Genomic DNA, 105,850 nt, shown 5'->3' on the forward strand with positions numbered 1-105,850 from the left:
GCAGGGCCGCCTTGACCTTGTCCCCGATGAGGGCGGGCCGGCCGACGGCCAGGGTCATGACGGCCGCCCCGCCCATGGAGTGGCCCACGAGGACGACCGGCACGTCGCCGGGCGCGGTGGCGGCGACGACGGCGGCGAGGTCGTCGGCCAGGAGTGCCATCTCCGGCCGGGACGTGCCGGTGCTGGAGTGGCCGTGTCCGCGCTGGTCGTAGCGGACGACGAGGGTGCCGGGGCGGGCGAAGTGCTCGACGGTCTTGTCCCAGATGGCGGCGGTGGCCTGCCAGCCGTGGGCCAGCACGACCACCAGGTCGGGGTTGCTCGGTCCGTGCAGGTGGAGCACCAGACGGGCGCCGTCCGGCCGCAGCAGTTCGGCTCGGGTGCGGGGGAACTCGGGCACGATCATCTCCTCGGGACGGCGGGACTGCCGTACCACGCCTGGGCACAGGCCGGGGGGCACACCGACGGGTGGGACACGAACAAAGGACGCGGGAAGGCACCGTGCGGGTTGTGACGCGGTGAGGCGTCGTGCGGACTGTGACCGGGCGTTCCCCCTCCCGGAGCCTGCTGTGCTCCACCAGTTCGCGGGCGGCGGCCGTCACCGTGGCGCGACCGGCGCCGTCCACGCGGCGTCGAGCGGCTGTCAGGCACAGTCCGACCAGGGGGTCCTCCGGTCGCCCCGCGGCCGCCCACAGCTCCGCGCGGTGGTTGAGGCGCGCGGTCGGACCGCCGTGCGCGGAATCCCTGCCGAGGGCGACGGCGTCGAGGGCCGCCGCGGACTCATCCGCCCGCTCCCCAGCGCTGCAGTTGCAGTGCCGCGTAGGAGCGGCAGACCGCCAGCCAGCGCTTGCGGTGCAGGGCCAGGGTCTCCGTCACCAAGGAGGCCAGTTCCTGGTCCAGTTCGCCGTCCAGGGCGCGGTAGAGGTGATCGAGCATCTCCGTGCCGGAGGTGCGCCACGGATGCTGCTCGTCGCCCTCGTCGGCCCGCAGTTCCCCGGTGGGGAAGTACGCGAGCACCGTCTCGACGAACGCCGGCTCGGGGCCCGGCCCCGCGGTGGTGCTCAGCGCCTGAGCGGTCGCGTGGACGCGTACCCGGACCGGCTCGTACACGAGCCGCAGCTGCCGCAGGAGTTCGGCCACCTCCTTCACCCGCGCGGCGAAGTCCGGTGCCTGGCTCTCCCACGCGGCCGGTGTCCTGCTCGCGCACGAGTGGGGGACGCGCATGGTGATCAGTTCGGCCTCGGGGGACGCCTTCGGACCGCCGCCGGGAGTGAGCAACGCACAGTCCGGGGTGGTGCTCGGGCCCAGCCTAGCGGCCGCTCCTTCGTGCGCGGCCGACTTCCGCGCGTCCAGTGTGCGCGCTCCGCGGCCGTCCCCGCCCGGCGAAATCTCCCACACTTCTTCAGCCGGGCTTTCCGGACCGTTCACTTGCCCCCGGACTGAAGGATTCTGCACCGAAGGCGGCCACCGTTTGGCCGAGAACTGTTGGTCTCCCGGTCCCTGCTCCGGCACCGGCCGCGCCCCCTACGGTCCCTGTGACCAGTCGGCGACGCTCAGCAACTCATCGTTCGCTCTTCGGTGAAGGAGTACCAGTGGAACGTCGCAACTTCCTGCGTGGCGCGGCTCTCGGCACGTCCGCCGCTGTCTTCGGCGGCACTCTCATGCAGGGTGCCGCCTACGCGGCCCCGGCCCAGAACGGTCCCGGTCCCTACGGTGGTCTGCTGGCCGCCGACGCCAACGGCATCATGCTGCCGTCCGGCTTCAGCAGCCGTGTCATCGCCCGATCCAGCCAGACGGTGCCCGGTACCTCGTACACCTGGCACGGCGCGCCTGACGGCGGCGCCTGCTTCGCCGACGGGAACGGCTGGATATACGTCTCCAACTCCGAGATCGCCACCAGCGGAGGGGCGAGCGCCGTCAAGTTCAACTCCTCGGGTTCCGTCACGGGGGCCTACCGCATCCTGTCCAACACCCGGAACAACTGCGCGGGCGGCGCCACCCCGTGGAACACCTGGCTCTCCTGCGAGGAGGTCAGCCGCGGCTACGTCTACGAGACCGACCCGTGGGGCGCGACGGCCGCCGTCCGCCGCAGCGCGATGGGCCAGTTCAAGCACGAGGCGGCCGCCGCCGACCCGGTGCGCAAGGCGATCTACCTCACCGAGGACGAGTCCGACGGCTGCTTCTACCGGTTCGTGCCCGCCACATGGGGCAACCTGTCGGCCGGCACCCTCCAGGTGCTGGTCGCGTCCACCGCCACCTCCGGCTCCTTCACCTGGACCAACGTGCCCGACCCCGACGGCTCCCCCACCGCCACCCGCGACCAGGTCTCCGGCGCCAAGATCTTCAACGGCGGCGAGGGCTGCCACTACGCGAGCGACACCGTCTGGTTCACCACCAAGGGCGACAACCGCGTCTGGCAGCTCAACCTGGCCAACAGCACCTACGAACTGGCCTACGACGACAGCCTCGTCACCAACGGCACCGCGCCCCTGACCGGCGTCGACAACGTCACCGGCAGTTCCTCCGGCGACCTGTTCGTCGCCGAGGACGGCGGCAACATGGAGATCTGCCTGATCACGCCCGCCGACACGGTCGCTCCCTTCCTGCGCGTCACCGGTCAGTCCAGTTCCGAGATCACCGGCCCGGCGTTCTCCCCCGACGGCAGGCGACTGTACTTCTCCAGCCAGCGGGGCACGTCCGGCTCGTCGTCCGGCGGCATCACCTACGAGGTGACAGGTCCCTTCCGCACCACCGCCTGAGCACACCGCAGCACCGCCTGAGCACACTGCGCCGCGGACGGCCGAGCGCACGGGGGTCGCACGGCCGTGCGTGGCGGGTCACGGGGGTGTCCGGAGGCGCCGGGACCGGCGCCTCCGGGAACCTCAGGCGTTGGGGTCGGCGGCGCTGATCCGGCCGAGCGCGGACTCGGGGTCGCGCGCGACCGCCAGATCGCCCAGGGCGACGATGCCGACCGGCTTGCCGTTGTCGACGACCGGAAGCCGCCGCAGCGCCTGGGCCCGCATGAGGCGCAGCGCCTCGTCGACGTCGTCGTCGGGGCCGACGGTGACTGGCTCGCCCGTGCAGGCCTCCACCACCGTACGGCGGGACACGTCGCCGCCGTCGGCGAGGATGCGCACGGTCAGGTCCCGGTCGGTGACCAGGCCCCGCAGCCTGCCGTCCTCGGTCACCAGGACCGCGCCGATGCCCTCGTCCCGCATCGCCGTGGCGACCTGGTGCACCGGGGTGTCGGGCTCCACCGCGGTGGGGTGGCCGGTCATGACGTCCCGTACGTGCCGAGCCATCTGTCCTCCTTGTCGTCCTTGTCGTCCTGCGCGTGGACCAGCGGGTCCGGTGGTCCGCATGGTGCGGGTACCACGGGTGCGGGCCCCTCACCCGGTCAGGGCGGAATTCATTCGTCCGGGACCCGCCGTCGGAGTACAGCGGAGTGCATCGGAGTACGGGGCGCGCGGGCGCACGGGCCGCGTCGTGGTTCCGGCCGTGTCGTGGTTCCCGCCGCGTCGGAGTTCCGGCCGCGTCGCAGTTCCTGCCGCCCCCGGGGAGCAGGCGTGTTCAAGCCGTACTTGACCGTAGACGGCCTTGTCCTTGCCGCGGACCTACCTCAACAATGCACATGACAATACCGAAAGACCTTCGGTCACACAGTCATCAGAGGGGTCCCCCATGAACAAGCCTCTCGTCGCTGCCGGCCTCACCGCGCTGCTCCTCGGCGCGACGGCGCTGCCAGCGACCGCCGTCAGCAACGAAGCGCCCGGATCCGGACAGCGGGCGGCGATTCCGGCCGAGGCGAAGGTCAAGGCCAAAGCCGTGACCTACGCCGGTACCGTGGCGCTCAGCAACTGTTCCGGTTCCGTCGTGCGCGCGCCCTCGTCGCAGCCCACCGATCCCGCGCTCGTCCTGTCCAACGGCCACTGCCTGGAGACCGGGTTCCCCGGCCCCGGCCAGGTCATCGTCGACCGTCCCTCGACCCGCAGCTTCACCCTCCTCAACGCGAGCGGCGGCAACGCGGGCACCGTACGCGCCAGCAAGATCGCGTACGGCACGATGACGGACACCGACGCCTCCCTGTACCGGCTCACCAGCACCTACAAGGACATCGAGACCCGCTACGGCATCAAGGCGCTCGACCTGGACGCCGCGCACCCGCAGGCGGGCCGCGCCATCACGGTCGCGTCCGGCTACTGGAAGCGCATGTACAAGTGCAGCATCGACGGCTTCGCGTACCAGCTCAAGGAGGGCCGCTGGACCTGGAAGGACTCCGTCCGCTACACCTCGCCCTGCCAGGTCATCGGCGGCACCTCCGGCTCGCCCGTCATCGACGACGCGACCGGCAAGGTCGTCGCGGTCAACAACACCATCAACGAGAGCGGCCAGCGCTGCACCGACAACAACCCCTGTGAGGTCGACCAGAACGGCAACGTCACCGTCCGCCGCAGCATCGGGTACGCCCAGCAGACCTACACGCTCGTCCCGTGCATAGGCGCCGGCAACAACATCGACCTGAACCGGCCGGGCTGCACCCTGCCGAAGCCCCTGGCCGCGGAGAAGCACCGGGCCGCCGCGGCGCGCTAGGCGTCCGTCCCGGTGCCGGGGGTGCTCCTCCCGGCACCGGGCCGCCGGCCCCGCTAGCGCAGGTACGAGGTGTCCTGCACCCAGTGGAACCCGCGGCTGACCAGGGGGACCGTGGCGAGGTCGCGGCGGCGCAGGCGCAGCCGCAGGTCCGAGCCGTCGGCCTTGGCCTCCACCGTCAGGCGGTCGGCCGCGGGGCGCTGGAAGGTGAGGACGGCCTGCCACGACGGGTCGGTCATCCTGGTCAGCGCGATCGAGCCCGCGTCCATGTCGATCACCGCCATGCAGGTGTCCAGCGAGTCGTCCATGTACTGGATGGTCACGGCGCTCGCGGAGTCCACGACGACGCGGCGCCAGCGCCGGGCGTCCGTCGTCAGAGGCGGGTGCTGCTCGCCGTCGGCCGAGAAGTCCTCGACCTCCCACAGGCCGTACAGCTCGGGCTTCTCCTGTCCGCCACCGTACGTCTTGTGGAACCGCCAGTCGTTGCGCAGTTGCGCGCCGAGCAGCCAGAGTCCCGCGCCGATCTGGAGGGCGGCTGCCGCCTGGTTCGCGCGGCGGGAGCGGAACAGGTCCCGGCTCACGGCCTGCGGGAGGGCGCGGCCGGACGTCAGGGCCCCGGCCAGGCGGGCCGCATCGGGGGCGAGGAGCAGCAGGCTGAGCAGGAGCAGGTTGAGGGAGTGCGCCTTCACGGGCACGTCGAAGGTCATGTTGAGGATGACCACCTGCGTCATCTCCACCGCCGAGAGCAGCGCGCCGAGCGCCGCCGTCCGCGGTACGACGAGCAGCAGCCCGCCGGTGATCTCCGCGCAGCCGAGCAGGATCTGGTACGGCTTGGAGAAGCCCGTCTGCGCCCACAGCAGGCTCATCGGGCTGAGGTCGCCGAGCGGCTGGACGAGCTTGGACGGCGGCAGCTGGAACTGGAGCGGTACGGCCTTGGCGGCGCCGTAGGAGAACATCTGCCCGGCGAGGCAGAAGCGCACGGCCAGGCGGAACCACCTGTCCAGGGCCGCGTGATCCGGCCGGCCGCGGTCGAGCGCGGACCAGACCGGGGTGACCGCGGCGGCTGCCGCGAGCCAGCAGAGCTGCCCCGACCAGGTGTACGGGTCGTCGCCGCCGTCGAAGCGGTCCGCGCCCAGTTCCCGGTCGAGGACATGGGTGGCCATCCATCGCCGCGCGGGGCGGAACGCCCACCGCTTCGCCCACGCGTCTGCGGCCTCCTGGAGCCGCCCCATGCCGCCGCCGCGCAGGGCGAGATAGATCTGCGGGGTCGTCAGGCAGTAGATCCCGGCGTAGACGCAGCCGAACCGGAAGGCGGTGCGGGTGGCGCCGCTCCAACGGGACGGCGTCGGCGGGACGGCCTTCGGCAGGGCTCGCTTCAGAGCTCCCTCCACAGCTGCCTCGGACAGGAGGCCGGCCGGCAGGACACGCTGCGCCAGGCGCCCGGCAGGCAGGGCTCCCGTCGGTGGTCCTCCGCGTCCGCCCACCCGGCCGGCCGGTGAGGACGCGAGGGTCCGCAGCCACTTGCCTACTCGCACCTTCATCGTTCCTCGCCTCCGCGGGAGCCGTAGCGGACGTGTTCGTGGGAGAGTTCGCCGGAGCCGGGACGGCGTGCGCGTCCGGGTCAGTCGCGGCGGAAGCTGCCGAGCCAGGCGTGCAGGTCGAGCAGCTCGGACGTGGCCGGGACGATGCCCCGCATCCGGGTCTCGGTGAGGGACTCGACCGTCCAGCCGTCGGCGAAGCCGCTGCGCAGATGGCCGGAGGAGCGCTCCAGGTCGGGCGCCGCCGCGTCGTCGTCGGGCAGCTGCGCCGGTATCTCCTCGATGGCCTCGGCGAGCCGCGCCTGCATCCGGGCGGCACCCTGGTCGCTGATGGACAGGATGTGCGCGACCGCCCCCGGGCGACAGACCCGGTGCAGGGCCGCGGCGTAGACCCGCAGCCGTCCGGCCTCGAAGGTATGGGCGAGACCGGAGTCGAGGACGGTGTCGAAGCGGCCTTCCCATCCGGTGAGTTCGAGGGCGTCGGCGACCTCGAAGACCGCGTCGAGTCCGCGTTCCCCGGCCTTGTCGCGGGCGAGGGCGATCGCCGTCGGCGACAGGTCGAGCCCCGTGACGGCGTAGCCCTTGCCCGCCAGATGGAGGGCGTCCTCGCCGGTGCCGCACCCCGCGTCGAGCACGGCGCCCGTGATGCGCCCCGCTTCCTCCAGGGCGACGAAGGCGGGCTGGGGCGTCCCGATGTCCCAGGGGGGCCGCTTGCCGAACGGGCTCTCGCCCCGGTAGACGGCGTCGAAGACCTCGGTCATCACGTTGGTTCCGTCGGACGGGCCGGCAGGTTCAGTCATGTGCCCCATGATTGCTTCGCCGCCGTACGCGGCTCCGGTCTCTTGCGGACTTCTGTCATCGACGCGGAGGCCGTCGGTCAGTCGTCCCGCGGCCGGAGCATGGCTTGTTTGAGCAGCCAGAACAGGTGGTCGGTGACGCGGGCGGCCGGTTCTTCGGTGTGCTCGCCCACGAGTTCGGCGAGTCGGCCGAGGGCCAGCGGCCCCTTCCGCGCCGCCACGGACAAGGCGGTCCTGAGGAGGGCGAGGCGGAGCGCTCCGACGGCGGTGACATACGCGGGCAGGGGGAACTCGCCGGACAGTGCAGCGGCACCGTAGGAGGTCACCGTCACCACCGTGCAGCCGTCCAGCGTCCGGGACGGATAGTGGGCGAACACCGCCTTGTGGTCGATCGTGGTGTGGTCCGCGCGCCTCGGCCCGGCCTCGGGAAGCCGGTCGGCGACGGCCGTCAACTCGTCCCACAGTTCCTCGTGCGCGCGGATCACGCGCGCCCAGGAGTAGCGGGCGAGGGCCCGGCGGCGGGACGCGGCAGCCATCCGTGCGCGCAGGTCCGCGTCTTGGATCAGGGTGCGCAGGGCGTCGTGCAGCGCCTCGGGATCGACCACCGTGGACTGGGCGAGGAGCAGGTGTTCGGGTAGGTCCCCGCTGTCGTGGAGGCCCTGCCGGGCGAGGGCCTCGTCGCCGGTGGGGCTCCAGTAGGTGGGGACGAGGAAGCCGGTGTCCCCGTGCACCACGCTGTCGCGGTAGCCGTCCCAGTCGGACACGACCTGGGGGAGCCCGCACGCCATGGCTTCGATCACGGTGATGCCGAAGGTCTCCTGCACGTTGTCGACCGGTGACACGAAGATGTCCGCGGCGGCGTAGAACGTGTGCCGGTCCGCGGGGCGCACGGGTTCGACGACCCGCACGCGGTCCGCCACGCCGAGCCTGGCGGCCCAGTCGCGCAGCGTTCTCCCCCATTGGGGCGGTCCGCCGCCTGCGAGGAGCAGGAGGAGTTCGTGTTCCTGTTCGTCGGCGACGAGTCGCCGGAACGTGGTGACGAGCGGCAGCAGGTCGGCCTTGTCGTCGAACGCGAACCGGCCGAGCCACAGCAGCACGCACGCGTCGGCCGGTACGCCCAGGGCGGTCCGGGCCGCCTCCCGCCCGCCGGGGCGCAGGGCTTCGGTGTCCACGCCCAGCGGGACCACGTCGAAGCGGCCGCGGTAGCCCAGGTCGGCACCGTGGTGGGTCCGGAGGTTCGCCGCCACGGCGTCCAGGAGATTGCGCGCGGCCCGGCGTGCGCTCTCGCTGGTGCAGATCACGGCGTCGCACGGGGCGGTGTCGGCGAGCAGCAGTCGCAGTGCCCACTCGTGCGCGAGCTCCGGATAGCTCAGTACGTGCGGCGTGGCGGTGATCGGGTAGCGGCGTGCGGCACGGCGTCCGCGCAGCTTCACCGCCGTGGCCAGATCGCCGTCGGAGTCGTGCCAGACGCGGAAGGGGCGCCCGGCGAAGTCCCGTACCAGTTCGGCGAAGTCGGCGACGGTGAGGTCGATCCCCGGTCGGGTGCGGACGTCGCGCAGGCGTGAGCGCGCTGCGGTGGCCCGGTCGTGGAAGACGTAGTAGTGGCCCGGCGCGCCGTGGCGGAGCAGGGCCGGCCAGAAGGCGTCGACGGTGACGCGCGCCCCGTAGACGGACCGCCCGGCAGGGGCGTCCGGATCGGGCAGCGGGTCCTCGTGCAGGTAGGTGGCCAGCCGGGCGGGTGTCGTCACGACGTGTGCCCCTGTCCGCTCGCTTCGACCGAGCGCAGGGTCAGCTCCAGGATCGCCGCGGAGTAGAACTCCATCTCGTGCCCCGGCCCGCCGTCCGCCCACGTCAGGTAGCGGGAGAGGAGAACGCGCGGGTCGACGAGACCGGTGTCGGCGAGCAGGGGGGCGCCGAACAGGTCGGTCAGCAGGGGGCGGGCGGGGCCGCGCAGGGCGGTGACCATGGCAGGGGAGAAGTCGTCCGTCCCGTCGGGGCGGCCGATGGTCCGCAGGCCGAGACCGGTGAGCAGGTCGCGCTGCACGGTGCGTCCGGACCGCCACTTCCCGGGCAGGCGGCGGCACAGCCGGGCGAGTTCCGGCGTGCACAGCGGGTGGATCGGCCAGATGCCGTGCCGGAGGTAGAGGGCCGAGCCGGAGGTCACCGACTCCAGGGCGGACTCCGCGACGTGGCCGGGCGGCGCCAGGTCGAAGGCCGACACCTGGTCGGTCAGGGTGTCGTGGAGCAGTTGCTGCGCGGTGCGGGAGAGGTGCTGCGGGACGGGGGTCGGTGGCGTGGACGTGGCCGCGCGCCCGTTCTCCGCCTCGGTCGTGTTCTCCGCTTCGGTCGTGTTGCCCGCCCCGGTCGTGTTGCCCGCCCCGGTCGTGTTCTCCCGTACGGGGGGATCGTCGTGGGGGTGCGGCGCGCGCAGGTCATGGGGGCGCGGCGCGCACAGGTCACGGTGGTGCGGCGCGCGCAGGTCTTGGGGGTGCGGCGCGCACAGTTCGTCGCCGCCGAAGCCGGTGAACAGGGAGCGGACACCGTCCGCCGCGGCGGTCGCGAACAGGGCGCCGACCGACTCGTGGTAGCACTCCTCCCAGGGGACGACCCCGCGTGCGCGGGCGCGGGCGCCTCCCGGTGCGAGCAGTGGATCGGCCGTGAGCTCACGGGTGGTGTCCACCGCTCCGAACCGGTCGATCAGCTCCGCGCGCCGCAGCCGCTGCCCGGCCCGCTGCGCTCCCGGCATGGTGAGCCCGTAGGTGCGCGGCGGTCGGCCGGTCAGGGTCGCCGCACACGCCGCGACCAAGGACGAGTCCAGGCCGCCGCTCACCTCGTAGGCCGCCAGGTCGCCGTCGGCGGCGCCGCCGGGTCCGACCCAGCGCCGCATGGACGCCCCGAGCGTCCTCCAGAAGGCGTCGGGGACGTCGCCGCCCGGCGCCACCCGGCCGACGCGCGGCAGCCGCACCGGCGGAGGGTAGGTGACGCGCAGGGGTTGCGCGGGGTCGTCGCCCATCGGCCAGGTGCCGCGTGAGCCGACGGTGAACAGCCACAGGTCACGCAGCAGGGTGCGGCGTGAGTACGGGGCGTCGGACCAGGCGAGATACGCCGCCGCGCGCAGTGGGTCCAGGCAGTCCCCGCCGAGCAGGGGGTAGAGGCGGCTCGGGTCCCAGTCGGCGTGCAGTTCCCCGCCCTTGGCGACGGCGTAGAGGGAACCGGTGCCCCACGGGCCCGCGTGCACGTCGAGCGTGCCCGGACGGCCGCCGTCGTTCCCGGCCCGGACGACCACGGTCATCGACTGCAGCGGCCATGCCAGAGCCGCCGCCAATGCCCTGCCCCAGGGCGCCTCCGGCGCATTCGCTTCCGGCAATTCCGATTTCGGCGCGCCGGCGCAGCGCTCGCGAATCGACAGGAAGAACCTGCCGCGTCCCCCGCAGGCCACTTCCTCCAGAGAAGGGTGGCGCAGGGGTGTCACATGGCTGCGCCCGGCCGACCACCCACGAGCGGTCGGCCGCCACACGTGCCCCAGATCATCACGGCGTACACAAAAACGGAGCATCAACTCGGTCTTGTCCGCCCGCCCTTACCCGTTCTTCCTCCTCTGCCGGTCCCGGCTTCCCGTCAGTTTTCCGAATGACCGTCCGGTCGCTGCGTCGCCCGCTCGTTCATCGGTCGACGCACCGGATTCCTCCGCGCCTTCCGGCTCGAACAAATTATCGGCGGCGTCGGTGAGCTCGTCCGTGGCATCGGCGGCGCCCGGCGACTTTCCCGCCGAGGCCGAAGGACCTTCCGTCGGAGTCACGGACTCCGGCGCCGGTTCCGGGGTTTCGTCCGCCGTGGCCGCAGATTCGGCCGGGGGGTTCTCTGCTTTTTCCTCGCCGCCCATGATCCCTCTCCAGCTCGGCCGTTGACTTTCCCGAGAGTCTCCGATCAGGAGCTGTCGTACAACAGCGTTAAACCAGTCATTCGGCGAGGACCGACGAGCCGCGGGCCCGGCGCGGCACCGGCCCCACCGGGCCGTCCGTGGGGCACGCGAGGGCGGCGACGCAATGATCTTCCCCCCGGCCGCGCCCCGACTCCGCCCCGAGCGCGGCCGGTCGACAATGGCCAGGACACGTATTGCGGCGAATCCCGGCACTGCCGGAGACTCCTGGAGCCAGCAGTCGAGCCGCCCTGCCGCCGGCGCCGCGACGACGAATGGCGGCATGACTCGTTCCCCCACTCACAGATCGGGAAGAGGCGTGGCCACTTTCAACGTGCAAATAACAGCCAGCCAAGAACCCAGTAAGTGCTGGATAACGGCGACCGGGCAGCAGATTCACACGATCACCGACACGGAAAGCAAGGCCTTCGGATTCGACGACTACGACAGGATCAGGCGCGCCTGCGGGAACATCATCGGGGAGGCGCCGGACGAATGGTTCCTGCACAATCCGACCAAACCTCACCCCAACCCGGGCGACCACCGCTACGACAACGCGTACGACGTTTTCGGTTGGTCACCCGTCACGGTCACCCTCAGCCCGACAAAGGCCGAATGGCTGGGCGTCGACGCCAACCCCGTGATCGCGTACCACGTCGAGTGGGACAATGAACTCGACCATCCCGCCACCTATTCCGCGGACATGTCGGTCCTGAAAACCGAGAGCGTCAGCCACACCGTGTCGTCGAGCACCTCGATCGGTGTGGGCACCACCATCGGCTTCAGCGTCGGCATCGAGGGCATCGGGGACGTCTCCAGGGAGGGGAGCTTCAACTTCACCAAGGAGTGGGGCGACGCGTCCACGAACACCCAGGACATCACGGTGGGCGCCAGCGCGCAGGCGTACGACGACGTTCCCGAGCGCTCTATCGAGACCGCCTACCTCTGGTCCAGCCTGGGCAGCGCCCGCTTTCGGGTCACCTATCAGGCCAGTCTCAGCGGCTGGCTCATGACCATCAACAACGACTGGTACGGCGGCCACGGCTACCGCGGCCTCGGCCCCGGCTCCGTCCTCGGGAAGGCGGGGCTCCCCAGTACCGTCACCGTCCAGTACGACCACACCGTGGGCTTCTACTCGGGCGCCCAGGTCGACCTCGCGCCCGGCCCCTACGACCCGAACCACAACCCGCCGTCGGGATCGCTGTCCCGCGCGGTGATTTTCGCGCCGCCGGGGACCGCGGAGCGCGCTCCTGAGCAGGCCTGAGGCACCTCCTCACAGGGAGATCCTCGTGGGTGAGTCCTCGTAGGAGTCGGCCGCCGGTTCAGTGCCGCACAGCACCCATCAGTGCCGCCATGTGAAGGGCGTCGGCGGCCGTGGCACCCGCCGCGGCCGCCACCGTGATCGACTGCTTCCAGCGGTTGGTCAGGTCCCCGGCCGCGTACAGGCCCGGTACGGCGGTGCACTGGGAGTCGTCGACGCCGATGAACCCCGCGTCGTCGACCGCGAGACCCAGTGCGTCGGCCGTCCGCCGCACGAAGGGGTGCTGGCGCTGCCGCGGCGTCCACACCAGCGTCTCCCGCTCCAGGGTGCGGCCGTCGGTGAACTCGATGGCCTTCAGGGCCCCTTGGACGTGGTGCAGGCGGCGGATCGTGCCCGTGACGACGTCGCCGCCCATGCCGCGCGCGGTCTGACGCGCGGTCTCCAGACCGGGCATGGACTCCTCGCAGATCGCGACCGTGTCCTCGCTCCAGGCACGGAAGGCCACGGCGGAGAGCCCGGCGAGCTGCGCGTTGTCGGCGACCGTCGCCCAACGTCCCCCGGCGTTCTCCTCGCCGTGGCAGAACGGGCAGTGGATCACGCTGCGGCCCCAGCAGTCCGCGAAGCCGTCCACGTCGGCCGGGTGCTCGTCGACGACACCGGTCGCGAGGAGCACCGTCCGCGTCTGGAGGGGTTCCCCGCTCTCGCCGCCGAGGACGACCTGGAAGCCCCCGTCAGCCGTGGTGAGCACCTGCTCGACGTCGGCCTCCAGCCGTCGCACGGTGGCGTACCGGGACAGTTCCCGCCAGGCGCGCGCCCGGAACTCGGCGGGCGTGGCACCGTCCAGGCCGACATGGCCGTGCACCCCGGCGGACGCGCTGTTCCGCGGTGCCCGGGGGCTGTCCACGACGGTCACGGGGTGGCGGTATCTGGCCAGGCCGAGGGCAGCGGTCAGCCCGGCGGGACCGGCTCCCACGATGACGGTGGTGTGGTCGGTGGGTGAGGGCATCGAGAGGTCGCCTTCCGTCAGGTCCGTGGAGTCCGGCGGACGGGACGGACACACCCCGTCCGCCGGAATTGTGGACACGGCCACGGTGCCGGCGGGGCCCGGGTGAAAGAGGTGCGCCAGAAGTCGGCGCGCCCCTCCCCCGCCGCCGCGCCGGGCCCCCGCGCGGACGCCTCGCCCGCGCGAACGCCATGCCCACGCGGACGCCCCGCCCCCGTCGCCGGGGGAATGGCGGGGGCGGGGCGCGTTCAGGTGCGTGGCCGGGCCACCCGCGTCCAGGTGCGTGGCCGGGCCACGTCAGCCCTTGACGTACAGGACTCAGTCCTCGACGTACAGGACTCAGTCCTTGACGTACAGGACTCAGCCCTCCACGTACAGGACTCAGCCTTCCACGTACTCGGCGAGATGCTCCCCCGTCAGCGTCGAGCGCGCGGCGACCAGTTCGGACGGAGTGCCCTCGAACACGACCTTGCCGCCGTCGTGTCCGGCGCCGGGGCCGAGGTCGATGATCCAGTCGGCGTGGGCCATCACCGCCTGGTGGTGTTCCACCACGACGACCGACTTGCCCGCGTCCACGAGCCGGTCGAGCAGGGCGAGCAACTGCTCGACGTCGGCCAGGTGCAGGCCGCTGGTCGGCTCGTCGAGGATGTAGACGCTGCCCGTTCCTGCCATGTGCCCCGCGAGCTTGAGGCGTTGCCGCTCGCCGCCGGAGAGCGTGGTGAGGGGCTGGCCCAGGCTGAGATAGCCGAGGCCGACCTCGGCGAGCCGGTCGAGGACGGCACACGCGCTCGGTGTCCGCGCGGGGCCTGCGCGGAAGAACTCGGCGGCCTCGGCCACCGGCATCGCGAACACCTCGCTGATGTCCCGGCCACCGAGCCGGTACGCGAGCACCTCCTCCTGGAACCGCTTCCCCGCGCAGTCCTCGCAGGTGGTGGCGGCCCCAGCCATGATCGCCAGGTCGGTGTAGATGACCCCGGCGCCCTTGCAGGCGGGGCAGGCGCCCTCGGAGTTGGGGCTGAAGAGGGCGGGCTTGACGCCGTTGGCCTTGGCGAACGTCTTGCGGATCGCGTCGAGCATGCCGGTGTAGGTGGCCGGATTGCTGCGCCGGGAGCCCTTGATGGGTGACTGGTCGACCGTGACCACGCCGTCCCGGCCGGCCACCGAGCCCTGGATCAGGGAGCTCTTGCCGGAGCCCGCGACGCCGGTGACGACGGTGAGCACGCCGAGCGGGATGTCCACGTCGACGTCGCGCAGGTTGTGGGAGTTCGCGCCGCGCACCTCCAGGACACCGGTGCGCCGCCGCACCGACGGCTTCACCCGGGCCCGGTCGTCCAGATGCCGTCCGGTGAGGGTCGCGGAGGCGCGCAGGGCGTCGACGGTGCCCTGGAAGACGACCTCGCCGCCCTCGGTGCCCGCGCGCGGCCCGAGGTCGACGACGTGGTCGGCGATCAGGATGGTCTCCGGCTTGTGCTCCACGACGAGCACGGTGTTGCCCTTGTCGCGCAGGCGAAGCAGCAGGTCGTTCATGCGCCGGATGTCGTGCGGGTGCAGGCCGACGGTGGGCTCGTCGAAGACGTACGTGACGTCCGTGAGCGCCGAGCCGAGGTGGCGGACCATCTTGGTGCGCTGCGCCTCACCGCCCGAGAGGGTGCTCGACGACCGGTCGAGCGAGAGGTAGCCGAGGCCCATCTCGACGAAGGAGTCGAGGGTTCCGAGGAGCACCGAGACCAGCGAGACGACCGACGGGTCCCGCAGGCCGCGGACCCAGTCGACGAGGTCGCTGATCTGCATGGCGCAGGCGTCGGCGATGCTGACCCCGTCGATCTTCGCGGACCGGGTGGTCTCGCTCAGCCGGGTGCCGTGGCACTCGGGGCAGGGGGCGAAGGTCACCGCCCGCTCCACGAAGGCGCGGATGTGCGGCTGGAGCGTCTCCTTGTCCTTGGAGAGGAACGACTTCCGCACCCGGGCGAGCAGGCCCTCGTAGGTGGTGTTGATGCCCTTGACCTTGATCTTCACGGGGTCCCGGTGCAGGAAGTCGTGCGTTTCCTGGTCGGTGTAGTCGCGGATCGGCTTGGCGGGGTCGAGGAAGCCGGACTCGGTGAAGGACTGCACGACCCAGCCGTCGGGCTTCCAGCCGGGCACGGTGACCGCGCCGCCGGCGAGGGACTTGGAGTCGTCGTAGAGCTGTGCGGGGTCGATGTCGGTGACGGTGCCCATGCCCTCGCAGCGCAGGCACATGCCGCCGACGACGCTGAACCCCTTCTCGATCCGCTTGCCGTTGACCACCAGGACGCCCGAGGCGTCGGCGGACGCGACGTTGAACGCGAACGCCTTCTGGGTGCCGATGTAGGGCTTGGCGAGCCTGCTGAAGAGGATGCGCAGGAGCGCCCCCGCGTCGGTGGCGGTGCCGACGGTGGAGCGGGCGTGGGCGCCCATCGGCTGCTGGTCGACCAGGATGGCGGTGGTGAGGCCCTCGAGGACTTCCACCTCGGGGCGGGCCAGGGTCGGCATGAAGCCCTGGATGAAGGCGCTGTACGTCTCGTTGATCAGCCGCTGCGACTCGGCGGCGATCGTGTCGAACACCAGGGAACTCTTGCCCGATCCGGAGACTCCGGTGAACACCGTGAGGTGGTGCTTAGGGATGTCGACGCTGACGTCCTTGAGGTTGTTCTCGCGGGCGCCCCGCACCCGGATCAGACCGTGGTTCCCGGCGGCGCGCGGCGCGGGCGGCCGCGTGTCCGTCCCGGTGTCGACCGTCATGGGGTCCCTCCCGCGTATCGCACCCGGCACGCCTTCGTCACACGACGGGGCGACGGATTCCTGGACTTCCCGTTCCTGAACTTCCCGGCTCATATGACTCAAGCGTATACCTGCAAACTCGGTTGAGGCTTTCACGGGAGAGGCCCGGTACTGCTCGGATAAAGTCTCAAACCATGGAGTACCTGCGTCCGTTCGATCTGGCCCGCGAGCACGGCATCTCGACCCAGGCCGTGCGCAACTACGAGCGGGACGGATTCCTGCCCGCGGCCGGCCGCACCCCGTCCGGCTACCGCACCTACACCGCGACCCACGCGACGGCCCTGCGCGCCTATCTCGCCCTCGTCCAGGCGCACGGGTACGCCGTCGGCGGGCAGATCATGCGGGCGCTCAACGCCGGTGAACTCGACGGCGCCCTGACGGCGGTCGACCGCGGCCACGCCCAACTGCTGCGCGACCGGGGCACCCTGGACGCGGTGGGCCGCGCCGTCGAGGACCTGACCTCCGGCACCGCCGCCGCCGAGCACGCCCCGCTCGACGGTGCGCCACTCAGCATCGGCGAGCTCTCCCGCCGTCTCGGCGTGACCCCGGCGACCCTGCGCAACTGGGAGGCGGCGGGCATCCTCGCCCCGGCCCGGGAGCCGGTCACCGGCCACCGCTCGTACGGCTCCCAGGACGTCCGCGACGCCGAACTGACGCATCTGCTCAGGCGCGGCGGCTATCCGCTGGAGCACATCCGCGCGGTGGTCCTCCAGATCCGCACGGCAGGCGGCACCGGGGCGCTGTCCGCGGCCCTCGACGACTGGCGGCGCCGCCTGACCACCCGCGGCGTCGCGATGCTCGACGCGGCCGCCCGGCTCTCGGAGTACCTGGCCCTCGTACCGCGAGATCCCCGGCGCGCGGAGCCGGGCCCGCCTGACAGAGACGGGACGGATTCGCCGGGCGACCAGGACGGACAGGGTTAGATTCGCCGTCGATCAGGGACTCTCCCGAAGGAGCTGATTGCGGTTGGACACGGTAGTGGCACTGTTCGAGTCGACCGTCGCCGAACGGAGCGGAGAGCCCGCCCTCATCGACGAGTCGGGCACGCTCGGGTACGCCGAGGTGAACACCCGGATCAACCGGCTCGCCCGGAGCCTGATCGCCCACGGGGTCGGCCCCGACACCCTGGTCGCCGTCGCGATGCCGAAGTCCGGCGACCTGGTGGTGGCACTCATGGCGGTCCTCAAGGCCGGAGGCGCCTACCTCCCCCTCGACCCCGGCTATCCGGCACAACGCCTGGCGTTCATGCAGTCCGACGCGCGGCCGGTACTGCTGCTCCGGTCGTCCGCGGTGCCGCCCCTCGGCTCGGGTGTGCCGGAACTCGTCGTCGACGAACCGGAGTTCCAGGCCGCGTGCGCCGTGCTGCCGGGGCACGACATCACCGCGCGGGAGCGCCGCGGGGTCCTGCGCCCCGAGCACCTGATGTACGTCATCTACACCTCGGGGTCCACCGGAACGCCCAAGGGGGTCGCCGTGCCGCACGCCGGGGTGCGGGACATGGCGGCCACCCAGGCGGCCGTCCTCGGGGCGGGCCCGGGCGACCGGGTGCTTCAGTGGGCGTCCATCAGCTTCGACGCCGCCTTCTGGGACGTGACTCTGGCGCTGCTGTCCGGCGCGGCCCTGGTGATGGCGTCCGCCGAGGACCTGCTGCCGGGCCGCCCGCTGCGGGACACCCTGCTGAAGCACGACATCACGCACGCCGTGCTGCCCCCGGTCGCGCTCAGCGAGACCGACGCCGAGGACGTCCTGGCCGGTGGCACCGTCATGTCCACGGGCGACAGCTGCACCCCGACGCTGGTGCGCAAGTGGTCTCCCGGGAGGCGGATGTTCAACGGCTACGGCCCGACCGAGGTGACCGTCGGGGCGACGGTCGGCGGGCCGGTGCGGGCCGGCGGTGACGTCGGGATCGGCACGCCGTGGATCGGCAACGAGGTGCGGGTGCTCGACGAGCGGCTGCGTCCGGTGCCGGACGGCGCGGAGGGAGAGCTGTACATCGCGGGCAGCGGTCTCGCCCGCGGCTATCTCGACCGGTTCGCCGCGACGGCGGCGAAGTTCGTGGCCGACCCGTTCGGGCCGCCCGGGAGCCGGATGTACCGCACCGGCGACCGGGGCCGCAGGGAGCGGGACGGTGAGCTGTTCTTCGCGGGCCGGGTGGACGGTCAGGTGAAGCTGCGCGGCTTCCGCGTCGAACTCGGCGAGATCGAGACCCGGCTCGCCTCTCACCCCGCGGTGGACGTCGCCGTCGCGGTGGTCCGGGGCGAGCTGGCCGACGCGCACGTCGTCGGGTACGTCACCGCCACCGCGCCGGTCGAGCCCGGTGCCCTGCGTGCCCACGTCGCCGGGGCGCTGCCCGCGCACATGGTGCCGGCCCGGGTCCAGGTGCTCGAACGGTTCCCGACCCTGGCGAACGGGAAGATCGACCGGGCGGCGCTCCCGGTCGCCCCGCCGGCGGACGCGGCGGTGGACCGCCCGGAGGCGGACACCGCCCGGCAGCGGGTCGCCGCCGGGGAGCCCGGGGCGGCCGGGGCGGAAGGCTGCGCGGCCGAGGTCTGCGCGATCGTACGGGACGTCCTCGGCATTCCGGAGGCGGGGCTCGGGGACAACTTCTTCGGGCTCGGCGGGCATTCGGTGCAGGCGACCAGGCTGGCCACCCGGATCCGGGAGCGGTTCGAGGTCGCCCTGCCGATCCGGGCCGTCCTGGAGGCGGCGACGATCGGTGATCTGGCCGCGGCCGTCGAGGACCGTCAGCGGAAGGCGACAGGCAGGCTGCTGTAGCCGTTCAGGAAGGTGGAGTAGATCGGGGTGGGCGGGCCGCACACCTCGATCTCGTCGACCGTCTCGACGAGCGCGGCAAGGAGGGCGCGCAGCTCGGCCCGGCCGAGGAAGGCACCGACGCAGAAGTGCGGGCCGTGGCCGAACGACAGGTGCTTGTTGGGCGAGCGGGTGAGGTCGAAGCGGCGCGGCCGGTCGAACACCTCCTCGTCGTTGTTGGCCGAGGTGTTCCACAGCGTCACGATGTCGCCCGCGCGCACGTGTCGGCCGCCGATCTCCAGGTCGCGGGTCGCGGTGCGCGCGAAGTGCCGTGCGGGCGTGGCCCAGCGCAGTACTTCCTCCACGGCCCCGTCGATGCCCGCCGATCCCGCGCGCAGCGCCCGCCACTGCTCGGGGTGTTCGGCGAGTGTCTTGACCGCGCAGATCGCGGACACCCGGGAGGACTCGTCGCCGCCGAGCACGAGGCTGTAGCAGTTGAGCGCGACCTCCTCAAGGGTCAGCGGTCCCTCGCCGACGCGCGCTGTCGCGATCATGCTGACGACGTCGTCGCCGGGGTCGCGGCGGCGCTGCCGGGCGAGGTCCATGAAGTAGCCGACGATCTCGTTGCGGGCCTCCAGGGAGTCCAGCGGGTCGGCTTCCGCGTCCTCCGAGGAGAGCGCCAGCTTGTTCCAGCGCAGCAGCTTCTCGCGGTCCGCCTCCGGGATGGAGAGCAGATCGCAGATGGTGTTCATCGGGATGTGCTCGGCGACCTCCGTCGCGAAGTCGAAGGTGCCCCGCCGGGCGACACGCGCGACGAGCCGCGACGCCCGTGCCCGCACCCCGCTCTCGACCGCGCCGAGCACCCGCGGCGAGAAGGCCCGCAGCATCAGGTTGCGCAGTTCGCGGTGGCGCGGCCGGTCGGTGACCGCGAGCATCTTGCCGCCGGCCGAGTCACCGCCGTTCAGGAGCACGTCGAGGACGGTCCCGCGGGCCGAGCTCAGCGAGGCCGCGTCGGCGTAGCAGGCCAGTACGTCGGCGTGGCGGGCGACGACCCAGAATCCGGGGTTCCCGTCGTGCCAGTACACGGGCCGGGACATCCGCACTTCGCGCCAGAACTCGTGCGCGTCGTGCCGTACGAAGGCGGCGGCGTCGGTCAGGTCAAGGTCGGTACGGATGGTCATGCCGGAATCGTGACAACCGCGGCGGGGCTGCCGCGGATTTCTTACCCAGGTCTTTCTCCGGAATGTGACGTGAATGAGAGAGGAAAGATTGCAGATCAGCCCGTTGCCTTCCGTGACATGCTCCGGAATACGGTCGCTGGACCCACCGGAATTACCGGTGGTCGCCGACCGGACACCCCCGACGAGGAGGCGGCGTCTTGAGCACTCTGACGTATGCGGACTATCTCCGGATGGAGACTCTGCTTTCGCTGCAGGAGCCGCGGACTCCATCCGCCGCAGGCCGAGCCGTGGTGCTGGCCGAGCAGTTCTTCATCATCACCCACCAGTCCTGCGAACTGTGGCTGAAGCAGCTCGGGGCGGACCTGGACGCCGCCGCCGAGGCTCTCGTGCCGCCCGGCGATCCGCACGATCTGGAGCTGGGCCTCGAATTCCTGCTGCGGTCCTGCGAGTTGCTGAAGGTCCTGAAGGAGCAGGTACTCGTCCTCGAGAAACTGCCGCTGCGCTATTTCGCGGACTTCCGGCCCCGCCTGGACACGGCGAGCGGCGCGCAGTCGGCGCAGTTCCGGCGGCTGACGGTGCTCCTCGGCAACGAGCACCATCCGGGAAGTCTGTACGAGGCGTTCGCGGCCGCGACCGAATACCACGGGCTCTCGGTGGACGAGGTGTGCCGGCGCGGGGTGGAGGCGGGAGTCCTGCACCGCCTCGCGGAGGCGCTCGTCGACATGGGGAACGGGTACTGGCACTGGAAAGTGGCGCACCTCGCCCTGGTGTCCAAGATGGTCGGGGAACAGGGCGGCACCGGCAGGTCGAGCGGGGTGGACTTCCTCGCACGGCGCGTCACCAGGCCCTTCCCCGAACTGCGTCGGCTGCGCGGGAAGGTGCACCACTCCTAGGTTCTGTCCGAACTCCAAGGGTCTGTCCGCGATGTCGAACAGACCCTGGCGTCTGACGTCGGCTAGCCGACGTCGGTCTCCAGCACATAGCCACGGCCCCAGGCCGTACGGATGACGAGGTCGATCCGGGACAGACGCCGGCGGAGCCGCATGATGTGGAGGTCGAGCGAATTTCGCGTCGGCCTCTGCACGCGTTCCGCCAGGCGTTGGGTGAGTTCGTGCCGGTACACCACCTCCCCGAAGTGCTCGATGAGCAACTCCATCAATTCGGTCTGGACGTTCGAGATAGTGATCGAATGCGGGCCGAAACACAGCGTTCCGGCCGAGTCGAGGGTCGGGACCTGACGGCTGTCGAGCCGGTTCTGGAGCGCCCTGACGCGGGCGTCCAGATCGTCGCGGGAAATGGGTGCGCGGACCCAGTCCTCGAAGGGATCGTTGCAGATCGGCGGACGGGCACCCCCCTCCACAACAAGGAGGCGGGGTACACCGTCCCTCTTACATCGGTTCCTTAAGTCCACCTGTGCCGGCCAACGGACAAACATGACATCTTTGTTGATGCCTCCCACAGCACACGCCTCCCCGTCACCACGCATGTCCGGTCAGTGTCTTCGTATGCCGACGACGTTCCGCGGGGAACGGTCCTGGCTGGTCTTCCTCACTCATCTCCTCCGGTTCTCTTCGCACCGTTCGGGGTCGAATCGGTGGGGCTGCCCGTCCGCAGAACGCGGTTGAGGGTGCGGCTGATCTCCGCAACATTCCGCGGCCAGTACATTTCGTTGTGCGCGCACGCGATGTCGACGCGCTGCACACGTCCGTCGACGTGCTCCTGCCAGAGCACCTCCAGTTCCTCCTCCAACTCCCGCTTGTCGTGGGTCTCCGGGTCGAGGAGCGCGTTGAAGAAGACGATGTCCCCGCGAAAGCGCGGGGAGGTGAACCGCCGCATCTGCTCCATCTGTCCGACGAAGATGGAGGAGGCGGTGGCCACCAGGGACGGGTACTCCTCCATCCCGGCCAGATGTCCCATGTAGTTGGCGAGGAAGCGCCGGACCATCGCCTCGTCCAGGGCCTCCAGGTCGGCGAAGTGGCGGGACGGCGCCGCGTCGAGCAGCGCGAGGAGCGCCACCTCGTGCCCCCTGCGCTGGAGCTCGGCGGCCATGGCGTGCGCCAGGGTGCCGCCGAAGGACCAGCCGAGGAGGTGGTAGGGGCCGCTCGGCTGGACCTCGAGGACCTGCTGGAGGTAGTCCTCGACCATCTCGTCGATGGACGCGGCCGGCGGTGTCGTCCCGTCGAAGCCGCGCGCCTGGATGCCGTACATCGGCCAGTCCCGCTCCACCTGACGGGCGAAGCCGAGGTAGGGCCAGCTCAGCCCGCCGCCGGGGTGCAGCCACCACAGCGGGGGGCGGGAGCCCTCGGTGCGGATCGGCAGGAGCACGGCGAACGGGTCCTCGAAGGCGGTGTCGGTGTCGGCGGACATCTGCACCGCGAGCTCGGCCACGGTCGGGTACTGGAACACCGTGCGGATGGGGACGTCCACGCCCAGTTCCTCGTGGATCCGCCAGACCAGGCGGGTCAGCCGCAGGGAGTGGCCGCCGCTGGCGAAGAAGTCGTCGTCGACGCCGATCCGGTCCAGGCCGAGGACCTCGGCGAACAGTGCGGCCAGCTCCTCCTCGCGCGGGGTGCGCGGGGCTTGGTAGTCGCCGCCGCCCGGCGCGTCCGGCGCGGGCAGCGCGGCCCGGTCCACCTTGCCGTTCTCGGTGAGCGGCAGCCGGTCCAGGACGACGATCTCGCCGGGCATCATGAACTCCGGCAGGCGGCGCGCGAGCCGTTCGCGGAGCACGGAGGGCAACTTGGAGACGCGCCGGGACACCGCGGGAACGTTCGTCTGCCGGGCCGAGGGCGCTCCGGCGGGGCGGTAGACACCGTCGCAGCAGACCGCGTCGACGTCGGGCAGCACGGCCGCCTCGAAGCAGTCGCCCGCCTGTGCCGACCAGGTGCAGTACACGGCGATGCCCCGCCGGGCGCCCCACTCCTCCAGGTCCGCGGGGTCCAGGGCGTTGCCCAGTTCGGCGGTGGCGCCCCACTCGGCGGCCTCGCCGGCCAGGCGGGCGTTGGGGATCCGGGTCAGGCGCAGGCCGCCGCCGTGCCGGGCCAGGGCGGCCTCCAGGCCGTCGAGGCCGCGGACCTCGGCCCCCCACACCGCCTCGGGCAGCTCGCCGAGGTGCAGCGGGGCGGCGGGCGCCTTGTGCAGGACCACCTCGTAGCGGTGGCGGGTCAGTTCGTTGTGGTGGGTGCCCTGCTTGAGGCGGATGTCGGTGGCGACGGCGTCCGGCCGTGCCGCGGCCCAGCGGACGAAGAAGCCGGGATCGGCGAGGAGTTCCTTCTCGCCGAGCACCGCGCGTTCGACGGCGGCCTGTACGGCGGCGGGGCCGTCGTCGGGCTTGCGGCAGCGGTGCACGGCGGCACTGAACGCCCGCAGGGTGCGGTGGTTGCGGACGTCGCCGATCAGGACGCGGCCGCCGGGGGCGAGCCGGTCCATGGCGAGGTCGAGGACCCGGGTGAGGTAGTCGGCGTCGGGGAAGTACTGCACGACCGAGTTGAGGACGACCGTGTCGAAGTGGCCCGCGGGCAGTCCTTCGGGGTCGTCGGCGGACTGGCAGCGCAGGGTCACCCGGCCCGCGAGCCGGGGGTCGGCGCCGGTCTGGGCGCGCAGCCGCTCGACGACGGGCGCCGAGAAGTCGGTGCCCCAGTACTCCTCGGTCTCCGGTGCGAGCGGGCCGAGGAGGAGACCGGAGCCGACGCCGATCTCCAGGACCCGGCGCGGGCGCAGCGCGCGCAGCCGCCGCAGCACGGCCTCGCGCCAGTCCCGCATCTCGGGCAGCGGGATGGGGTCGCCGGTGTAGGAGCTGTTCCAGCCGGTGAAGTCCTCGCCGACTCCGCCGGCTTCGACGGTCGTGCCGCCGTACATGGTGTCGTAGATCTCGCGCCACTCGCCGATCTGCTCGGCGGCGTCGCGGCCGGTGGAGGCGGAGCCGTCGGGCACCACGTAGGCGACCATGCCGCGGTCGCCGAGGCGGTCGCGGCGCACGGCGACCACGGCGTTGGCCACGCCGTCCTGGTCGCGCAGGACCGTCTCCAGCTCGCCCGGCTCGACGCGGAAGCCGCGCAGCTTGAACTGGTCGTCGCTGCGGCCGACGTAGTGGAGCTGCCCGGCGGCGTCCCAGCGCACCAGGTCACCGGTGCGGTACGCGCGCGATCCGGGCCGTCCGGAGGGGTCCGGCACGAACCGTGCGGCGGTCAGGCCAGGGCGCCCCGCGTAGCCGCGGGCCACGCCGTCGCCGCCGATGTACAGCTCGCCCACGACACCGGGCGGCACGGGCCGCAGCCGGTCGTCGAGGACGAGGAGGCGGCTGCCGTCCATGGGGGTGCCGATGGGCAGCGGGTCGGCGCACAGGGCCGCGCCGGTCACCCGGTGCCGGGAGGCGAAGGTGGTGGTCTCGGTCGGGCCGTAGCCGTTGACCACGGTCGTGCCGGGACAGGCGTCGAGCACCGCGCGGACGGCGGTCGGCGAGAGCACGTCGCCGCCCGCCCACACCTCCCGCACGGCGCCGAAGCACGCGGCGTGCTGCTCGGCCATGACGGCGAAGAGTCCCGCGGTCAGCCAGACACCGGTGACCTCCCGCTCGGCGATGGTCCGGGCGAGTTCCGCGGTGTCCGGCCGTCCGGCGCGGGCGACGACCACCGTGCCGCCGCCGAGGAGCGGTGCCCACATCTCGTACGTCGACGCGTCGAAGGTGTGCGGTGAGTGCAGCAGGACGCGGTGGTGGGCGTCGGTGGTGAAGCAGGAGTCGAGGGCGAGGTCGAGCACGTTGCGGTGGGTCACCTCGACGCCCTTGGGGCGGCCGGTGGAGCCGGAGGTGTACATCACGTAGGCCGCGGCGTGCTCGCCGGTGTCCGCGGCGTCCGGGGGTGTGCCGGGCAGGCCGTCGACGTCCTCGTCGGCGAGGCTCTCGTCCACGGTGAGCGCCGGGTCGAGGTCGGCGAGCAGGAAGTCGACGCGCTCGGGCGGGTGTGTGGGGTCGACGGGCACATAGGTGGCGCCCGCCTTCAGGACGCCGAGGACGGCGGCGACCAGGAGCGGGGAGCGTTCCAGGACGAGTGCGACCCGGCTGTGGGGGTGCGCGCCGCGGGCCCGGAAGTGGTGGGCGAGGCGGTTGGCCCAGCGGTCGAGTTCGGCGTAGGTCCAGGTGCGGGCGGCGTCCGCGGTGACGAGCGCGACGGCGTCCGGGGTCGCGGCCGCGGTGGCGGCGAATCGTTCGTGCAGCGTGCCGGACACGAACCGGTCGTCGCGGCCCCGGCCGCTCCAGCGGGTCAGCGCGGCGCGCTCGTGCCCGGCGAGCACGTCCACCGCGCCGATGGGCGCGTCGGGGGCGGCGACCACCTGGCGCAGGAGGTGCAGCCAGCGGTCGAGGAGGGCGGTGACCGTGGAGGCGTCGAACAGCTCCGTGGCGTACTCGGCGAAGCCCTCGATGCGCGCGGGCGCACCGGTGCCGTCGTCGTCGTGTTCGGTGAGGCTGATGAAGAGGTCGAAGCGCGAGGTGCCGAGGGCGAACGGCTCCTCGGTCACGGCGAGGCCGGGCAGGTCGAATGCGGGCCGCGCGTTGTTCTGGAGCGCGAGGCACACCTGGAACAGCGGGTGGTGGGCGGGTGAGCGGGTCGGGTTGAGGACCTCGACAAGGTGCTCGAACGGGATGTCCTGGTGGTCGTAGGCGGCCAGGCTGCTCTCGCGGACCCGGCCGACGAGCTCGGTGAACGCGGGGTCGCCGGAAGTGTCGGCGCGCAGCACCCAGGTGTTGACGAAGAAGCCGACGAGCCGGCCGAGCGCCTCGTCGGTGCGCCCGGCGATGGGCGAGCCGATCGGTACGTCCGTGCCCGCGCCGAGCCTGGTGAGCAGCGCGGCGAGGGCGGCCTGGAGCACCATCGAGACGGTGGCGCCGTGTTCCTGGGCCAGTCGCCGCACCCCGTCGGTGAGCTGCGGGTCGAGGGCGAGCGGGAGTGTGTCCCCGGCGTACGAGGCGACGGCGGGCCGGGGCCTGTCGGCGGGCGGTGTGACGGTCTCGGGGAGGCCGGCGAGCTGGGTGGACCAGTAGTCGAGCTGGCGCCGGTAGCGGCTGCCCGGGGTGGCGTCGTCGCCGAGGAGTTCCCGCTGCCAGAGCGTGTAGTCGGCGTACTGCACGGGCAGCGGCTCCCAGCCGGGTGCCCGGTCGGCGCGGCGGGCCTCGTACGCGGTGGTGAGGTCCTGGGCGAGCGGCAGGGCCGACCAGCCGTCGGCGGCGATGTGGTGGGCGCCGATGAGGAACACCGCGTCGTGCTCGCCGGTGCGCAGGAGCCAGGACCGGAAGGGGATCTCGGCGGACAGGTCGAACGGGCGGCGTGCCGCCTCCCGCAGGACGCCGGGCAGTTCGGCCTCGGTGACCTCGCGCTCCTGCCAGGGCACGGTGACCGCCACCGGTTCCAGGATCCGCTGGTAGGGCTGTCCGTCCGCCTCTCCGAAGACGGTGCGCAGCGACTCGTGCCGTACCACGACGTCGTGCACGGCGCGGCGCAGCGCCGCCGCGTCGATGTCGCCGCGCAGGCGCAGGGCCAGGGCGATGTTGTAGGTCGCCGAGGGCCCCTCGAAGCGGTGGATGAACCACAGCCGCTGCTGGGCGTACGACAGGGGCAGCCGCTCGGGCCGCTCCTGGGGTTCGAGGGCGGGGCGGACGTCGCTCAGGCCGGTCAGGCAGTCCGCGAGTTCGGCGACGGTGGGCGACTGGAAGACGACCCGGATGGGGATCTCCACGCCGTGCTCGCCGCGGATGCGGCTGACGAGGCGGGTGGCGAGCAGCGAGTGGCCGCCGATGGCGAAGAAGTTGTCGTCCACGCCGACCCGGTCGAGCCCGAGCACCGCGGCGAACAGCGCGCACAGCGACTCCTCCACCGCGGTGGCGGGTGCCCGGCCCGCGCCGGCGGTGTAGTCGGGGGCGGGCAGGGCGCGGCGGTCGGGCTTGCCGTTGTCGGTGAGCGGCACGGTGGCGATGGGCACGATGGCCGCGGGGACCATGTACTCGGGCAGGGACTCGCGCAGATGGCCGCGCAGGGCGGGCAGCAGCGCGGTGACGGCCGCCGCGGCCGCGGGGTCGTTGGCCCGGGGGCGTTCGTCCGCGGCGGCCCGGCAGGTGCCGGTGAGCGCGGTGTCCGCCGGGGTGTCACGGAACAGGACGACGTCGAGGAGGTCGACGGCGTCGGGCGAGAAGGTGGGGACCGCCTCCCAGCCGTGCCGGGCGGCCCAGGCGTCGATCGCGGCGGGGTCCAGCGGCGGCAGCGTCGGCGGCGCCGAGTCGTCGAGCCCCAGGGCGCGGGCGGCCGCGGCCTCCTCGGTCAGGCGGGCGTTGGGGACCCCGGTGATCCGCGAGACGGGCGCGGCGGCCGCGCGCACGAGGTCGGCGAGCCGGTCCAGGTCGCCGTCCCAGGCCAGGGTGGGGAGGTCCCCGAGCGGGCGCGGCCCGTCCTGCGGGGCCGTGCCCGGCTTGTGCAGCACGACTTCGTAGCGGTGCCGGGTCAGTTCGTTGTGGTGGGTGCCTTCCTTGACGCGTACGTCGGTGCCCGCCGCGCCGGTCCGCCGCGCCCAGCCGAGGAACCACTCGGGGTCGACGACCAGTTCCTTCTCCAGGAGTACGGCCTGTTCCACCGTGGTGCGCAGGACGTCCGGTGTCGCGTCGGGGTGCTTGGTTCCCTGGACGCCCGTCTGCAGCGTGGGCAGGGAGCGGGCGCGCCGCAGGTCGCCGAGGACGATCCGGCCGCCCGGCGCGAGCAGTTCCCAGGCGCCGTCCAGGACCCGGGTGAGGTAGTGCTCGTCCGGGAAGTACTGCACGACCGAGTTGAGCAGCACGGTGTCGAAGCCGCCCCGGGGCAGTCCGGTGACGTCGTCGGCCGCCTGGTGGCGCAGGTGTACGCGGTCGCCGAGGCCGGCCAGGCCGACCTGGTCGCGGAGCCGGTCGACCGCGGCCCGGGAGAAGTCGGTGGCCCAGTACGCGTCGACGTGTCCGGCGAGGTGGGCCAGCAGCAGGCCGGAGCCGGTGCCGAGTTCGAGGACGCGCCGCGGCGCGTGCCGCAGGACGCTCGCGACGGCGGCGTCGCGCCACGCCCGCATCTCGTCCAGGGGGATCGGCTCCCCGGTGCAGGAGCTGTTCCAGCCGGTGAAGTCCTCGCCGAAGCCGTGGCCGCCGTCGTCGGCGTACGCCTGGTCGTAGACCTCCTGCCACTCGGTGACCTGGTCGTCGCTGCCGCCGGCGGGCACGGGGGCGGCGGGGTCGGGGACGACGTAGGCGACCAGGCGCAGGTCGCCGGGCCGGTCCTCGCGGGCGGTGACGATGGCCTGGCGTACGGCCGGGTGGCGGACCAGGGTGTGCTCGATCTCGCCGGGTTCGACGCGGAAGCCGCGCAGCTTGACCTGGTTGTCGGCGCGGCCGAGGAAGCAGATGTTGCCGTCGGGGAAGAAGCTCGCGCGGTCGCCGGTGCGGTAGAGCCGGTCGCCGGGCCGCGCGCTGAACGGGTCCTCGACGAAGCGTTCCGCGGTCAGCTCGGGCCGGTTGACGTATCCGACGCACAGGACGTCACCGCCGATGTACAGGTCGCCCTCGACGCCGACGGGACACGGTTCCATGTCCTCGTCGAGCACGTAGTAGCGGGCGTTGTCGATGGGCTTGCCGTAGGGGATGCTGCGCCAGGACGGGTCGATCTCGCGGACCCGGAAGTAGTTGGACCACACCGTCGCCTCGGTCGCGCCGCCGAGGCTGACGATCTCGGCGCCGGTGAACACCCTGCGCACCTCGTCGGGCAGGGACAGCGGGGTGTAGTCGCCGGAGAGGAACACCAGGCGCAGGTTGCCGGTCCCCGAGTACGCGTGGTCGTCGGCGAACTGGGACGCGACCTGGTTGAGGGTGGTGGGCACCGAGTCCCAGTAGGTGATCGGCTCGGTGAGCAGGATGTCGAGCAGGAGCTGGGGGTCGCGCTGCTGGACGGCGTCCGCGACGTACAGGCCACCACCGCAGCCGAGCAGGCCGAAGATGTCGAAGACGGAGAGGTCGAAGCCGAGCGAGGTGACGCACAGGGCGACGTCGTCGGGGCCGAACGCGAAGGTGCGGTGGCACCAGTCGAGCAGGTTGAGCACCGGTCGGTGGGTGACGGCGACGCCCTTGGGCTTTCCGGTGGAGCCGGAGGTGAAGATGATGTACGCGGTGGTGTCGGGGCCCGCGGTGGGCTCCGGGTTGTGGTCGGCACCGGCGGTACCCGGGACCCGGTCGGCGTCGGCGGCCGCGCCCGACGCGCCGTCGGTGGCGGACGGCGCCGCGTCGGTGACCTCGGCCAGCGCGACCCCGTCCGGCACGCCCCAGCGCTCGGTGTCCGGCGAGGACAGGACGAGGGCGCAGCCCGCGTCGGCGAGCATCCCGGCCACGCGGTCGGCGGGCAGGGACGGCTCCAGGGGCAGATAGGCGCCGCCCGCCTTGAGCACGCCGAAGACGGCGGCGATCATGGCCGGGCCGCGGCGGATGCCGATGCCGACGACGGTCTCGGGGCCGACACCGCGTTCCTTGAGGTCCCAGGCGATGCGGTTCGCCCACCGGTTCAGCTCGCCGTAGGTGAGGGTGCCGCCACCGGACCAGCGCAGGGCGATCGCGTCGGGGCGGCGGGCGGCCTGCTCCTCGAACAGCAGGTGGACGGGTCCGGGACAGGGGAAGGCGCGGGCGGTGTCGTTCCACTCGACGAGGATCTTCCGGCGCTCGGCGTCGTCGAGCCGGGCCCCGGACCCGCCCCCGTCCGGGACGCCGACGACGGCGTCCGGGTCGGCCACGACCTCGGCGACGACCGCGACGAACCGGGCCGCGATCTCCGCCACCGTGGAGCGGTCGAAGAGGTCGGTGGCGTACTCGATCTCACCCACGGCCGAGCCGGTGGCCTCGTCCGGCGCCAGGTTGAAGAACAGGTCGAACTTCGCGCTGTGGGTGGGCAGCGGCTCCATCGTCACCGAGAGGCCGGGCAGGTCCAATTGCGGCGGGGTGTTGTTCTGCCACGCCAACACCACCTGGAACAGCGGATGGTGTGCCGTCGACCGCTCGGGCCGCAGCAACTCCACCAGCCGCTCGAAGGGCACGTCCTGATGGTCATAGGCAGCAATCGCTTTCTGCCGGACCTCTTCGAGTACCCCTGCGAAGGTTCGTTCCGAATGCAACTTCAAGCGCAACGCCCAGGTATTGACAAAGAATCCCACCAGATCATTCAGTGCCTCGTCCGTACGGCCCGCGATGGGCGAGCCGATTGTTACATCTTCTTCCCCGCCGAGGCGATGCAACAACATCGCCAGAGCAGATTGCAGGACCATCGACACCGTGACGCCCCGAGCCTGTGCCAGCGCCTCGACCTCGGCGAACAGGGAATCAGAGAGACCGACCGGTACGGTTTCGCCGCGGAAGCTCGCGACCGCGGGACGCGGTCGGTCCAACGGCAGCGGAAAGGGCCGGGAAATTCCCGCCAATTCCTCGCGCCAATAACCGGTCTGGACCGAGACGACGCTGTCCGGGTCGTTCTCGTCGCCGAGGAGTTCCTGCTGCCACAACGCGTAGTCGGAGTACTGCACGCGCAGTTCCGGCCAGTCGGGTGCGGTCCCCGTCACACGGGCCCGATAAGCGGACGACACGTCACGGGCGAGCGGCGCGAGGGAGCCGCCGTCACCGGCGATGTGGTGAATCACCAGGACCACGAGGAATTCCTCGTCGGCGCAGCGCAGGACGCACCCGCGCAGCGGCACGTCGGCCGCCAGGTCGAACCAGCTGCCGGTCACCGACGCGATCACACCGGGCACACGCTCGGGTGCGACGCGGCCCCAGTCGGTCCAGGGAAGCTCCAGGGCCGCAGGGTCGAGGATGCGCTGGAACGGTTGGCCGTCGACCTCGCCGAACACCGTGCGCAGCACTTCGTGACGTGCCATCACGTCCTGGAACGCGGCTCGCAGCGCGGCCGTGTCGAGCGGGCCGTGGCAGCGCAGCAGGAGCGGGATGTTGTAGGTGGCGGAGGGGCCTTCGAAGCGGTTGATGAACCACATCCGCCGCTGCGCGTACGACAGGGGAATCATGATGGTCACGGCCTTTCGGTCATCTTGCGCAGCGGCTTGCGGGACGTCGCCGACAACTCGTGCCAGCGGGCCGCCAGTTCGGCCACGGTGGGGGCGGTGAAGAGGGTCTGCATGAGGATTTCGACACCCAGTTCCGCGCGCACCCGGGCCACGAGCCGGGTGGCGAGCAGGGAGTGTCCGCCGAGGGCGAAGAAGTCGTCGTCGACGCCGACGCGTTCGGCGCCGAGCACTTCGGCGAACAGGGCGCACAGCGCGGTCTCCCGCGGGGTCGCGGGCGCCCGGTAGCCGTCCCCGCCGACCTCGGGGCGGGGCAGCGCGAAGCGGTCCAGCTTGCCGTTGGGCGTCTGGGGCAGCTCGGTGAGCGTCACGAACGCGGCCGGGACCATATGGGCCGGGAGGCGCTCCCCGACGGTCTGACGCAGCAGTTCGGGCGCGGGCGGCCTGGCACCGGACTCCGGCACCACGTACGCCACCAGGCGGTGGTCGCCCGGACGGTCCTCGCGGGCGATGACGACGGCCCTGCGGACGGCCGGATGGCGGGTGAGGACGTGCTCGATCTCGGCGGGTTCGATCCGGAAGCCGCGCAGTTTGATCTGGTGGTCGGAGCGGCCGAGGTACTCCACCTGGCCGTCGGGGGTCCAGCGCGCCAGGTCCCCGCTGCGGTACATCCGTGTGCCCGGCGGGCCGAACGGGCAGGCCACGAACCGTTCGGCGGTGAGCCCGGGGCGGTGGTGGTAGCCGCGGGCCAGGCCTTCCCCGGCGATCCAGAGGTCGCCGGTGGCGCCGGGCGGCACCGGGCGCAGCATCCGGTTCAGGATCAAAATCCGGGTGCCGGGGACCGGGCCGCCGACGGCGGGCGGCATGCCGGAGGTGCCGGGGAGGAGGCGGGCCGCGGTGGCGTAGACGGTGGTCTCGGTGGGGCCGTAGAGGTTGGTGACCTCGGCGGCGTGTTTGCACAGGGTCTCGGCGAGCGGCAGCGGCAGGGCCTCCCCCGTGGAGATCACCCGCAGCCCGGTCAGGCAGGCGGGCGCGTGCGTGACCAGGCTCTGCCAGAGCGCGGGGGTGGCCTGCATGACGGTGACGCCGCAGCGTTCGACGAGGTCGAGCAGGGCCTGGGGCCGGGTGAGGTCGTCCTTGGCGGCGAGAATCACGCGGGCGCCGGACAGCAGGGGCAGGAAGAGTTCCAGGGCGGCGATGTCGAACGCCACGGTGGCGCAGGCGAGGAGCCGGTCGTCCGGCGAGAGGGAGAATCGATCCTGCATGCCGGTGAGCAGGGTGGTGAGGGAGCCGTGCCGGATCACCACGCCCTTGGGCCGGCCGGTGGAGCCGGAGGTGTAGATGACGTACGCGGCGTGGTCGGCGCCGACCGGCACCCGCGGTCCGCGGGCGGGGTGCGGCGAGGCGGCGGTCAGGTCCACCCCGGCCAGGCGCTCCGCGTCCAGGACGAGGACGGGCTCGCTGTCCTCGACCACGGCCCGCACCCGGGCGGCCGGGTACTCGGGGTCCACCGGCACATAGGCCGCACCGGCCTGCCACACCGCGAGCAGGGCCACGACCAGGTCGGCCGAGCGGGGCAGCAGCACCACGACCCGCGACTCGGGGCCCACGCCCTGCCCGGCCAGCCAGTGCGCGAGCCGTCCGGCCCGGTCCGTCAGCTCCCGGTAGGTCAGCCGCTGCCCGTGGAAGTCGACGCAGACCGCGTCCGGCGCGGTGGCCGCCTGTGCAGCGATCAGCTCGGGCACGGTCCGCTCCGGCGGCGGGACGGCGGTGTCGTTCCAGCCGTTCAGGACCCGCTCGCGCTCGGTGTCGGACAGGACGTCGATCGCGCCGACGGTGGTCCCCGGTGCGGCGGCGAACGCGCGCAGGACCCGTACGAGACGGTCGGCGACCGCTTCCACGGCGGTGCGCGCGAAGACGTCGCGCCGGTACTGGAAGGAGATCCGCAGCAGCGGGTCGGCCGCCGCGATCACGGTGAGCGGGTAGTGCGGCGGGGCGTAGGGGCGGATCCCGGACACCACCGGGCCGAGGTTCGCCTCCGCCGCGCGTCCGGACCGGTCCACGGGGAACGACTCGAACACCACGAGCGTGTCGAACAGGGCGCTCAGGCCGGTCGCGCGCTGGATGTCGGCGAGCCCCAGATGGTGGTGGTCCAGGAGCCGCGCCTGGGCCTCCTGGAGCCTGCCGAGGAGGTCCGGGACCGTGTCGCCGGGGCCGCACCGCACCCGCACGGGCACCGTGTTGATGAAGAGCCCGATCATGCCGTCCACCCCGGGGAGCCCGGAGGGGCGGCCCGCGACCGTGGCACCGAACAGCACGTCCTCACGGCCCGTCAGCTCGGCGAGCACGACGGCCCACGCACCCTGCACCAGGGTGTTGGGGGTGACGCCCCACTCGGCGGCGCGGCGGGCGAGGCCGGTGGCGACCTCGCCGGTCAGCGCCGCGTCGAGCTGTCCGCTGCCGCGTCCGCCCCGGCGGCCGGGTGCGGGCGCGGGCGCGAGCAGCGTCGGCTCCGCGACACCGGCCAGCTCCTCGGACCAGGCCCGCTTGGACTCCCCCGGGTCCTGCCGCGCGAGCCAGCGCAGGAAGTCCCGGTAGCCGTGCGGGGCGGCCGGTCGCGCGGGCCGGCCGTCGGCGGCGTACAGGTCCATGAGCTCGGACGCGATCAGCGGCACCGACCAGCCGTCGAGCAGCACATGGTGCGCGGTGAGCGCCAGTTCGGCGTGTCCGGGGCCGAGGGTGACGAGGGTGAGGCGCAGCAGGGGCGGGCTCTCGGGCCGGAAGCGGGTCTCGCGCTCCTCGGCGAGCACCGCCTCCAGACGTGCCCCGGCCCCGGGCCCGCCGGTGAGGTCCACGTGCCGCCAGGGCAGCGCGACGCCGTCCACGACGATCTGCACGGGCTCGCCGCCGGCGCTCGGCAGGAACGCCGCCCGCAGGTTGGGGTGCCGGTCGAGCAGGGCCTGGCCCGCGGCCCGCAGGCGCGGTGCGTCCACCGGCCCTTCGAGGCGGAACACGAACTGCGTCTGGTACGCCTCGGACGCGGTGTGCGCGAGCATCGTGTGGTACAGCAGGCCGTCCTGGAGCGGGGTGAGCGGCCAGACGTCGCCGACGCGCCCGAAGCGCCGCTGCCAGTCGTCCAGTTCGTCCTGGCGTACGCGCACCATCGGGACGTCGGACGGGGTCAGGCCGTGGCCGCCGTCCGCGACCCGGCGGCGCAGGCCGCGCAGGGCCGCGCACCAGGTGTCGGCCAGGGCGCGGACCTCGTCGGCGTTCAGGACGCCGGTGGCGAAGGTGAAGAGGGCGGTGAGGCGGGCGTCGTCGCCGTCGCCGGTCACCAGGGAGTTCAGTTCGAGTGCGCTGGGCGCGGGCATGTCGGGCGCGGGGGCGGCGACCAGTTCGGCGCACTCGGGCGCCGGGGTCCACGCCGTACCGGCGGGGGCTTCGGGGCCTTGGCCTGCCGGGTTCCGCCCCGTACCGGCGAGGGCTTCGGGGCCCTGGGCCGCCGGGTTCCGCCCCCTGCCACCGGGGGCTTCGGGGCCCTGGGCCGCCGCGTGCCCGGCGGGGCGGAAGGAGAAGCGGCCCAGGAAGTTGAAGCCGATCTCGTCCGCCGGGTAGGGGCGCAGCAGCGTCGCGGTGTCCTCGTTGAGGCAGCGCAGCAGGGTGTAGCCGATGCCCTGGTCCGGCAGTGCGCGCCGCTGCTCCTTGACCCGCTTGAGCGCCTCTCCGGCGGCGTCCCCGCCCGCGAGGGCGGCGTCGACGTCGATCCCCGAGATGTCGAAGCGTACCGGGGTGACGGTGGTGAACCAGCCGACCGTACGGGACAGGTCCGCGCCCGGCACCAACTCGTCCTGGCGGCCGTGGCCTTCGAGGCGGACGACGGTGGCGCCGTCGGTCGTGCCCCGCCGCAGGTGGGCGAGGGCGAGCACGAGCGCGGTGAGCAGCACGTCGTCCGCGCCCGCGCGGTAGGCGGCCGGGACCGAGGTCATGACGGCGGCGGTGAGGTCGGCGGGTAGCTGGACCCGGACGGTGTCGGTGGTCGCGGTGAGGTCGCGCCGGGGGTCGAGGGGCCGGGAGCCGACCGGGGCGACGGGTGCGGCGAGCAGGTCGCGCCACAGCGACACCTCCGCCGCGCGTGCGGGCCGGGCCGCCTCGTCGGCCAGCGCCCGCAGCCAGCGCCGCAGGGATGTCCCCACCTCGGGCAGCACGGGCGTCCGGCCGTCCTCGGCCTGCTGCCAGGCCGTGGCCAGGTCGAGGAGCAGCACCCGCCAGGACAAGCCGTCGACGACCAGGTGGTGGGCCACGACAAGGAGCCGCCCCGGAGTGCCGGGCGCCGCCTCGAACCGTACGAGGCCGAGCATGCGGCCCGACCGGGCGTCGATGTGCCCCACGGCCTCGGCGGCCTCGGCGCGCAGCAGTTCCTGCCACGCCTCGCCGTCCCAGTACCCGGGGTCCAGGTGGGCGGGGCAGTCGACGTGCTTGACCAGGGCGCCGGTGTCCACGGCGGTGGGCGGCAGCACGAGGAGGCCGTCGTCCGTGAGCTGGGAGCGCAGGACGTCGTGCCGGTCGAGTACGGCGCGCAGGACGGCGTCGAGGCGCTCGGGGTCCGCTGCCGGCGGCAGTTCGAGGACCAGCCACTGGGCGAGCCGGTCGAGGCCGGGGCCGCGTTCGGCGTACAGGCGTGCCAGCGGGGGCAGCGGGAGCAGGCCGACGCCGCCGCCGTCGAGTTCGGCGAGGGCCGCCGGGGCGGTGTCGCGGGTCGCGGCGCGGGCCAGCGCGGCGACGGTGCGGCACTCGAAGACGGTGCGCGGGGTGAACGCGAGCTGCCCGGCGCGGGCGCGGGCCACCACCTGGATGGCCCGGATGCTGTCGCCGCCGAGGGTGAAGAAGTCGTCGTCGACGCCGATCCGGCCGATCCCGAGCACCTCGGCGAACGCGGCGGCGAGCAGACGCTCCTCGGCGGTGCGCGGCGGCCGGTGGACGCCCGCGGCGAACTGCGGCTCGGGCAGGGCGGACCGGTCCAGTTTGCCGTTCGCCGACAGCGGCAGGCGGTCGAGGGGCACGAAGGCGGCCGGGACGAGGTGGGCGGGCAGCCGGGACGCGACGAAGCCGCGCAGCTCGGCGATGTCGAGCCCGGCGTGCAGGTCCCAGTCGGTGCCCGCGTCGCCGCCCGCGGCGGCCGTGGCCGGGACGACGTACGCGACGAGCTGCGCGGCCCCGTCGGCGCCGCGGCCGGTCCTCGCGACGACGGCGGCCCGCAGCACCCCGGGGTGGTCGGCGAGGGCGGCCTCGATCTCCTGGGGTTCGACGCGGAAGCCGCGGATCTTCACCTGGTGGTCGGCGCGGCCCGCGAACTCCAGCTGGCCGTCGGCGTTCCAGCGCGCCACGTCGCCGGTCCGGTACATGCGCTGCCCCGGTGGGCCGTACGGGCAGGCCACGAACCGTTCCGCGGTCAGGTCCGGCCGCCGGTGGTAGCCGCGGGCGAGTTGGACGCCCGCGATGTACAGGTCGCCGAAAACGCCCGGCGGCAGCGGCCGGAGCCCCTCGTCGAGGACGTACAGGGCGGTGTTCCAGACCGGTGTGCCGATCGGGACGGTGCGCGCCCCCGGCCGGTACTGCCAGGCGGTGACGTCCACGGCCGCCTCGGTCGGCCCGTACAGGTTGTGCAGCGGCACACCGAACGTTTCGTGGAAGCGGGCGGCCAGGTCGGCCGGGAGTGCCTCGCCGCTGCACACGACGCGGCGCAGGGCGGTGCGGGCGGCGGCGTTCTCCTCGGTGGTGAACTCCGCCAGCATGGACGGGACGAAGTGCGCCGTCGTGACGCCGGTGCGCCGGATCAGCTCGGCGAGGTAGGCGGGGTCGCGGTGCCCGTCGGGTCGGGCGACTTCCAGGGTGGCGCCGGTGACGAGCGGCCAGAAGAACTCCCAGACGGACACGTCGAACGAGGCGGAGGTCTTCTGGAGCACCCGGTCGGAGCCGTCGAGCCGGTACTGGTCCTGCATCCACAGCAGCCGGTTGACGATCGCGGCGTGGGTGACGACGACACCCTTGGGCCTGCCCGTCGACCCCGAGGTGTAGATCATGTACGCGGGGTGCTCGGGGCGGTGCGCGACGCGCGGGGCGGGCCCCTCGGCGGGCGGGGCGAGCGGGGCGTGCCCTTCGGTGAGCGGGGCGTCGTCGACCGTGACCACGGGGACGTCCGTGGGCGGCAGCCGGTCCGCGGTGTCCTTGTCCGTCACCAGGAGCGCCGGGGCGGCGTCGGCGAGCATGAGGGCGACGCGGGCCGCCGGGTAGTCGGGGTCGACGGGGACGTGGGCGGCACCGGCCTTGAGCACCGCGACCAGGGCGACGACCAGGTCCGGGGAGCGGGGCAGGGCGACCGCGACGAACCGCTCGGGTCCCGCGCCGCGCCCGGCGAGGAGGCGGGCCAGGCGCCCGGACCGCTCGGCGAGTTCGCGGTAGGTGAGGCGGGTGTCCTCGAAGGACACCGCGACGGCGTCCGGGGTGGCCTCGGCCTGGCGGTCGAGCAGGTCGGTCAGGGTCGCGGGCGGCAGCTCCACGGCGGGTCCCGCGCAGTCGGTGAGCAGCGCGCGGCGTTCGGCGGCGCCGAGCGCGGACACCTCCCCGACCGGGGTGCGCGGGTCGGCGAGGGCCGTGCGCAGGAACGTCACGAACCGGTCGGTGAGACCGGCGACGTCCTGGTCGTCGTAGTCGGCGCGCGGCGCGTCGAAGCGGACGTACAGGTCGCTGTCGTCGCGGCCGTCGGTGTAGACGCAGACCATGACCTCGTCGACCACGCCGAAGGTGCCGCCGGCGAAGCGGGCGGTGGCGCCGGCGAAGTCGAGCGCCTCGACGAAGGGGATGACGTTGACGACGGCGCCGAAGGGGTCGCGTGTCTCGGCCGTGCGGCCGATGGCCCGCCGGATCAGGGAGACGTCGTGCCGGGCGTGCCGCAGGACACGGCGCCGCTCCTGCGCCAGCGACTCGGCGAGGGCCGCGAAGTCGGCCGCGGGGTCCACGCGCGGGCGCAGCGGCACGCGGTTCGAGAGCAGGCCGAGGGAGCGCCGCAGGGCGCCGACGCGGTGGTTGACGGTGATGGTGAGGAGCGGCTCGGGCAGGCCGCACAGATGGCGCAGGAACGCGGTGGCGGCGGCCGCGATCAGGTCGGACACCGTGGTGCCCGCCGTGTCGGCGGCGCGGGTCCAGGCGGTGAACTCCGCCGCGGGCACCGTCGCCGTACGGGTGGCCATGCCCTGGCACGCGGTGAGTCCGTCCCAGTGGCCGGGCGCAGGCGCGGGCGTTCCGGCGGGCGGGCGGACCCCGGCGGGCAGCCTGGCGGCGGTGGGTTCACCGGCGAGATAGTCGCGCCAGAACCGCTCGGCACCGGCGTACCGCGCCGACGTCCGGTAGGCGGCGTCCTGTCCGGCCGCGTCGCCCGGCGGGTTCGGGGCGCCCTCCGGCACGGGCGCGCCCGCGTGCAGGGCGCGGTAGATCCCGGCGATCCGCTGCGACAGCAGGGTGATGACGCCGAAGGCGTCGGTGAGGATGTGGTGGAACACGAGGACGAGCAGATGGCGGTCCCGGCCGACGCGGATCGAGCCGATCCGCCAGAGGGCGTCCCCGGCCAGGTCGAACGGGCGGCCCACCAGGTCGGCGACGACGGCGCGGGCCGCGTCACCGGGGTCGGCGGCGCCGGTGACGTCGAGGTGAAAGGGCTCCCACGTCCCGGCGTCCCGGGTGCTCGTCCGCAGCACGTCGCCGTCCCTGCGGAAGTTCACCGTCAGCGCCCCGGCCTCCGCCACGGCCGCCTCCAGGGCGGCGGCGAGCAGGCCGGTGTCCAGGTCCCCGTCGATGTCCCACAGGGTCACCACGTTGTTCGGTGCGGACGGAGCGAGCTCCTGCGCGAGCCACATGGCTTCTTGCGCGGATGTGATGCCGGTACAACCCATGCAGGTTTCCCCCCAGCAAGCGTGCTTCCAGGTCAACGGCCACTCGCCGTGCCGAATTTTGTCTTGGGCATGTGCACTCCGATCCGGGGTGAAAGATGTTGGCCAGACATGGAACCGGAATTGGCCACCACCCCGCGCATCCCCGCCATATCGAGCGGAGCCGGACCCTGTCCGGTATCCCTCGCATCACCGCCCATGTCACTCGGCGGCGGGATCCCCCGACGGTCCGCCGCCGCCTTGGAACGCGGCGGTCCGACGGGGGTTCACCTCGGCTTCCCGTCCGGCTCCCCGGCCTCCGCGGCCACCGGCCCCGTCTCGTGGGAGCTGGTCCGCACCACCTCGGCGACGGTCAGTTCGTAGGCCGAATACCACCGGTCACGACCGAGCTTCTGCGCCACTTGGTGCTCGGGATCCGTCCGCCACTCCTCCAGCGTCCCGGCGTTCTCCCACATCACCACCGCGAGGCGGTCGCCGTCCTCGCCGGTGTAGTGCTTGACCTCCACCAGGTCGGTCCCGGCGATCTCGCGGACGCGCTCCCGCATCCGGTCCTCGGTGGCGTAGTAGTCCGCACCCGCGTGCTCGGAGAGGCGCGACTTGAACAGGATCACGAACATCCGGAGTCCTCCAGGCTGACTGTGTCGGTGATGAGGGGGGACACGCGGGCGCGCAGCCCGTCGTCGGGCGCCGCGGCCAGCTCTCGGCCGTGGCGGTCGAGCAGTTCCGCCACGAGCCGGTCCAGGCGCTGGTCGTCGCGCAGCACCGAGGCGTAGCTCTCCTCGGTGAAGGCGCAGCTCTCGTACAGCGGCACGAACCGGTCGGGGAAGAGGTCGAGGAGCCGTCCGCGCAGCACGTCGGCGGCGGTCTCCTCGCGTGGCGGGTTGGCCATCGTGAAGTAGTGCCGGTAGGAGAGGTGGGAGATGGCGTCGGCGTCCTCGGTGCGCGACTTCTCGTACGCGGCGAGGCCCGCCGTCCAGTCCGAGGCCGCGTCGAGGCAGTCGACGAGGATCCGCGCGTCCTCGAAACCGCAGTTCATGCCGTGCCCCATGAAGGGCGCCATCGCGTGGCAGGAGTCGCCGAGCAGCGCGAAGGTGTCCTGCCAGACCCAGCGGTCGCAGCGGACGACGGAGAGGGTCGAGACGGCCTTCGTGGCGAGCTGCCCGGCGATGTCGGGGATGGCCGCGGTCGGTTCGGGGAAGTGGGCGGCGAACATGTCGAACAGGTCCCGGCCCCCGGCCGCCGCGGCGTAGGAGGGGGCCGGTCCTTCGAGGCGCATGAACAGGGAGCCGGAGAACTCCCCCGACGGCATCGGGAACGCGGCGAACATGGCGTCCCCGGTGGGCCAGTAGTGCATGGTCGCCCGGTCGAGCCAGCCGCCGGGCACGTCGATCTCCTGGTAGGCCAGTTCGAGCTTGCGCAGCTCGGCGCGGGCGCCGCGTGCCTCCAGGGCGGCCCGTGCGGCGGAGTGCGCGCCGTCGCAGCCGAGGATCCTGCGGCAGCCGATCCGGTGCCGTCCCTGCCGGTCCTCCACGAGGACCGCGGGGTCGTCCAGGTCCACGGAGTGCACCCGCTGCTCGAAGCGGACGCGGACGCCGGGCAGGGCCTCGGCGGCGTCGAGGAGGATGCGGTGCAGCCGTTCGCGCTCCACCGACCAGATCGGCTGCCGGTCCCTGCTGTAGGGGGTGACGTGGGCCCGGCCGGCCAGGTGCCCGCAGCGGCCGTGCAGAGGTACGCAGATCTCGCGCACCGCGTCCGCGACGCCCAGGTCCGCGAGGACGCGCCAGCCGCGCGCCGACAGCATCACGGTGAGGGAGCGGCCCTGCCCGCCGGTCACCCGCCTCGGGTCCGCCCGCTTCTCCAGGAGGGTGACGGGCCCGAAGCGTGGGGCGAGGTACAGCGCCGTGACCGCGCCCACCAGACCGGCCCCGACGATGACGATCCCCGGGTCCCCGTCCGTGCGGCCCGTGTCGTACGCGTGCCCCGTGTCGTCCGCGTGCATGGCATCCCCGCCCCTCGTCCGTTCTTCCAGTCGTCCGTGGTGTGCGCTCTGACGGTCGTCCGCCGTGTGCGCTCTCGCAGTCGTCCGTCGTGCGCGCCTACGCCCGCGCCAGCTCCGCCAGGACGGCGGCGCCCGCCTCCTTGGTGCCCAGGGACCCGCCGAGGTCGGGGGTGACGTGTCCGCGTGCCACGGCCGCGGCGACGGCCCCGCGGACCCTCTCCGCCTGGTCGGCGCGGCCCAGGTGTTCGGCGAGCAGGGCCACGGAGAGGATGGCGGCGAGGGGGTTGGCGGTGCCGGCTCCCGCGATGTCCGGGGCACTGCCGTGCACGGGCTCGAAGAGGCCTTGTCCGGTGGTGGGGTTGAGGTTCGCCGACGCGGCCACGCCGATGCCGCCGGCGAGCGCGGCCGTGAGGTCGCTGAGGATGTCGCCGTAGGAGTTGTTGGTGACGATGACGTCGAACGCGGTCGGGTCGGTGGCGAGGCGCATCGCCGCGGCGTCCACGTACAGGTGCGAGGTGGCGACGTGCGGGTGGCGGTCCTGGGCCGCGCGCCAGCAGCGCTGCCACAGCTGCCCGCCGTTGCGGACGGCGTTGGCCTTGTCGACCAGGCACACCGAGGTGCGGGCCACGGAGAAGGCGAAGTCCAGGACGCGCGCCACTCCCTGATGGGTGCTCAGGTCGACGTCCATGGCGATCTCGTGGTCGGTGCCGGTGCGCGTGCTGCCGCCGACGCCGCTGTAGAGGCCCTCGGTGTTCTCCCTGACGATCACGCAGTCGACGGCACGGCGCGAGGGTTCGCGCAGCGGGCTGAGCCGGTCGTGCCAGAGCTTGACGGGGCGGTAGTTGACGTAGAGGTCGAGTTCCAGGCGCAGGGTGGTCAGGATGGAGCGCACATAGGCGGTGTCGCCGAGCCGGGGGTCGCCGACCGCGCCGAGGAGCGTCGCCCGGCACGGTCTGATCCGGTCGAGGTCGGCCTCGGACAGGGCCTGTCCGGTGCGCAGATAGGTATCGGCATTGACGTGCCCGAGGACGTCCGTCCGCGCGTCGAGTCCGAGGGCGTCCAGGACGTCGAGCGCCGGAGCGGTCACCTCGGGGCCGATGCCGTCACCGGGGATCACGGCGATGGTGGTCACGGCTGCCTCACTTCCCGCCCTGGGCCAGGACGTCAGCGACGAGTTCCGCGGTGCCGGTCGCCACGTGGAAGTGCCCGCCCGGCCGCACGGTCAGGCCGAACCCGCCGGAGGTGACGCCGGCCCAGCCCGCCAGCCGCTCCTCCTCGACCAGCGGGTCGCCCGCGCCGTGGTAGCAGCGCACCGGGCAGGACAGCGGGCGTGCACCGGGGCGGGGTTCGTAGGTCGCGTGCGCCCGCAGGTCCGAGCGGAGCGTCGGCAGCAGGAGTTCGCGCAGTTCGGCGTGGTCGGCGACGCCGGGTTCGATACCGCCGAGTGCGCACAGCTTGGACCAGAACTCGTCGTCGGGCGCCCGGTGGATGTCCCGGTCCCGCATCTGTCCGGGCGGCAGCGCCGCGGACACGCAGAGCGCGAGGGGTTCCTCACCGGCGTCCCGCAGCAGCAGGGCGGTCTCGTACGCGACCAGCGCGCCCAGGCTGTGCCCGAACAGGATCCGGTCGCCCGGCGGCAGCCGCAGCAGTTCCGCCGACGCGCACCCGGCCATCGCCGCCACGTCGTCGACGGGCGGCTCCGCGAAGCGATCGCCGCGGCCCGGGTACTGGACGGCCATCAGCGCCGCGCCGTGCGGCACCGCGGCGGACCACGCGCCGAAGGCGATGGCCGAGCCCCCGGAGTGCGGGAAGCACACCACCCGGACACCGGGACGGTCGACGTCGGTCAGCGACCGCACCCAGCCACGTTCCCGTATCCGGCTCATCAGCCCGCCTGCCTCTCTGGTCACTCTCGTCGGCCGTCGGTTCATCCGCCTCCATGTTTTCCCTTCGCTGCGGATTCGCGGTGTACGCGACAGATGTCGGCAAGAGATCGAGGGCGCGCGGGGCCGCGGAGATGACCATGCCGGTGGAGGCTGGGGGCGCGTCCCCGCGGGCCCCCGCACCGCTCCCCCGGCCCAGCCCCCCCCGACGGCCCCTGGAAGGGAACGTGATCATGCTCGACGGATGTGTGCCCTGGCCCGAAGACCTCGCGGCGGAACTGCGCCGTACGGGGACCTGGCGCGGCCGGCCGCTCGGAGACCTGCTGCACGAGTCGTGTGTGCGCAACGCCGGGCGCGTGGCCGTGGTGTGCGACGACCGCAGCATGACGTACGAGGAGCTGGCCCTGCGCGCGGATCGTCTCGCGGGCGGCCTGATCGGTCTGGGCATCCGACCGCTGGACCGGGTGGTGGTACACCTGCCCAACGTCCCCGAGTTCGTCGTCCTGTTCCTCGCCCTGCTGCGGGCCGGCGCGGTGCCGGTGCTTGCACTGCCCGGACACCGCAGGGCGGAGATCGAGCATCTGTACGCCCACTCCGGTGCGGTCGCCTACGCGGTGAAGGACCAGTTCGGCGGCTTCGACTTCCGCACGATCGCCCGCGAGCTGCCCGGGGCGCCGCGCGTCCTCGTCAGCGGCGAGGCACAGGAGTTCACGGCGCTGGAGTCACTGGATGCCGAGGGGGTCGCGCTGCCCGTCGTGGACCCGTCCGAGCCGTCGCTGTTCCTGCTCTCCGGAGGCACCACCGGGCTGCCGAAGCTGATCCCGCGGACCCACGACGACTACGCGTACGTCATGCGGATCACGGCCGAGGCGATGGAGGTGGACCGGGACGGCGTCTATCTCGCGGTCAACCCCGTGGCGCACCAGGCCGCACTGGCCTGCCCCGGGGTGATCGGCACCCTGCTCCTGGGCGGCAAGGCGGTCCTGACGTCGAGCGTGCGGCCCGACGAGGTGTTCCCGCTGATCAGGCGCGAGGGCGTCACGGCGACGACCCTGGTGCCCTCGGTGCTGCGGCTGTGGGCCGACTCCGGCCGCCCGCCCGGCGAGTTGTCCCGCCTCCTCATCCAGGTCGGCAGCGCCCCGCTCGACCCGGCGCTCGCCGACCGCGCGGGCAGCGCCCTGGGCTGCCGGATCCAGCGCTGGTACGGCATCAGCGAGGGACTGTGCACGTACACGCGCCTCGACGACCCGCACGAGGTGGCCGTGCACACGGACGGCCGCCCGATGTCCGCCCTGGACGAGGTCCGGGTCGTCGACGAGTCCGGGGAGGAGGTGCCCGCGGGCGAGGCGGGCGAGATGCAGGTACGCGGCCCGTACACGATCCGCGGGTACTACCGCGCGCCGGCGGAGAACGCCCGCTCGTTCACCCCCGACGGCTTCTTCCGCACCGGCGACCTCGTCCGGCGCGACCCCGACGGCAACATCATGATCGTCGGCCGTATCAAGGACGTCATCAACCGCGCGGGCGAGAAGGTCTCGGCGGAGGAGGTGGAGCGCCAACTGCGCACCCACCCCGATGTCCAGGACGCGGCCGTGATCGGCGTGACGGACACCGTGCTCGGCGAGCGCACCTTCGCGTTCGTCGTCCCGAACGGGGCGGAGGTCCGCGCCCCCGCCGTCAAGCAGTTCCTCCGCGAACGCGGCCTGGCCATCTACAAGATCCCCGACCGCCTCGTCCCGGTGCCGCAGTTGCCGCGTACGCCGATGGGGAAGGTCGACAAGAAGGCCCTGCGGGCGCTGGCGGCCTCGTCTGCTCGATGAGTCCCCTCCGGCCCGCCGGCGGATCAGGCGCCGGACGGTCGCCGCGGGCGCGCGGGTCGGTTCAGGTCCTGGGGTCCTGAGCCGGGGCCTGAGCCGGGGCCTGGTCCGGGGACCGGTTCGGTGCCGGGGCGGTCGGTTCCGAGGCCGTCGGTGCCGGGTGGTCCGGTGCGACGACGCCCTGTTCCAGGGCCATCTCCCGCGCCACCCGAGGCGCCGTCCACAGCGTCGGCAGCATGATGAAGCCCACCGGAACCGCGGTGACCACGATGAACGACTGCAGTGCCGTGATGCCGCCGTCACCGACCGCGATCAGTACCGCCGCCGCCGTGCCCATCAGCAGGGCCCAGAAGGCCCGCACCGCGCGCGTCGGCTCCCCCGATGTCGTGCCCGCCGCGGCGATGCTGTACGACATCGAGTCGGTGGTCGTCACCACGAAGGTGATCGTCAGCAGGAGCAGCGCGACGGCGACCACCGCGCCCATCGGCAGCCGTTGCGCCATGGAGATGACGGCGGCGTCCATGCCGACCGACTTCAGGGGGCCCGAGATCGCGCCGGGATCGCGCTGTTCCAGGAAGATGCCGGTGCCGCCGAACACCGTGAACCAGAACATGGTGGCCAGCGGAGGAATGATCGCGGTGGAGACCACGAGGTCGCGCAGGGTTCGGCCCCGGGAGATGCGGGCCACGAAGATGGACATCAGTGGCCCGTAGCCGAGGAACCAGCCGAAGAAGAAGACCGTCCATGAGCCGAGCCAGGCGTGGTCGCCGCGGTTGAGGGCCAGGGGTACGAAGTCCCGCGCGTACTGTCCGAAGCCGCCCAGGAACGAGTCGAGCACGAAGCCCAGGGAGCCGAGGACCAGGAAGACGAGCATCAGGGCGACAGCGAGCCAGATGTTGGCCTTGCTGAAGAACTGGATGCCCCGGTCGACGCCGCTGGCCACGGAGAGCACCGCGACGACGGTCAGCAGGACGATGACGCCGAGCTGCAAGGGGTAGCCGCCGGAGATGCCGAACACCTCGGAGAGGCCGTAGGAGACCTGGAGGCCGAGGAAGCCGATCGGGCCGACGGTTCCTGCCACCACGGCGATCACACAGACGACGTCGACGGCCGCCCCCAGCCGGGAGTGCCGGACGCGCTCCCCGAGGATCGGGTACAGCAGCGTCCGCGGGCGCAGCGGCATCCCGCGCTCCTGACCCCGGATCATCACGATCGAGGCGAGGGTGCCGAGGACGGCCCAGGCGAGGAAGCCCCAGTGCGCGAAGCTCTGGGACAGCGCCGCGTCGGCCGCCTCCTGGGTGCCGCTCTCGACGCCGTCGTAGAAGGGAGGCGTGTCGACGTAGTGCTGGACGGGCTCGCCGGCCGCGAAGAAGACGCCGCCACCCGCGAGCAGCGTCGACATGATCATGGCGATCCACTGGAACCTGCCGTACTCCGGGCGCTGTCCGGCGCCCCCGAGCCGTACGTTGCCGTACCGGGAGAAGCCCAGCCACAGCGCGACGCCGAACGTCGCGAGCAGGAGCACCTGCCACAGCGGGCCGAACCATCGCGCGACGAAGGTGAAGACGGTGTTCACGGCGTCACCCGTGGCCGTGGGCGCGATGAGCGCGGCCAGGACGAACGCGATGAGCAGCCCGCCGCCGAGGGCAAGCACCGGTATGTCGGTGCGTCCACGCCCCTCGGGAGTCGCGGCGGGCGCCGTATGGCCGCCCTCGTCGTCGTCCTTGGCGGGCTCCTCGGCGGTGGGCACGACAGTACCGGCAGGGGAAGTCGGCATGGGGGTCCTTGCTGAAGGGGATTCGCACACGAGCGCGGCGCGCGGCACGGCACGTGCGCACGCGCGCAGGAGGTCAGGACCGCTCGGTGCGCAGGTCAGCAGGGAAGGCTGCTATCAACAGACCGTTTTCGTCAAATTTGACGCTGTTCATCCGGAGGGGCGCGCCGTGACGGCTCCCGGCCGCCGTCACCCGGGTCGGACAGGCAAGCCCCCCACCCCTTCGAACAAACCGAATCATATGCTGCGGTTGATCTTCCTTTCGTACCCTTTCGAGTAGGAGTTCCTGGGCCTGGCTCCGGTTGCCAGGCCCAAGGAGTGGACGCGAGGACAAGGGCCGGACGGCGGCCGGCAGTGGCGAGCGGGCCGGCTGAGGTCAGATCATCCAGATCTGGTCGGCGTACTGGGCGTCGCAGTCGTACTGGACCGCGGGCGCCATGTTCTCGGGGGTGCGCCAGGACACCAACAGGCAGCGGTTGCTGTGCTTGTTGCGGATCTGGTAGCCGCCGCCCTGCACCGGTTCGAGGGACCACACCTGATCGGCGTACTGGGCGTCGCAGTCGTACTGAGTCACCGGCGCCCCGTTCTCCGGGGTGCGCCAGGACACGAGCAGGCAGCGGTTGCTGAAGTTGTTGCGGATCTGGTGGCCGCCGCCCTGCACCGGTTCGAGGGACCACACCTGATCGGCGAAGTCCGGGCGGCAGTCGTACTGGGCGGCGGTGGCGTTGTTCCCGGGAGTCTGCGCCCACACCACCAGGCAGCGGTCGCTGTGCTTGTTGCGGATCTGTGCGGTCTTGAACCGCGTCTTCTGGATCCACGGGCCGACGTCGTCGACGCGACTCGCGGTCGCCCCGGTACGGGTCTCGTCGCTGCCGAGGCAGCCGGCCTGCCAGGAAGTGCTGCTGACGGCCGCCAGTTCCTGGCGTCCGTCGCGCTCCCGGATGGCGGGTCCGCCCGTGTCGCCCTTGCAGACGGCGGATGCGGGCGTGGTGCCGTCGATACCGAGGACCGCCGCCCCGGCCGAGGTCACGTCGAAGGTGCCGGTGTGCAGGCGGTCCGGCACCCAGTCGGTCCTGGTGCGTCCGTAGCCCGCGACACGCAGGGTTTCGCCCTGGACCGGCGCCGTCCTGGAGACGGCGAGCGGCTCGATGTCGGTGACCGGCTGGGCGAGCCGGGCCATGAGGAGGTCGCGGTCCGGGTGCGGCGCGAGTTCCGTGACGTCGACGACGTGCCCGGCCGTGCTCGTGAGGTCGCTGCGGCCGATGACCGCCGTCGTCTTGTGGGCAGGCGCTCCAGGAGGAACCGGTGTCCCCTGCGCGGGATCGCTCGAGAAGCAGCTGGCCGCGGTGAGCACCCAGAAGCGGTCCACCAGGGTTCCGGAGCAACTGCGCAGGCCGTCACCGATGTTCATCTTGGCTGCGAACTCGTGGGAGCCGGCCGGGGCGGGGGTGCCCGCCAGGGCCGACGTCTTGGGACCGGTGAGAAATCCGGCCGCCACCACGACGGCAAGCAGGGCCGCGGCCCAGGTGGGACGCGAGCGTCCTGCTCTGCGTAAGCGTCTTCTGTCCATGGTGATTCCTCGTCTTCAGCTGGTGTCGGAGCTGTGACCGGATCTGTCAGAACGCGCTGAGCACGGGGGAGGCGAGACCTCCGCCGAGTTTCGTCACCTTGTTCACCACTGACTTCCCGGTGTCGATCACGGGCTTGGCCCCCTTGACCGCTTTCCCGAGTCCTCGCGCGGCCAAGGAGAGAGCGTTCATCGTGGCGGCGACGATGAACTCGTTGCTCGTGAAGCCGTACTCGATGCCGGTGAACAGGGATCTGAGCAGTCCCGTACCGAGGGAGACAGCGCGGAGTGCGCCTGCGATGGGCGCGGCCACGGGCGCCAGGAAAGGAATGTAACTGGCTCCCAGGAATCCGGCGGAGAGGACCCCGGTCGCGATACTGATGATTCCGAACGCGTTGGCCCACCAGCCCGCGTCCGACCACCAGTCCTCCTTTCCGGGTTCGCTTCCCTTGGGATTGACCTGGTCGTGAGTGGATGAATCGGCCGGGTCGTGTTTGTTCTCCTGGTTCCTGCGGGCTTCCTCGGCCGCGGCCCGCGCGGCCTCCGCCACCTCGGCCTGCCGCTTGTCCGTGGCGATGCGACGGGCATCGCTGGCCGCGGCCGCGGCCGTCTTCGCGTCCTGTCCCGCCGCGATCGCCGACTGGCGGGCCCGGGCGGCTGAGGCGCGTGCGCTGTTCGACGAAGTGATGGCGCTGCGCGCGGAGTCGATGGCCCGGTTGGCCGCGTAGTTCGCGGTACGGGCGGCGCCCCGCGCGGTCGCGGCGGCGCTCTTGGCCCGATCGGCCGACGCCTTGGCGTCGGTGGCCGCCTTGTCCGCCGCGTCGGCGCTGCTCCGCGCCTGCGTGGCGTACCCCTCGGCCTTCTGCGCCGCCCCGCGCGCGGACTCCGCCCACTGTGCCGCCTCCGCGGCGGCCTGGCGTGCTTCCGCCGCGGCCCTCGACGCGTGGGCCGCGTCGCGCTGGGCTTCCTGAGCGATCCGCGCGGCTGCCAGGATCGCAGCGCGGATGGAGGCGGCGTGGCAGGCGGAATCGGAGTCGAGCTGGGCCGCACGGTACTGCACGGATTCGACGAATCGCCTGCGCATCCAGGTGGGACCCGCCATGGCGACCTCGCCGTACGCCCGGGAGTAGGGACCCGAGGCAGCGATGATCTTCGAGGTGGCGACTGCGTCGTCCTCGCGGACGGCGGCGTCGAGATCGTTCTCGAAGAAACGGTGCAGGGCCTCCGGAGTACCCGCGTCGAGGGCCTTCGTCGCCGCGGCCGTCACCGCCTTGCCGGGTTCGCTGTTCAGAACGCGGAATATCCTGACCCGGTTGTCGGCGGCCGCCGCCTTGATCCTGCCCGAGGTGTGGAAGTCGGCGACGGCTTCCGCGGCGCCGCTCGCCAGCGCCTCGCGGGCCGCGGCCGCGACGGAGGGTTCGGACACCCGGGCGACGAACAGGGCGTTCTCCCGGTCGTCCTGCCCCTGGGCGAGAAGCCGGTCGAGGTCGAGCCAGGAGTGGACGTCGTCGTCCGCACCCGACAGCGCGAACTGGGCCGCCTCCCGGGTCCAGGAGCCAGGCGCGTCCAGGAGCCCCAGGGCGGCTTCACGGCCGAGCCTGCCGGCCAGGGCGAGGTCACCGCTGCGGAGTGCCTGTTCAGCACGGCTGATGAGGTCCTTGAGGGCCTGCGTCATCTGCTCCGCCTGCGTGCGCTTGTCGCGATACGCGGCACGCTCGGCGTCCTCTGTCCGGGCGAGCTCCCTGGCCTCCTCCACCCCCTGTTTCCTGTCCTCCTCCAGGTTCGCCCACTCCGCCTCGCGTGCTTTCTTCTCCACCTCAAGGGCGTCCTCGACGGCTTTGGTCGCGGTGTCGGCCGCCCGCAGTGCCGCGGCGGCGTGGGCGGTCGACTTGTTCGCGTAGTCGAGTGCTTGGCCGGCGTTCCTGACGGCCTCGTCGGCGGCGTCCGCCGCCTTGAGGGCGTGCGCCGCGGCGGAGTTCGCGGCGTCGCGGGCGGTGCGGGCGGCGGACGCGGCGGTGCGGGCGAGGGTCTGGGCCCTGGCTGCGGCGTCGACGGCCTGGTCGGCCGCGGTCGAGGCGATGCCGGCCTGGCGCTTGGCTTCGGCGGCTTCGCGCTGGGCCCTGCCCGCGGCCGCGGCGGCCTGCGCGGCGGACTGGGCGGCGGCAGCGGCGTTGCGGGCGGCGGAGGCCGCGGAGGCCCCGGCTCCGGCGGCCTGCTCCGAGGCGACCGCGGCGTGGTCGGCCGCCGTGGCCGCCGATTGCGCCTGCGCCGCCGCGTTCCGGGCCGAGACCGCGGCGTCCTTCGCCGCGTTCGCCTGGGAGGCGTCCTTCGACGCGGAGATCGCGAAGTGATAGGCACGGGTGGCCGCGTTGCCCGCGGCCGCGGCGGCCTGTGCGGCGGCCGAGGCGGCCACGGAGGCCCGCCGTGACGCTTGGACGGCGGTGTTCGAGGCACGGATCGCCGCCCGTGAGGCGTCCGCCGCCCCGGCGGCCGCGTCGGCGGCCTTGCGCGCGGCAGCCGCGGACTTCAGCCCGTCCTCCTTCCCCCGTTCCGCTTCCGCCGCGGCCGTCTCCGCGTTCTCCTTGGCCTTGACGGCGAAGCTCTTGGCCCGCTCCGACGCCTCCACGGCGAGGTCGGTCTCCTCCTGCGCGAGCCGCCCCTCACGCTCCACCACCGCGACGAGCTCCTCGATGCTGGAGCGCTCCTGGTCACGGGCGCGGGCGAGGTGCTGGCCGGTGTCGAGGTACCACTGAACGTCGTCCGCGGAGCCCGTGAGCGCGCGTTCCGCGTACTTCTTGACCTCGGGTCCCGCGGTGGCCAGGCTCGCGGCGATCTCCACCCGCATGTCCTCGAGGCGGGAGGTGTACTGGCCGTCGGTGAGGTAGTTCTCCAAGGCCTCGCGCGTGCCGGCGTCCAGGGCCGCGGTGCCGTCCCTCCTGACCGCCCGGCCGCCGTGGTGGACGACGGCGGACGCGGCGACCCGGAGGTCCTCCGTGACGGCGGGTTCGTACCCTTGCCGGACAAAGGCGGCGATGGCGGTGTCGCCGCCCTCGAGAGCGGTGACGGCCTCTCTGCGCATCCCCTTTCCCGCGGCTGCCAGGTAGGTGAAGACGGCGACGCGATTGTCCTCCGCGGTCACCTTGGGCAGGATCTCGGAAAGGAAGTGGGCGACGTCCGCGTCGCTTCCGGTCAGTGCGTGCGCGGCGGCGGCCTTGGTGGCTCTGCCGCCGAGCATCCAGGCTCTGACGGCCTTGGCCCGCTCCGTGTCCGGCAGCACGAGCGGATCGAGGAGCGGGCCACCGCCCGTGGCACGGGCGGGTGGCGCGACGTATGCGGGTGCGGCCGCGGCGGCCGCGACGGCCACCAGGGCGCCCACGAAGCGGCGGCGGCTCCAGAACGTTGTCTGCACGGGAACTCCGAACTCTGGTCGGGCCCGCGCGGACGCAGCCCCGCCGCAGCGACCTGGGCGGCGCCGGGCACGTCACGCGGGTGAGGAGGTGAACGGCGGCCGGTGTCACTTGCGTGCGGTGAGCTCCACCAGCGTGTGCTCACGGCCGCCCGGGTCCGTGGATTCCCCGACGGGGGTGTAGCTGTTCGCCGGCACCGTGAACGACTTCTCGGTCCCCTCCACGGTCATGTCGACGTCGGTCGTGTAGGCGTTGCCCTTGATGCCGTACACCGAGGGGATCTCCAGGCTCAGATAGCCCTTGCTCCCTGTGACGCGGAAGCAGAACTTCTCCTGCTTGCCCCCACGGGCCCACACCTCCAGGAGGCCGGGGGCGCTGCCGCACGCGGCCAAGGTGATGTTTCCGTCCCCGCGTTTGAGCACGATGCCCAGATCCTGCCGGATCTTGTCGGCCCCGGGGTAGGTGAAGTCCTCCACGGCCGGAGGCATCGCGGTGTCCGCCGCGGCCCGCGGGGCGGCCGACTGCCCCGCGAACGCGGCACCGGAGTACAGCATGCCGACGCCGACGAGACCAGCGGCGCCCGCCGCGAGGGCGATCTTCGGAACAAGACGCATCGATCACTCTTCTCTGCGGGAGGTAACCAGCGCGAATATCGAGCTCCCCGGTCCTGCCGAGGGGCTCGGAAACCACTTCTGCCCACTGCTGCCGCCCTCTTCGGAACCAGACACGAGCGTCTGTGGGCGGTCCTTGCGCACGGTCTCCGGGTGCCGTCGCGGAACTTGCCACTGGCAACGGATGAGCCGGTGACTTGGCGCATCCTAGGCACGACAGCCGGTGAATCGTCAATCACACACCCCACTCGACACCCTCACAACTCCTTTGCCAGCAAAGGTATTTGAGCCACTCACGCATCCAGACGAAACAAACCTGCGACGCGTGGAGGCACCTGCGCGTCAGTACTTGTTGGCCTGCCGTTCCCCCAGCGGCCGACGCCGCACCGTCCACCGGGGCGAAACACCGGACGGCGGGTGCAGTCCCGGCGAGCCGAACGGAGCCGGAGGGCGGCTTGGACACCTCAATCAGCCAGATCGTGATCGCGGTCCTTGGTATCGGCGGCACCCTCGCCGCTGCCGTGATCACACAGCGCGGCGCCGACCGGGCCAGGGCGCGCGAGCTGGAGCACGCGCGGCGGCTCCAGCAGGACGAGCGGGAGCACGCCACGCGCCAGGCCCGGCTCGAAGCGCGGCGCACGTGCTACGCCGCGCTCAGCGCCGGTACGCGCGACCTGGCCAACGTGATGACGAACGTCCTGCACGCCCTGGAGCAGGACGAGATGACCGACGACCTGCGGTCGGATCTGGACCGGGCACGCCGCGAACACCGCATGCGGCACGCCGAGGCCCAGATGGTGCTCCCCGACTCGGTCGCGGAGACAGCCGGCACCGCGAACCGTCACCTCGGTGACCTCTACGGCCTGTTGCGGCGCCTCGACGCGGACACGGCCCGACCGGGGGAATCCCTGGAATCCGCCCGGCAGGGCTTGACCGGGCTCTGGGAACCCCTGTGGAGGATGCGCCACGTCATGCGCGTGGACCTCGGCATCACCGACCCCGACCAGGGGGCACCGTAGCGGCACCACCGTGCTGATCGACCCTGCGGAGGTCTGCCGGCCGGCGGGAGCCGGGCGCGGCACCGGCACGCCCCCGCCGGTCCTCGTTGGCTCGAACCCCTCGAACCCGCGCGGCAGCCCCGTACGGATCATCGACAGCCCGCACCGCCGGGGCGATCAGAAGCGCTCCGAACACCGTGAAGTCCGGGCACTTTCGCGCTCGTCCCGGTCACTTCCGGTGGAGTTCGGATCGGCTCGATGTCGTTCTCCGCCAGGAGAACCCGAGGGGCAAGGCGGACCGCTAGCGTGGGCCCGCGGGGTGGCCGTTGGGCCTTGGCCGCCGGGCCTTGGAGGTACGTGATGGCCGCTGCTGCGGGTTCGGCGTCTGCCGGGACGATTCCGGTACAGCAGCTCCGGGCGGGCGACCACGCCTTCGCCGGATACGGAGACGACGAAGCGGGCCGCGACGTGGTGGCCGCGTACGCCTGGGCGGGGCTGGCCAACCACGAGAAGGTCATGGTGTTCGCCGCCCCGCAGCTGACCGAGGGCGAGGTGTGGCGACGCCTCGACGCCCCGGGACCGCTGCTCGGTGCCGCACGCGACCGCGGACAGCTGGTGGTCAGCAGCATGCGCGCCCTCATCCACCCGGCCCGCAGTTTCACCCCGCGCAGGCAGTGGCAGCGCATCCAGGAGGAGACCGACCGCGCGCTCGCCGAGGGCTACCGGGGCCTGCGCACGTACATCGACATGCACTGGGTGGGCGACCTCGACGCCGACATCGCGGTGATGATGTACCGCGAATCCCATGCCGAGCACCTGTTCACCGACCGTCTCTACACCGAGATCTGCGCGTACGACAGCCGCTGCTTCTCCCCCGACGTGCTCGCGGCCATGCACCGGGCACACCCCTGCCGGCTCCTCCCGCACCTCGGAGCCCTGCACACCGAACACGCGGCCGACGTGGTGCGGCTCGTCGGCGAGGCGGACATCGCCACCCGGGAACAGTTCACAGCCGCCGTACGCGAAGGGCTGGCGCGCAGCGCGGAGGCCCGGCGGCTGACGGTGGACCTGTCCCGGGTCAGCTTCCTCAGCGCCGCCTGCAGCGTCGATCTGCTGCGCCTCGCCACGTCCGCCGCTCACGACCTGATCGAGGTCCGCTGCCGCTCCGCGGTGGCACGGATACTCCGCCGGGCGGACGCCGACCACATCCCCAACCTGCTCATCAGCGAGGTGAGCCCCTGATGACGGCGCCCGCCCCGGACGACCGGCCCGCCGCCCCCTCCCTGCTGGACTGCCCGTTCGTCCAGGGCGACCTGCCCCGGCTGCGGGTGCTCGTCGACCGGTACGCGGACCGCGAGGGTCTGCCCGAGCCCCGGCGCTGGGATTTCGTCGTGGCCGTCGACGCCGTGGCCAGCAACGCCATCGAGCACGCCGAGGGGGGCGGCACCCTGGTCCTGGAGCGCGCCGACGGGCATCTGGCGTGCCACATCCACGGCTCCGGGCCCGGATTCACCGCGGACGCCGTGCCGCAGGAGATGCCCGGGGCCGATGAGCACGCCGCCGGGCGCGGTCTGTGGCTCGCCTCCCTCATCACGGATCACCTCACCGTCTCCACCGGCGCCGACGGCAGTGTCGTCTCCCTCACCATGCGGCTTCCCCGCACTTCGACCTGACCCCGCCGGGGCCCCCTCCCGGCCTCGCCTCGCCGGAGGAGCAACACGCCGAGGCCCCGGAGCGGAATCCGCTCCGGGGCCCGGTGGTCACCTGGCCGCGTGGTCAGCGAGGGGTGATGTTCTCCGCCTGCGGGCCCTTCTGGCCCTGGGTGATGTCGAAGGACACGGCCTGGCCCTCCTGCAGCTCCCGGTAGCCGGTGCTGTTGATGTTCGAGTAGTGCGCGAAGACGTCCGGGCCTCCGCCGTCCTGCTGTATGAAGCCGAAGCCCTTTTCGGAGTTGAACCACTTCACGATTCCGCTGGCCACGCCGGTACCTCTCAGTAGATAGCGGGCCCGCACCGCGCGGACCCGTGAACGACGCCCTGGTCCGCGGGCACCGCACAGCAAAAAAGCCCACGCCACCGCGTGGGCAGGAGTGCGAACCACGACATCTGTCAGCGACGCTACACCGCGACAGGACTCACCACCAGAGAGCAACTGTCATCACGGCACCGGGCGCGGGCCCTCCTCCGCGCCGCGCTCAGGGCGCGCAGGCCTTGGTGACCTTTCCGGCCGCCCGGACGATCGGCGAGAGGTCGGGAGTCCTGTCGCCGTCGTCCACGGCGTCCTCCACGTTGTTCACGGCCTCCTCCATGTCGTCGACGGCCGCTATGACGTCGTCGTCGCTCTGCTTGTCCCGGATCTCGTCGAGGTTGTCCCTGATGCGGTCGAAGGTCTTGTCGTCCTCGTCCGGATAAAGGACCGCGTCCTGCGCGGCCTTCCTGAGCAGCCCGACGCTGTCGGACGCCGCGTCGGCCGCCCGCACACAGTCCACCGCGTCGCCGGGATCGCATCCCGTGAGCCCCATCCCCACGGGAGCGGCGAGGAGGACCGAGACGAGGGCGACGGTGATACGCCGGTGCCGTGTGGTCATGCGTGATTCCCTTTCCGAGCGCGGGCGTGCGGGCACAACGGGCGTGCGGCACACCGACACACACCCGCCTCTAAGAACGCCGGGGCGAGGTGACAAGGTTGTTGCGCGCCGCTGAACGTTCTCGCGCAAGCCACTCTTTGTCCGGAAGCCGCCCTCCGCATCCCTCCCGGAACTCCGCCCGGAACGCACCGTCGCAAGGGCACCCGAGCGCTCCGCGCGCTCTTCGTACCTGTCCTGCACGCGCTCTTCGTACCTGTCCTGAAAAGGACACGGGCGTTCCCGCCGCGCGCCCTACCATGTCCCGGTAGCCGTGTGCTGACGTACCGCTACCGGGCGTGGGGGACTGGAGGTCTGGGCGGGTGGACGCGGGGGACACGCAAGCCGATGCCGATGTCGTCGCTCCGGGAGGTGGGCGCGGCGCCGCGGCGTCCCCGGCGAGTCGGCTGCGGGCCACCGCGATCGGCGCGGTGGCCGTGCTGCTGTGGGCGGCGCTGGCCCTGGTGACCACGCTGACCGGGCGGATACCGCCGTTCCAGCTCACCGCGATGGCGTTCACGGTCGGCGGGATCATCGGCCTGCCCCGGGCGATCCGCAGCGGCAGAGCCGTCGCCCGCGGACTGCCCGGCGGCGCCTGGGCGCTCGGCGTCGGCGGCCTCTTCGGCTACCACTTCTTCTACTTCCTGGCCCTGCGCAACGCCCCCGCGGTGGACGCCGGCCTCATCGCCTATCTGTGGCCCCTGCTGATCGTCGTGTTCTCCGCGCTGCTTCCCGGGGAGCGGCTGCGCTGGTGGCACACGGCGGGCGCGGTGCTCGGGCTCGGCGGCACCTTCGTCCTGGTCACCGGCGGTCAAGGGGTGCAGCTGCGCGGGGAGTACCTGCTCGGGTACGGGGCGGCCGTCGTCTGCGCGCTCGTGTGGTCGGCCTACTCGGTGGCCAACCGCCGCCATCCGCAGGTCTCCACGGACATGGTCGCCTTCTTCTGCCTGGCGACGGCGGTGCTCGCGGCCGCCTGCCACCTGGTGTTCGAGACCACGGTGCGGCCTGACGGCTGGCAGTGGCTCGCCGTGCTCACCCTCGGCCTCGGTCCGGTCGGCGGCGCCTTCTACGTGTGGGACCACGGCACCAAGCACGGCGACATCCAACTCCTCGGCACCTTCTCGTACTTCGCCCCGCTGCTGTCCACCGCGCTGCTCGTCGCGACGGGGCGGGCCGATGCGAGCTGGCCCGTCGCAGCCGCCACCGTGCTGATCGCCGGTGGCGCCACCCTCGCGTCGGCGGACGCGCTGCGAGCGGCGCGCCGCCGCGGCTGAGCCGGGACCCGGGCCCGGGGAAGGGCCGGGCCCGGCCGGATCAGGAGGCGGAGCCTGAACAGGTGGCGGAGCCGGACCAGGCATCAGAGCTGCCGAGCAGATGTCGGAGCCAGGTCAGGCGTCGTAGGCCAGGTCAGGCTTCGGAGCCAGGTCAGGCGTCCACCGGCCAGGTCCCCCGGCGGACCATCTCCACCACCCTATCGGCGCCGTTGGCCCGCACCAGGAGTTCGAGGCGCATGCGCTCGATGTCCTCGGCGCTCCACTTGTCCGTCGCCATGGTCGCCTTCTCGTGCGACCAGCCGTTGTCGTAGTTGCGTACGACGTAGTCCTTCTGGAAGTCCCACATCTTCGTGCCCGGCAGCGGCGTGACGATGAACGGGTTGGCGTACGCCATGCCGTGGCCCATGAGCGTGACCGCGTAGTCGATGGTCTTCTCGACCTGGTCGAGGGACTCGACGTACGGCTCGCCGCCGGGCCGCTCGGGCGGGTTGACGAAGCCGAGCATGAAACCGCCGGTGACCTGGATGCCGTACTCGGTGAACATCTCCACGATCTCACCGGTCGCCTTCTGGAAGGCGTTGAGGCGGGGCTTTCCCGACTCGACCAGGCTGTCCTCGTTGGCGCTCTCCACCGCGAGGTAGACGCTGTAGCAGCCGCCGGCGGCCATGGCCTTGATCAGGCCCCGGCAGGTGAGCCCGGCCCGCATCGCCGCAAGGACGTTGCGGAAGTTGGGGTTGCGGCGCTCGCTGTCGTCCATGCTGTCCGCGAACTTGTTGCCCAGGTGCAGCAGGACGAGGTTGAACAGGCTCAGGCCGCCCTCCTCGACCCAGGGCAGATCGTGTTTGCGCAGGAGCTTGAAGGTCTCCATCGCGTACAGCGGGTCGTGCAGCAGGTGGTCGTCCTCGATGAGGACCTCGGTCACGCCCTGCTTGCGTATCTCGGCGAGGTGCAGGTCGAACCAGTCGGTGCCGAGTGCCCGCCACGGGCCGTTCACCATGGGGATGTAGCAGAAGTCGCAGCCGACGTTGCAGCCGATGGTCGAGAAGATCTGCGCCCAGGCCCCGTGGTCGCGCACGCGCTTGCCCGACGAGTGGTAGCCCTGCTCGTACTGGCGCATGTCCAGCATGCCGAAGTCGGGCAGCGGCATCATGCCGAGCCGCTGGTCGAGGCCTTGCCGCTTGGGCAGGATCCGCATGTACGGCGACACGGCGCTCGTCCGGACGACGGCGCCGTCGGCACGCCGGTAGGCGATGCCGGGCACGGCGTCGATGTCGCCGCCCTCCTCGGTCAGCGCCCGCAGCAGAGCGGTCAAGGTCTGGTCCGCCTCGTTGACGACCACGTGGTCGAAGGGGGAGTCCGGCACCGCGTACTGCCAGTCGCCGCTCGGGTGGGCGCCGCCGGTGACGGTCACGATGCCCGGGTCGATGTCCTTGACCAGGTCGGCGAGGGCGCGTGCGTTGCCCCACTGGACGGTGTAGATGCACTGGATGCCGACGACGTCCGGGTCGAAGTCCTCGATGAGGGCGCGCAGTTGCGCGTCGTCGAGGCCGTAGCGCACCAGGCTGCTGCCGCCCCCGAGGTCCACATGCCGGCGCTCCTGCTCCCAGCCGGCGAAGGGCGAGTCGACGATACGCACGTCGAACCCGCTGAGACGGGCGTTCGCCGCGATGCGCAGCAGGCCGATCGGGGTGCCCGCCCGCTTCATGACCTCGAAGGTGCCGAGGCCGAGTTCCTGGAAGCTGCTCCCTCGCGGTGACGGCTCCACGACGCGGGTGTACGAGGGTACGAGGAGCAGCACGCGGGGCGCTTCGCCGCGCGACCGGCGCCGGGTGCCGGACCGCGACGTACGCAGGGACGCGACGCCCAGGTGCCGCAGCGGTGGACGCTGCGGGGCACTGGAGAACTTGACGGAGGGTCTCTCGACGAGCACGGGCGCATGCGGAACGGTTCGCGTCATGAGCGCTCCATCTGTCCGGTCCGAACGGGAAAACCTTCAGATCGTGACCTCCCTCACACCCTGAAGACAGCGTTCCGCGGGGAATGGCGTGAATCGCCGGTGGGACGAGGAACTCCGCCTGGTTCTCGCCCTTGTCCCCCTGGCCGCACATCACCGCGCCGACCGCGGTGGCCTTCTTCTCGCGTTCCGGGGCCGCCCGGCAGACGGTGGGACCGGCCGCCGACGACCTGATCTCCGGCCGCTCCGAGTGCCCGTTCCGGTGCCCGCCCCGGTCGTCCCCTCTTCGTGCCCCGCTCCTGCACGGGCGGGGCTTCCCACGGCGGTGAAGAGTAGCCTTTCAGATACAAGACGTGGCTGCCCTCGCGATCCCGCCGGAGCTGCTTTCCGTGCACCCCCGCCCCTCGCGGTCGAACGGTCCGTGATGGGTGGCGTCATGCAGAGGAGCCGCCGTGTCCAAGAGCCGCCATGTCGAGGGGTCGGCATGCCGAAGAGCCGTCACGTCAAGGAACCGTCACGTCAAAGGGCTGTCACGTCAAGGAGCCATCTCATCGAGGAGTCGTCTCATCGAGGAGTGAGGGATGAGCAGGGAAGAGAAGATCACCGCAACCTTCGTGGAGCTCGCCGACACCTTGGCGGACGACTTCGACATCATCGGCTTCCTGCGGCGGCTTGCCTTCCGCTGCCGCAGCATCCTGGATGTCAGGGACGTCGCGGTCCTGCTGGCCCGCCCCGAGGGCCAGTTGTACAACCCGGCGCCCTGCGACTCCTCCCCCGCCCTGGCCGCGGTGCTCGACGCCGCCCTGCGCGAAGGCCCGGCAGCCGACGCGCACCACACGTGCGCCGCCGTCGCCACCGGCAGCCTCGCCCGTGCGCCCGGCGCCTGGCGCGATTTCACCGCACGGGCCGTGGACGCCGGCTACACCCACGCCCCCGCCGTGCCCCTGCGGCTGCGCCAGGACACTCTGGGCAGCGTGCTGCTCCTGCGCACCGGCGAGCACCCGCTGCCCGCCGCCGATCTCACGCTGGCGCAGGCCTTCGCCGACGCGGCCACCATCGGCCTGGTCCACGCGCGTACGCTCCGGCTGGCCGACACCCTCAACGAACAGCTGCAAGCCGCCCTGCACAGCCGCGTCCTCATCGAACAGGCCAAGGGCTTCCTCGCCGCACGCCACGGCATCTCCCCCGACAGCGCCTTCGACACCCTGCGCCGCCACGCACGCCGCCGACGCCTGCCGCTCGCCACCGTCGCCCGGGAGGTCATCGACATTCCGGACCTTCCCCGGCCGCGGTCCGCCCCCCGTCGTCGTTCGGGCCAGGACACACCGGCCGAGTGAGTGGATGCGCTCACGGCCCCGGCACACACGGACCAGAGGCTGACCGGACGCCTCAGAAGGGGCGACAACACGCGGCGCACGGCCGCCTGCGCGTCGGCACACCACGTATTGCGCACTGTCAGGAGGGACAATGCCGTTCCCTTTCGACACTTCCACCGCCCTCAACACCTTCGAGCGTTGCGAGCAGTTGTGCCGCACAGCCCGGGAGGCCGTCGGCAGGGCCCGTGAGATCCGGTCCGAGGCGGTGCGGATCCGGCAGGAAGCAGCGGCGGTACGGGCCGCCATGCGGCACCGACGCCGCCAGGACGACAGGAGCGGGCCCGCCCGGCCGACCGGCGCCCCCGCACCCGTGCACTCCGTGGCGGCCGCACAGCTCACCGCCCTGGCCGCGTTCGTCCACGCCCGTCTGGACGAAGAGGTGGCCGCGACCGGTCTCTTCCACGAACCCCGCTGCCCGGCGGGCCGCGCTCCGGGCGCTCCCGACACGCCCGGCACGCCCGGCTGCCGCTGTCCCGTCCCGCACCGTATGCACCAGGACATCGCGATCCGCAGGAGCATCGTGCACACCAGCCAGGCCGCCATACGCGACGCCGACCACGGCTCCCCCCACTGGCCGCACGACGAACTGTCGGCGCTGTTGCACCTGAAGGCCCTCGCCCTGTCCTACGAAACGCACGGACTGTGGCAGGAGGAATGGCGGCCGTGAGAAGCCGTCACCGACCTGGGCCTCTCCTCCGTGCCGGACGAGAGGCCCGCCCCCCGTTCGCCCCCGTGCCCCGCGACGAAGAAGCACCCGAGTAACGGCGGAGGAGACGCCTATCCCTCCCGCAGGCGCACCGTCGCACGTCCTGATGCCGGATCACGTTCCAGCACCACGTACCGGCCGAGGACGGCGAGGGCGACCAGGCAGCCGCTCATCTCGAAGCCCTCCTCGACGATCGTTCCCAGCATCAGCGCGGTGCTGTGGCCGTTGGCGTGCGACCAGCCGTTGAGCGCCTCGATCACCAGCGCCCCGCCCAGATACACGGCCAGGGCGCCGAGCAGCCCGTACCGCAGGTCGCGGGGGAGTTTCCGGGCCCACAGCAAGGCGCACACGGTGCCCACGACCGCGAGGAGCGCGCCGGGCAGCACCCAGGCGTGCGTGGGCAGCGAGCCCCCGGCCCACTCCTTCCACGACTTGCCGACCTCGCCGAGGCGCTCGTGCAGCGAGACCGTCTCATCGATGCTGAGCAGCGCGGTGGCGGCGGCGAGCCCGAGCCAGGACAGCCGCCCCGGCCGCACGCCGCGCCCGCTCAGCAGCGCGGCGACCACCGCCATGCCTGTCACGGCCAGCAAGAGCGTGCTGTTCCACCAAGTGGCCAGGTTGGCCTCGACGTCGACGTTCACCAACTCGCGGACGGTCGGTATGGGGTCGTAGTGGTTGTAGGCACGCGTACCGAGGTCGGCGACGAGTAACGCCGCTGTGGCACCCGCGGCGAGCCGCAGGACGCGGTGGGCCCGCGGTCTCGTACGGTCCACCACGAGTTGTTCGTGGGTTTGAGTATCGGTCATGCGTACGGAGGCTAGCCCCTTGATCGGAAGACGGGGAGCCCGGGGCACCGCGCACGATCCCTGCCCCGTGGAAGATCCTCTGTCCGAAGTCTTTCCGTGGCGGGCCGAGACCGCACCCTGCCGCCCACCGCCTCAGTGGCCTTCTCCCGCCTCTCCAACTCCCCCCTCTCACAGCCGTGTTAACTCGAAGGAGTGATTCGGCGCCCGGCCCCTGCGCCTTTCATTGTCCGCCGGGGTGACGCGCAGTACGCATGGGTCCAGCCGGAGGCACCTCGGGTGTACTCGGATCACTGGTGATCAGAAGAGAGGAGGACGGCGTGAGTGACAAACTCTCCGAGCTTCTCGCCGGGTTGTCGCCGTCCGACGTGTCGATCGATTCCCTGGGACGCATCGTGATCACGGATCCGGAACTGGCGAAACAGTTCCGGGAGCTGTCGGACGGGTCGGCCATGCTCGTTCCCAATCAGTCCTGCAACCACGGCTGCGGCGGCTGAGAAGACCACAGGAGAGGTGAACGGAGGCGACCTCGATGGGGGCAGGATCGGGTGACGGCAACGAAGCGGTCATCGTCCGGGAGCGAATGCACTCCCTGCGCAATGACGTCTTCCATCTCATCCTGCTCCCGACGGAGCAGTGCAACTTCCGCTGTACGTACTGTTACGAGGACTTCTCGGTCGGGCGCATGCGGCCCGGGGTCGTCGACGGGGTGAAGGCGCTGATCGGGCAGCGCCTCGGCGACCTGAAGGTCCTCGACATCTCCTGGTTCGGCGGTGAGCCGCTGCTCGCGGCGGACATCGTCGAGGACGTCTCGCGCTTCGTCGCGGACGCGGCCCCCGCGCACGGGCTGCGCCACCGCGGCGATGTCACGACCAATGGATATCTCCTCACCGGAGCCATGGTCGAACGGTTGGCCGGGCTGGGTGTCTCGTCCTTCCAGGTCTCCCTGGACGGCCCGGAGCACCTGCACGACAGGACACGGCTCAGGGCGGACGGACGGGGGTCGTTCGCCAAACTGTGGCAGAACCTGCTGACGATCCGGCACGGGACGTGGCCCGTGACGGTGACGCTGCGGGTGCACCTGACACCGGCCAACCTGCCGGAGATGCCGGAGTTCCTGGCCCTGATCCGGGACACCTTCCTCGCCGACACGCGCTTCTCGGTGCACCTGAAGGCCGTGGAGCGCCTCGGCGGACCGCACGACAAGACCATGGACATCGTCGACAAGTCCACGCGCTCCCACGTCATCGCGGACCTGAGAGAGATCCTGCGGACGGAGCGACGCACCGCGACCACTCCCGACGCGCCCGTCTGCTACGCGGCCCGCCCCAACTCCCTGATGATCCGGGCCGACGGACGGCTCGGCAAGTGCACGGTGTCGTTGAACGACCCGGCGAACGACCTCGGGGTCCTGCGCCCCGACGGCACGCTGGAGTTCCACGACGGCCGCCTCGCACCGTGGCTCCGCGGCTGGCAGTCCGGCAACGAGAACAACCTGGCCTGTCCCGCCGACGGCTTCACGCTCAAGGACGACACCCCCGACGAACCCGTACTCCTCCAGATCACTCCGGCACCGGGGCGAATCCGGTGAGGGCGGACGACACCAGGGCCGCCTCGTCGCGGGCACTGCCGTCACGGGACTTCCTGCGCCACCACGAACGGCTGCTGCGGCCACCGCTGGACACCTGGGCCGAGGAACTGCGCACACGGCTCGACGACGCGTTGAGCACGGACACGGCCCACGACCCGCGTGCCATGGACACCGTCTCCTCCCTCATGAACAAGGCGGGGTTCGTGCTGGCCTGCGCCGGTGACCTGCGGTGCGCCCAGCATCTGTGCGAACGCCAGCTGGACTGGGTGGCCGGGTGCCACCGGGACCGTGCGGACGCGGGCACGCTCAGCCACGCCTTCCAGCCGTGGATCAACCTGGGACGGCTGCACGCCCTGCGCGGGGACACCCGCAGGGCCCGGGAGCACTTCGCGCTCGGCACGGCCGCCGCCCGGCAGGACGAGCTGTCCCTCGGGCCGTGCGTGCTCCCGCGGGGCGCCTGGCCCGCGGTGTTCGCGGCGGCCCCGGAGCTGCGGGACGTCCTGTGGAACGCGCAGACCCTGGAAACGCTCAAGGCGTACCTCGTCACCGGCGACATCGCGGGCATGGCGACCGCGCTCAGCCACCTGCGGGACGCCGTGCCCCCGGCGTGGCACGCCTTCCTCACGGAGGGAGAGGTGCTGCGGCTCCTGCATCAGGGCGACGCGGAGGAGGCACGGGCGCGGGCCGGCCGCGAGAACGGCGGGTCCCCGTACGACGAGGTGGCCTTCCGGCTGCACGCGGCGACGGCGGGCGCCATGCTGGGCGAGGAACTCCCCTTGCGCCACCGCCTGGTGGAGCTGGCCGTGTTCCTGACGCAAGTGCTGCCCAGCCGCCCCAAGGACGCCCCCACCGTGCTCCGCCAGCTCAGGCATCTGGCCCGGCTCCTGGAGACGACCGGCGAGCGGCGCTACGCCCTCGCCGTCGCCCTCCACGGCCTCGATGTCTGCGACGTCCACGACGACCAGCCCCTGCGGTTCGGCTTTCTGCGGACCGCGCTGCGCGTGGCGCCGGGGCACCCACGCACGCGCGCGTGGAAGCGCGCGCTCCGGCACCTCACGGACCGCAGCTTGTACTGGGAGATCCACCGCGGGGCACGGTCCGGCGGCAGCCCCCTGCGGAATGCCCCCGCCTTCTCCCGCCTCGTCGGGGCGGTGGAGCGTGCCGGTGGCCCCCGGCACGCGGCCGCCGTCCGCGGAACGGGGCCGTGAGGAACGGCAGGGAACGGGGAACAAGGAACGGCAGGAATAGGAAACCTGTGCCCTGGTTACTCAGGTTACGGCGGGTTCGGCAGTGAGCCCGTCCCCCGCTCCTCGCTTCGCGGCGGGAGCGGGGACCCGCACCAGGAGTGAGGCCACGCACCAGGAGCGGGGCCACGCCTCGGGTGCCTGGACACGCCCGTGGGCTCAGAGCGGGCGCGACGGCTGGAAGCACCCTTGCCCGGCGCCTCGGACGGTTCCTAACGTGGCCGGGACCAGGAGGTGCCCGTACGGTCCCGGGGGGAGCGCGCGCCCATGGGCCGACCGGAAGCGCCCCTCGATCCGAGCGCGGGCCCCGTGCAGCAGTTCGCGTACGCGCTGCGCAAGCTGCGCCAGGACACGGACGGTCTCACCTACCGGGCCATGGCGCGGTCCGCTCACTACTCCGTCACCGTCCTCGCCCAGGCGGCCGCGGGCACGCGCCTCCCCTCCCTTGCCGTCACCTTGGCGTACGTGCGGGCCTGCGGAGGGGACGTCGAGGAGTGGGAACACCGCTGGAACGAGGCGAACGAAGCGCATGAGGCGGTGGCCGCGGCCGGGCGCGGCGACGCCGGGCGTGCCTCGCCCTATCAGGGCCTGGCCCGCTTCGAACCGGACGACCACGCCAGATTCTTCGGCCGCGACGCCCTGGTGGCGGGCGCGGAGACACTGGTGGGCCGGCACCGGTTCGCCGCGATCCTCGGCCCTTCGGGCAGCGGCAAGTCCTCGCTGCTGCGCGCCGGTCTGATCCCCGCACTGCGGGCCGCAGGGCAGGACCTGGCCGCGATCAGGATCCTCACCCCCGGCGCTCGTCCCGCACGCGTGCACGCGGCGGCCCTGGAGGCAGCCGACGGCGACGCGGACACCGTCCTCGTCGTCGACCAGTTCGAGGAAGTCTTCACCCTCTGCCACGACCCGGCGGAGCGCACCGAGTTCATCGACCGGCTGCTCGCCGCCCGCGATCCGGTGAACAGGCTGCGCGTCGTGATCGCGGTACGCGCCGACTTCTACGGCCGCTGCGCCGAACACCGGGCCCTGGCCGACGCCTTGCCCGACTGCAGCCTGCTCGTCGGCCCGATGAACGCGGCGGAACTGCGGGCAGCGGTCGTCGGACCCGCGCAGACGGCGGGGCTGGTCGTGGAGCGGGAACTGACCGCCCGGCTCACCAAGGAGGTCGAGGGCGAACCGGGCGGGCTGCCCCTGTTGTCGCACGTGCTGCGGGAGACCTGGCTCCGGCGCCGGGGCCGGGTCCTGACGGTGGCGGCCTGCGAAGCGGCCGGTGGCCTGCACGGCGCGATCGCCAAGACCGCGGAGACCGTCTACACCCGGCTCACCGCCCCCCAGGCGCACCTGGCCCGCCTGCTGCTGCTCCGACTCGTCACCCCGGGGGAAGGCGGCCCGGACACCCGTCGCCCCGTCTCCCGCTCCGAGCTCGACCTGGCGGACGGTTCGGGCGACGTGGACCAGGTCCTCGAACGTCTTGCCCACGCCCGCCTCATCACGCTCGGCGAAGACACCGTCGACCTCGCCCACGAGGCACTGATCACCAGCTGGCCCCGCCTGCACACCTGGATCGACGACGCCCGCGACCGGCTGCGTCTGCACCGTCGTCTCACCGATGCCGCCCGCGCGTGGCAGGACCTGGACCACGACCGCGGCGCGCTGTACCGGGGCAGGCGTTTGGAGGCGGCCGAGGAGACCTTCTCCCGGTCCGCGCACCGCTCGTCCCTGACCGTGGTGGAAGCCGCCTTCCTCGATGCCGGTGTCGCCGCCCGCGACGACGAGCGGCGGGCCGCGGTCCGCACCAGGCGGCGCGTGCGCACCCTGTTGGTCTCGCTGTCCGTGCTCCTGGTGCTGGTCCTCGCCGCCAGTGCCGTCGGCTGGCAGCAGAAGCGCGCCGGCGACCGTCAGGAGATCGGGGCCGGGTCCCGGCGTGCCGCCACGACGGCGGACGGTCTGCGCGCGTCGAATCCCCGCATGGCGATGCGGCTGAGTGTCGCGGCGTGGGAGCTGAGCCGCACACCGGCGAGCCGGGCCGCCCTGCTGAGCGCCCTGCACCAGCCGGAGCAGGCGGCGTTCAGCGTGCCGGCCCAGTCCGACGAGGCGCAACGTGCTCTGACGCCCGACGGCCGGACCCTGATCAGCGTGGCCGGGGGCCAGGCCCACGCATGGGATCTCAGGAGCCATCGGCTCAGTGGCCGCCACCGCGTGCCAGACGTGGAGGACGAAGCCGGCGCGCCGAGCGAACTGAGCGACAGCGGAAGGGTGTTGGTGGTTCCTTCCGGCCGCGGCGAGCAGGTGCGGCTCTGGGACATGCGCACCCGGCGCTACCGCGGTCCTGCCTTCGGGCCGGCGCGTACGTCCGAGTCCTCGTCCGCGCTCGCACTCGGCGCCGACGACAGAACGGTGGTCTTCGCCGTCGACGGCACGGCCGAGGTGTGGGACGCGCGCGAGCGGCGTCGCCTGCACTCCATGCCCACGGGTTCCGGCGACGATCCGGTGACGGACGTCAGCCCGGACGGCCGCTTCCTGGCGATGTGCGGCGGCACCCGCGTCCTGAAGGTGCTCGATCTGCGCCGGGCCGGGAGGCAACTCGCCCTGCACGCAGGCAAAGTGCTCTGCTCTCAAGGCGTACGTTTCAGCCCCGACGGCCGCACCCTGATCGTGCCGGACCCGCACGGCCTGCGACGCTGGCACCTTCCCTCCGGCAGAGAAGCACCCCGCCTCGACCAGATGGCGCCGCGCTCGCTCGCCGTCAGCGACGACGGGAAGTTCCTGGCAGCCGCGGGAGACGGCGGCATCGCCCTGTGGCGGCTGAGCCGACCGCAGGCCCCTGTCTTCCGCCACCCCCTGCAACACCCTGTCGACGCCCTGCGGATCGACCCCTCGACGCGTACGCTCCACTTCCTCCAGACCGAGGCCGGCGGTGTGCAGGTCGTGCGGACGCTCGGCCTGGGACGGGCGCTGGAGCCCTCGTGGGGCGGCCGGACCGTGCGCGAGGCCCTGTTCAGTACGGATGCGAGCACGCTGGCCCTCGCCGAGGACGGCGGTCGGCGTTTCCGGCTGCTGCGCGGCCCCACCGGGAGGACCACGGCGATCCTCCCGGCCCCGGCGAGGTCGGAGGGCGGCCCTCTCATGTCGTTGAGCGCCGACGGACGGCGCTTCGCGTACGGCAGTGGCCCGGACGACGCCGATCACCACGGTCAGGTCATCGTCTGGGACGCCGAGAGGCGTCGGCCCCTGGCGCGCGTCCCGCACGAGCGGTCCGGCACGGAAGTGGCGGGGGCGGTGCTCAGCCCGGACGGACGCGCGCTCATCACCACCGGCTGGGACAGCCTCACTCAGTGGGACGCGCGCAGCGGAGAACCGTCGCGCACCCTGTCCCGCAGTGTGGGGTCCCTCGTCGTGGCGAGCGACGGCGGGCTGGGTGAACTGCGTGCGATCAGTGCTGACGGCGGGCTGATCCTCACGAACGACGGGTCGCTGCTCAGCCCCGCCACCGGCCGAACCCTCCCCCATCAGCTGGGCTCCTGCGGTGACTGCGTTCTCGCGTTCAACCAGGACGCCGACCGCATAGCCCTGCTGGCGTCCCAACGGGTGTCACTGTGGGACGCGGGCCTGAACCGCATGCTGGCCGTCCTGCCCACCACCGGGTTCGGCCCCCTGGAGGAGCTGACGGCGGTGGCCTTCTCACCGGACGGCACCACCCTGGCCGTGGCAGGTTCGTACGGCACCGTCCGCCTCTGGGACCTGCCTTCCCGGGAGCCCCTTGGCACCGGCCCGACCACACCCGGGGACCGCATCCACGCCCTGGCGTTCGGCCCCGGGAGCGACGTCCTGTACGCCGCCGGTGAGAAGGTGCCGTGGCAGAAGTACGTCATCGACACCGACCAGGCCGTCGCGGAGGTGTGCCGACGCGCCGGCGGTCCCCTGTCGAGGGCCGACTGGCAGATGTACCTGCCCGGAGTCCCCTACCGGCGCGTCTGCTGAGCGGCACGCGGGTGGCGGTGGCGGGTGCGTCACGTCAGTGCGGTGGTGAGCTCGTCGCGCCCGGTGGCGCCGGTCTTGCGCAGGACCGCCTTGATGTGGTCGTTGACGGTGTGCGCCGACAGGTGCAGATGGCGGGCGATCTGTTTGGGTGCGGTGCCCTCGCACAGGTGGTGGACGACCTCGCGTTCGCGGAGGGTGATGCCGTACCAGTCGCAGAACGACGGCAGGAGGTGCTCGCGGGCCGGTGTGTGCAGGACGACGGCCACCTCACCGCCGCCTCCTCTCTCACGCGCGCCTTCGCCTCTGTCTGCGCCTTCGCCCTCGCCCTCGCCCACGAGGAGTTGGGCGTGGCAGCTGATCCACGTTCCGTAGGGTGCGGCCGGGCCGATGAGCAGCGGTGGTCCGGTGCGCCGGCCACGGCCGTGGGCGCGGGCGTGGTCGGCCAGGCCCGCCAGGAACGACGGCCCTGCCCACTCCGGGACGCCGCGGGTGCGCAACCGCTCGTGCCAGGTGTCGGCCTGCGGGGTGGCGGCGCGGACGGTCCCGTCGGGGCCCACGATCACGACACCCGGGGGTGGGGCGGGGGTGGCCGGGGTGAGCGGGCCGCTGGTGACGTACGCGCGCAGGAACTCACGGACGACCGGTCCGAGGCGTGCGGCGTGGCGGACATCGGCCTCGTCGAAGGGCCGGACGCCTCGGGAGCGCAGCAGCGCGAGCAGCCCCCAGACGCCGCCGCGCGTGTCGCGGAGGAGCACCCGGAGTTCACCGCCCACCCCGAGGTCCGCCAGCGGAGGGTGGGGCGAACCCGGGGACGGCTCCGTGAGAGCCGTGGCCGCCACCGTGCCCGCGGGGACCGGTCGCCGGGCCAGCTCTCTCGCGGAGCACGGGTCCTGTCCGGCGTAGAAGCGGTGCATCAGGGCCTGTCCGACGCCGGGTTCGACACGGTCCCAGAAGCTGAACGCGGGGATACCGAAGCCGACGGCGGGGCTGGTGGCGACCAGGCAGGACGCGTCATGCGGTACCGCCGGGGCGATCCACCGCGAGAGCACGGCGGCCAGTTCGCCGGCGTCGGCTCCCTCCCGTACGGCTGCGGACAGTTCCCGCCGTGTCCGGTCCGCTCGCAGTGCCACACACGCAGTGTGTCCCAGACAGGTACTGGTCAGCAAAGGTGCCGGAGGTAGATGTCGGTGACGCGCCGCGGGTGCCGGGGTACGAGGTTCGTGGCGTCCGACTCGAAGGCCACCTGGCAACCGCCCCGCGCGGGGGCGGGTGCGCCCACCCTGTGGTCGGGGAAGCCGCCGTCCTCGGCGACGCTGACCCGCCGGGTCGCTGCGGGGCCCTGCTGCCGCAGGTCGCGCAGGTAGACCGCGGGACGGCAGGCCGGCTCGGCGGTGGCGCAGGCCGCCGTGGTGTACGCGACGTGGCGGCCGTCGGGGCTGACGCGCGGGGAGCGTGCGGCTCTGTCGAGGGGGCCGCCGTCGGGCGCGGTGGCGGCGAGGACGGTGCGGCCGGTGGCCAGGTCGTGCACGAAGACCTCCCACAGGACCTGGGGGTGGGTGGCGGGCTTGCCGTCCCGGTTGGTCACGTACGCGATGGAGCGCCCGTCCGCGCTGAGGGACGGCTCTCCGTACCAGCGGCTGACCGGCCGCGGGTCGCCCGGCGTGTGGTCGACGACGGTCAGCAGGCCCGTGCGGCGGTCCCGGACGTACACGGCGCCGGTCGTGTTCACCCTGTCGTCGTCGTAGGCGCGGAAGGCCACGTGCCGTCCGTCCGCGCTGAGCGAGACGTCGCTCAGGAGCGGTCCCGGGGCGAGGGGTCCGCTGACGGTTTCCGTGGTGCCGCGCTCGCGGTCGCGCAGGTAGAGCGTGGCTCGGGAGAAGGGCGGTTCAGGGATGTCGGCGTACCCGATGAAGGCGGCGTAGCGGCCGTCGCCGCTCAGGGCGGCCGTGCTCGACCGGCGGAAGGGCTCGCCGTCCGGGCCGATCCCGATGGACTCGGTGCGGCCGGACCGCAGGTCGCGTACGTACGCGTAGCTGCCGCCCGACGGCCGTTCGCCGGGGGCCAGGGCGGGGTCCGCGGAGTCGAAACCGACCGTGCCGCCGTCCCCGCTCACCGCCGCGTTCCAGGAGCCGTCCTCGCTCTGATGTCCGTCGTCGCCCACACCGGCACGGGTCAGGGTGCCGGAGCGGCGGTCGCGGACGAACACGTCACCGGTGCCGTTGGTGTCGTCGGGCACCAGGTTGGACGCCTCGGAGTCGAACGCGACGTACCTGCCGTCGTAGCTGATGCGGGCGGAGAGGGAGCGGTCGTCGCCCTGGGTGCCGTCCGCGGCCGTGCTGACGAGGTCCGTTCGCGGGGCTTGTGCCGGCGCCGGTGCCGAGGAGGGTGCGCGTGCGGGTGCCGGTGCCGGTGCCGGTGCGGACAAGGGAGCGGACGCGGGTGCCGGTGCCCGTGCGGATACGGGTGCGGTAAGTGGTGGTGCCGCGCCGAGCAAGGACAGCGCCGCGCACAGCGTCACGGCCGCCCCGGCGCCGCGTCCGTACGTCCCTCTGCGCGTGCGTGTGACCGTCGTGCCGCTCGTGACCATACGGATCCTTTCGCCGATGCCGTCGAGAGCCTCGCGGCGCCACCCGCGAGGGCGGTGCCGTGCCCCTCGACGCAACCGCATCGCCGGGACGACCACAAGAGAGGTCTCCGCCGAGCGCGGGTTGCCGAATGCGCATATGGTGCCGCCCATGACGCAAGATCCCGGTGAGCTCGACAGCCTCGTACGCAAACGCATCCGTGCCCTGCGCGTGGCCCAGGGCTGGTCCCTGGAGGAGCTGGCCGTGCGCGCCAGGCTCAGCCAATCCACGCTCAGCCGCATCGAGAACGGACAGCGCCGCCTGGCCCTGGACCAGTTGGTGACCCTCGCGCGCGCCCTGGACACCACCCTGGACCAGCTCGTGGAGACGGCCGCCGACGACGTCGTCTCCCACCCGATGATCGACGCCGCGCACGGCCTGATGCGCTGGTCCATCAAGGCCGAGCCCGGCATGACCGTCGTACGCCGGCGCATGACCGATCCGCCGCCCGACCAGCCCTCGCGCATGCGCGCCCACCCCGGCCGCGAGTGGCTCGTCGTCCTCTCCGGCACCGCCGTCCTGCTCCTGGGCAACCGGCGGCTGCGGATCGAGACCGACCAGGCGGCCGAGTTCCCCACGATGCTGCCCCACGCCATCGGGGCCGAGGGCGGGCCGTGCGAGATCCTCGGCATCTTCGACCGTGACGCACGGCGCGGACACCAGCGCGGGGAAGGGGGCTCCGGGGCCTAGGGACTGTCGTCGAACTCCCTCCTGCCACGCGACGACAGGCCCTGGGGCCGCCGGGCGCCGTGGCGTCTTGCGCAACCGGCAGCCCGGCCGGTCATCGTCTTGCGTTCGGCGAAACCTTCCCCGCACGCCACGGGCTGCCTGCTTAGCGTGGGCCCCATGAGTCAGCCCACCGCGCCCACCGCGCACCACGTCCACCACACCAGTACCGGCGACCAGGCGGAGATCCTCGACCTGGACGCCGAGGTACTCGCCGAGCACATCGCGTCGATCGTCGACCGGCTTCCCGTCGAAGCCGACCCCCGCCACATCGTGGACCTGGGGGCCGGTACCGGAGCCGGCACCCTCGCCCTGCTGGAGCGCTTCCCCGGGGCAGAGGTGACGGCGGTCGACTCCTCGGCGGCCCACCTGCACCGCCTGCGGGAGAAGGCGGCCGCCGCCGGGGCCACCGGCCGGGTGCGCCTCCTCCAGGCCGACCTGGACGCGGAGACGTGGCCCCGTCTCGGCACGCCGGAGCTGGTCTGGGCCTCGGCCTCCCTGCACCACATGGCCGACCCCGACCGCGCTCTGCGCCGGATCCACGGCCTGCTGGCGCCGGACGGGCTCCTCGCCGTCGTCGAACTGGCGGGCTTCCCCCGGTTCCTGCCCGCGGACGCGCCGGAGGACGCACCCGGTCTCGAAGAGCGCTGCCACGCCGCGCTCGGCCGCCACCACGGCGCCGAGCACGTCACCCACCGCGGGGCCGACTGGGGAAGCAAGCTGGCGGGAGCAGGATTCGCCGTGGCCGACGAGCGTACCCTCGCCGTCCGCGTCGACGCCGCCCACAGCGAGGCGGTGGGCCGCTACGCGCTCAGCAGCCTGCGCCGCATGCGCGGTGGCGCCGCCGACGCCCTGGCGCCCGAGGATCTCGCCGCGCTCGACCGGCTGCTCGACCTGGGCAGCCCGCACGGCGTTCTGCGCCGCGGCGACCTGTCCGTACGTACGGAGCGCACGGTGTGGGCCGCGCGGCCCGCCTGATGTACGCGGCACGCACCGCCGTGCGTGGCGCGCCCGAGGAGGCTCCGGCGTGTGCCGCCCGACCGACCGGCCGTTGTAGTGTGCGTAAGTGATGAATAGCCAGAGTGACTCTTACGCACCCTCCGACGCGGCCGACTCCTACACGCTGCGCCCGGGGGTCCCGTCCGCGGAGACCTACATCCGGCTGCGCACCGGCGCCGGCCTGAGCGCGAAGTCCGTCGAGGCGGCCGAGGCCGGTCTGCCCAACAGCTGGTACGGCGTGGTGCTCCTGCACGGCGACGAGCCGATCGGCATGGGGCGCGTCATCGGCGACGGCGGCTGCTTCTTCCAGATCGTCGACATCTGCGTCGCGCCGGAGCACCAGGGGGCGGGGCTCGGCAAGAAGATCATGGGCGGCCTGATCGCGGAGCTCGAACGCCGGGCGCCCGCGGGCGCGTACGTGTCGCTGATCGCCGACGGCGACGCCCGTTTCCTCTACCGGAAGTTCGGGTTCCTGGAGACGGCACCGGCGTCCGTGGGGATGTCCCGTACCGTCTGAGCCAGGGCGATGTCGGTCCTCGACGTGACGTTCAGCTTCCGCATGATGCGTGCGACGTGGTGTTCGACGGTCCGGGTGGACAGGACCAGGCTCTCGGCGATGTCCCGGTTCGCCTGGCCCTGGACGACCAGGTGGGCGACTTCCTGTTCGCGCGGGGAGAGTTCGCTGCCGTAGCCGAGCCGGCCGCGGCGGTGGGTGATGACGATGTCGTGGCGGCGCAGCAGCCGTTGGCAGCGTGCCACGTCCCAGCGTGCGCCCAGCTCCCGATAGGTCTCGATCACCTGGTGGATGCCGTCGGCCGCCGCCTCGCGGTGCCGGTCGAGCAGGCAGCGCCCGCGGGCCTCGGCCGCACGGGCCGCGTCGAAGGGCCTGCCGAGCCGGCGCCACTCGGTCTCCGCGTCGGACAGCAGGCCGACGGCCTCGTCCGGCCGGGACTCGGCCTCGGCGAGCAGGGCCCGGCACACGGTCAGGGCCGTCGCGGCGGCGGGTGCGTCACGGTCCTCGGTCCCGGCCGCGAAGGCGGCGACGAGCCGCCGGGCCCGCGCGGTCTGCTCGCTGCCGTGCAGGGCCGCCACGGCGGTGGGCGCCACCTCCCCGGCCCACACCCAGCCGCCGGTGCGCTCGAGGAGGTTCAGGGTCTGTTCGAGTGCCTCGCAGGCCTGCCCCGGACGCCCCGCCTCCAGGTGGATGCGGGCAGTGGCGGCGGCGGACGCCGTGAGGATGACGCCGGTGTCGTAACGGGTGACGCGGGCGGCCCGCGTGAGGTCGCGGCGGGCGCGGGGGACGTCGCCGAGTACGTGCAGCGCGGTCAGTCCGCGGACCAGCATGGCCTCGGCGGTCAGGTCGGGGATCTCCTCGTAGTGCCGGGTGGTGAGGTCGGCGGCCTGGTGCAGGCCCTCCCAGCGGCCCTCGTGCCAGGCGAGTACGAGACGCCCCGTGCGGTGCAGCCCTTCCAGGTAGGGGCTGCTGCTGTCGGCGAGTCCGGCGGCGGCGCGTTCGAGGAACTCGTGGGCCCGCACGCCGTATCCGAGGGCGGTGGCAGCGTGCGCCAGGTTGGTCCAGCCCCGGGTCCGGTGCGCGGCCTCCATCGCCGTTCCGGCCGGCGGGCGCAGGGCCTCGGCGGCGGCCCAGGCCCGCCGGTCGCCGAGCAGCATCAGCGCGGTGGCGCGGTTGGCGGCGACGGCCGCACGGGCGGCGGGCTCCTCGACCTGGTCGCCGAGTTGCTCGCAGCGCTCCAGCCAGTGCTGGTGGCGGTCGACGGGCCAGCCCTTGAGGGAGGGGATGGCCGCGACCGCCATGGCGCGGGCGGCGGTCTGCGGGTCGGACGTCTCCAGGTCGGGGATGGCGCGGGCCACCTCGTTCAGGCTGTCGAGGGCTCCTCCGCTCTGGTTCCGCAGGACGACGCTCAGATGGAGCCTGATCTCGCCGCGCAGCCGGGGCGGCGGGTCGTCCTCGTCGAGGACGCGTCGTACGGCGGCCACCACCTGCTCGCCGGCGCGGGCCAGCTGGGCGGTGCGGGCCAGTTTCGCGGCCGTACGGATGCGGCCCCGGGCGCGCGGGTCCTCGGTGACGGCGCGGGTGTAGAGGCTGGTCGCGGTGGCGTAGTCGCCTGCTGCGGCCGCCCGGTCGGCGGCGGCGATGAGACAGCGCACGCCCTCCTGGACCCGGCCCGCCGCCCGGTAGAGCCGCGCGAGGTCGGCCAGCGGCAGCGGGCCCCCGCCGTGCTGGTGGTGCAGCGCCCGCGCCGCGCGCAGGCTCAGCCGGGCCTGGCGCGGCTGCGGCACGTGCGCCATGGCGGTGCGGTGGTCGAGGGCGTTCCGGAACACCGGGCAGGCGCCGTCCGTCCGCAGTACCGACTCGCGCAGGCACTGCTCCACGGCGGTCTCGGCCCGCAGCGGCTCGCACCCCGCCACGTCGGCGAGCACCTCCACGGGCACCGCCAGGCCGACCACGGCCGCCGCGTCCACGATCCGCCGGGCGTCCTCGGTCAGCCGCCCGTAGCGGTGGGCGAACTCCCGGCGGACCCGCGGCGGCACGGCTGCTCCCCGCACGGCGGCGAGCAGCGTTCCCGCGGCCGGCGTGTGCCTCCCCGCATCTGGCACGTGCATCCCCGCATCTGACGCGTGCCTCCCGGCATCCGACGCGTGCCGCGCCGCGTCGGGCGCGTGCATCCCTGCATCCGGCACGTGCCTCGCGGGCGCGTGCGTCCCCGCCCCCGACGCCTGCCTCGCCGCGTCTGGCACGTGCGTCCCTGCCCCCGGCACGTACCGCCCAGCGACCGTGGCGCCGTCCGCGTCCGGGGCGAGCGCCGCATGGCTGTTCCAGGGGAGGTCCGCGCCCTGTGGAGGAAGCTCCGCGCCCAGCCGGGACGGTTCCGCGCGCCGTCGGCGCAGTTCCGCGCCGGACCGCAACAGGGCCGTGGCCGCCCCCGGGAGCCCGCCGGAGAGTTCGTGCACCAGGGAGGCCAGGTCCACGTGCTCGGGCAGGCATGCGGGGAGGTCGGCCTCCAGCCGGCGTCGCACGAACTCCCCCGTCTCCTCAGGTGTCCAGGGCCGGACACCGATCTCCGCGACCGGTGTCCGCGGCGGGAGGCCGAGCACCGGTAGGCCGGGCGCCGTGTCCTCGGTGACGACGACGCGGAGCCCAGGGGGGAGCGCGCCGAGCAGGTGGTGGAGCAGGCCCAGGGTGGCGGGGTCGGCGCGGTGGACGTCCTCAACGACCAGGACGGTGTCGCCGCACGCCGCGAGCAGCGCCTGGACCGCGCGCGGCAGCAGCCCCCGCCACACCTCGGGCTCGGCGGCCGAGCAGGGCGGGTCCGGTAGCCGGTCGGCCAGTTCGGGTACGACGATGCCGACGACCCCGGCCACGGGAGGCAGCCCGGAACCGGAATCGTGCGGCGCCCCGGGGCCAGGAGCACACGCAGCTCCGGGGCCAGGATCGCGCACAGCCCCGGAGCCAGGAACACACGGCACTCCAGAGCCAGGATCGCGCGAGGCTCCGGACCCAGGAACACACGGAGCCCCGGAGCCGAAAACGCCCCGCGCTCCGGAGCCGGGGCCGCCGGACCGGTGCGGCAGTGCGGCGAGCGCGTCCGCGAGGGGCCCGAGCGGAACGGGGTCGTCCGTGTCGGGACACCGTGCGCGCAGCTGCGTCCACGCCGCGAACTCCGCCCGGCCGACGACCTCGTCGACCAGCCGGGACGCTCCCACCCCCGCCTCTCCCCGCACCACCGCGAGGCCCGGCCCGGCCCGCAGCGCCCGCAGCAGCAGCCGGGCCTCGTCGTGCCGCCCGACGAACCCGCCCCAGGGGGCCGCCGGTGCGCCGCGGTCGTGGGTGCCGTGCGCGCCGGCGCAGCCGTCGTCGGCGTCCCTGCCGCGCCCCGCGGCCAGGAAAGGTCCCTCCACGGCTGTGCCTCCCGCCCGCCGACCACCCCAGACCGGTGGTGTACCTCCCAAAGGGCTCGCGTAGCAATAGGGGTCCACCACCTACGCAATGGCGCGGTACCGCACTGCCCACTCTTTGGGTAGCGCGTACGGATTGCTGCGCCCGCCCCGCGTGACCGAGGCTCTGGCCGGTCCGGCAACGCCATCCCCGTTCACAGGGCCTCGGCCCGAGGGAGGGGATGTACGGGGCGGCTGTTCCCCAGCAGCCGTCCGGCGCGGACAGGACCGTGCCGCGCGGAGTCCCGCTCCGCGCGGCCCGCCCCCCCCCCCCGCGCGCCCCGCCCCGCGCGCCGCGCTCCCCCCCGCCGCCCCCCACGACCACCCCCACACCCGGGCCCGGCACCCACCTGCCGCCCCGGACAGCTCACAAGGGAGAAACCATGAAGCCAGACGCCCGCGCACTGCGGCGTGCCCTCGCCGTCGGAGCCAGTACCGCCCTGCTCGTCGGGGCCGCATCCACCGTCGGCGCCGCGGCCTCCCCCGCGCCGCCCGGCGACGGCGACGGCCGGATCGTCGGCGCGGACCGCCCCGGCGCGGTCGACGGCTCCTACATCGTGACCCTCAAGGACTCGGTGGCCCGCAGAGACATACCCGGCGCCGCGAAGGCGCTGGCGCGGCAGCACGAGGGCGACCTCCGGTACACCTACACCGCGGCCCTGCGCGGCTTCGCGGTGCGGATGTCCGAGGGCGAGGCGGAGAAGCTGGCCGCGGACCCGTCGGTGGCGCGCGTGGAGGCCGACGCCGTCGCGTACGCGGTCGACACCCAGACCAACCCTCCCTCGTGGGGCCTGGACCGCGTGGACCAGCGCGACCTGCCGGTGGACAAGAAGTACACGTACGGCACCACCGCCTCCAACGTGAACGCGTACATCGTCGACACCGGCATCCGCATGAGCCACCGCGACTTCGGCGGGCGCGCGGTCAGCGGCTACGACTTCATCGACAACGACTCCAACGCCTCTGATTGTCAGGGGCATGGCACACATGTGGCGGGTACCGTCGGCGGCGGCTCGTACGGCGTCGCCAAGGGCGTGAAGCTGATCGGCGTACGGGTGCTCAACTGCCAGGGCAACTCGGGCGACACCTGGGCGCCAGTCCTCGCGGGCATCGACTGGGTCACCAAGAACGCGGTGAAGCCTGCCGTGGGCAACATGAGCATCGGCGGCGGCAGGACCCAGTCGGTGAACGACGCGGTGACGTCCTCCATCGCCTCCGGTGTGACCTGGGTGGTGGCGGCGGGCAACAACAACGCCGACTCGTGCTCGTACTCGCCCTCTTCCACGCCGACGGCCATCACCGTCGGCGCCACCAACAGCCGGGACGCCCGCGCCACCGGCTGGAGCAACGGCCAGGGCTCCAACTACGGCTCCTGCCTGGACATCTTCGCCCCCGGCGACAGCATCGTCTCCTCGTCCAACTCCGGTGACAGCAACGCGCAGACCATGAGCGGTACGTCGATGGCCTCCCCGCACGTCGCCGGCGCCGCCGCGCTGCTGCTGTCCGCCAACCCGTCCTGGACCCCGGCCCAGGTCCGCGACAAGCTCGTCGCCGACGCCACCTCCGACAAGGTCACCGACGCCCGCTCCGGCTCCCCGAACAAGCTCCTGTACACGGGAGGCGGCTCCACCAACCCGCCCACCGGCAAGAAGTTCGAGAACACCGACGACCATCAGATCCGTGACAACGCCACCGTCGAGTCGCCCCTGACCGTCACCGGCGTCACCGGCAAGGCGCCCGCCGACCTGGCCGTCACGGTCGACATCCGCCACACCTTCCGCGGCGACCTCAAGGTCGAACTCGTCGCCCCCGACGGCACCGCCCACCTCCTGAAGGACTACGACAGCAACGACGGCGCCGACAACGTCCAGGCCACCTACCGCGTCGACGCCTCCGCCGAGACCGCCGACGGCACCTGGAAGCTCCGGGTGAGCGACAACTGGGACAACGACACGGGCTACGTCAACGCCTGGTCGCTGCAGTTCTGACCCGCGCCGCCCGGCCCGTTCGCGGGCCGGGCGCGCTCCGGGGTGCCGGCCGGTGTTCGCGGGAGCGCCGGCCGGCACCCGCTCACACGATCCGGACGACGTGCTTGCCGCGCACGCCGCCCGCCGCCAATGCCCGGTGGGCGTCGGCGACGCCGTCGAGAGGGTGGACGGTGTCGACGACGGGGACGAGGTCGCCGTGTTCCGCGTAGCGGGTGACCTCGGTCAGCAGATCGCTCCGGGGGTTGCCGCTGAAGACGCGTATGCGTCCGCTCCCGTGGACGGTCGACGCGAGGACCGTGGCGAGGCCCGCGAGCGGCTCGGCGGGATCGGGGGCGATGGCGACCATCCGTCCCCCGGGCGCCAACAAGCGGCGGACGTCGCGGAGTCGCGTGCCCGCGGTGTCCATGATGACGTCGAAGCGGCCCAGTGCGGAGAGGGGCGTCGTGCGGTGGTCCCAGGCTTCGTCGGCGCCGAGACCGCGTACGAAGTCGAGGTTCCGCCCGCCCGCGAGCGCGCCGACGCGGGCGCCGAAGACCTTGCCGACCTGCACCGCGACGCTGCCGACGCCGCCGCTGCCCCCGCGCACCAGGAGGCGTTCACCGGGCTTGAGTGCTGCCTTCTCCCGCAGGGCGGTCACCGCCGTGGTCCCGCCCGCGAGCAGCGAGACGGCCTGCACCGCGGTGAGGTTCCCCGGGGCCGGGGCGACCTGGTGGCGATCCACGGCCACGTACTCGGCCATGCTCCCCGTCCTGCGCCCGAGGAGACCCCACACCCGGTCCCCCTCCCGCACTCCGCCGCCGGTCGCACCGGCCGCGGCCACCTCGCCGACGAAGTCGATCCCCGTCGCCCGCGGGAAGCGGCGACCGGTCACCAGGCGCAGTTTCCCCGCCCTGTCGAGCAGTTCGCCGCCGTTGACACCTACGGCGTGCACCCGCACGAGGATCTGCTCCGGCGTACGGGACGGTGTCGGTCTCGTACCCACGTAGAGGACCTCCGGAGGGCCGTAGCGGTCGAAGAGGACTGCGCGCATGTCACTCATGGTTCGGTTCCCGTCCTGGGGGTGGCGTCGGAGCCACGGAAAGAAGCTGCGGTGAGCAGCCGCGGCATGAAGCTGCGGCATGAAGGCCTGGCGTGGAGTTGTGGCGTGGAACCGCGCAAGCGCTGATGGCGCCCGCTGGTACGCTCACGCTAAGCCGGTGAGCGGACGACACCGTCCGCTTGACTCGAAGTGAGAGACATTGCCCGCCCAGCCGTCTCACAAGCCGTCCGAGCAGGACTCCGGTGGGCAGGACCCGCAGGCCCCGGCTCTGCGCGCCGACGCCCGGCGCAACCGCGAACGCATCATCGAAGCCGCGCGCCAGGTGTTCGCCGACCAGGGTGTGGACGCCCCGATGAGCGCGGTCGCCCGCCGCGCGGGGGTCGGCGCGGCCACCCTCTACCGTCGCTTCCCCACCCGTGACGCGCTGGTCACCGCCGCCTTCGCCGAGCAACTCGACGTGTGTGCGGCCGCCTTCGACGAAGCGCTCGCCGACCCCGACCCCGGGCACGGCCTGTACGTGCTCCTGGAGAAGGTGTGCGCCACCCAGGCGACCGACCGCGGCTTCGCGCCCGTGTTCATGGACCGGTTCGCCGACGCCCTCGCGCACGACCCCGAACGCGCCTGCGCCGAGGAGAGGATGGCGCACCTGGTCCGGCGCGCCCGGGAGAGCGGACAGCTGCGCGCCGAATTCCACCCCTCCGACATCACCCTCCTGCTCCTGGCCAGCGGCAGCCTCGCCGGACAGCCGAGGGACACCGCCCTCGCCGCATCCCGCCGTCTGCTCGCCTCCTTCTTGCAGGGCTTCAGGACACAGCGCCCCGGCCCCCTGCCGCCGCCCGCGCCGCTGGAACCGTCGCGCAGGCCGTGAGCGCGCACCCGACAGGCCCTGCCCGTGCCCGTGACCACGCGTCGATACACGGCTGATACACGGCTGAGCCCTCGCGGAAGCACTCCTCCGACCGGGCGGAGACAGGCGCCGGGCAAAGTGGCCCGGTGCGCGGCCCGACGGATCATGGCGCCATGCGGCAGGCCCATGGCGGCACGCGGCAGGATCATGGCCGCATGATGGAGGCCACGCCACCCCCTCGAACAGGCCGGAGACGATGTCCCACACCGCAGAACGCGTCGGTCCCGACGCCGCCGCTCCCCCGGCCGTGACCATTCTCCTCGTCGAGGACGACGAGGTGATCCGCAGGTCGGTCGCGATGGCGCTGGAGCGCTACGGCTACCGCGTCGTCACGGCCGAGGACGGCCTGACCGGCCTCGAACTGTTCCGCGAGGGCCGGCACGACCTGCTGCTCCTGGACGTGATGCTGCCGGGACTCGACGGCATCGGGCTGTGCCGCCGGATCCGGGAGACCGGCACGGACCCGATCCTGCTGATGTCGGCACGCGGAGACGCGCTGGACGTCGTCTCCGGCCTGGAGGCGGGCGCCGACGACTACGTGGTCAAGCCGGTCGACACGGCCGTGCTCGTCGCCCGGATCCGTTCGCTGCTGCGGCGGGCCACCTTCGCACCCGCCGCCGCGCCGGCGGCAACCGCCGCGACCACGGCCGGGCCCGGCCGGCCGGGCGCCATCGGCGACGGGTCCGGGAAGGTCGATGAAGGCCCCCGGCATGCCCGGCTCGTCTTCGGCGACCTCGCCGTCGACACCGGCGGCCTGGAAGTGACCCTGTCCGGCGAGCCCGTCGCACTGGCGCCCACCGAACTGCGGCTTCTCCTCGAATTCGCCGCCAGTCCCGGCATCGTCCTGGACCGGCAGACCCTGCTGCGCAACGTGTGGGACTACGGCTGGGACGGTGACACGCGCGTCGTCGACCTGTGCGTGCAGCGGCTGCGGAAGAAGATCGGGGCCGAGCGGATCGAGACCGTCCGCGGCTTCGGCTACAAGCTGCGCCGCTGATCCGGTGGGCACCATGGAGAACCTACGCGGCCTGCTCCACTGGCGTTCGCTGCGCTGGCGCATCGCCCTGCTCGTCGCCGTCGCGTGCGGCGCCATGGCGCTGACCGTCGGGCTGCTGGTGCATCGCAGCACCTACGAGCGGTCGGTGAACGACGGGGCGGCCAAGGCCCACTCCGTCCTGGAGACCGCCCTCGGCTCGGACGACCCCGACGCCGGGGGAAGCCTCGTCCACCGTACGGAAGAGATGCCACCGGACCTCGTACGGGAGGCTCGGGACCGCGGGGAGGCGCATGTCCTCGACGAGAGCAAGCGGTACCGGCCGCAGATGTGGGCCGCGCGGAAACTGCCCGGCGGACAGCTGGTGGCTGTCTCCGTCGACATGACTCCGGACCAGCTCAGCCGCGCCGCCCTCGACCGGCACATGTGGCAGTACTCCCTGCTCGTCCTCGCCGTCGTCGTGCCCCTCTCGGCCCTCGCCGCCGAGCTGCCCAACCGGCGGCTGCGGCGGGTGGCGCGGACCGCCCTGCGGATCGAGGGGGGCGACCTGGCCGCCAGGACGGGGATGCGCGGCCGGACCGGCGACGAGATCGCCGAGATCTCGGGCACCGTCGACTCCATGGCCGACAGTCTGCGGGAGCGGCTCCTGAACGAACAGCGTTTCACCGCCGACGTCGCGCACGAGCTGCGCACCCCGCTCATGGGTCTGGTGACCTCCGCCGAACTGCTCCCGGAGAGCGAGGCGACCGACCTGGTCAGGGACCGGGTGCAGGTCCTTCGCACCCTCGTGGAGGACCTCCTGGAGATCTCCCGCCTCGACGCGGGCGTGGAACAGGCGGATCTGCGGCCCGTGGCCCTCGCGGACTTCGTCGCGGAAGCACTCGCCCGCACCGGCGCGGAGGCACGGCTCGCGGTCCGCGGCGCCCCCGCCGTGGCCCGCACCGACCCGCGCCGGCTCGACCGGATCCTCGCCAACCTGGTCGTCAACGCCCACCGGCACGGCAGGCCACCGGTAGACGTCGGCGTCGACGGCACGACCGTCGTCGTCCGCGACCACGGCCCCGGCTTCCCTGACAGCCTCCTCACGGAGGGGCCGCAGCGCTTCCGCACCGGCTCGGCCGAACGCGGTCGCGGCCACGGTCTGGGACTGACCGTGGCCGCGGGGCAGGCGCAGCTCATCGGCGCGTCGCTGACCTTCCACAACGCCGCCGACGGCGGGGCCGTCGCCACACTCCGGCTGCCGCCGGGCTGATACACGACGGATGACCGGCCGAGCGGCGCGGGACCCGCGGTGACGGGTTCCCCGAGACCTCGCCCGACCAGGGTGGTCGACGTGCGAACGCCGCACGTCGACCACTTGGGAAGTGCCGCACCATGCGCCTTGTTCGTCTGCCTGATGTGTCTGTTGGTTCTGAGAGTGCCGGCGCCGCGGAGTCGCTGACGGATACCTCCGTACGCGAGCACTCCGTGCGCAAGCACTCCGTGGGCAAGCACCCTGTACGCAAGCACCCTGTACGCAAGCACCCTGTACGCAAGCACTCTGTACGCAAGTGCTCTGTACGCAAGCGCTCTGTGATCGAGCACGAACCCGGGGCCGGCCGAGGTACTGGCAGAGGTACTGGCACCGGCAGCATCCCGAGCCCCGGCCGTTGGCGGCGCGGCCGCGTCCTCGCCGCCCTGGCGCTGCTCACCGCCTTGGTGATGTCGGCGCACCGGCACGTCCCCGACCGGGTCGGCCATCTCGGCAGCCTCGTCGAGACCTTTCTGCCCTGGACGGGCGTCGCCGTGCCGCTCCTGCTGCTCGGCGCGCTGGTCCGCCGGTCGGCGACCGCCGCCGTCGCCGTGCTGCTGCCCGCCGTGACGTGGTGCGCGCTGTTCGGCGGGACGCTCCTCGACAAGCGGTCCGGCGGCGGGGACCTGACCGTCGTGTCGCACAACGTCAACGAGCACAACCCGCGCCCGGCACGCACGGCGCGCGCCCTCGCCGCCGCCGGTGCCGACGTGGTGGCCCTGGAGGAGATGAGCGGGACGGCGGTGCCGGAGTACGCCGGGGCGCTGGCCTCCACTCACCCGTACCACTCGGTGCAAGGCAGCGTGGGTCTGTGGAGCACGTATCCGATCGCCGATGCCCGACCGGTCGACATATCGCCCTGGGTGCGCGCCATGCGCGCCACCGTCCGCACTCCCAAGGGCCCGGTCGCCTTCTACGTCGCCCATCTGATGTCGGTCCGCGTCACCGCCTCCTCCGGTTTCGCCACCGGAGCCCGGGACGCGGCGGCGCGGCGCCTCGGCGCCGCCCTGAGGGCCGAGACGCTCCCCCGCACCGTGCTCCTGGGCGACCTCAACGGCACCTTCGACGACCGGGCGCTGGCCGCCGTCACCTCGCGGCTGCGCTCGGCCCAGGCCGAGGCGGGTGCCGGGTTCGGCTTCACCTGGCCCGCCGCGTTCCCCGTGGCGAGGATCGACCAGATCCTGGTGCGCGGTGTGGATCCGCGCTCGTCCTGGACGCTGCCCGCGACCGACAGCGACCACCTGCCGGTCGCGGCCGGGCTGAAGCTGTGAACCCCGCCGACCTGGCCGGCCCGTGCCGGTCGCGGACGCAAATGCCACGTTTGACGCCGGATGTCCGGGCAAGCAGTACCCAAGAGATCGCTGAACGGAATCGCCGCCCGGCCACAGGCCGGAAGGGAGTGGCTCGAGATGCGTCCGACGCACACCACCCCTAGCGTGACGAACAGCCGCAAACCGCACCAAAGGAGTGACCGTGGGCGAGAACGCTATGGACAAGGCCAAGGGCAAGGCCAAGGAGATGGCCGGCAAGGTCACCGGGAACGACCGGATGAAGGCCGAGGGCAAGACGGACCAGGCCAAGGGCAAGGTGCGTGACGCCACGGACAACGCGCGTGCAAAGGCAGAAGGCGTCCGCGACTCGCTGAACGACCGCGACGACGACAACCGCTGACCGCACGCCGCAACACGCCCCACGCGCACGCCCCGGTAGGCCGCGGTACGCCGCACCCCGTGCGCCGTGCGACATGTGTGCCGCCCCGCCCGCCACGGGTGGGGCGGCACTCCGCATGCGTCCAGCGGTTCCGGCACCGCGAACGCGCGGTGCCACGCCCGCCCTTCACGCGTACGTTCAGTGCCGCGCGGCCACCGCCACGGCGAGCCTCGGTGCCGCGAACCGGGTGCCGCAGGTGAACCGCATCAGGGGGCCGAAGGTCGCCGCCGCCTTGATGCCGGTGAAGTACAGGCCCGGCACCGACGACTGGAAGCCGGCGTCGAGCGCGGGGAAACCGCCGACGCGGGCCAGGCCCGCCCGCAGTTGCGGGGCGAGGAAGTCCAGGGCATCGACCCGGACGCGGTAACCGGTGGCCGCCACGACATGGCCCGTCGCCAGGGTTCGGGTCTCGTCGTTGGTGTCCCTGAGGGTGAGGACGAGGCTCCTGCCGTCCTGCCGGACATGGGTCACGCGCTGGCCGAGGAAGACCGGCACCGCCCGTTCCAACCGCTGCTGGAGCCACCAGGCACCGAAGGGCCCGATGGCGCGCCGCGCCAGGTGCAGCCGGGCCACCGCCGGTAACAACCGGAAGGCGGCGGCGTGCCGGGCGAGGGCGTAGAGGCCCCACGACCGTCCCAGCGGGCTGGCGGGCCGCCAGTGCGGCGGGGGCGACGGGGCCCGGCCGAAGACGAGGTGGGGCGCGCGCACCAGGAGCCGGACCCTGGCACCGGCCTCGTGCAGCAGCGCGGCGCCCTCCTGCCCGGACTGACCGGCACCGACGACGACCACGTCCTGCCCGGCGAACTTCGCCGGGTCCGCGTGGTGCGAGCTGTGCGAGACGAGTCCCTCGGCCATCCATGACGCGAGCGGACGCGGTACGTACGCGAAGTTGTGGGTGCCGCTGGCGACCACCACGGCGCCGGCCGTCGCCTCCTCCCCCGAACTCAGCTCCAGGAGGTAGCCGTCGGACCGCCGGTCCACCTTCAGGACCCGTACGTTCTCGACCGCGGACACCGCGTGCTCGGCGAACCAGCGTCCGTAGCGCACGAACGTCTCGACGGGCACGCGGTCGTCACCGTCGAGAAGGGGCTCGCCCGCGTCGCGGCAGTAGCCGGACAGGGTGAATCCGGCCTCCGGCGCGGACAGGACCGACGCGGCCGGAGGGGATTTCAGGAGCATGCCCGCAGGCATGTTCTCGACCCAGCTCGCCATCGGCGAGCCGAAGATCCTTACGTGCAGACCGCGCCCCCTGAGGTGCGCGGCGGTGGACAGGCCGTAAGGGCCCGCCCCGATCACAGCGACGGTCTTGGCCATGGGACCCCCCTGTGGCAGCCGCTCGCGGCCACCGGTGAATGGTCGGCGCGCTCACGCCGGCCCGACGACCGGCCCGCGACACGTACCCGCCGGCCGCGTCGGCACGGCCGGTTGCGCCGGGACAGAGGGGGCTGTCATTCCGGACGCTGTCATCTTCGTCCCCGCTGTGACGGGAGGGTGGCGGGTTCTCTCCGGATATGGGACGGCCATGACGGATTCATGGGGGACGCATGACTCCGGGCCACGTCATGAGCATGGCTCGTAGAAGCGTTTCCAGCCGTCGGCGGGCAGGGCGGGCGGTCCGCCGGGGACACCGGACCCGGTCGCAGGGACGAGGTCGGCGCGCCTGAGGGGGCCGGGGCGGTAATCGGCGGCGCGCACCGGCGCGCTGCTGTCCGCGGCGGAGGACCCGACGGGACTGACAACGATGTCCAGAATGCCGTCGTCGGTGAAGTCGGCGATCTCGACGGTGACGGCAGCCTCGCCCGGTTCCGTGCCGAGCAGGTCCTTGACCGCGTGCCTGGGGCCGAACGACCCCCGTGCGGCACCCCATTGGACCGTCACCCTGGTGCCGGTGCGCCCGGGGTCGCCGATCCGGTCGGGACGGCCGTCCCCGTCGAGGTCCCCGACCAGAGTGGTCGCGCCCGCCAGGCACGGGGACATCGGTACGGCGGTGGTGCGGCTCGACCGTCGCGCGTCGTCCGTCTCTGGCCCGACCGCCCCGGCCTGACAGGCGGCGTACGCAAGGCCCACGGAGGCAGCCGCGAGGGGCGCGGCGATCCAGCGCGAACGCACATGCGGCATGAACGAGGGCCCCTTCCTCCTGCACTTCCTCTTGTGCTTCCTTCTGTACGGCACGGCCTGCCGCCGTCATGGCGCGGGCGCGGCGGACGCCGCGGGCGGCGACACGGGAATCGTACGGACCGCGGGCCCCGCGCCACGTCGGCGAGAATTGCGTAGTCCGCAACCTACGCAATCAGGGGCTCGCGGCCCGGTGGCGCAGCCCGGTGAGGTGTCCGGGGACCGTTTCTGACCCGGCGGTAAGTATTGCGAGTAATCTGCGGGACGCCTCGCCATTCGCATTCGCGAGCGGGCAGCACGTTTTAGCACATTCCGGAGGAAGTGGTTTAGACCATACCTCCCGATCGATGACCGGTCAACATCTTGCCTACCATTCGGGGCGGGAGTAGATTCCCCCGCCAAGCACCCCCTGGAAATACCTGTCGTTGCACATGCTGAAATGCCTCCGTTGCACATGGTGAAATCGTCTCAGATGGTAGGACGAGTATGGCAGGGGGCGGACCGTCTGTGCTTCGCTGAGCCCTGGCCGAATAGAGGATTCCGTTACGTTTTCCTTTGCTTCTCTTTGCGATGTCCTTATGCGGTGGAGGGTTCGTGATTGCTGTTCGCAGGCAAGGGCGGCGCTTACGCGTCACACCCTCATCACGCGCGGCCAGGGCGATACGTCGGCAACCCGCGTCCGGTGGTGACGTACGGCGCCGGGACGAGAGGATGCTGCGGTCGGCGTTCATCATTTCCAGCAGCGGCGACTGGATCTTCCGGTTCGCGTTACCCGTCCTGGTCCTGCAACTGACCGGCTCGGCCGTCACCGCCGCACTCACGTACGCGATCGAATTCGTGCCCTTCGTGGTCATCGGGCTGTTCAGCGGAGTCGTCGCCGACCGGGCGGAGCGGCGGCGACTGCTGCTCGTCTGCGATGTGGTCTCCGCGGCGATCGTCACCGGAATCGGTGTGCTCTGCCTGGTCGATCCGCCGCCTTTCCTGGTGATGGCGGCGGCATTCCTCCTCGGGTGCGTGCGCCCTTTTTCGTTCCCCGCCTTCCAGGGATTCATCACCGAGCGGGTCGACAAGGAGCGCCGGGCGTCGATGAACGCCTGGGTCCAGGGCGCGGACGGCACCCTCGGCATGCTCGGCCCGGTCGCCGGCGTGGCCGTCGTCACGCTTCTCGGGCCGACCGTCGCGAGTTTCGTGAACGCGGTGTCCTTCGCCGTCTCCGCCCTGCTGATCGGGGGGACCGCCGTCGTCGCCGCGGGGCCGCGGCTGCGGGCCTCCGTCCGGGCCGCGTGCCGCTCGCTCGGTCCGGACTCCCTGGCGGCGCTGCGCATGGTGCGGACCGAGCGGGCGCTGCTGTGGGCCACGGTTCTGCTGACCCTGGCCAATTTCACCTTTCCCGCGGCGGCGGCCAATCTCGTCTACATCGTGGCCGGGCCCGACGGGGACGTCCCGGCCGCACTCGCGGTCATCGCATCGGCGCAGGGCCTCGGCGCCATACTCGGCGCCGTCGCCGCACCGGCGCTGCTGCGGAGATTCGCTCCCGGAACGCTCATGGGGGCGGCCATGGGCGTGAAGGCCCTGGCGCTCGCACTGCCCGCGCTGCACCCCGGGGTCGGCACGCTCACCGCGTGCTGGTTCATCGTCGGGATGACGACATCCACCTTCATCGTGCCGTGGCGCACCTATCGGCAGGGAACCATAGACCCGCGATTCCTCGGCAGGGTGGTCGGGTTGCAGCGCGCTGTTCCCTTTTCCGCCATTCCGGTCAGCTCGCTGCTCGGCGGTTGGCTGGTCGTCGAATTCGGCGTCACCGCTTTGTTCACAGCAGCCGCCGCCATGCAGTTTCTCGTCTGGCTGGGCACTCGGTTCTCGCCATTGGGGAGAGCCGACACGGCGGACCACGGCGCGCCCGGACGGCCGAAAATGCTAGCGTCGCCGCCGGGTTCTCCGAGGGTCCCCGAGCCCGCTGCGGTCCATTCGGACGAGGCGCGCCGATAACACATGCACAGTCCCCCACAGTCTCTCCCCCGGCACAGCAACTCGTCCCCTCCTCGCTTTCCGGTTATCCTCGATCATTTTCGCGACCAGAAAAAGGTGTGAGTAGATGCCATTATTCTTCGAGGGCAGCGGAACGGTACCGGCGCAGCGGGAGCAGTTCGCCGACTCGGGCTATCTCGTCCTGCCCGGCCTGCTGCCCGCCTCGCTCCTCGACCGGCTCGTCCCCGAGGTGGACCTCTGGGTGGACGACGGACTCCGGTCCCGTTCGATAGCCGCCTGCCTCGACCCCGGGCCCGACGACGACCCTCCGCCCGTGATGGAGCTCGAACTGCCGGCACACGGTGAACTCATCGCTCACGACCCGCTGTTGAACGTCATCACGGACGTCATGGGCGCCCCCTTCGTCTTCCACCATCTGCACAGCGACCGGCACAACCCCGGGGTCCCCGGCAAGGCGTGGCACCACGACCACGAACCCAACGACCGGGACGATCCCGACCTGATGATGGTGCACGCCCTGCACTATCTCGGCGGTCTCGACGGCACCGTCGGCAGCCTCACCGTCGTGCCCGGCTCCCACCGCCGCCCCTGGAGCAAGTCCGCGCTCGCCCACCTCGACACCACCGAACTGCCCGGCGAGGTGGTCATCGACTCGCTGCCGCCCGGCTCCACGGTGCTCATCAACTCCGCGCTGCTGCACGCGCGCAGGCCCATGCCGAGTCCGCCGGGCACCCTGCCCCGCTACTTCGTCGACGCGTCGTACTGCCAGACGGGAGCACGCTGGCGGCCCGTGAAGCCCTACTGGCGGCATATGCTCGCCACCGCCCGTGCTCTCGGCCTCGACGGAGGCCGCAGGCCGGAGCTCTTCGCGGAACGGCATTTCACCGAATACGCCCGGCAGGCGTGAGAAGGACGGCGCACATGCACATCACCGGCCCCACCACTTTCGACGAGGTCCTCGAGCACTTCCGCCGGGACCACTCCGTCGCGCTCGACCACGAGGTGAACACCAACCAGGACGCCGACAGCGCGCTGCGCCTGGCCGACGCCACCTTCGGCACCTGGTCGAAGATCCGGCTCTCCCGCGACGACGTCCGCTCAGTGCTGCTGCCCTGGCACCTCGGCTGCGGCGGCGGGCGCGAACTCGTGCCCCGCACCGGCCTCACCGTGGGCCAGGCTGCGGACCTGCTGCGCGCGGACGACGCGGGCTTCCGGGCGGCCAACCCCGTCTGCACCGCCAAGGTCGACCGGTTCCGCACGACCCCGTTCACCTCCATCTTCCTCACCACCCGCCCCATCCCGCACGACCACTACGCGGACCTGCCCACCGACGACGGCCTGGTCCACCTCGACGGCCTGCACCGCCTGCTCGCCTGGGAGCTGTCCGGACGCCTGTCGCCGCGCGCGGAGCTGCCCGCCCGCATCGCCGGTGACCTCACCCCGCTCGCCGCGACCGCCAACGGCGGCACGAGCGGCACCCCCACGAGCGACAGCGCACCGAACGTCACCACCGGAGGTCCACGCATATGACGCGAGCGATGCGCTCCCCCGCCTCGCCGTCCGACACCCCGCCCCCCGCACCGCCTTGTGCCACGCCGCCCGACCACCCGCGGGCCACCCTGCCCGACCTGCTCCTGCACAACGCCCGCACCCACCCGGACAGGACCGCGCTCAGCGACGGGACCCGCACCCTCGACCACCGCGGGCTCGACGCCGTCGCCGCCCACGTCGCGGCCCGCCTCGCCGCCCTCGACGCCGTGCGCGGCGACCGGGTGGCGCTGCTCGGCCCGCGGGACGCCCGCATGGTCGCGCTGCTGCACGGCGTGCTGCGGGCGGGAGCCACCGCCGTCCTGGTCGACCCGGAGTGGAGCCCCCGCGACGTCCACCGGCGCCTGGACGCCGTCAAGGTGCGCCACGTCCTCAGCACCACCGCCGACCTGCGCGCACCCGAGCCGTACGGCACCGCGTACGTGGACGTCGACGCGCTGCCCGCGCTCCCAGCGACCGCACCGGCACCGGCACCGCCCTGCGCGCCGGACGACCTCGCCTACCTGTCCTTCACCTCCGGGTCCAGCGGGGAGCCCAAGGCCGTCGCGGTCACCCACGCCAACGCGGTGCACTACGCGCTCGCCCTGCGCGACAGGCTCGGCCTCACCGGGGCGGACGCGCCGTGCGTCGCCCACGTCACCACCCTGGCCGCCGACCTCGGGCACACCTCGTGGCTGCTCGCCCTCGCGACCGGGGGCTCGGTGCACGTCGTGCCCGACGCGCGGACGCGCGACCCGGAGGCGTTCTGGGCCTGTCTGCGCGCGGCCGGGGTGAGTGTGCTCAAGACGACGCCCTCGCATCTGACGGCCCTCCTCGCGGGCCGGCCCGCGGACGCGCCCGCCCTCGACACGATCCTGCTGGGCGGGGAGGCGCTGCCCCGGTCGCTTGCGGCGGGACTGCTCGACGACGGGATCGCCGCCCGCGTCGCCAACCACTACGGGCCGACCGAGACCACCGTCGGCGCCACCTGCTTCCTCGCCGCCACCGCTGCCGAACTGCCCGCCGACGAGCCCACCGTGCCCATCGGCACCGCGATCGGCGACGTCGAACTGCGGCTGGTGCCCGACGTCCCCGGCGCCGCGGAGGGCGAGCTGTACATCGGCGGCCGGGGCGTGAGCGCCGGGTACTACGGCCGCCCGTACGAGACATCGCGCCGCTTCGTCGCCCACGAGGGGCGGCGGATGTACCGCACGGGCGACGTGTGCCGCCGCCGGGCGGACGGCGCTCTCGTCTTCGTCGGCCGCTCGGACCGCCAGGTCAAGGTGCGGGGCTTCCGCGTCGACCCCGCCGAGATCGAGCGGGCCATCGAGGAGTTCCCCGGCGTCGGCCAGGGCGCGGTGATCGTGCGCGCGACCCCGGCGGGCAGTCAGCTCCTGGCCGCCGTGCGGCTGGCCGCCGGGCGCGACGAGGAGGACACGCTCGCCGCGCTCCGCACCCATCTGCACGACCGGTTACCGGGCTACTCCGTGCCGCAGCCCGTCCTCGCGCTGCCGGAGTTCCCCTTCGGCGCCAACGGCAAGCTGGACCGCGCGCGCCTGAGCGGCATCGTGTCCGGCCTCATCGAGTCCCGGGCCCGCACCGCCCGGCCCGAGCCGTCCGTCCCGCGGTCACCCGCGGACCGCACCGCGGCGTCCCTGGCGCACGCCGTGTGCGAGCTGTGGGCGGACGCCCTCGGCCTGCCCGTGGTGGACCCGCACGCCGACGTCCTGAGCCTCGGCGGGGACTCGATCCTCGCGATGCGCACCGTCGCCTTCCTGCGCCGGCGCGGCCACCGCGTGGCGTTCGAGGACTTCTACGAGCATCCGACGCCCACGCGCCTCGCCGCGGTCGCCGCGTCGTCGCGGCGGCGCCCCCAGGCGCGTACGGGAACGACGGCCGCCGAGCCGCAGCATCCGGCCCCCGCCCAGCGGTGGCTGTTCCGGCAGCCCGTCGACGAGCCGCGGCACTGGAACCAGTCGGTGCTCCTGAGGTGCCGCGAGCGTGTGGACGCCGCCGCCCTGGCGCGGGCGGTCGAGGCCGTCCTGCACCGGCACACCGCGCTGCGCAGGCCCATCGGCCCCGGCGGCCCGGGACCGCTGCGCCCCGCGGGCGACCTGGACGCGGTGAGCCACTCGCGGGTGCGCAAGGAGGAGCCGCCGTCGGAGGTGGTCGGCGCGGTCTGTACCGAGCTGCACCGCTCCCTGGACCCGGAGGCCGGGCGCCTCCTTCGGGTGCACCTGTTCGGGGGCGGCCCCGGCGTCGACGACCGGATCGCGCTGATCGCCCATCACCTCGTGGTGGACGGCCTGTCCTGGCGCATCCTGCTCGACGACCTCGCCGCCGCCTACCGCGCCGAGTCGGCCGGGCGGCGGGCCGGACTCCCGCCGACCGCCGACTTCTACGCCTGGGCCGCGACCGCGCCCCGGGCCGGCGCCGCCAGGCCCGCTGTCGCGCCTCGGCTCCCGGTGGACGACGCCACGTCCGGCACCGAACCGGCGACCCTCGTCTGGAGCCTCGACGAGCGGGCGACGAGCCGCCTCGTCGAGCGCCACGGCCGTGCCCAGCGCCTGGAGGCCCTGCTGCTCGGCGCGTTCGCCGACGCCACCCTCGCCTGGAGCGGCCTGGGCAGCCTCGGCGTGGAGGTGGAGACCCACGGCCGCGGCACCGACGGCGCGGACGGGCAGTACCTGGACACGGTGGGCTGGTTCACCGCCGTCAAGTGGCTGGCCGTCGACGCCGGGGGCGGCACGGAGCGGGACGTGTCACTGATCGAGGACTTGGTGCGGCAGGCGCCCCAGCTCCCCATGGACGTCGAAGGGGCCCGCCCCGAGGCGGCGTTCAACTTCCTGGGCACGTTCCGGCTGCCCGACGAGCCCTCCCTCGACTGGACGGTCGCCGACGAGCAGGCGGGGGCGGCCCGCTGCAACACCGGGGACTCCCTCTACCGGCTGCGGCTCACCGCCCGGATCGTCGACGGCCGTCTGGTGACCGACCTGGTGTACGCCTGGCCCCGGCTCTCGCACGACAGCGCGGAGCGGATCACCGGCGCGTTCTCCCGCCGGGTCGCCGCCGCCGCCGACGCCGAACCGCCGCCGTACGTCAGGGCGCCGGTGTCCACGTCGGGCCAGTTGCTGCACACGGGCGTCATACCCTCGCGGGGCCACTGGAGCGTGGTGCGCGAGCCGGTCTCCGTGCTCCTGACCGGCGCGACCGGCTATCTGGGCGGCCACGTGCTCGACGAGCTGGTCGGGCGCGGCGCCCACGTGACCTGTCTGGTGCGCGGCGCCGGTGACGCCGCGGCGGCGCGCCGCCTCGGGGGCGCCGACGTGGTCTCCGGGGACATCACCGCCGAGGGCCTCGGCCTGACCCCGGCGGGGCTCGCACGGGCCCGCGAGGCCCAGGTCGTCGTGCACGCCGCCGCGGACGTCCGCCTGGTCGCCTCGCCCGCCGAGCTGGAGGACACCAACCACACCGCGGTACGGCGTCTGTTGTACTGGATCGACACCCACACCCCCGGGGCCCGCTTCCACCACGTCTCCACGCTCGCCGTCTCGGGCGAGGTGGAGGGTCCGGCGCGTCGCTTCAGCGAGGCCGACCTGCGCATCGGGCAGGGCTTCCGCACCCCGTACGAGAAGGCGAAGTTCCACGCCGAGGAGACCGTGCGCGCCTGGGCCGCCGCCGGCCGGCACGCCTGTGTGCACCGCAGCGGCCACATCGCGGCGCACAGCCTGACCGGGGCGTTCCAGCGCAACGTCGCGGACAACCGGATCTATCAGACCGTGCGCGGCTACGTACTCGCCGGGGCCGCGCCGAGCCGCCCTTCGACCACGTTCGAGTTCTCCCACGTGGACACGGTGGCGGCGGGGATCGCGGCGCTCGCGGTCCACCCGTACGCGGCACCCGGCGTCTACCACGTCGAGTCGCCGCACACCGTCGCCCACGACGAGCTGGTGGCGTGGATGGTCCGGCACGGCTACCCGGTCCGGCTCACGGACGACGCCACGTTCGCCGCGGCCCTGGCCCGCGCGGAGCGGCACCATCCGACCGTGGCCCGGCTCGCCTCGACCTGGTCGCAGCTCGGCGACCGCAACGTCGTCGTCGACAGCGCGTGGACGCAGTCCGTCCTCGACCGGCTCGGGGTGCGGTTCACCGAACCGACTGCCGAGTGGTGGTCGGCCGCCCTGTCCTGGGCCGCCGACCAGGGCTTCCTGCCGCACCGCTCCCCGGTGCCCGCCGACCCGGCGCTGTGACCGCGACCCGGCCGACGACTCCCACGACTTCCCGGCTCCCTCAGCTCCCCCCGATCTCCTAGGAAGTGACGCGATGCCCCAGCTTTCCCCGGTGCTCAAGCAGGCCACGCCCGTGGTCGCCACCCGCGGTGAGGGGATGTACCTGTACGACGCCGACGACCGGCGCTATCTCGACTTCACCGCCGGCGTCGGCGTGACCAACACCGGCCACTGCCACCCGCGGGTCGTCGAGGCGGTGCGGCAGCAGGCGGGACAGCTCATCCACGGCCAGTACACGACCGTGCTGCACGACGGTCTCCTCACCCTGACCGAGCGCCTGGGCGAGGTGCTGCCGGACGGCCTGGACTCGGTGTTCTACCTCAACTCCGGCAGCGAGGCCGTGGAGGCGGCCCTGCGCCTCGCCCGGCAGGCCACCGGCCGGCAGAACGTGATCGTGTTCGACGGCTCCTTCCACGGGCGCACCATGGGAGCGGCGGCCCTGACCACCGCGGGCACCCGCTTCCGCGCCGGGATCGGCCCGCTGATGCCGGGCGTCGCGGTGGCGCCGTTCCCGCACGCCTTCGGCCTCGGACTGAGCGAGGAGGCGGCCGTCGAGCACGCGCTGCGCGGCCTCGACCACGTCCTGGCCACGGTGAGCGCGCCCGCCGAGACCGCCGCGATCTTCGTCGAACCGGTCCTGGGCGAGGGCGGTTACGTGCCCGCGCCGCCCGGCTTCCTCGCGGGGCTGCGGGAGCGCGCGGACCGGCACGGGATGCTCCTCGTCCTCGACGAGATCCAGACCGGCTTCGGCCGCACCGGGCGGTTCTGGGCCCACCAGCACTCCGCCGGTGTCACACCGGACGTACTGATCACCGCCAAGGGCCTCGCCAGCGGCTTCCCGCTGTCGGCGATCGCCGCGCCCGTCGAGCTGATGGGCCGCGCCTGGCCGGGGTCGCAGGGCGGGACCTACGGCGGCAACGCCGTGGCGTGCGCCGCCGCGCTCGCCACCCTCGACGTCATCGAGGACGAGGGCCTGGTGGCCAACGCCGCCGAGCAGGGCCGCCGCCTCGCCGACGGGCTGCGCAAGACCGCAGCCGACGTCCCGGCCATCGCCGACGTCCGCGGCAGGGGCCTGATGCTGGCCAGCGAGTTCCGCGCGCCCGACGGCTCCCCGGACGCCGATCTCGCCCGGAGGGTGCAGGGCGCCGCCTCGGAGGCGGGACTCCTGCTGCTGACCTGCGGGGTGCACGGCAACGTCGTACGGATGATCCCGGCGCTCGTCGTCACCGCCGAGCAGGTCGACGAGGCCCTCGCGCTGTGGTCCACCGCCGTCGCCGAGGCGGTCCGGTGACCTCTCGCCGCAGGACCGCCCCCGTTCCGTACGCCTTCAGAAGGGACTGAACACGCCATGACGGGAACCACGATCGACGACATCGGCTGGACCAGCGAGTACCTGGAGTCCGCACGCGACGTCTGGTCGCTGTCGGTCTCCGACGACGACCGGCGCCTGCTGTGGGCGGACTCGCTGGCGGGGCGCTGGGGCGCGGGCGGGGCGGCGTACACGGCCGTGCGCTCCTTCATCCGCAGCAGCCTCGACGCCGTGGGCTTCGTGAACGTACGCAACGTCATGTCCCCGGACGCCTCCGACGCCGACCTCATCACCGGTCTTTCCTTCGTCCTCGACGAGATCGGCGGGGCCATCCCGCAGAACGCCCAGGGCGACCTGTGGACCGTCCTGCGCGACCGCGACGGCGACGGCAACACCGAGCTCGGCTTCCACTGCGACACCTGCGACCTGCTCGTCCTGCTGTGTCTGCGGCCGGCGGCGGACGGCGGCGGCATGACCAAGCTGGCCAGCGCCCGGCACGTGTACGACATCATCCAACGGGAGCGCCCGGACGTCCTCGCCCTGTTGCAGGAGGAGTGGCGCTTCGACCGCACCGGCCGCGCGGGCCAGCAGATCGTCACCACCCCCATCCTGTTCACCCAGGACGACGGGACGGTCGGCTGCTACTACCAGACCCGTACGGTACGGGCCTCGGCGCAGCTCGACGCCCGGCAGCTCGACGCACTCGACTACCTGGACGAGGTGCTCTACCGGCCGGAGATCGCCTTCGGCCTCAAGCTCGGCGCGGGCGATCTGCTGATGATCCGCAACAGCCGGGTGCTGCACGGGCGTTCCCCGTACGTGGACGTCCCCGGGCCTGAGGCCCGCCGGATCCTGCGCGCCTGGATGAACGAGCGGTGAGCGGCGGCGAGGGGAGGATCGGGGTCGTCACGGGTGGCGGCAGCGGCCTCGGGCGTGCCGCCGCGCTCGCCCTGCTCGACCGGGGCTGGTCGCTTGCGCTCGCCGGGCGGCGCAAGCAGACCCTGGAGGAGACGGCGGCCCTCTCCGGTGCCGCCGCGGACCGGGTGATCGCGGTGCCCACCGACATCAGCGACCCGGACCAGGTCGCGGCCCTGTTCCGCACGGTCGGCGATCACTTCGGCCGGCTCGACCTGCTGTTCAACAACGCGGGCGCGGCCGTCCCGCGCAGACCGGTCCCGGACGTGGCGCCCGCCGACTGGAACACCATCATCGCCACCACGGTCACCGGGACCTTCCTCTGCTCCCAGGAGGCGTTCCGGATGATGCGCGACCAGTCCCCGCAGGGCGGCCGCATCATCAACAACGGCGCCCCGTCCGCCTACGCGCCCCGCCCGCACGCCATCGCCTACACCACGGCCAAGCACGCGGTGCTCGGCATCACCCGGGGCCTGTCCCTGGACGGCCGCCCCTACAACATCTCCTGCGGCCAGATCGACGTGGGCAACGTGACCCCGGTGGACGGCAGTCCGCAGCCGCCCTCGATGCAGGGTGACGGCACGATGGCCGTCGAGGCGACCATCCCGGTGGAGCGCTTCACCGACGCGCTGCTGCTGATGGCGTCGATGCCGGCGGACACCAACGTGCAGTCCCTCACGGTGCTGCCCACGACCATGCCCTACATCGGGAGGGGGTGACGCGATGCTGGTCAGCGCCCGGTCCTTCGACGAATACCGGGCCATGTTCGCGCTCACGGACGACGATCTCGGACAGCGGATCCTCGACTGCCCCGGCGGGGCCGCGAGCTTCGTGGCCGAGGCCGGGGCACGGGGCGTCGACGCGGTCGCCGTCGATCCGCAGTACGGTCCTGAACGGGATGTGCTCGGCGCCCTCGCGCTGCGCGAGATCGAGCACAAACACGCGTACGTGGCCGACAACGCGGGGGGCTTCGTCTGGGACTGGTTCGGCAGCCCCGAGCGCTACACCCGGCTGCGGGCCGGGTCGGCGCGCGCCTTCACCGCCGACATCGCGGCCCGCCCCGACCGCTATGTCGCCGGGGCGCTGCCGCACCTGCCCTTCCCCGACCGCTCCTTCGACCTCGTCCTCAGTTCGCACCTGCTGTTCTCCTACGGGGCGCAGTTCGGCGAGGACTTCCATCTGAGCGCGCTGATAGAGCTGGTGCGGGTGGCACGCCGTGCGGTGCGCCTCTTCCCGGTGGTGCTGCACACGAGCGACCAGCGCTACCCGGCCCTGGACCGGCTGCGTGCCGAGCTGGCGGGTCTTGGCGTGCCCTCGCGCCTCGACCGGGTCGGCTACGCGTTCCAGCCGGGCGGCGACGAGGTCCTCGTCCTCGACGCCACCGCCCCCGGACCGCTGCCCGCCACCCGTCCGGGCGGGGACGCCCGCGACCCGGTGCGGTGGCGGCATCTGGGGGCGGCGGCAGGGCCCGCGTCCGCGACGGGCGGGGCGGGCCCGGTGCAGCGCCCGCCCGGGGTCAGTGCGCGGTGATGTGCCCGGGTGCGGGGAGCCGGGTGGCCGTGGCCGGTTCGTGCACGTCGGCCAGCGCGGTGTAGAGCAGGGCCACCCCGAGGGCGCCGGGGTCGGGCACGCCGAGGGCGTGGTCGCCGACGTAGCTCGCCCGGCCCCGGCGCGCCCGCAGCGTGGCGGTGGCCAGGGCGCCGCGGACGGCGGCCTCCGCGGCGCAGGTGAGCGGCGCGTCGGCGGCCTCCGGGGGTGGCGAGGCGAGGGTGTCGGCGGCGGTGGCGAGGGCGTCGACGAGGGTGCAGTCGCCGGGTGCCGCGCCACCGACCCGGCCGATCGCGGCGAGCGCGCCGGAGGTGGCGTCGGCGAGCCCCCGCAGCGTCGGCGCCCGGCCGTCGGCGGGCGAGACGGCGGCCAGGTGCTGGAAGAGCAGCCCGAACAGCGGGCCGCTGGTGCCGCCCACCTCGTCGAGGAAGACGTGGGCGAGCGCGGCCGTGCCCTCGACGCCGGTCTCGTCGGCGTGGCGGACGGCTCGACGGACGCCGCCCGCGAGGTTGTCGCCGAAGTCGCCGTCCCCGACGAGCTGGTCGAGCTTGGTGAGGTTGTCACGGACCTGCGTGACGATCTCCGCGTACCGGTCGAGCACCGCACGGCTGCCGTGCTCGCGCCCGGCCGGTGCCGGAGCGGGCGCCGCCGGCTCCGCGGCCGGGCCGGGGGCCGCGGCGACGACACGCTCGGGGAAGGTCAGCGGGGTGTCCGTGTCGGCGTCCCACAGGTCCGTCCAGCCCTCTTCGAGCCGCGTCAGGGTGAGCGAGAAACCGGCCATGTCCAGGGCGGCGGTGTAGGTGCCCGGGACCACGAGGGCGGTGCGGACGCCGCGTTCGGCGAGCAGGTCCACGAGGAGGGCGCTGATGGCGTGCAGCTCCAGGCTGGTGGTGGCGCCCAGGCCGTTGACGAGGGCGAGCACCTCGTCGTGACCGGGAGGAAGCGCCGCGAGGAGTTCGTCCGCCATCTGGCGCACCAGGGTGTCGACGGGCGGGCGGGCCATGGTGCGGACACCGCGTTCGCCGTGGATGCCGACACCGTATTCGAGGATGCCCGCGGGCAGGTCGAAGGCGGGCACGCCGGTCGTCGGCGAGGTCTGCGCGCGGGCGGCGACGGCGAGGCTGCGCGAGCGGGACACGATCCGGGAGCCGAGCGCGGCCAGTTCCTCCAGACCGGCGCCGCGGTCGGCGGCGGCGCCGAGCAGCTTCTCCACCACCACCGTGGCGGCGGTGCCGCGGCGGCCGGTCGCGCTGTCCGCGATGTCGGTGGCCAGGTCGTCGTCGACCAGGACCGACGCCACGGGAATGCCGTCGTGACGCAGGCGTTCGGCCGCGATCCCGAAGTTGATGACGTCACCGGTGTAGTTCTTCACGACGAGCAGGACGCCGTCCCGCTTGGCGGTCGCCCGGCCCGCCTCGTAGATCTGCCGGTTGTGCGGGGAGGCGAAGACCTGCCCCGGACACACCGCGTCGAGGCCGCCGTGCCCCAGCAGCCCGGTGTGCAGCGGCTCGTGCCCGGCCCCGCCGCCCGACACCAGGGCCACACGCCGGTCGGGGTGCGGTGAGCGCGCGGTCAGATACAGCGGGGTGTCGTGCACCGCGATCGTGTCCGGGTGGGTCAGGGCGAGGCCGCGGGCCGCGGTCGGCACCGCGTCGTTCTCCGGCAGGAAGTAGGTCACGGGATGAACCTCCAAGGGCGTACGGGCAGGGCGCATGCGGAATCACCCGGCGGTGCGGTGACCGCCCGGCCCGGCGCCGTTGCGGCCCCACCATGACCGCCGACGACCGGCCACCATCGGAACCCTACAGTTCCGGTACTCTCGGGTGCCGGTTCTCAGGCGCCGCCGCCCCGGTGCCACCTGCGTCCTTTCCACGGCCGTGACCAGCGCACTCGCCCGCTCCCCCACCTTGGCGCAGCGCTGAATTTACTGGAGCTTTGCCTTATGGATGCCCGTCGTCAGGACCTCGGGCGGATGGTGTGCGCCTGGCGCGCGGCCCGCCCGCCGGAGTCGGTCCCGAGCCTGGTGCCGGGCCGGGGGCGGCGCGCCCGCCTCACCCAGCTCGACGTGGCACTGCTCCTCGGCGTCTCCGAGCGCTGGTACCGCGCCCTGGAGAGCGGCGAGGACCGGCCCTACAGCAGGGAGTTCGTCGACGGCGTGGTCCGCGTCCTCGGCCTCGGGCCCGCCCAGGCCGCCGCGCTGCACCGGGGCACCGGCCACACCCCGCCGCGCCCCGAGCCCGCGGACCCGTCCCCCGGACTGCTGGACCTGGTGCGCCGGCAGCACTGCGTCAGCTTCCTGTGCGACGCGGCCTGGGACGTCGTCCACGCGAACGACATCGCGGCCCGCCACTGCCCCTGGCTCGTGCGCCCCGGAGCCAACGTCATGATCTGGGCGTTCTCCGAGGAGTCCCGCTATCAGCTCCGCGACTGGCAGAGCTACTGGGCCGGGCCCCTCCTCGGGCAGCTCCGGCTGTCCTGGCAGCACGGCGGCGCGAACCCCCGCCTGGACGAGGTCGTGCGCACCGTCCGCGGCGCGCCGGAGACGGAACGCCTCTGGCGGTCCCACACCCCCACGGGCGCCTTCCCCCTCGGCACTCCGCGCCCCATGTACCTGCCCCTGTTCTCCCCGCGCCCGACGGACGTCCGCATCGCCGCCTGCGTGCCGTGCGACGCCCCGCACACCCGCTGGATCATGCTGACTCCGGCGGACGGCACGGCGACCCTGCCGTGACGGGCGCGTGCGCGGGCGCCGACGGCCGGGCTCCGCACACGCGGCCGAGCCGATCACCCGATCGTGAGTTCCCCCCACCCCCGGCCCGCCGTCACGCGACGCTGGCACGAGCGGCAGGCAACCGGCGCCGCGTGGACATGCTGTCGTCGGGAGGTGCCATGGCACAGGAGTCGGAGCGGCGCGAAGGCCTGGACGAACAGGCGGTCCTGCTGGCGGCGGGACTCGCCGACCTCGCCGTGAGCACGGTGGGTTCGGCCCTCGGCACGGTGCGGGGGCTGCTGCGGCGCGCGGACACCGCGGAGCTCGCGGCCGAGGCCGGACACGACCTGCTGGCGCGCGGGCGCCTCGTGCTCGACCGGTACGCGCTGCCCCCGGCCCACCTGGAGATCCTGGCCGGGCACGCGCGGACGCGGCGGGCCGCCGATGAGCGCTGAGAAGTGGGATCCTGCCGCGTTCAAGGCCCGCGTCGACGAGGTCCTTCGCCGGTACGTCGCCGATGAGGCCGACCGGTTCGCCGCCATCGACCCGGCCCTCGGTCCGGTGGCCGAGCAGGTCGAGTCGGCGGTCGTGGACGGCAAGCGATTACGGGCGGCGTTCTGCTACTGGGGCTGGCGCGGCGTGGGACAGCCGGACAGCGAGGCGCTGGTGCGCGCGGCGGCCTCCATGGAACTGGTGCACGCCGCGGCGGTCGTGCACGACGACCTCATCGACGACAGCCCGCTGCGGCACGGCCGGCCCACCGCGCACATCGCCCTGCGCGCCGCCGTGCGCCGCCGCCCGCGCTCCCTCACCGCCGCCAGGTCCCTCGCCCTCCTGGTGGGCGACCTTCTCATGGGCCTGGCCGGGCAGCTGTTCGTCACCAGTGGGCTGCCCGCCGCGTATCTGGCGCGGGCCCGTCCACTATGGTTCGTCCTCGCGCGGGAGCTGATCGCGGGCGAGTGCCTGGAGATCCTGCGCACCGGCGCCGAACCGGACACCACCGCCTCGCTGAAGGTCATCCGGTACAAGACCGCCAAGTACACCGTCGAACAGCCCCTGTTGATCGGCGGCGCCCTCGGCGGCGCCGGTGAGCGCCTGTGCGCGGGCTATCGCGCGTACGGGCTGCCGCTGGGCGAGGCCTTCCAGCTCCGCGACGACCTCCTCGGCCTGTTCGGCAGCCCCTCCCGCACCGGCAAGGCCAACGCCGACGACGTACGCGGACACCGTCCGACGGCCCTCCTCGCCGAGACGTGGCGCATGGCCGGTGACGACGAGCGGCGGCTGCTGCGCGGCCTCCTGGGGCGGCGCGACGTGGACGAGGAGGACCTGCGGGCGGTGCGCGAGGTGATGCTCCGGCTCGAGGCGCCCGACCGTATCGAGCACATGATCTCCGCCCGCGTCGAGGAGGCACTCGGCGCTCTGCACGAGCTGCACGTACCCGCGGGCGCCACCGCGGCCCTCACCGCGCTCGCGCACTCGGCGACGGTCCGCCCGTCCTGACGTACCCGCGACGATCCCACGGAAGACGAGGAGTCCGGCATTGACCCGTACCGAGGCATCGATGGACGCCCTGCGGACGGTGGGCGACGAACTCGCCGACGCCACCGTCGCCACGCTCTTCGACCGGGGCGAGGTGGGCAAGTTCAACACGCTGATGCGCTACGTCTCCACCGCGGGCGCACCGCTCCCCGACGGGCTGCCCGCCGTCGCCCGCGAGTACCTGGAGGCGACCGCCGCCCCGCCGTCCTGGGTGGACTGGGGCGAGATGGAGAAGGCGCGGCTGTTCTTCATCGACAACAACGTGCACATCTCCACCGCGCTGTCCTTCGCCTCCATGCCCGCCTGTTACGTCGTCCCCCACGTGGCGAGGCTCCTCTCGGCCACGCACTCGCTGAAGTACCCCTCCAAACGCATGGCGGAGACCGGCCAGTTCACCGTCCACCTCATGCAGCCCGACGCCTTCGAGGCCGGCAGCCGCTTCATCCCCGCCGCCCAGAAGGTCCGCCTCCTGCACGCCTCGATCCGCCACCACCTCAAGCGCGAGGACCGGTGGGACACGGCCGCGCTCGGGACCCCGATCTGCCAGGAGGACATGATCGGCGGGCAGATGTTCTTCTCCCTGCTCGTCCTCGACAGCCTGCACCGCCTCGGCGTCCACATGTCCACCGAGGGCGCGGAGGCCTACTACTACGCCTGGCGCGTCGTCGGAGCGATGCTCGGCGTCGACCAGGACGCCGTACCCGAGTCGCTCGACGAGGCCCGCGCGTTCCTCGACCTGTACATGGTCCGGCACATGGGCCCTTCGGACGAGGGCGTCCACCTGACGCGGCAACTCATCGAGTTGTACGAGGAGGTGGTGCCCGGCACCTTCATGGATCCCGTCGTCTCCGCCCTCGTACGCCATCTCGTCGGCGACACCTGCGGGGACTGGCTACAGGTCCCACGGACCCGGTGGGACACCGTCGTCAAGGCCCTGCCGCACCTCCTCGGTGTCCTGGAGACCGTCGAGGACCGCTCCCCGCTCGGGGCCTGGGCCCTGGACCGGATCGGCCACCTCACCACCGTCCTCGAACTGTCCTCCCTCACCCGGGGACGCGTCATGCACTACGCCATCCCCGAACAGCTCAAGAAGGACTACGGCGTCTCCAACGCCGTCCCGCACAAGGCCCGGTGGACGCCGCCCGCCGTCACGATCCCCTGACGACTCCCGGGCCGGCCGGTGGGCGGCCGCTGAGTCACACAGGCGTCACCGTGCCGCTCCCCCTGCCGGTGCGACGGGGTGCGGTGGTGGGCCGGGACAGCGTGCGGATCCGGTCGGGCGGTCGGGCCGGGGAGGTCAGGCGTGGGCGGCCAGCGCGACGCGTCCCGAGTCGAGGAGGCGGCGGGCCCGCGGGAAGTCGCGCAGTTGCTCCTCCAGCAGGTCGAGGCCCGAGAGCAGGAAACGGGCGGGGACGGCGCGGGCGGTGAGGACTTCGGCGGTCCAGGTGAGGAACGCGGTGAAGACGTCGTCCGAGTCGACGTACAGGGCGGCGATCAGGAAGTCGACGATGTGGGCGAGGTCCTCCGCGGTGCGCTCGCGCTGCTCGTCGGTGTAGTCCCGCATCGCCGGGAAGCCCCGCTCCATGCGCTGGTAGCTGTCGCGCACCAGGCGCGTGGAGGACTTCGCGACCATCGTGTACTCCTGGTCCGCCAGGTGCACCAGGTCGTCGGCCACCTGGTGGGCGGGCGTCGGCTGCGGCAGCGGCCCCGCGGCGAGCCGGTCGGCGGCGGCGCGTGCGTCGGGCGCCCAGGCGTCGGCGCCCAGCATGCGGGCGTAGCGGCCGTCGGCGCCGAAGGCGAGTCCCCCGGCCATGACCGGGGTACCGGCGGCCTGGACCGCCGTGATGGCGGTGTGGGCCAGGGGCAGCCGGGTGGGCAGGGAACTGGAGAGGCACACCGCGTCCGGTCCGGTGCGGTGGACGTGGCTGATCAGGTGGGCGGTGGGGACCTGCGCGCCCAGGTAGTCCACGTGCCAGCCGCGCAGCCGCAGCGTCTCGGCGACCAGGCGTGCGGGCAGGGCGTGCCACTCCTGGTCCACGCAGGCCACCGTGACCCGGCCGCGGGCGGTTGCGGGGCGGGCCCGGGGCAGGGTGGCGATGACGCGGTCGTTGATGGCGGTGGCGGCGTGCTCGTCGGCCACGCCGATGCGGTTGGCTGCCCACTCGACGCCGACCTTGAACTGGACGGCACCGATGACGTCCAGGAGCACCGCTTCGGGATCGAGCCCCGCGCCAAGGGCGTCGGTGACGACATCGACGGCAGCGTACTCGTCCCCGGCCCGCACGGCGGCCCACAGCTTCTCCGCCCACGGGGTGGCGGTGTCGCGGGCGCGGGGCGAGGCGGGGCGGGTCGCCGCTGCGTCGGGGGTGGTGGAGGGGCGGCCGGGCGCCGCGTCGGGGGTGGAGGGGTGGCCCGGCATGGCGTCGGGGGCGGTGGGGCGACCCGGCGTCGCGTCGGGGGCGGCGGGACGACCCGGCATCGCCTCGGGGGCGGCGGCGGGCTGCCCCGGCGCCGCGGCAGTTCCGGCGGCGGGACGATCCGACACTGCGTCAGTCCGAGCGGCGGGACCATCCGACGCCGCGTCAGTCCGAGCGGCGCGGGGGCCCGACGCCACGTCAGTCCGAGCGGCGCTGGGGCCCGATGCCCTGCCGCCTGTCCGGGCGGCATTGTGGCCAGACGCCCCATCAGGCCCGGTGGGACGTCGGACCGGCGGCCCGTCAATTCCGCCGGTACGAGGACCCGATACCCCGCCTGCCGGAGCGGCACTACGACCAGACGCCTCATCGCTGGCGGCACGACGAACCGGCACCCCGTCAGCCCCCGCACCGCAAGAGCCCGCTACCCCACCGCCTGTCCGGGCTGCGCTATGGCCAGACACCCCATCAGCCCCGACGGGACGACGGCCCGGCCCCTCCTCAGCCCCGCCGACACGAGGACCCGATACCCCGCCTGCCGAAGCGGCACCACGACCAGACGCCCCATCGCTGGCGGCACGACGAACCGGCACCCCGTCAGCCCCCGCACCGCAAGAGCCCGCTACCCCACCGCCTGTCCGGGCTGCGCTATGGCCAGACACCCCATCAGCCCCGACGGGACGACGGACCGGCCCCTCCTCAGCCCCGCCGACACGAGGACCCGATACCCCGCCTGCCGAAGCGGCACCACGACCAGACGCCCCATCGCTCCCGGCGGCACGACGAACCGGCGCCCCGTCGGCGCGAGCGCCCGA

At 72.9% G+C, this 105,850-nt stretch carries 72 protein-coding genes (1 of these 72 running past the window's edge); 38 read left to right on the forward strand and 34 right to left on the reverse strand.

The window, feature by feature from the left end:
* Positions 1-397, reverse strand: the 5' end (the start) of a protein-coding gene (locus GPA10_RS31780) for an alpha/beta fold hydrolase (RefSeq protein WP_157168484.1). The gene continues 482 nt to the left of window position 1, outside the view; the window shows 397 of its 879 coding nt (coding positions 1-397); it begins with the start codon at positions 395-397; its stop codon lies off the left edge, out of view.
* 380 nt (positions 398-777) lie between these two features.
* A complete protein-coding gene (locus tag GPA10_RS31785; RefSeq protein ID WP_157168485.1) occupies positions 778-1,275 on the reverse strand; it encodes a hypothetical protein in 498 nt (165 codons plus the stop codon).
* A gap of 314 nt (positions 1,276-1,589) precedes the next feature.
* Here GPA10_RS31785 and GPA10_RS31790 point away from each other — a divergent pair, with 314 nt between their 5' ends.
* The gene (locus GPA10_RS31790; protein ID WP_343041551.1) at positions 1,590-2,756 is read left to right on the forward strand and encodes an alkaline phosphatase PhoX; all 1,167 of its coding nucleotides are present in this window, start codon (positions 1,590-1,592) and stop codon (positions 2,754-2,756) included.
* A gap of 123 nt (positions 2,757-2,879) precedes the next feature.
* On the opposite strand, the gene GPA10_RS31795 is transcribed toward GPA10_RS31790, so the two are convergent.
* Positions 2,880-3,299 (reverse strand): CBS domain-containing protein, encoded by a 420-nt coding sequence (locus GPA10_RS31795; protein ID WP_058846524.1) that lies wholly within the window; start codon positions 3,297-3,299, stop codon positions 2,880-2,882.
* A gap of 379 nt (positions 3,300-3,678) precedes the next feature.
* On the opposite strand from GPA10_RS31795, the gene GPA10_RS31800 reads away from it, so the two are divergent.
* A complete protein-coding gene (locus GPA10_RS31800; RefSeq protein WP_058846523.1) occupies positions 3,679-4,587 on the forward strand; it encodes a S1 family peptidase in 909 nt (302 codons plus the stop codon).
* Positions 4,588-4,640: 53 nt separating this feature from the next.
* On the opposite strand, the gene GPA10_RS31805 is transcribed toward GPA10_RS31800, so the two are convergent.
* The 5 genes from GPA10_RS31805 to GPA10_RS31825 form a co-directional block, all read right to left on the reverse strand.
* Positions 4,641-6,125 carry a DoxX family protein gene (locus GPA10_RS31805; protein WP_157168486.1) on the reverse strand — a complete coding sequence of 495 codons (1,485 nt, stop codon included), beginning with the start codon at positions 6,123-6,125 and terminating at the stop codon, positions 4,641-4,643.
* Positions 6,126-6,205: 80 nt separating this feature from the next.
* A complete protein-coding gene (locus GPA10_RS31810; RefSeq protein ID WP_157168487.1) occupies positions 6,206-6,922 on the reverse strand; it encodes a class I SAM-dependent methyltransferase in 717 nt (238 codons plus the stop codon).
* A gap of 77 nt (positions 6,923-6,999) precedes the next feature.
* Positions 7,000-8,667 (reverse strand): glycosyltransferase, encoded by a 1,668-nt coding sequence (locus tag GPA10_RS43855; RefSeq protein ID WP_157168488.1) that lies wholly within the window; start codon positions 8,665-8,667, stop codon positions 7,000-7,002.
* Positions 8,664-10,211 (reverse strand): asparagine synthase-related protein, encoded by a 1,548-nt coding sequence (locus tag GPA10_RS31820; RefSeq protein WP_157168489.1) that lies wholly within the window; start codon positions 10,209-10,211, stop codon positions 8,664-8,666. The genes GPA10_RS43855 and GPA10_RS31820 overlap by 4 nt, the downstream gene beginning before the upstream one ends.
* A 288-nt stretch (positions 10,212-10,499) precedes the next feature.
* Positions 10,500-10,802, reverse strand: coding sequence for a hypothetical protein (locus GPA10_RS31825; RefSeq protein WP_157168490.1), 303 nt, complete (start codon positions 10,800-10,802; stop codon positions 10,500-10,502).
* Positions 10,803-11,157: 355 nt separating this feature from the next.
* Between GPA10_RS31825 and GPA10_RS31830 the strand changes: the two genes are divergently transcribed.
* A complete protein-coding gene (locus GPA10_RS31830; protein ID WP_157168491.1) occupies positions 11,158-12,102 on the forward strand; it encodes a hypothetical protein in 945 nt (314 codons plus the stop codon).
* Positions 12,103-12,160: 58 nt separating this feature from the next.
* Here GPA10_RS31830 and GPA10_RS31835 read toward each other — a convergent pair whose 3' ends face one another.
* Both GPA10_RS31835 and GPA10_RS31840 read right to left on the reverse strand, forming a co-directional pair.
* Positions 12,161-13,105, reverse strand: a complete 945-nt coding sequence (locus GPA10_RS31835) for an NAD(P)/FAD-dependent oxidoreductase (protein WP_157168492.1) — start codon at positions 13,103-13,105, stop codon at positions 12,161-12,163.
* A 378-nt stretch (positions 13,106-13,483) separates the two neighbouring features.
* Entirely contained in the window at positions 13,484-15,862 is a 2,379-nt protein-coding gene (locus GPA10_RS31840; RefSeq protein WP_157168493.1) for an ATP-binding cassette domain-containing protein, read from the reverse strand.
* A 173-nt stretch (positions 15,863-16,035) separates the two neighbouring features.
* On the opposite strand from GPA10_RS31840, the gene GPA10_RS31845 reads away from it, so the two are divergent.
* Complete coding sequence (locus tag GPA10_RS31845; RefSeq protein WP_157168494.1) at positions 16,036-16,824, forward strand: TioE family transcriptional regulator; 789 nt, start codon at positions 16,036-16,038, stop codon at positions 16,822-16,824.
* 43 nt (positions 16,825-16,867) lie between these two features.
* Positions 16,868-18,676 carry a non-ribosomal peptide synthetase gene (locus GPA10_RS31850; protein WP_246260174.1) on the forward strand — a complete coding sequence of 603 codons (1,809 nt, stop codon included), beginning with the start codon at positions 16,868-16,870 and terminating at the stop codon, positions 18,674-18,676.
* On the opposite strand, the gene GPA10_RS31855 is transcribed toward GPA10_RS31850, so the two are convergent.
* On the reverse strand, positions 18,646-19,833 hold the full coding sequence (locus GPA10_RS31855; protein WP_157168496.1) for a cytochrome P450: 1,188 nt from the start codon (positions 19,831-19,833) through the stop codon (positions 18,646-18,648). The genes GPA10_RS31850 and GPA10_RS31855 overlap by 31 nt on opposite strands.
* A 197-nt stretch (positions 19,834-20,030) precedes the next feature.
* On the opposite strand from GPA10_RS31855, the gene GPA10_RS31860 reads away from it, so the two are divergent.
* Entirely contained in the window at positions 20,031-20,726 is a 696-nt protein-coding gene (locus tag GPA10_RS31860; protein WP_079086039.1) for a tryptophan 2,3-dioxygenase family protein, read from the forward strand.
* A 62-nt stretch (positions 20,727-20,788) separates the two neighbouring features.
* On the opposite strand, the gene GPA10_RS43510 is transcribed toward GPA10_RS31860, so the two are convergent.
* From GPA10_RS43510 to GPA10_RS31895, 7 genes are all read right to left on the reverse strand, one after another.
* Positions 20,789-21,193, reverse strand: coding sequence for a helix-turn-helix domain-containing protein (locus tag GPA10_RS43510; protein WP_058846512.1), 405 nt, complete (start codon positions 21,191-21,193; stop codon positions 20,789-20,791).
* 188 nt (positions 21,194-21,381) lie between these two features.
* The gene (locus GPA10_RS31870) at positions 21,382-30,894 is read right to left on the reverse strand and encodes a non-ribosomal peptide synthetase (RefSeq protein WP_246260188.1); all 9,513 of its coding nucleotides are present in this window, start codon (positions 30,892-30,894) and stop codon (positions 21,382-21,384) included.
* A gap of 5 nt (positions 30,895-30,899) precedes the next feature.
* A complete protein-coding gene (locus GPA10_RS31875; protein WP_157168498.1) occupies positions 30,900-38,837 on the reverse strand; it encodes a non-ribosomal peptide synthetase in 7,938 nt (2,645 codons plus the stop codon).
* A gap of 263 nt (positions 38,838-39,100) precedes the next feature.
* Complete coding sequence (locus GPA10_RS31880; RefSeq protein ID WP_157168499.1) at positions 39,101-39,451, reverse strand: antibiotic biosynthesis monooxygenase family protein; 351 nt, start codon at positions 39,449-39,451, stop codon at positions 39,101-39,103.
* Complete coding sequence (locus GPA10_RS31885) at positions 39,442-40,833, reverse strand: FAD-dependent oxidoreductase (protein WP_157168500.1); 1,392 nt, start codon at positions 40,831-40,833, stop codon at positions 39,442-39,444. The genes GPA10_RS31880 and GPA10_RS31885 overlap by 10 nt, the downstream gene beginning before the upstream one ends.
* 97 nt (positions 40,834-40,930) lie before the next feature.
* Positions 40,931-41,965 carry an isocitrate/isopropylmalate dehydrogenase family protein gene (locus GPA10_RS31890; protein WP_343041552.1) on the reverse strand — a complete coding sequence of 345 codons (1,035 nt, stop codon included), beginning with the start codon at positions 41,963-41,965 and terminating at the stop codon, positions 40,931-40,933.
* A 7-nt stretch (positions 41,966-41,972) separates the two neighbouring features.
* On the reverse strand, positions 41,973-42,719 hold the full coding sequence (locus GPA10_RS31895; RefSeq protein ID WP_157168501.1) for a thioesterase II family protein: 747 nt from the start codon (positions 42,717-42,719) through the stop codon (positions 41,973-41,975).
* 230 nt (positions 42,720-42,949) lie between these two features.
* Here GPA10_RS31895 and GPA10_RS31900 point away from each other — a divergent pair, with 230 nt between their 5' ends.
* Entirely contained in the window at positions 42,950-44,536 is a 1,587-nt protein-coding gene (locus GPA10_RS31900; protein WP_157168502.1) for a (2,3-dihydroxybenzoyl)adenylate synthase, read from the forward strand.
* Positions 44,537-44,597: 61 nt separating this feature from the next.
* On the opposite strand, the gene GPA10_RS31905 is transcribed toward GPA10_RS31900, so the two are convergent.
* The 4 genes from GPA10_RS31905 to GPA10_RS31920 all read right to left on the reverse strand — a co-directional run bounded on the left by GPA10_RS31905 (position 44,598) and on the right by GPA10_RS31920 (position 51,895).
* On the reverse strand, positions 44,598-46,310 hold the full coding sequence (locus GPA10_RS31905; protein ID WP_157168503.1) for a BCCT family transporter: 1,713 nt from the start codon (positions 46,308-46,310) through the stop codon (positions 44,598-44,600).
* 373 nt (positions 46,311-46,683) lie between these two features.
* On the reverse strand, positions 46,684-47,877 hold the full coding sequence (locus tag GPA10_RS31910; RefSeq protein WP_157168504.1) for a trypsin-like serine protease: 1,194 nt from the start codon (positions 47,875-47,877) through the stop codon (positions 46,684-46,686).
* A gap of 46 nt (positions 47,878-47,923) precedes the next feature.
* Positions 47,924-51,283, reverse strand: a complete 3,360-nt coding sequence (locus GPA10_RS31915; protein ID WP_343041553.1) for an ALF repeat-containing protein — start codon at positions 51,281-51,283, stop codon at positions 47,924-47,926.
* Positions 51,284-51,388: 105 nt separating this feature from the next.
* Positions 51,389-51,895: a hypothetical protein gene (locus GPA10_RS31920; protein ID WP_063803463.1), complete on the reverse strand. Its 507-nt coding sequence runs from the start codon at positions 51,893-51,895 to the stop codon at positions 51,389-51,391.
* 452 nt (positions 51,896-52,347) lie between these two features.
* Between GPA10_RS31920 and GPA10_RS31925 the strand changes: the two genes are divergently transcribed.
* The 3 genes from GPA10_RS31925 (at position 52,348) to GPA10_RS31935 (ending at position 54,563) form a co-directional block, all read left to right on the forward strand.
* Positions 52,348-52,911, forward strand: a complete 564-nt coding sequence (locus tag GPA10_RS31925; RefSeq protein ID WP_157168505.1) for a hypothetical protein — start codon at positions 52,348-52,350, stop codon at positions 52,909-52,911.
* A gap of 339 nt (positions 52,912-53,250) precedes the next feature.
* Positions 53,251-54,132 carry an MEDS domain-containing protein gene (locus tag GPA10_RS31930; protein ID WP_157168506.1) on the forward strand — a complete coding sequence of 294 codons (882 nt, stop codon included), beginning with the start codon at positions 53,251-53,253 and terminating at the stop codon, positions 54,130-54,132.
* The gene (locus GPA10_RS31935) at positions 54,132-54,563 is read left to right on the forward strand and encodes an ATP-binding protein (RefSeq protein ID WP_079086036.1); all 432 of its coding nucleotides are present in this window, start codon (positions 54,132-54,134) and stop codon (positions 54,561-54,563) included. Before GPA10_RS31930 ends, GPA10_RS31935 begins: the two co-directional genes overlap by 1 nt.
* Positions 54,564-54,666: 103 nt before the next feature.
* Here the strand turns inward: GPA10_RS31935 and GPA10_RS31940 are convergent, their stop codons facing one another.
* Together GPA10_RS31940 and GPA10_RS31945 are read right to left on the reverse strand one after the other, a co-directional pair.
* Positions 54,667-54,870: a cold-shock protein gene (locus GPA10_RS31940; protein WP_343041554.1), complete on the reverse strand. Its 204-nt coding sequence runs from the start codon at positions 54,868-54,870 to the stop codon at positions 54,667-54,669.
* Between the two features lie 214 nt (positions 54,871-55,084).
* A complete protein-coding gene (locus GPA10_RS31945; RefSeq protein WP_058846501.1) occupies positions 55,085-55,477 on the reverse strand; it encodes a hypothetical protein in 393 nt (130 codons plus the stop codon).
* 359 nt (positions 55,478-55,836) lie between these two features.
* Here GPA10_RS31945 and yddG point away from each other — a divergent pair, with 359 nt between their 5' ends.
* The gene (gene yddG, locus GPA10_RS31950) at positions 55,837-56,787 is read left to right on the forward strand and encodes an aromatic amino acid exporter YddG (RefSeq protein ID WP_241844840.1); all 951 of its coding nucleotides are present in this window, start codon (positions 55,837-55,839) and stop codon (positions 56,785-56,787) included.
* A gap of 151 nt (positions 56,788-56,938) precedes the next feature.
* Here yddG and GPA10_RS31955 read toward each other — a convergent pair whose 3' ends face one another.
* Positions 56,939-58,744, reverse strand: coding sequence for a B12-binding domain-containing radical SAM protein (locus tag GPA10_RS31955; protein ID WP_157168507.1), 1,806 nt, complete (start codon positions 58,742-58,744; stop codon positions 56,939-56,941).
* A 578-nt stretch (positions 58,745-59,322) separates the two neighbouring features.
* On the opposite strand from GPA10_RS31955, the gene GPA10_RS31960 reads away from it, so the two are divergent.
* Positions 59,323-60,078: a GAF and ANTAR domain-containing protein gene (locus GPA10_RS31960; RefSeq protein ID WP_157168508.1), complete on the forward strand. Its 756-nt coding sequence runs from the start codon at positions 59,323-59,325 to the stop codon at positions 60,076-60,078.
* Between the two features lie 130 nt (positions 60,079-60,208).
* Positions 60,209-60,784, forward strand: a complete 576-nt coding sequence (locus GPA10_RS31965; RefSeq protein ID WP_157168509.1) for a DUF6221 family protein — start codon at positions 60,209-60,211, stop codon at positions 60,782-60,784.
* Positions 60,785-60,894: 110 nt separating this feature from the next.
* Here the strand turns inward: GPA10_RS31965 and GPA10_RS31970 are convergent, their stop codons facing one another.
* Positions 60,895-61,629 carry a hypothetical protein gene (locus tag GPA10_RS31970; RefSeq protein WP_157168510.1) on the reverse strand — a complete coding sequence of 245 codons (735 nt, stop codon included), beginning with the start codon at positions 61,627-61,629 and terminating at the stop codon, positions 60,895-60,897.
* A gap of 317 nt (positions 61,630-61,946) precedes the next feature.
* On the opposite strand from GPA10_RS31970, the gene GPA10_RS31975 reads away from it, so the two are divergent.
* From GPA10_RS31975 to GPA10_RS31990, 4 genes are all read left to right on the forward strand, one after another.
* Positions 61,947-62,123, forward strand: coding sequence for a hypothetical protein (locus GPA10_RS31975; RefSeq protein WP_157168511.1), 177 nt, complete (start codon positions 61,947-61,949; stop codon positions 62,121-62,123).
* Between the two features lie 35 nt (positions 62,124-62,158).
* Positions 62,159-63,217: a radical SAM protein gene (locus GPA10_RS31980; RefSeq protein ID WP_246260176.1), complete on the forward strand. Its 1,059-nt coding sequence runs from the start codon at positions 62,159-62,161 to the stop codon at positions 63,215-63,217.
* The gene (locus tag GPA10_RS31985; RefSeq protein WP_157168512.1) at positions 63,214-64,425 is read left to right on the forward strand and encodes a hypothetical protein; all 1,212 of its coding nucleotides are present in this window, start codon (positions 63,214-63,216) and stop codon (positions 64,423-64,425) included. Before GPA10_RS31980 ends, GPA10_RS31985 begins: the two co-directional genes overlap by 4 nt.
* A 303-nt stretch (positions 64,426-64,728) precedes the next feature.
* On the forward strand, positions 64,729-68,442 hold the full coding sequence (locus GPA10_RS31990) for an nSTAND1 domain-containing NTPase (protein ID WP_157168513.1): 3,714 nt from the start codon (positions 64,729-64,731) through the stop codon (positions 68,440-68,442).
* 29 nt (positions 68,443-68,471) lie between these two features.
* On the opposite strand, the gene GPA10_RS31995 is transcribed toward GPA10_RS31990, so the two are convergent.
* Positions 68,472-69,572 carry a helix-turn-helix transcriptional regulator gene (locus tag GPA10_RS31995; RefSeq protein ID WP_343041556.1) on the reverse strand — a complete coding sequence of 367 codons (1,101 nt, stop codon included), beginning with the start codon at positions 69,570-69,572 and terminating at the stop codon, positions 68,472-68,474.
* A 29-nt stretch (positions 69,573-69,601) separates the two neighbouring features.
* A complete protein-coding gene (locus tag GPA10_RS32000) occupies positions 69,602-71,029 on the reverse strand; it encodes a TolB family protein (RefSeq protein ID WP_157168514.1) in 1,428 nt (475 codons plus the stop codon).
* Positions 71,030-71,177: 148 nt separating this feature from the next.
* Here GPA10_RS32000 and GPA10_RS32005 point away from each other — a divergent pair, with 148 nt between their 5' ends.
* The 3 genes from GPA10_RS32005 to GPA10_RS32015 all read left to right on the forward strand — a co-directional run bounded on the left by GPA10_RS32005 (position 71,178) and on the right by GPA10_RS32015 (position 73,308).
* Positions 71,178-71,756, forward strand: a complete 579-nt coding sequence (locus GPA10_RS32005; protein ID WP_058846491.1) for a helix-turn-helix domain-containing protein — start codon at positions 71,178-71,180, stop codon at positions 71,754-71,756.
* A gap of 156 nt (positions 71,757-71,912) precedes the next feature.
* Positions 71,913-72,770: a class I SAM-dependent methyltransferase gene (locus GPA10_RS32010; protein WP_157168515.1), complete on the forward strand. Its 858-nt coding sequence runs from the start codon at positions 71,913-71,915 to the stop codon at positions 72,768-72,770.
* 91 nt (positions 72,771-72,861) lie between these two features.
* Entirely contained in the window at positions 72,862-73,308 is a 447-nt protein-coding gene (locus tag GPA10_RS32015) for a GNAT family N-acetyltransferase (RefSeq protein ID WP_157168546.1), read from the forward strand.
* Here the strand turns inward: GPA10_RS32015 and GPA10_RS32020 are convergent.
* The gene (locus GPA10_RS32020; protein ID WP_198351764.1) at positions 73,245-76,712 is read right to left on the reverse strand and encodes a LuxR C-terminal-related transcriptional regulator; all 3,468 of its coding nucleotides are present in this window, start codon (positions 76,710-76,712) and stop codon (positions 73,245-73,247) included. The two genes, GPA10_RS32015 and GPA10_RS32020, sit on opposite strands and share 64 nt — an antisense overlap.
* A 419-nt stretch (positions 76,713-77,131) precedes the next feature.
* On the opposite strand from GPA10_RS32020, the gene GPA10_RS32025 reads away from it, so the two are divergent.
* Positions 77,132-78,736, forward strand: a complete 1,605-nt coding sequence (locus GPA10_RS32025) for a S8 family peptidase (RefSeq protein ID WP_058846490.1) — start codon at positions 77,132-77,134, stop codon at positions 78,734-78,736.
* 82 nt (positions 78,737-78,818) lie between these two features.
* On the opposite strand, the gene GPA10_RS32030 is transcribed toward GPA10_RS32025, so the two are convergent.
* Positions 78,819-79,775, reverse strand: a complete 957-nt coding sequence (locus GPA10_RS32030; protein ID WP_157168517.1) for an NAD(P)-dependent alcohol dehydrogenase — start codon at positions 79,773-79,775, stop codon at positions 78,819-78,821.
* Between the two features lie 199 nt (positions 79,776-79,974).
* Between GPA10_RS32030 and GPA10_RS32035 the strand changes: the two genes are divergently transcribed.
* The 5 genes from GPA10_RS32035 (at position 79,975) to GPA10_RS32055 (ending at position 84,638) form a co-directional block, all read left to right on the forward strand.
* Complete coding sequence (locus GPA10_RS32035; protein WP_157168518.1) at positions 79,975-80,643, forward strand: TetR/AcrR family transcriptional regulator; 669 nt, start codon at positions 79,975-79,977, stop codon at positions 80,641-80,643.
* A gap of 235 nt (positions 80,644-80,878) precedes the next feature.
* Positions 80,879-81,679, forward strand: coding sequence for a response regulator transcription factor (locus tag GPA10_RS32040; RefSeq protein WP_157168519.1), 801 nt, complete (start codon positions 80,879-80,881; stop codon positions 81,677-81,679).
* Between the two features lie 13 nt (positions 81,680-81,692).
* Positions 81,693-82,928, forward strand: coding sequence for a sensor histidine kinase (locus GPA10_RS32045; protein WP_157168520.1), 1,236 nt, complete (start codon positions 81,693-81,695; stop codon positions 82,926-82,928).
* Positions 82,929-83,251: 323 nt separating this feature from the next.
* Complete coding sequence (locus GPA10_RS32050) at positions 83,252-84,238, forward strand: endonuclease/exonuclease/phosphatase family protein (protein ID WP_425505851.1); 987 nt, start codon at positions 83,252-83,254, stop codon at positions 84,236-84,238.
* Positions 84,239-84,440: 202 nt separating this feature from the next.
* A complete protein-coding gene (locus GPA10_RS32055) occupies positions 84,441-84,638 on the forward strand; it encodes a CsbD family protein (RefSeq protein WP_343041557.1) in 198 nt (65 codons plus the stop codon).
* Between the two features lie 177 nt (positions 84,639-84,815).
* On the opposite strand, the gene GPA10_RS32060 is transcribed toward GPA10_RS32055, so the two are convergent.
* A complete protein-coding gene (locus GPA10_RS32060) occupies positions 84,816-85,991 on the reverse strand; it encodes an FAD-dependent oxidoreductase (RefSeq protein ID WP_157168521.1) in 1,176 nt (391 codons plus the stop codon).
* 246 nt (positions 85,992-86,237) lie between these two features.
* A complete protein-coding gene (locus GPA10_RS32065) occupies positions 86,238-86,795 on the reverse strand; it encodes an FG-GAP repeat domain-containing protein (protein WP_157168522.1) in 558 nt (185 codons plus the stop codon).
* 708 nt (positions 86,796-87,503) lie between these two features.
* On the opposite strand from GPA10_RS32065, the gene GPA10_RS32070 reads away from it, so the two are divergent.
* The 8 genes from GPA10_RS32070 (at position 87,504) to GPA10_RS32105 (ending at position 98,354) form a co-directional block, all read left to right on the forward strand.
* Positions 87,504-88,784 carry an MFS transporter gene (locus GPA10_RS32070; RefSeq protein ID WP_157168523.1) on the forward strand — a complete coding sequence of 427 codons (1,281 nt, stop codon included), beginning with the start codon at positions 87,504-87,506 and terminating at the stop codon, positions 88,782-88,784.
* Positions 88,785-88,890: 106 nt separating this feature from the next.
* The gene (locus GPA10_RS32075; protein WP_058846481.1) at positions 88,891-89,691 is read left to right on the forward strand and encodes a phytanoyl-CoA dioxygenase family protein; all 801 of its coding nucleotides are present in this window, start codon (positions 88,891-88,893) and stop codon (positions 89,689-89,691) included.
* A gap of 14 nt (positions 89,692-89,705) precedes the next feature.
* A complete protein-coding gene (locus tag GPA10_RS32080) occupies positions 89,706-90,314 on the forward strand; it encodes a DUF6309 family protein (RefSeq protein WP_198351765.1) in 609 nt (202 codons plus the stop codon).
* Complete coding sequence (locus tag GPA10_RS32085; protein WP_157168524.1) at positions 90,311-94,561, forward strand: SDR family oxidoreductase; 4,251 nt, start codon at positions 90,311-90,313, stop codon at positions 94,559-94,561. Before GPA10_RS32080 ends, GPA10_RS32085 begins: the two co-directional genes overlap by 4 nt.
* Positions 94,562-94,634: 73 nt before the next feature.
* Positions 94,635-95,891: an aspartate aminotransferase family protein gene (locus GPA10_RS32090; RefSeq protein ID WP_157168525.1), complete on the forward strand. Its 1,257-nt coding sequence runs from the start codon at positions 94,635-94,637 to the stop codon at positions 95,889-95,891.
* Between the two features lie 57 nt (positions 95,892-95,948).
* On the forward strand, positions 95,949-96,788 hold the full coding sequence (locus tag GPA10_RS32095; RefSeq protein WP_157168526.1) for a TauD/TfdA family dioxygenase: 840 nt from the start codon (positions 95,949-95,951) through the stop codon (positions 96,786-96,788).
* Complete coding sequence (locus GPA10_RS32100) at positions 96,785-97,543, forward strand: SDR family oxidoreductase (protein ID WP_058846478.1); 759 nt, start codon at positions 96,785-96,787, stop codon at positions 97,541-97,543. Before GPA10_RS32095 ends, GPA10_RS32100 begins: the two co-directional genes overlap by 4 nt.
* Positions 97,544-97,547: 4 nt before the next feature.
* On the forward strand, positions 97,548-98,354 hold the full coding sequence (locus tag GPA10_RS32105; protein ID WP_107450145.1) for a class I SAM-dependent methyltransferase: 807 nt from the start codon (positions 97,548-97,550) through the stop codon (positions 98,352-98,354).
* On the opposite strand, the gene GPA10_RS32110 is transcribed toward GPA10_RS32105, so the two are convergent.
* Positions 98,341-100,050, reverse strand: coding sequence for a dihydroxyacetone kinase subunit DhaK (locus GPA10_RS32110; protein ID WP_343041558.1), 1,710 nt, complete (start codon positions 100,048-100,050; stop codon positions 98,341-98,343). The two genes, GPA10_RS32105 and GPA10_RS32110, sit on opposite strands and share 14 nt — an antisense overlap.
* 264 nt (positions 100,051-100,314) lie before the next feature.
* On the opposite strand from GPA10_RS32110, the gene GPA10_RS32115 reads away from it, so the two are divergent.
* From GPA10_RS32115 to GPA10_RS32130, 4 genes are all read left to right on the forward strand, one after another.
* Positions 100,315-101,103, forward strand: coding sequence for a helix-turn-helix domain-containing protein (locus GPA10_RS32115; RefSeq protein ID WP_157168528.1), 789 nt, complete (start codon positions 100,315-100,317; stop codon positions 101,101-101,103).
* A gap of 158 nt (positions 101,104-101,261) precedes the next feature.
* Positions 101,262-101,537 carry a hypothetical protein gene (locus GPA10_RS32120; RefSeq protein WP_058846475.1) on the forward strand — a complete coding sequence of 92 codons (276 nt, stop codon included), beginning with the start codon at positions 101,262-101,264 and terminating at the stop codon, positions 101,535-101,537.
* Positions 101,527-102,582 carry a polyprenyl synthetase family protein gene (locus tag GPA10_RS32125; protein ID WP_157168529.1) on the forward strand — a complete coding sequence of 352 codons (1,056 nt, stop codon included), beginning with the start codon at positions 101,527-101,529 and terminating at the stop codon, positions 102,580-102,582. The genes GPA10_RS32120 and GPA10_RS32125 overlap by 11 nt, the downstream gene beginning before the upstream one ends.
* A gap of 40 nt (positions 102,583-102,622) precedes the next feature.
* Entirely contained in the window at positions 102,623-103,783 is a 1,161-nt protein-coding gene (locus GPA10_RS32130) for an oxygenase MpaB family protein (protein ID WP_157168530.1), read from the forward strand.
* Between the two features lie 135 nt (positions 103,784-103,918).
* Here the strand turns inward: GPA10_RS32130 and GPA10_RS32135 are convergent, their stop codons facing one another.
* The gene (locus GPA10_RS32135; protein ID WP_157168550.1) at positions 103,919-105,040 is read right to left on the reverse strand and encodes a cobalamin B12-binding domain-containing protein; all 1,122 of its coding nucleotides are present in this window, start codon (positions 105,038-105,040) and stop codon (positions 103,919-103,921) included.
* Positions 105,041-105,850 lie beyond the last annotated feature (810 nt).

It is taken from the genome of Streptomyces typhae (assembly GCF_009755605.1).
Lineage (GTDB): Bacteria > Actinomycetota > Actinomycetes > Streptomycetales > Streptomycetaceae > Streptomyces > Streptomyces typhae.

Excerpts from the sequence above, each read along its gene's own strand:
- GPA10_RS31805 (WP_157168486.1), bottom strand. The coding sequence starts at position 6,125 with ATGAAGGTGCGAGTAGGCAAGTGGCTGCGGACCCTCGCGTCCTCACCG.
- GPA10_RS31810 (WP_157168487.1), bottom strand. The coding sequence starts at position 6,922 with ATGACTGAACCTGCCGGCCCGTCCGACGGAACCAACGTGATGACCGAG.
- GPA10_RS31920 (WP_063803463.1), bottom strand. The coding sequence starts at position 51,895 with ATGCGTCTTGTTCCGAAGATCGCCCTCGCGGCGGGCGCCGCTGGTCTC.
- GPA10_RS32135 (WP_157168550.1), bottom strand. The coding sequence starts at position 105,040 with ATGCCGGGCCACCCCTCCACCCCCGACGCGGCGCCCGGCCGCCCCTCC.
- GPA10_RS31820 (WP_157168489.1), bottom strand. The coding sequence starts at position 10,211 with ATGACCGTGGTCGTCCGGGCCGGGAACGACGGCGGCCGTCCGGGCACG.
- GPA10_RS31835 (WP_157168492.1), bottom strand. The coding sequence starts at position 13,105 with ATGCCCTCACCCACCGACCACACCACCGTCATCGTGGGAGCCGGTCCC.
- GPA10_RS32095 (WP_157168526.1), top strand. The coding sequence starts at position 95,949 with ATGACGGGAACCACGATCGACGACATCGGCTGGACCAGCGAGTACCTG.
- GPA10_RS32125 (WP_157168529.1), top strand. The coding sequence starts at position 101,527 with ATGAGCGCTGAGAAGTGGGATCCTGCCGCGTTCAAGGCCCGCGTCGAC.
- GPA10_RS31965 (WP_157168509.1), top strand. The coding sequence starts at position 60,209 with ATGCCGTTCCCTTTCGACACTTCCACCGCCCTCAACACCTTCGAGCGT.
- GPA10_RS31990 (WP_157168513.1), top strand. The coding sequence starts at position 64,729 with ATGGGCCGACCGGAAGCGCCCCTCGATCCGAGCGCGGGCCCCGTGCAG.
- GPA10_RS32010 (WP_157168515.1), top strand. The coding sequence starts at position 71,913 with ATGAGTCAGCCCACCGCGCCCACCGCGCACCACGTCCACCACACCAGT.
- GPA10_RS31910 (WP_157168504.1), bottom strand. The coding sequence starts at position 47,877 with ATGGACAGAAGACGCTTACGCAGAGCAGGACGCTCGCGTCCCACCTGG.
- GPA10_RS31970 (WP_157168510.1), bottom strand. The coding sequence starts at position 61,629 with ATGACCGATACTCAAACCCACGAACAACTCGTGGTGGACCGTACGAGA.
- GPA10_RS31870 (WP_246260188.1), bottom strand. The coding sequence starts at position 30,894 with ATGATTCCCCTGTCGTACGCGCAGCGGCGGATGTGGTTCATCAACCGC.
- GPA10_RS31825 (WP_157168490.1), bottom strand. The coding sequence starts at position 10,802 with ATGGGCGGCGAGGAAAAAGCAGAGAACCCCCCGGCCGAATCTGCGGCC.
- GPA10_RS31875 (WP_157168498.1), bottom strand. The coding sequence starts at position 38,837 with ATGGGTTGTACCGGCATCACATCCGCGCAAGAAGCCATGTGGCTCGCG.
- GPA10_RS31885 (WP_157168500.1), bottom strand. The coding sequence starts at position 40,833 with ATGCACGCGGACGACACGGGGCACGCGTACGACACGGGCCGCACGGAC.
- GPA10_RS31840 (WP_157168493.1), bottom strand. The coding sequence starts at position 15,862 with ATGACGGTCGACACCGGGACGGACACGCGGCCGCCCGCGCCGCGCGCC.
- GPA10_RS31980 (WP_246260176.1), top strand. The coding sequence starts at position 62,159 with ATGGGGGCAGGATCGGGTGACGGCAACGAAGCGGTCATCGTCCGGGAG.
- GPA10_RS31945 (WP_058846501.1), bottom strand. The coding sequence starts at position 55,477 with ATGACCACACGGCACCGGCGTATCACCGTCGCCCTCGTCTCGGTCCTC.
- GPA10_RS32120 (WP_058846475.1), top strand. The coding sequence starts at position 101,262 with ATGGCACAGGAGTCGGAGCGGCGCGAAGGCCTGGACGAACAGGCGGTC.
- GPA10_RS32040 (WP_157168519.1), top strand. The coding sequence starts at position 80,879 with ATGTCCCACACCGCAGAACGCGTCGGTCCCGACGCCGCCGCTCCCCCG.
- GPA10_RS31845 (WP_157168494.1), top strand. The coding sequence starts at position 16,036 with ATGGAGTACCTGCGTCCGTTCGATCTGGCCCGCGAGCACGGCATCTCG.
- GPA10_RS31900 (WP_157168502.1), top strand. The coding sequence starts at position 42,950 with ATGCTCGACGGATGTGTGCCCTGGCCCGAAGACCTCGCGGCGGAACTG.
- GPA10_RS31800 (WP_058846523.1), top strand. The coding sequence starts at position 3,679 with ATGAACAAGCCTCTCGTCGCTGCCGGCCTCACCGCGCTGCTCCTCGGC.
- GPA10_RS32030 (WP_157168517.1), bottom strand. The coding sequence starts at position 79,775 with ATGAGTGACATGCGCGCAGTCCTCTTCGACCGCTACGGCCCTCCGGAG.
- GPA10_RS32085 (WP_157168524.1), top strand. The coding sequence starts at position 90,311 with ATGACGCGAGCGATGCGCTCCCCCGCCTCGCCGTCCGACACCCCGCCC.
- GPA10_RS31960 (WP_157168508.1), top strand. The coding sequence starts at position 59,323 with ATGAGCAGGGAAGAGAAGATCACCGCAACCTTCGTGGAGCTCGCCGAC.
- GPA10_RS32005 (WP_058846491.1), top strand. The coding sequence starts at position 71,178 with ATGACGCAAGATCCCGGTGAGCTCGACAGCCTCGTACGCAAACGCATC.
- GPA10_RS32000 (WP_157168514.1), bottom strand. The coding sequence starts at position 71,029 with ATGGTCACGAGCGGCACGACGGTCACACGCACGCGCAGAGGGACGTAC.
- GPA10_RS32015 (WP_157168546.1), top strand. The coding sequence starts at position 72,862 with ATGAATAGCCAGAGTGACTCTTACGCACCCTCCGACGCGGCCGACTCC.
- GPA10_RS32075 (WP_058846481.1), top strand. The coding sequence starts at position 88,891 with ATGCCATTATTCTTCGAGGGCAGCGGAACGGTACCGGCGCAGCGGGAG.
- GPA10_RS31795 (WP_058846524.1), bottom strand. The coding sequence starts at position 3,299 with ATGGCTCGGCACGTACGGGACGTCATGACCGGCCACCCCACCGCGGTG.
- GPA10_RS32105 (WP_107450145.1), top strand. The coding sequence starts at position 97,548 with ATGCTGGTCAGCGCCCGGTCCTTCGACGAATACCGGGCCATGTTCGCG.
- GPA10_RS32045 (WP_157168520.1), top strand. The coding sequence starts at position 81,693 with ATGGAGAACCTACGCGGCCTGCTCCACTGGCGTTCGCTGCGCTGGCGC.
- GPA10_RS31930 (WP_157168506.1), top strand. The coding sequence starts at position 53,251 with ATGGCCGCTGCTGCGGGTTCGGCGTCTGCCGGGACGATTCCGGTACAG.
- GPA10_RS31935 (WP_079086036.1), top strand. The coding sequence starts at position 54,132 with ATGACGGCGCCCGCCCCGGACGACCGGCCCGCCGCCCCCTCCCTGCTG.
- GPA10_RS32060 (WP_157168521.1), bottom strand. The coding sequence starts at position 85,991 with ATGGCCAAGACCGTCGCTGTGATCGGGGCGGGCCCTTACGGCCTGTCC.
- GPA10_RS32070 (WP_157168523.1), top strand. The coding sequence starts at position 87,504 with ATGCTGCGGTCGGCGTTCATCATTTCCAGCAGCGGCGACTGGATCTTC.
- GPA10_RS32025 (WP_058846490.1), top strand. The coding sequence starts at position 77,132 with ATGAAGCCAGACGCCCGCGCACTGCGGCGTGCCCTCGCCGTCGGAGCC.
- GPA10_RS32065 (WP_157168522.1), bottom strand. The coding sequence starts at position 86,795 with ATGCCGCATGTGCGTTCGCGCTGGATCGCCGCGCCCCTCGCGGCTGCC.
- GPA10_RS31895 (WP_157168501.1), bottom strand. The coding sequence starts at position 42,719 with ATGAGCCGGATACGGGAACGTGGCTGGGTGCGGTCGCTGACCGACGTC.
- GPA10_RS32080 (WP_198351765.1), top strand. The coding sequence starts at position 89,706 with ATGCACATCACCGGCCCCACCACTTTCGACGAGGTCCTCGAGCACTTC.
- GPA10_RS31880 (WP_157168499.1), bottom strand. The coding sequence starts at position 39,451 with ATGTTCGTGATCCTGTTCAAGTCGCGCCTCTCCGAGCACGCGGGTGCG.
- GPA10_RS32090 (WP_157168525.1), top strand. The coding sequence starts at position 94,635 with ATGCCCCAGCTTTCCCCGGTGCTCAAGCAGGCCACGCCCGTGGTCGCC.
- GPA10_RS31855 (WP_157168496.1), bottom strand. The coding sequence starts at position 19,833 with ATGACCATCCGTACCGACCTTGACCTGACCGACGCCGCCGCCTTCGTA.
- GPA10_RS31955 (WP_157168507.1), bottom strand. The coding sequence starts at position 58,744 with ATGACGCGAACCGTTCCGCATGCGCCCGTGCTCGTCGAGAGACCCTCC.
- GPA10_RS31905 (WP_157168503.1), bottom strand. The coding sequence starts at position 46,310 with ATGCCGACTTCCCCTGCCGGTACTGTCGTGCCCACCGCCGAGGAGCCC.
- GPA10_RS32115 (WP_157168528.1), top strand. The coding sequence starts at position 100,315 with ATGGATGCCCGTCGTCAGGACCTCGGGCGGATGGTGTGCGCCTGGCGC.